The sequence below is a fragment of the Vibrio sp. PSi01 genome (genome assembly GCF_054960695.1).
Window position 1 is genome coordinate 1 of sequence record NZ_JBHNYN010000003.1, and the last position, 115343, is coordinate 115343.

Here is a 115343-nt window from a genome sequence, read left to right on the forward strand (position 1 = left end):
AGAAAAGTTGTCGCTTCTGTCGCCGGATTCAAAGGCAACATCAAAGAAGAATGGCATATTTTTACAAAAATTGGAAAGTAACCACTCTTAGTTATGCCTCATCTGAAACGTTATCTTTAGGTAGCGTTTCAGTACGCTTATAATTCCTTAAATAGCATATACCTAAGCCGTCTATAATGTTAATCTTGTCACGTTATCAACATAGAGAATTAATCCATGAGCAAACTAACCGCTGATACTCAAGCAAATCTAGAACTTTTCGTTTCTGAAACACAAGAAACTAAACTTGTATGGGGCCTTCGTAACGAAGAAGGTTGGCTAGCATGTGACTCAAGTGAATTCGAAAGCAGCGAAGTGATGCCATTTTGGTCTTCAAAAGAAGATGCTCAGACTCACAACGTTGAAGAGTGGGCTGATTTTGAAGTATTAGAAATCCCACTAGATATCTTTGTAGAAGACTGGCTACTGACTCTTGCTGAAGACGGCGTTCTTGTTGGTACGAACTGGAATGCAACATTAGAAGGCAAAGAGCTTGAACCTTCTGATCTAGCGAAATTGTACATTTAATTTCCAATAGCGGTCGTGCGAATAAGTACGACCGCTATTACCCTGATAACCATCAACAAATCAGAGATACAACTCGCATAAATCACTGTAAGTATCATTCAAAAATTGAAGCAACCTCAAACTAATAATAGAATGTCGTTCTTTATCTGATTGATAGTTCCTCGTGATTCACTCCGTCTTTATTACTTTTCTGCTTTTAACCAGCTTCTATTCTTATGGCCAAGTACCTACATTAGATCGCCATAACAGCTTCCCCGTCAGTGACTCAAACATAAATCTTGATTCTACTCCCAACGCTGACTGGAATGCTCTCTATTTATCCACTTTAACTCGTTCCCCTTCCCGCGCACTGAACATGCTGCAAACACGTTATACGAGCTTAAATCACTATGGAGATAAGCTATACCTTTCTTCATTATTGTACGAATACATGAGTCATCGCTCACAACCATTTTATGGTATTGCTTCAAACAACAGTGAATATCAAGCAATAGAAAAAGCGTTCATTTCAGCGTTAGTAAAAGACAGACAAGGTCACTACGAAGACGCTCAACAGGGCTTTTTGACGCTACTCACTAAGATGCAATCACGCAATGATATAACGGGGCGTGCACTGTTGAAGTACCAACTGTGTCGCTCTCTCAATGAACAAGCCAAATATCACCAAGCTAACTATTACTGTTCTGCACTTCAGAGCGATTTTCAAAACCTCGTTGACCCAGTATTACCCAAATTCGTGACATATCGAGTCATCGCCAACAACCACCATTTTCGTAGTGACTATCAAGCAGCGTTAAATACTTACCTGTCTTTGATCAAAGTATTCCCACAAGGGCATGATATATCGGGCATTTATAACGATGTTGGCAATCTGCTCAAAGAACTAAAACAATATGAAAAATCAGAACAATACCTCAAAGAAGCACTCATACTAAGAGCCGATACTTCTGCTCTAATGAAAGCTCAAGTGCACCATAGCTTAGCCGAACTGTATTTAAGTCAAAGCCAAAGTAACCTAGCAATTAAGCACTTTCAAAAAGCGAGGACAATGCTAAGCGCATCTCCCCATAACTATGGCATCGCTTTGACAAACTTAGGCTTGGGAAAAGCCTACACACAAACACATGATTATGAGTTAGCAAAAACCTATTTGGTTGAGTCTCTTTCTGCCTCTAATGAACTTAACAATAACGTTATTCGTATCAACGCTTATTTGGCATTAAGTGACATGTTCGAAGAACAACAGCTGACAACTGAAGCGCTAAACTACGCACAGCAAGCGTTGGAGTTAGCTGAGCAGGTCACAAGACTTAAATACGTCGCCCAAGCTCTTCTTCAGCTTTCTGATATTCACCAGTCACTCAATGGTTACCAACAGGCTTTTTATTACTATCAGAGACACTCAGCAATACAATTAAAGGCCAGAGATATTGATAACAGGTTAGCTTTTGAGGCTCTTGACCTTACTCATGCCAAATATGAGCAAGAACTGAAGAATTCTTTCCTAACACACCAGACAAAACTCGATCGCCTTCGAATTGAAAAGATGGAGCACCAAAGGTGGATGTACAACATCATCATGTTTGTATTACTCTGCGCTGCCAGCTTTACGGTATTGGCAAACAAGACCATCCGAGCGAGAACCGCGATTGACGCAATGACCAAAGCTTACAACAGGACCGAAATAATACGCAGGATCAAGCGAGTTAGACATTGCCAAAAAAACAAAAAACAACACGTACTCGTTTTACTGGATTTAGATAAATTTAAAGAGATTAATGATGAGCATGGCCACCCAACGGGTGACATAGCACTTGTTCATGTCAGTAACCAAATAAGAAAGCATTTAGTAAAAGGTGAGTTATTTGGACGTTTGGGCGGCGAAGAATTTCTTATTATGCTGACCGATACCAAGCCGTCTGAGGTCCGTGAACGCGTTGAAGAACTGCATTATGCAATATCAAACAGTATTTTCCTGTCAGAAAGCAAAAAGCCACTTAATGTAACCGCGAGTTTTGCTTATCTAGCAACCTCAAACGCACTAAGTGACTTTGATGATCTCTACTCTGTTCTTGACCAAGCATTGTATCAAGCAAAGAGTAATGGTCGAAACTGTATCATTGACGCTTATAACGAACCAATTGACATACCTGAAGCTATTTATACTCAGTCTGTTTACGAACCAACTCAGTCATAATACTTTGACGGTCAACTAAGTAATCGTTAAGGCCGGCCTTTCGTAGTTCACATGCTGGGCAATCACCACAGCCATCACCGATAATACCGTTGTAGCAGGTCAGTGTTTTGTTTCTAACAAGTTCGAGAGCTGAGTACTGATCTGCCAACGCCCATGTTTCAGCTTTGTTCAGCCACATCAGTGGTGTTTTGATATCAAGCTTCTTATCCATGCCTTGCACAAGCGCAGAATTCATCGCTTTTACAAAATCATTACGGCAATCAGGATAGCCAGAGAAATCTGTTTCACACACACCAGTAATCACAGTTTCAGATCCGATCTGGTATGCATAAATACCCGCCAATGTTAAGAACAGAATATTACGACCAGGAACAAAAGAGTTCGGCAATCCATTCTCTTGTAGCTCATGTGATACAGGGATATCGTCACGAGTCAGAGAGCTAATAGCCAACTCATTTAGCAGCGTCACATCCATCACTTTATGCGCTTTCACACCAAGCTCTTTCGATAATGACTGAGCGACTTCGATCTCTAACTTATGGCGCTGACCATAATCAAAAGTAATCGCATGAACTTCATCATACTCTGTTAGTGCCTGAACAAGACATGTAGTTGAGTCTTGACCACCACTGAATACTACAACTGCTTTTTTCATTTCCATACCTATCTAAAACTGGCGAACTATCATAAACGGGAAAACTGTCCGCAAACACGCAAACTGCTGACCAACTAAGCGATACTCAAATACTTATGAGTTTGGATTGATAAGCGCCAATTGCGCTCAATGCAGGTATCAATACAAAGTTGTGTTGCGCGTTCTTTTTGACTAATTGGTTGCAGAGCGACGACCGTTTCACTCGAAACATCCGCTCGCTCCAATAAACCGTCAAGCTGTTCAATGTCTTTGCCTGTACCCACTGGATGCTTAATTTCATTAGCACGTTGTAAGGCACTATCTAAAATATCCAGTTTCGCTTTCATCGCCACTTTTGGTGACACCGTAACCCAAGTGTCAAGTGTCACTTTAACTTCTGATGTTCCACTAGTCTCAATCTGACAACGACAACCATGCTGCTCAAATGCTTTAGTAAGCGGGACAAGATCGTAAATACACGGCTCACCACCAGTAATCACAATGTGCTTCGCAGTGTAACCTTGCTTGATGTATTCATTCACAATTCCTTGAGCATCAATTGCTGACCAAGTTGGTGAATCCTCTGTCTTCACCATGATATCGCCAAGGCTGGTTTCATCTTCAGGTAATGCTTCCCAAGTCTGTTTCGTGTCACACCAAGAACAACCTACTGGGCAAACTTGTAGACGAACAAAAACAGCCGGAACGCCAGTAAACACGCCCTCACCCTGGATGGTTTCAAACATTTCATTAATCTTGTACAACTTTTCCTCAGCTCAATCATTTGGTCAAATAAATCAACCGCAGACCTTAAAGCACTTACCCCCTTTGGTCAAACAAATGAGTACTGATAAATGAGTTGATCAAAGCCCTAGCCTGAAGTTTCAAGTTCCCTTATCCTTTCGTCCATTAGATTTGGTTAACTTTTAATTTTTTGGTAAGGAAAAACATGTACAAACTGATTGCTCTTGATATGGATGGCACACTACTCAACAGTGAAAAAGTGATTTCTCAAGAGAACAAAGACGCGATCGCTAAAGCACGAGCTGCAGGAGTAAAAGTGGTTCTCGCTTCTGGTCGACCTTTAGAAGGTATGCAAAGCAAATTAGACGAGCTTTCAATTAACGGCGAAGATGACTTTGTACTCTTTTACAACGGCTCTATGGTACAGAACGTTTCTACAAAAGAGATCATTCACAGTGAGATCAGCAACGGTAAGGCTGCAAAAGAGATCACAGCACTAGCTGAACAGCTTGGTGGTTATGTTCATGCATTCAGCAAGGTTCACGGCTTAATCACACCTGAAAACAATGAGTTCACCGCTATTGAAGCACGTATTAACGGCTTAGAGATTACCGAGTTCGATTTTTCTCAACTAGAAGATGACCACGAAATCATCAAGACCATGATTGTCGCGGAACCAAGCAAGCTGACTGAAATCATCGGCAAGCTGCCACAAGAGCTTCAGACTCAGTTTACTATCGTACAAAGTGCACCATTCTTCTTAGAGTTCCTAAACCCAAAATCAAACAAGGGTGTCGGTATTGAAGCGATAGCGAAACACTTAGGCATTAAATCGGAAGAAGTAATCTGCATGGGTGATGCTGAAAACGATCACCATATGCTTGAATACGCAGGCCTTGGCATTGCAATGGACAACGCAATGGAAGAAACCAAGAAACTGGCGGATCACATCACAGCAAGCAACGACGACCATGGTGTAGCGGTCGCGATTGAGAAGTTTATCTTCAACTCGTAAGCACTAGATAGAGCCCTCTACTTTATCTAACTCACCTAAAATACATTGATATAAATAAGGCTGTGCATTGCACAGCCTTCTTTTTACATGAATCGTTCTACTTATTATTTTCTAGCCCAAGGCAGACGAAATGCCACCACACCAAACAAAATCAAGATTGGGAAACGTAACGTTTCAATAATAAATGAAGCAATACCACTGAAAGAGACAAAGCTTCCTGCCCAGCTAATCAGCAGATTTCCCGCTAACAACATAGCCATCACTCCAAGAACGATCTTGAATGAGAACTGACCGACCAAAGGTTTCGAGTCTGTTAACGTAACTAGGCATGCAATCGTCATCAAAATCGCCACCCAGAATGAGAATGTTGGCAATGGCCATATCACCGTGAGAACAACCGACAGTAAGCACAATGCCCACCAAACACCTTTAGAACTTAATAAGGCACTGATATCTACATCCGGTTTCGCGTCTAATCTCACGATATGCCACGTCGTTAATGCACCTAATACTCCACCCATTAATACATCACTAAAAAACGCACTGCCTGAATAAGACTTAAATAGCATGATCCACAGCAGGCCAGCGAGCACTATCAGAATAGCTTTTTGCTCCAAGAGGCGATTTAGTTTCCAAAAGACTAACAAGGTTAAACTTACCCATAACGCAGCTAAGAGACTTGGGAAACTATACCCACTGCTCATCACTAACTTTAAAGTTGGAAGGTAGGCATGGGGACGAGGAAAGCCAAAACCTTGGTGGGCGATCAATGTCAGTAACGTTACAGATATCAAAGTGAAGCCAAACTTCAACGCGAAGTTACGGCCAAAATACCAAGTAATTAGCGGCAATATCACGATGAAAAACCAAGGATTTGCTAACAAATCGGTCAATAGCACCGTACTAGAAAACGCGCTCGGTATGATGTCGAATATATTTTGAAGTGAAATGATCCAACCTAATTCTAGTTGATGGACTTTAGGTGCCGCGCCCACCAGCTCAGTCACATACGTCACCGGTTGGTCCGTCGCGGATAAAAACAGCTCATTAATCTCAGACCACTGTTCTGGATAGCGGTACTGATGATCTTGCAATTCAGCAGGAGGAAGTAACATCGCTCGGCTGACTTCCACGCCGTAATGAGGCGCAAACCAAATCGGCAGCTCAAAGCCACCCAACTCATTTCGAGCTTTGTAGCTGATCACTTCAGAATCGGAGATACAATCAAACACGACGGCACTGTCGGTATAACCCAGCACATCACCGACCGTTACCGACAAACCCGCCTCTTCCCATGTTTCACGCTGCGCTGCTACGGCTGGCGATTCACCAGCAACGACAGTACCACCCGGAAGAGATAAATGACCTGTGATCAATTCGTCAACTAAAACGATTTGGTTATCAACACGTACTACACACAAAGCGCCCGCAATATCGTCAGGCAAAGTGTTATTAGCCCATGCGGAAGTAGCACTCAAAAGAGATAAAATAAAAACGAATAAATGTCGAATAATCAACGAATTTACCTAAAATAAAAGAAGAAGTTTAAGACTGCTAATGCATCACGTCTATTGTAATCAAAGCGGCACAAAATCGCTGTCTATGTTTTGCGCAGAGACTTCCTCATCCATTGAATGTGAGGAGTGAACCCCATTTTTTGATAGAAGTGCTTGGCAGGCGAATTAAAGTCCCAAACCTCTACAAAGACTTGTTCAACACCGTAATCATCAAAAGTAGCTTCAACTTTGCTAAACAACTTTTCAGCAATCGATTCTTTGCGATAATCAGGCAAGACAAACAGTTCATCTACACTCCCCATCGGCACTGGTTTACTTACCGTTGAGATAAGCTCACAAAAATGCCCAGAGATAAAGCCAACAATCAGCTCACCTTTTAATGCCACGTAGACTAAGCATTCAGGATCATCCAAGTAACGTGCAATGCTTTTTTCCTGCTCAATCTCTTCTGCCGTTTTAAAGTGCTCTGGGCTAGCGAGGTGATGATGATGGTGGAGATCGAACATTAACTCGTTAAGATGTTCCAAATCCGTGTGCTTTGCGGCCCTTAAGGTGACATTCATGACTATTGTGCTTCTCAAACCAAATTAATATTTAAACTGAGTCTAGTTTACTTGCCGCGAGTATCTATACAAGTTATTGAATTAATTCATTGTTTGAAGTGCGTATTTTAGATACAAAAACGGCCACATTACGTGGCCATTCTGTTTAAATAATTTAGAATTAAACGAATATCTAGGCTTTAGCTTTATGCGCCGTTATCTTCTTTCTCTTCTTTGAGTTCAGCAAGCTGTTGTTCTAGTTCGATAAGTTTAATTTCAGCCTCAACTTCAGCAACTCGCTTTTCAGCATCGGTGCGATTATCTTGTGCTAAGCCATCAGCAGTCACTTGAGTTCTTTGAGCATTTCTTGCGTCATCCGTATCTTTCATCGAACCAGCTACACCACCTGTCACACCTCCTAGTGCTGCACCTTTAACCGCTAAGCTTGCATCTCCTGTCAACGCTCCAGCCGTTGCTCCTAGTAAGGCACCACCAATAGCACCACGATTACGCGCTGCATTTTCATTTTCGTTATCAGTGGCAGGAGATGCACAGCCAGAAAGAGTCACAATCAGTGTCGCTAAAAGAAAAGGTTTAGTGAATGTCATAGGTGTCTCGCTTTGGTTTCGTTTGGAATGAAGTCATCTTAAACAGAACACCTAACAACATAAATAAAGACCAGTTTAGATGATATATAACGGTTGATTATGTATTAGTCGCTCAACACTTCAGGATTGGGAAACATTTGATTTATTAGTCACTCCGCAAAAACAAAAAGACGATCAGTAGGGCCGTCTCAATAACTCTTGTGACTGGGTGGTAAGCGTTAGCTCCTCGACCAAAATTTCTGAATATTTTCTGCGCTTGGAGGCGGTCTTACACCACAATCTCGATAGTGGTTTTTATCACCAATCCCCAGTATTTTACCATTTCGTTCATCAATCATCGCAGCCACTTTAACACCGTCTCCAATATGCCGAGTCAACACGACAATTTCACTCGCTCTTTCAGATCTTACAGCGCCTAGGATTTGATATTCGTAGCGACCTTTCCTTGAATTAACGATCATCTTCGAGTTAATAGGGTCGGCTTCATACCCCACGCCCATATCAAAAACCGCTTGATAGAGATCGACGCCAGTCTTGGACACACATTTAAATATCTTGGGATGACTCAATTGCTCTAACAACACTCTACTCGCTTCATCCTTTGAAATACTGTCACTAGCAGCACCACTGACCAGTAAAGCAATCAATAAAAAGTAAACTCGCATAAAAAAGACCTCAATATGTGGGGTTCATAATGAGGTCATAGTAGACGCAATGGATAAGCGGATGAAGAAAGTAGAGTTTAGGTAAACCATCACGCTGGGTTATGCATAAATCAACAAGCCGAAGATCAAATTGCCCAAACAGCTAAGCCTATTTACCGAGCTTTTCAGCAATTTCAGTTAAGCTGGTAGGGTCGTCAATCGTCGAAGGTACCACGTACTGTTCACCTTCTGCGATCTGTCGAATAGTTCTACGCAAGATCTTACCTGAACGAGTTTTCGGTAATCTCTCTACCACTAAAGCTTGTTTGAAACAGGCAACAGCGCCGATTTCGTTACGAACCTTACCAACCAGTTCGGCTTGTAGCTCAATGCCATCTACTTTTATTCCGTCCTTTAACACAACTAGGCCAAGCGGTAGCTGCCCTTTCAAGTCATCATGAATACCGACAACGGCACATTCTGCAATCGCGGGGTGACCACCAACGATCTCTTCCATTTCCCCAGTAGACAAGCGATGCCCTGCAACGTTGATCACATCATCAATGCGCCCCATGATAAACAAATATCCCTCATCATCGAGGTAGCCGCCATCACCGGAGACATAGTAACCCGGGAATTGGCTCAGATAGCCGGATTCAAATCGATCATGATTACGCCATACCGTGGGTAGACACCCGGGTGGCAACGGGCGTTTGAGCGCCACAAAACCTTGTTGATTGGGCAGAGCAAGCTCACCTAATTCATTAAGAATTTCTACTTGGTAACCGGGTACTGGCTTGGTTGAAGAACCCGCTTTTACAGGCAAAGATTCAAGCCCTGTCGGATTTGCAGAAATAGCCCAACCCGTTTCGGTTTGCCACCAGTGATCGATAACCGGTTTATTGGTATGAGACTCGACCCAATCCAATGTTGGCGGGTCCAAACGCTCTCCTGCCATAAAAATCGACTTGAGCGATGATAAGTCATATTTGGTAAGTAACTCGCCTTCGGGATCTTCTTTCTTGATTGCTCTAAATGCTGTAGGTGCAGAAAACAACACGTCCACTTTGTACTCTTCACACACACGCCAAAACGCTCCTGGATCGGGTGTTCTCACCGGCTTACCTTCAAACAGAATAGAGGTGCAACCGTGAATCAGTGGCGCATACACAATATAGGAATGCCCAACCACCCAACCCACGTCAGATGCCGCCCAAAAAACACCATCTTGCGGCATATCGTAGATAGTGCTCATCGAGTACTTCATCGCGACCGCGTGACCACCATTATCACGGACTACGCCTTTCGGCTTACCGGTGGTTCCCGATGTATAGAGGATATATAAAGGATCGGTTGCCAAAACGGGAACGCAGCTATGTGGCAGAGAATCCGCAACGGCCTGCTGCCAGAGTACATCTCTATCTTGGTTCAGTTCAGCCAGGCATTGCTCTCTTTGGAATAGCACGACTTTTTCTGGTTTCCAACGGCTGTCCATGATCGCTCTGTCGACCATTTGCTTATATGGCAGAACCTTGTTTATCTCGATCCCACAAGACGCTGTAATCAACACTTTTGGTTCAGCATCTTCGATACGAACTGCTAATTCATGAGGGGCAAAGCCACCAAACACCACTGAGTGCACCGCACCGAGTCGAGCACAGGCCAGCATGGCCATAGCCGCTTCCGGAATCATTGGCATATAAATCACCACACGATCGCCTTTGGTCACGCCCTGTGTTGCCAACATGCCTGCGACTTTTGCCACTTGGTCACGTAATTTGTTGTAAGTGTAGGACGACTGAGTACCCGTTACAGGCGAGTCGTAAATCAACGCCACTTTATCACCGCGACCATTTTCACAATGATAATCCAGCGCCAACCAACACGTATTCATCACCCCATCAGGAAACCAACGTTCAATACCGTTATCATCAGTTTGTAATATCGTTTTCGGTGACTCAAACCAATCTATCGCTTGTGATTGTGTTTCCCAAAACGAATTAGGGTCTTCCCTCGCCCATTGGTACTCGGTGATATAGTCTGTTTTTCTGTTCATTCGATTCGTAGCAGACATAGTGCCTCCTCCATGATTAATCCATTAGTCCAAGCGCCTTGCTTTTGGCTGTTCACTTGGGTGCACTCTTTTCTCAGCGTTGTGTTCGTGGATATTTAACCGTTCACGACAATTGCTTTACTTAGGAAAAGGCACACGGATGGCACCTTCCATGATCACTCGGGCACTACGACTCATTATCGCCCGTTCTATTTTCCAACCGCTTTCCGTCTGAATAGCTTTAGCACCCACTTTTAAGGTTCCTGATGGATGACCAAAGGTAACAAAATCTCGGGAACCCTCACCGACTGCCAAGTTCACTAACGTACCTGGCACACTCGCCGCTGAAGCAATGGCGACCGCAGCCGTACCCATCATGGCGTGATGCAGTTGTCCCATAGACAAAGCACGCACCAGAAGATCAGTATCCTCGGCAGCGACCGATTTACCACTGGAAGCTTGGTACGCTTGAGGCTTAGCAACAAACGCGACTTTAGGTGTGTGTTGGCGTGATTCAGCTTGTTCTAAAGAATCAATCAGCCCCATCGCTACTGCACCATGTGCTCGGATGGATTCAAACAGAGCCAAAGCTTTGGCATCACTATTGATATCAGATTGAAGCTCTGTACCTTGATAACCAACCGATTCAGCATCAACAAAAACGGTGGGTATCCCTGCATTGATGTATGTTGCTTTGATGCAGCCCAATTCGGGAACATCTAAAAAATCGACAACATTCCCTGTAGGGAACATCGAACCACTCGCATCGGCAGGGTCAAGAAAATCGACTTGGATCTCAGCGGCAGGAAAAGTCACACCATCAAGTTTAAAGTCACCTAACTCTTGGACTTCACCATTGGTGATAGGCACATGAACAATAATGGTTTTCTGGATATTCACTTGCCATACTCGCACCTCAACAACACCGTTTTCAGGGATACGAGTCAAGTCAACCAAGCCACTATGAATAGCGAACGGACCGACCGCTGCAGACAAGTTCCCACAGTTACCACTCCAATCCACAAACGTCTTATCTATCGCCACTTGGCCGAATAGGTAATCAACATCGTGATCGGCTTTACTGCTTTTCGAAACAATCACGGTTTTACTGGTACTCGATGTTGCACCACCCATACCATCGGTTTGTTTACCATAAGGGTCTGGACTGCCAATCACTCTCAACAACAATGTATCTCTCGCTTCTCCAGCAACTTGCGTTGATTGAGGTAAATCACTTAGATTGAAGAAAACCCCTTTGCTCGTGCCTCCTCGCATATAAGTTGCAGGCACTTTGATCTGTTTGTTTGTCATATCAAGCTCCTACTGTGCAAGAAAGTCTTTGGCAAAACGCTGCAATACACCACCAGCGCTGTACACGTTCACTTCGTCTGCAGTGTCTAGTCGACAGGTCACGGGAACATCAAGCTTTTCACCGTTTTTACGAGTAATGACTAGAGCCAAATCAGAACCTGCTTGGATGTCACCATAAACGTCGTAAAGCTCGGTACCGTCCAATTCTAAGGTGTTGCGATTGGTCCCCGCTTTGAATTGCAGAGGCAGTACGCCCATGCCAACCAAGTTGGTTCTGTGAATTCGTTCAAACCCTTCTGCCACAATCACTTCAACACCCGCTAAACGCACACCTTTGGCAGCCCAATCTCGTGATGAACCTTGTCCATAATCCGCACCCGCCACGACAATCAAAGGCTGTTTACGGTTCATGTAGGTTTCTATCGCTTCCCACATTCGCGTAACTTGCCCATCGGGTTCAACTCTTGCCAATGAACCTTGCACGACTTCCCCAGCGTCCTTCACCATTTCGTTAAACAGCTTAGGGTTGGCGAATGTTGCTCGTTGCGCGGTTAAGTGATCACCTCGATGGGTCGCGTAAGAGTTAAAGTCTTCTTCTGGCACTTCCATTTTCGCCAAGTACTCACCTGCCGCACTCGAAGCGAGAATCGCATTTGAAGGTGATAGATGATCCGTGGTGATGTTGTCGCCAAGAATCGCTAACGGTCTCATACCTGAAAGGCTTCGTTCACCCGCAAGAGCTCCTTCCCAATAAGGTGGCCTGCGAATATAGGTACTTTTAGGTCTCCAATCATAAAGCGGTTCAGTAGTCACCTGCTCTTCGTCTGGCTGGAACATTTTCACGTAGATTTGTTGGAATTGCTGAGGCTTAACATGCTCACCGACAACCGCATCAATTTCGGCATCACTTGGCCACAAATCACTTAGATAGATTGGCTTACCATTGCTGTCATTACCTAAGCTGTCTTTCTCGATATCAAAGCGAATCGTGCCTGCCAAGGCATAAGCAACCACCAATGGCGGTGAGGCTAAAAACGCTTGTTTAGCATAAGGATGAATTCGACCATCGAAATTTCGATTCCCAGATAACACAGCGGTTGAATACAGGTCGCGGTCGGTGATTTCTTGTTGGATTTTAGGATCTAAGGACCCGCTCATTCCGTTACAGGTAGTGCACGCATAGCCCACGATACCAAAACCAAGCTGTTCCAACTCAGGAAGCAAACCTGCAGATTCAAGATAGAGCTTGGCAACTTTAGAACCCGGAGCAAAAGAGGTTTTCACCCATGGCTTACGAACTAACCCAAGCTGATTGGCCTTCTTAGCCACCAATGCTGCGGCGACTACGTTTCTTGGATTACTGGTGTTTGTACAAGAAGTAATTGCAGCAATAATCACAGCACCATCGGGCATTTGTTCATCGCTATATTTCGCCGAATGTTGTTCTTTCCACGATGATTGGCTAATGCCTTGTTTGGCAAGTTCACTGGTTGGTAAACGACGATGGGGATTGGATGGCCCTGCAAGGTTGCGCTCAACTTTAGACAAATCAAACTCAAGCACACGCTCGTATTGAGCGGAATCTAAATCATCGGCCCATAAGCCAGTTTGCTTAGCGTATAGCTCAACTAACTCAACCTGTTCAGGCTCGCGTCCTGTCAGCTTTAGGTATTGTATGGTCTGTTCATCGATATAGAACATACCTGCTGTCGCGCCGTATTCTGGCGTCATATTCGATATAGTTGCGCGGTCACCAATGGTCAGTGCACGAGCCCCTTCACCGAAGAACTCTAGATAACTGGAAACCACTCTCTGATTACGAAGAAACTCTGTAATCGCAAGCACAATATCCGTTGCGGTTATCCCTTCTTGTCGTTGACCCGTCAGTTTAACGCCCACGATATCAGGCAAGCGCATCATCGATGGACGACCGAGCATCACAGTCTCAGCTTCCAAACCACCTACACCTATTGCAATAACACCCAGAGCATCAACATGAGGAGTATGGCTATCGGTCCCGACACAGGTATCAGGAAACGCGATGCCTTCTTTAGATTGAATCACTGGAGACATTTTCTCCAAGTTAATCTGGTGCATAATTCCATTACCCGCAGGAATCACACTCACGTTTTTAAACGCGGTTTTACACCATTCAATAAAATGAAAACGGTCTTCGTTTCTGCGCTCTTCAATCGCGCGGTTTTTATCAAATGCTTCGTTATCAAACCCGGCATGTTCCACAGCCAAAGAGTGATCAACAATCAGTTGAGTTTCGACCACTGGGTTCACCTTGGCAGGGTCTCCGCCTTGGTCGGCAATCGCGTCTCTTAATCCAGCCAAATCTACTAGGGCTGTTTGACCAAGAATGTCATGACACACCACACGCGCAGGATACCAAGGGAAATCAAGGTCACTCTTGCGTTCAATGATCTGTTTTAAGCTGTCTTCAAGGATTTCAGGATCACAGCGTCTTACTAATTGCTCTGCCAATACTCTCGACGTATAAGGCAAGGTTTTATAACTGCCCGGAGATATCGCTTCTACCGCTTCGCAAGCATCGAAATACTCTAAATGAGTTCCGGGTAAAAGTTTCCGGTACTGATTTTTATCAAGGTACTGAGCTTGTTCAAGTTTTACATCAGACATACATCCACCATTATCTGTTAAATTCTATTCGTTGGTTCTTGAGGCCTTGTCGTATGAAGACGGAAGTCACCTCAAGACATAAGTCGGCTCGTTATAGAGGGCTAACGTAGATGAATAGGTAACCATTCTTGATGCTCTGGCCCGGTGTAGTCTGCACTTGGACGAATGATGCGATTGTTTTCTCTTTGCTCGAACACATGCGCCGTCCAACCGGTAAGGCGACTCATCACAAAGATAGGCGTAAATAATTTGGTAGGGATATCCATGAAGTGATAGGCCGATGCATGGAAGAAGTCAGCATTACAGAACAAGCCTTTCTCGCGCTTCATAACCGCTTCAACACGCTCTGAAACGGCGTAAAGCTGTTTATCACCGACCTCTTGAGCTAGCTCTTTTGACCAACGCTTGATTAGAGCATTTCGTGGGTCGCTTTCACGATAAATGGCATGACCGAAGCCCATGATTTTGTCTTTGTTAGCAAGCATCTGCATGATGTTAGTTTCTGCTTCATCGGCGGTTTTCCAATCTTGGATCATTTCCATTGCCGCTTCATTCGCACCGCCATGTAAAGAACCTCTTAGTGTGCCAATTGCTGCTGTAACGCACGAATGAATATCTGACAGTGTTGATGCACAGACACGGGCAGCAAAAGTAGATGCGTTAAACTCATGCTCTGCGTAAAGCGTTAGCGAACAGTGCATTACCTGCTTATGCAGTTCACTCGGCGCTTTATCTGTTAGCATTTTCAAGAAGTAGCCACCCAGACAGACTTCGCTTTGATCTTCAGTATCAATGCGCACGCCATCGTGGCTAAAGCGATACCAATAACAAATAATCGCAGGGAAAAGCGCAAGCATTCGTTCGGTCGCGAACAGTTGCTCAGAGAAGTCAGACTCTTGCTCTAGATTACCTAACATTGAACAACCCGTTCTCATCACATCCATTGGGTGAGCGTCTGCAGGAATAAGCTCTAGTGCTGCTTTCAAAGGTTGAGGTAAGCCGCGTAGACCAACCAACAATGTTTTGTAATCGTCTAGCTCTTTGGCATTGGGTAAGTGACCTCTTAGTAGCAGGTGCGCCACTTCTTCGAACTGAGCGTGATTAGCAAGATCGGTAATATCATAACCACGGTAGGTTAAGCCGGTTCCTGATTTTCCTACCGTACATAGCGCCGTAGTTCCCGCACTCTGACCACGTAGACCAGCACCACCGATTGCAGGTGCGCTTGCTGGTTTGCTTTCGGGTTTTTCGCTTTGTTGTTGGTTTTCTGTTGAAGCCTTTTCGACAGCTGCTTTATCACTCAAAGATACAGACATGATGAACTCCTTTTCTGTATTAGCCGCCTGCACTCTTTGGTGCTGCCTGTTTATATGTCCGATGATCTTTATCATCGGTACTGGATATGGCGACTAACCATTTCACGTTATTGGATTAAGTTGATTTTGGATTAATTGAAACGGGATTTACCCTTCACTTGAAAACAACTGATCAAGCTTGTTTTCGTAGTCGTGGTAATTCAGGTGTTCGTAAAGCTCTTTACGGGTTTGCATTGAATCCAACAGAGCTTCTTGATTGCCTTCAACTAACAAGTGCTTGTAAACATTCTCCGCCGCTTTGTTCATCGCACGGAACGCACTCAATGGATAAAGCACCATGTCGACACTTGATTGGGCCAACTCGTTACAGTTGTAGAGTGGCGTTTGGCCAAACTCAGTGATGTTCGCAAGAATAGGCACGTGCTTACCCGTTGCTGATTTCAACGCCGCCGAGAACTTCACGTATTGGTCTAGCTGATTCATCGCCTCAGGGAAAATCATGTCAGCGCCCGCTTCAACACACGCAATCGCTCGTTCAATCGCACTATCAATACCTTCAACCGCCAATGCATCCGTACGCGCCATAATCACAAAGCTCTCATCGGTTCTAGCATCGGTTGCCGCTTTGACTCTATCGACCATCTCTTGCTGGCTAACAATCGCTTTATTTGGTCGATGACCACAGCGTTTCTGGGCCACTTGATCTTCCATATGAATTGCAGCTGCGCCTGCCTTCTCCATAGCGCGAATGGTACGTGCAATATTAAATGCGCCACCAAAACCCGTATCGATATCCACCAGCAAAGGCAAATCACACGCATTGGTAATACGTTCAACATCCACCAACACATCGTTCAATGTGGTGATACCTAAATCAGGCAAACCATAAGACGCATTGGCGATGCCTCCACCAGATAGGTAAATAGCTTGATGCCCCAAGTTCTTTGCCATCATCGCGCAATACGGATTCACCGTACCGACGATCTGCAATGGGTCGTTGTCTTGCACAGCTTGTCGGAACTTTGCTCCTGCTGATAACTTCATAATGACGCTCCCTGTTAATTGTTTATTTCTAGCTAACCTTTAAGACTTACGGCTTTTGGTTATCGCCAGCACTGATCCGCTGACAGATTCCAATGGTCGCTTAATCAAGATCTTTGGATTGAATTTGTTGTTCTATCAGCAATCGACTGCCCGAGATGTGTCGTCGCATTAGCATTTCTGCTAGCTCTTCATCTCGATTACGAATCGCTTGTAGGATGTATTTGTGTTCATCGAGCGCCTCTTTTGGTCGAGACTGAGCCCTAGGCGATTGATAGCGGTACATTCGTAATAGGTGATAAAGCTCGTCACACAACAGCGAAATGAGTTTGCTGTTACGACTCGCTTTGATAATGCGGTAATGGAAATCGAAGTCGCCATGTTGATGGAAGTATGATGAACCTTCGACTTCATCGATATGTTTAGAATGTGTCGACAATAAGCCTTCAAGCCCAATCAACTCATCTTGTGTGATGTGCCTCGCTGCTAATCGCGCAGCCATACCTTCCAATGCTTCTCTCACCGCGTACAGCTCTAGCAGTTTCTCTGCAGAAAAGGTAATAACTCGAGCTCCGACATGAGGAATACGTTCGATCAGGCCAAGCCCTTCGACCCGCATTATCGCTTCACGCAAAGGACCTCGACTTACCTCGAAGCGTTTAGCCAGTTCAGGCTCCGAGATCTTACTGCCCGGTGCTAATTCACCGTCCACAATCGCCTCAACGAGGTATTCCGTCAGATTTTCTGACTTAGTGTTTTCTTTATCGCTCACACGAGTTTTCGTGTTTGCACTTAAGGTGAGATCTTTTATCGCAGTATTCATATTCACGCTGCTCACTTCTGATTGCCGACCCTAACTGTCAACAATTTCATAACATGAACATAAAATACACGATCAAATTGTCGACAATCAAGTGGATTGTCGACAATTTAGACTAAGGTAGTATTTTTTATAAACAATAAAACTTGCTAAAAACGAACAATAAATAACTTAAACATTTGTTTCTTATGAATCCAATCAGAAAAGAACCCTTCAACCCCTTGCCTATTCCAAAATGATTTAAAAAACGATGTGTCGACAACTTACAGCCGAACTAGTCAAACGCAGCTCATTTTCCGCATAGGCACCTGATCGCTCGCATACAAAGACAAAGAAGACGGCTGATGTGCCCTTCTTTTTATGTCTCACAGCGAATAGTGACATTAATCCCTCCCGTAAACTTTATGAACTTTATTCACCCAATGTTCTTTATTCTCAATATCGCCGCATTAAAGACAATTCATTAACACATCGTTAACTTTAACCTTACCTGCTAAGCAATGTCCTACTCGTGTTTAGCAGCTATATATAAAACATAAGTTTCTCTCCATTGAAGAGATCCCCTACATAAGGAACGTGAACCATGTTCAAGGCACTGAAACCTACTCTTGCGGCTTCTATTATCGCAGCTACCTTTTCTTTCAACACTTTTGCTGCTGACGTAGAGAAAATCCACTTCCTAATCCCTGGCGGCGCTGGTGGCGGTTGGGATATGACAGCTCGTGGTACGGGTGATGTATTGGTCAAATCAGACATCGTAGAAAATGTCTCTTTCCAAAACTTGTCTGGTGGTGGTGGTGGTAAAGCTATTGCTCATCTAATCGAGACCGCTAAGCGTCAGGAAGATACACTGATGGTTAACTCGACTCCTATCGTTGTACGCTCGTTGACCGGGATTTTCCCTCAATCTTTCCGAGATCTAACGCCAGTTGCTGCAACCATTGCCGACTACGGTGCAATCGTGGCGTCTGCGGATTCTAAATACAACTCTTGGAAAGACGTGGTTAAAGAATTTGAAGCCAATCCCCGTAAAGTAAAAATTGCAGGCGGCTCAGCTCGTGGCAGTATGGACCACCTAGTAGTCGCTGCAGCGTTTAAAGGCGAAGGTTTCGACGCTAAGAAAGTACGTTACATCGCCTATGATGCAGGAGGTAAAGCGATGGCTGCTCTACTATCTGGCGAAACACAGCTGCTTTCGACAGGCCTTGGTGAAGTGCTAGAGATGTCTAAATCGGGTCAAGTTAAAGTGCTTGCAGTCACGGCACCAAAACGACTTGATGCTGCACCAAACATCCCGACGCTCACGGAATATGGCAACGAAACCGTATTTGCTAACTGGCGTGGTTTCTTTGCAGCTCCAGGCACGAGCCAAGCAAAGATTGATGAATGGAATGTAGCGCTTGGCAAGATGTACAAGACCGACGAATGGCAGGTGGTCCGTGACCGTAATGGTTGGATTGACAACTACAAAGCTGACAAAGACTTCTACGCCTTCCTAGAAGATCAAGAAAAGCAAATGGGCGACCTCATGCGTGAGCTTGGTTTCTTGAAATAACCAATACTAGAGAGGGTATCTTACCCATACCCTCTTCACTATTCTCTTGTTTCGCCGTACATGAGTTAACTTCAAACTCCTTTGTTTATCCGTATCGAATTACTAAAACTTGTCGAATCGTTGTAGACGCAAGTGGCTTGAACATTAAGCATTGTAATCCGCTTACCTTAGGTTAGTGATCCCAGACATTATTCATTAACTCGCTCATGTACGGTTTTTTACTTTTCTATACCACCCTAAACGGAGTTGGATATGTCGGACCTACCAACCAAATTTTTAAGTAAAGAATACTTGCTATGTCGCGATCGCGTCGGGGCAATGATTTTTTTACTCGTGTGCCTTTGCTACGGCTATCAAACCACACTCATTCCCCTTTTCCCTGGCGACGAGTACGAACCCTTTACGGCTCGCACATTACCAACATTACTAACCATTGCAGGTATTGGTTTATCGTTAGTATTGCTTGTCACCGGACAAGTAGACAAAGACAGCGGAGCTATTTCTGACTTTGATTGGAAACTACTGATTGGCTTTTTAGTATTGATGGCACTGTACGGTGTTGGTCTTACTTACCTTGGCTTTGTTCTGGCAACGAGCTTCTTCTTGCTTGCTGGCTTTTACTTATTGGGTGAACGCCGTAAAGCTGTTTTATTTGGCGCGTCGTTTCCTTTCGTTATCGCGTTCTTTCTTCTATTAACTCAAGGCTTAGATATCTACCTAGAGCCTGGTTTAATCTTCACTCTTTGGTAGGGATAACATTATGTTAGATGGAATTTTACAAGGGCTTTCGACCGCTGTGATGCCAATGAACATCATGATGGTCATCGTGGGTTGCTTCGTCGGTACCTTTATCGGGATGCTTCCGGGATTAGGACCAATTTCAGCCATTGCGTTGATGATCCCTATTACATACGGCTTAGACCCTTCTTCTGGCCTCATCTTAATGGCTGGTGTGTATTACGGCGCGGTTTTTGGTGGATCTACGTCATCAATCTTAATCAATGCTCCAGGTTGTTCTTCAACGGTCGTCACCGCGTTCGATGGCTACCCAATGGCGCAGAAAGGACAAGCGGGTAAAGCACTCGCACTCGCGGCTTACTCTTCTTTCACTGGTGGCACGCTCTCAGCCATTATGCTGTTGATTGCAGCGCCAGCACTCGCAAGCGTGTCATTGAGCTTTCAGTCTTCTGACTACTTCGCACTAATGCTACTAGGTTTATCAGCCGTAGCCGCATTTGCAGGCCCTGGTCAAGTGGTGAAGGCGTGGATGATGACTATCCTAGGCTTAATGCTTTCCACCGTTGGAATCGATAAAGGCGTTGGTGTTGAGCGATTCACTTTTGGCTTAACCGATCTAATGGATGGCTTTAGCTTTTTACTATTGGCAATGGCAACGTTTGCTCTAGGTGAGACTTTAATGGGTATTTTAAAACCAGAAAAAGACACTAGCGGCGAAGAAAGCCAGAAAATGGCCGATATTGGCAGTATGAAAGTGACCAAAGAAGAGTTTAAAGAAGTCGCCCCCGTTTCGATTCGCTCTTCGATCCTAGGTTTCTTTACTGGTGTTTTACCCGGTGCTGGCGCAACCATTGCCGCTTTCTTGAGTTACGGTATGGAGCGAAGCTTGGCACCGAAAGACAAACAGAAAGAATTTGGTAAAGGCAGTATCCGTGGTCTTGTTGCTCCTGAATCAGCAAACAACGCAGCTTCAAGTGGTTCATTCGTTCCGCTACTGACGCTTGGTATTCCCGGCTCTGGTACTACCGCAATCATGCTTGGTGCCCTAATCGCTTACGGTATTCAACCGGGGCCTCGATTATTCGTTGAGCACCCAGATGTATTTTGGTCTGTAATTATCTCAATGTACTTTGGCAACATTGTACTGGTTATTTTGAATCTACCGCTTATCCCTTACATATCTAAACTGCTTGCTGTACCAAGAACGGTGCTATTACCAATGATACTGTTCTTCTCTATCACAGGTGTCTATTTGGTGTCGTTCAACACGATGGATGTGTTTGTGATGTTAATCGTCGCGATAGCTGCTATAGCACTGAGGTTAGCAAACTTCCCTCTCGCACCATTACTGCTTGGGTTTATTTTAGGAGGCTTGATGGAAGAGAACTTAAGACGTGCGTTGATGATCAGCGATGGCGAGTTAAGCTTCTTGTGGGAACGTCCAATTACAATGACTTTCACTATTTTAGCGGTGCTCGTGTTAAGCAGCCCTATACTCCTCAAGTTATTTCAAAAATTTAAAGCTAAACCCGTAGAAGCATAATCTCACGTTACTAAAAAGCCCTAACAGACATTTGTCCTGTTAGGGCTTTTTTGATGCACGACCTTCTAACCAACAACTCGTGAGTTATCTATATCATTTGTATGTCGCTTCAATTCATCAAGCTCACATGCTTCTAAACGCTTAGATGCTCCTTAAAGAATGTTAAGCTACGACTCCAAGCCAGTTCGGCCTCTTGTTCGGCATAACGCCCTGTCGAATCGTTATGAAAGCCATGGTTCACACCTTCGTAAACGTAAGCGGTGTAATCAACTTCATTCAGTTTTAGACGTTTCTCATAATCCGGCCATGTACTGTTTACTCTCTTGTCTAACTCAGCAAACTGAAGCATCAGCGGGCCTTTCACTCTTTCGCGAATTTCATCAGCCGCAGGTGTACCATAGAAAGGCACTCCAGCATTGAGCTTTTCAGGTATCGTAGCAGCAAGCATGTTTACCACATAACCACCATAACAGAAGCCAACCGCACCAAGTTTCCCATTGCTGAGTTCATGATCTTTCAAGAACAGCGCAGCTGCTATGAAGTCCTCTTCAAGCTTAGACTTGTCCATTCCTTTCTGCATGCTTCTCCCTTCATCATCGTTTCCTGGGTAACCACCGATAGGGAATAAAGCGTCAGGTGCAAACGCAATGAAACCTTGCGCAGCTAAGCGCCTCGCAACATCTTTGATGTACGGGTTTAGACCTCTGTTCTCATGCACCACAAGAACAACGGGAGCCGTACCTTGAAGATCTTTAGGTACAACCAAATAACCTTGGCACTCTCCATGCCCCTTGGGAGACGAAAACTGAGCGTAGCTCGCCGTTATAGAAGGATCGTTAAATGAAACTTGCTCGGCGAGTGCGTAATTAGGAATCAAAGCACTGGTTAATGTGGACATAGTAAAACCAAGTACAGCAAGGCCACCAAGCCTACGCATAAATTCTCTTCTGTCGATTACCCCATGAGCATATTCGTCATACCAATCAAAAGCTTCCTGGGGGATAGGTCTTTGATCTTGTCCTAAATTCGCGTTTTTAACTCGTTTTTCCATTGTCATTCCCTTGTTCAAAAATAAAAAGTCACAGATTTATGATTATAGACTGTGACAATTAGTTCAATTTACATTCTCATCAAACGAAACGTCTTCTATGAAAGATCATATATTTAATAAACAAAATAAATACTTAGTGATAGTCTAGTCACAATTCCGTTACAAAATAACCAGAAGGAACGAAATTATAATGCAACTCGATTGGTCTTTGCTTTTGGATTTGCTCATCTTATTTACAGCAGGTGTTAGCGGTGGTGTACTTAACTCCATCGCTGGTGGCGGCAGTTTCATCACATTTCCAGCTCTGTTATTCGCTGGTGTCCCTCCGATAGCCGCTAATGCGACCAACACCTTTGCCTCATGTGCGGGCTACATCAGTGGTGCATATGCACTTAGACACGAGATTAAATCAGGTACTAAGCAGCTCAAGATCGTCATCACTTTGTGTGTAGTTGGTGGGGGTATCGGTGCGTTTTTATTGCTACACACAACAGAAGCATTGTTTACTCAATCCGTTCCTTGGTTACTGCTTTTTGCAGCACTTCTTTTTACTTTCGGTGGAACACTAAATCAATGGCTTAAGAAACTCACAGCTAAACACAAACACGCCAACAGCGCTGGAGCATTATTTTCTGCTTTGATGTTACTTATCGTGTGTGTTTATGGTGGTTATTTTAATGCAGGATTAGGCATTGTGACATTGAGTTACTTGGCACTGGCTGGATATACCAATATCAATGTGATGAATGGCATCAAACTGTTGGTGTCGGCATGCGCGTCACTCGCGGCAATCGTGTTCTTTATCGTGAATGGTTCGATTGATTGGCCATCAGGCATAGCTGTCTTATTTGGGACATTGGTCGGTGGTTACTATTCAGCTAAAATCTCTCGTCGTATCCCACAACAGTATGTCCGTACTACTGTGATCATCGCTAGCTTTTTGATCACCGCTTACTTCTTCTATGCTAACTAGGTTTTATATCAACTAGCTTTTATTCAAATTACTTCGTACAGTAATCACGCCTTTCGTTAGCAAAACACAACGTAAATCGTTAAGCATGAAGAAGTGACAAATCCCCTCAATTGGTTATTTTACGCCCTATAAAATAGCCAAGCTAAAATGTGTGAGGCGAGTTTGTCAATTAGTAAATTTGATAACAATTTAGACTGTTTTTTAGCCTTTATTCCAATAGACATGGGATAATTCTCCTGTCGAAAGTGAGACTTCATTAGGAGGCGTTATGAACATTAAACTCGGTCATGTCATGTCATCAAGTCGACTCATTTGCTTTGTCGCTTTTCTTGCTGCCACATTCGCGTGGATCCTAAAGATGCCCGCTCTGTTTTCTGTGTCAGCGCTATTCTTACTGATCAGCGCCATTGTCTATGTCGTTGACCTTTGGAAGAATCAAAGAAAGCACCGCGAAGCTTAAGGCTCAAGAACAATAAGCTTTAGACGGATTTAATAGTTATACGTATTAAAAAGGAGCGCTTAGGCTCCTTTTGTGTTTTTCGCTTGTCTAATTAGGCGCATTAATTATCTACGCCTTATCTAACGGCGGCTAACAATGCCATTTTTTAAAGACGGCTCTTGCTAACGGCGAAAGTTACGACCGTTACCGCCTCGGCGTTCTTTAAATGCAGATGCAGCTTTAGCTTGAGAAGCGTGGATAGACTCAACCGTCAACTCCATTGGTTCACGAGGTTCTAACCCGTGACGGAACGTGCGTGAGCGTGGTGGCATCTGATACTCAATATCTGAAGCTTTAGGCATACGCTTAAAACGGTAAAGGTAGAAGTTTTCAACCTTCTCACGAGCCCATTCTGTCTTCTTCAGGTATTTAACCGCACTTGCTACCGTTGGTTTAGTATTAAAGCAGTTCATGCGCATTGCTGCATCCAAAATTTCCCAACCATAGTGATCGACTAACTCAGTAATCATGGTTTCAAGCTTTAAGCCATGTAGAGGGTTGTTTTGTTGCAGTTCGATTCTTTCTTCTTCAGTCATAACATTACCTTTTTCAAGGCAGCTCACGGCCTTGAATATACTCTAGAACACCGTCATCACTGACCGCTTCTAGCTCAATCATTTGGGCATTATTTCCATTGCCCTTGTTTATGTCTTTATGATGGCATAAAGCATGTGCGTTATCCTATTTATCTTTTCATTTAATTTCAAAATGGTTATTTAACGTCCAGATCATCATTAACAGCACTTTAGTTAAGCAATAGCGCATACGCTATTAACTGGCAGACGTATTCGATGCGTTAATGAGTAAAAGAGCCTATAAACACGCTTGGTCACTGAATGAGGTGATGGCCTATATAGAAGCAAACACTGGTTGAATGTTTGACCCAGAGTGGGTTGAAGCGCCTAAACAAAACCTAGACAGCTTTATGTCCATTCGAGATCAATACAACGACGATGTACAACCACATATCATGACCGCCTAAGCGATAATTAGTTGTGTGTTTGAAGTGACCATCTAAAAATACGCAAACCAACAAAAAAGGATGCCACTGAGGCATCCTTTTGTTTTCTAGTTTGCAGCTGAAAGAACAAATTTGTTCTCTACTGATTCTAACTAACGATTATACGTCGTAAGTTGTAGAAGCAGTGTCGCCGCCTGTACCAGTCCAGTTTGTGTGGAAGAATTCACCACGTGGACGGTCAGTACGCTCGTAAGTGTGAGCACCGAAGTAGTCACGTTGAGCTTGTAGAAGGTTCGCTGGAAGACGAGCTGTTGTGTAGCCGTCTAGGAACGTTAGTGCAGAAGTCATACATGGCATTGGGATGCCTGATTCCATAGACTTAGCTGCAACTTTACGCCAAGCGCCCATGCAGTTGTCTAGGATGCCTTTGAAGTATGCATCTGAACCTAGGAATGCGATCTCTGGGTTCGCTTCATAAGCATCACGAATGTTGCCTAGGAATGCAGAACGGATGATACAACCGCCACGCCACATAAGTGCAACGTTACCGTAGTTTAAATCCCAGCCGTTTTCGTTCGACGCTTCACGCATTAACATGAAACCTTGAGCGTAAGAGATGATCTTAGAAGCCAGTAGAGCCTGACGGATTGCATCAACCCACTCTTGCTTATCGCCTTCAACTGGAGCAACTGTCTTGCCGAACAGTTTCTCAGCTTCAACACGTTGATCTTTAAGTGCAGATAGGCAACGAGAGAATACAGACTCAGTGATTAGAGTCAGTGGGATACCCATGTCTAGTGCATTGATGCCTGTCCATTTGCCCGTACCTTTTTGGCCAGCAGTGTCTAGGATCTTCTCAACTAGTGCTTCACCGTCTTCATCTTTGTAGCCAAGGATGTCAGCAGTGATTTCTACTAGGTAGCTATCTAGCTCAGTTTTGTTCCAGTCAGCAAATACAGCCTGCATTTCGTCGTGGTTCATACCTAGGCCATCTTTCATGAACTGGTATGCTTCAGTGATAAGCTGCATGTCACCGTATTCGATGCCATTGTGAACCATCTTAACGAAGTGACCAGCACCGTCGTTACCAACCCAATCACAGCAAGGCTCACCTGCGTCAGTTTTCGCAGAGATACCTTGGAAGATAGGCTTAACCGCTTCCCAAGCTTCAGGAGAACCGCCTGGCATGATAGAAGGACCGAAACGAGCGCCTTCTTCACCACCAGAAACACCCGTACCGATGAAGTGGATGCCTTTCTCGCGAAGAGCAGCAACACGACGGTTAGTGTCTGGGAAGTTAGTGTTACCACCATCAATGATGATGTCGCCTTTGTCTAGAAGTGGTACAAGCTTGTCGATGAACGTGTCTACAACGTCACCAGCACGAACCATAAGCATCACTTTACGTGGCGCTTCTAGCTTCTCAACTAGCTCTTCTAGAGAGTATGCACCAACAATGTTAGTACCTTTAGCTGGGCCTTCTAGGAACTCGTCTACTTTCGCAGCAGTACGGTTGTGAGCCACAACTTTGAAGCCGTGGTCGTTCATGTTTAGGATAAGGTTCTGACCCATTACTGCTAGGCCAATTACACCGATATCACCTTTCATTATTTATATCTCCTTGCGGCTATTCGCACTTATGCGATAGCACTTGCTGCATTTGAATCTAGGAACCACTCTGTTTCGCCAGTTTTAGACTGGATTTTCGCTGCCGGGTAAGGCAGTTCTGAAGCAGGAGTTGTACGAATTTCTTTAACGATCTCGACTTTACCTGCGCCAAGCACTAGGTAGCTGATTCGTTTTGCTGCTTCTAAAACTTTCGCTGTTTTAGAAATACGGATCTGACCCGACTCTGGGTGAGAAGCTAATACAGATAGGTTCTCATCTTGGTAGTCAGTTACACCCGGGAATAATGAAGCTGTGTGGCCGTCTGCGCCAACACCTAGCAGAATCCAATCGAATACAGGCGTGCCGTTTTCAGTTGGAATCACGTCTGCCATCTCTTTTGCGAAACGCTCAGCTTCTGCTTTAGGCTCATCTTCACCACGGATGCGGTGGATGTTCTCTGCCGGAACGTTCACGTTTGAGAAAAGCAGCGCATTCGCTTCGCCGAAGTTGCTTTCAGCGTCATCTGGTGCCACGCAACGTTCATCGCCCCACCAAAAATGAAGGTTATTCCATTGAATGCCTTCTGCGTACGGTGCTTCAGCTAAAAGCTTGAAAAGCATTTTTGGCGTGCTGCCACCCGACAGTGAAATGTGAACAGGTTTACCCAGCTCGCTGTAAGCTTTCATTTCGTTTGCTAGGTTTTCAACGACCAGTTCAGGCGTTGCAAAGATCTTGTGATTGATCATAGTTCGCAGTAATCCGTGTCTGTTAAGTTCTTGCATGGGAAGCGCCATGCGCGGCCATCACGTTGCAGAAGCTCATCGGCTTCTTGTGGGCCCCAAGTACCACAAGCATAGCCAAACAGTGCTTGAGGGTCTTGCTTGAAGTCTAAGATTGGTTGAACGTACTTCCAACATGCTTCTACTGCATCAGTACGTGCGAACAGAGTCGCATCACCGTTCAGTGCATCAAGAAGAAGACGCTCATAAGCTGTTAGCATCTGAGTTTCAGGCAAGTCAGAGTAAGAGAAGTTCATTTTCACTTCTTTAGCTTTGAAGCCTGCACCTGGCTCTTTCAAACCAAAGCTCATTTGAATACCTTCATCCGGTTGAATACGGATAATCAGCTTATTCTCTGGTGCATCTTGACCAAATACTGGGTGTGGTGTGTTCTTAAAGTGAATCACGATTTCAGTCACACGTGTCGGCAAGCGTTTACCAGTACGTACGTAGAAAGGAACACCATTCCAACGCCAGTTGTTGATGTGTGCTTTAAGACCAATGTACGTCTCAGTACGAGAGTCATCCGCAACACCCGGCTCTTCACGGTAACCAAGCAACTGCTGGCCGCGAACGTCTGACGCTGTGTATTGACCTAGCACTAAATCTTTACGCAGGTCGTCTTCTTCTAGCGGTTTGAGACACTGAAGAACTTTAACCACTTCGTCACGAATAGAATCAGCATTAATTTGAGCTGGTGGCTCCATACCAACCATTGCTAGCACTTGTAGCAGGTGGTTTTGGAACATGTCACGAACTGCGCCAGAACCGTCGTAGTATCCGCCACGCTCTTCAACGCCAAGGAACTCAGCACCTGTGATTTCAACGTATTCAATAAAGTTACGGTTCCACAGTGGTTCAAACATCGCGTTTGAGAAACGAAGCACTAGAAGGTTTTGTACCGTCTCTTTACCAAGGTAATGGTCGATACGGTAGATCTGGTGTTCTTGGAAGTGATGATGGATCTCTTCATCCAATGCTTGAGCTGATGCTAAGTCGTAACCAAATGGTTTCTCGATGATCAGGCGACGCCAGCCGTTCTTTTCATCGTTCAGGCCATGCGCAGCAAGGTTTGCTGGAATCACACCGTACAGGCTTGGTGGGGTTGCCAAGTAGAACAATGTGTTATGGTTTTCGAATTGGTAGTCTTGCTCAAGCTTGTCTAGACGTTGTGCTAAACGAGCGTAGTCGTCTACATCTGAAGTGTTGATCGCTTGGTAATGCAGATGTTCAATAAATGCATTCAGCGTCTCTGGCTCAGTTTTTTCCATTTCCTGAAGAGACTTCTTCAGCTTCTCACGGTAAGACTCATCGCTGTACTCAGTACGGCTCACTCCAAGAATCGCAAAGGATTCTGGTAGTTGATTGCTAGCATACAGGTGGTACAAAGCAGGAATTAACTTACGGTAAGTCAGATCTCCCGACGCACCAAAAATAACGATGCTGCTGTTTTCAGGTATTACCATCATCTTTCCTATAAAAACAAGGTTTTTAGTATTCGCCAAAGGTATCAGCGACATACGAAAATTGATAATAGGTCTTAACTATTACATCAATAGCGAGAGCCTATTACACTTGAGAATGCGTTTGGTAAACGAGGGTGAATGCTATCACCTCTATTCGGGTCAGTATTGTCTATGAGTATTTGATTTACATCAACCACTGTGAAGGCAATCGATTAAATATTGACTCATTTCGAACGAATTCTATTCAACACCCGGGCTCACAAAGCCTGAGATAGCCGTAAATCGGCATTCTCAAACATTGTAGTCAAGAAAGAACGGTATCTGGTCGGTGGAGTGAATAATAGGAAATGGAGAGAAAGGCAAAACCAGCCTATTCAACTGGCTTTATATTTATTTGACAGCATCGCGTTTGTCTTTGTGACTTGTTGTCGCTAAATCTATCTTCTAGCTTTGTTGTAGCAGCGTTCTGGGCGGCCTACTGACCCGTAATTTAAGTCAGCCACTAACTCGCCAGTCGTGATTAGAAATTCCAAATATCGTCGAGCGGTGGTTCGACTCGCTCCAATCCGTTCACCGGCCTCGTCAGCAGTGATGTTAACAGCATCAGTTTGTTGGAAAATTGCTCTAATCTTATCCAATGTAACACCATCAATACCCTTGGGTAGGGTTGATACTTTTCCTGAGTCCGCTTTGGCATTAGCTTGCAACATCTTATCCACCAAACCTTGGTTAAGATCCGATACACTTTCAAACTCTTGCTGTTGTGATTGGTACTTTTTCAGCGCGGCTTCTAAGCGAGGAAACATCACTGGCTTAAGCAGATAGTCAACCACTCCGCCGCGCATTGCTTGTTGCAATGTATCGACGTCACGAGCGGCTGTAATTAAGATCACATCACAACCTTGGTTGCTGCCACGCACGTAATTTAGAATATCGAGCCCGCACCCATCAGGTAAATACACATCCAGAAGCACTAGATCGGGCTTTAAAATATCCAATTGCATTAACGCTTCAGATTGTGTGGTCGCTATACCGATCACATCAAAGCCCCCCATCTGTTCTAAATAACGATGGTGCAACTCTGCAATCGCAATATCATCTTCAATGACCATGACTCTCGTGATTGCCTTCATTTATGTTCTTCCTTTAACCATTGTATTCCTGTCACGTTGCTCTTCACTCGATCGCTTCATACTCAATTATTATTGTTCTTCTTTCGGCAAATACACCGTCATGCGTGACCCAAAATCGGGATTATCAATCATTTCTAGCTGCCCTTGATAGCGGTCAGCAAGCTGCTTAATAAGATACAAACCGACACCTCGGTTCTGCTTGGCTTTGCTTGATACACCTTTTTCGGTTAGTGCATCAGTCGCCAAATGCTTTGGCAAACCACATCCTTTATCTTCTACTTCAACAATGATTTCATTACCAAAATCACTGATCGATACAACGATTACTCGGCGAACTGGTGTTATTTGCCCTTCTTGTTTAATCGCCATCATGGTGGCATCAAAAGCGTTATCAATGAGGTTACCGAGAATAGTGACAACGTCATCGGCGTTTAGTCGACTTGGTAGCGCTTCTAATCTTGAGCCTTCTTCAACTTTCAACTCCAGGCCAATCTCACGCGCTCGCTCAGTTTTACCTAACAACATGCCGGCAATCAGCGGATCCTTCACCGTTTCTCTTAAGAACTCGATGAGGCTTTGATAGTGCGCCGTTTCTTGACCAATCAATTGCTGAACCGATTCCAACTCTCCCATCTGAATCAAGCCACTGATCGTGTTGAGCTTGTTCTGATGTTCGTGTGTTTGAGAACGCAATAGGTCGGCGTACTCTTTGGTTTGAGACAATTGGTCTGTTAAGTCATTAATTTCATCCCTTAAACGGAAACTAGAAACCGCTCCAACCACTTCACCAGCAACAACAATCGGACTTCGGTTTGCAATAATTCGCTTATTATTGAGGTACAGCTCGACATCATGGTCCGTGTCGCCGGTTGATAACAGGTGTTCTAAGTCACTGCCCGCCAACACATCAGAAAGGCGCTGTTGATTGAGTGCTGAGTCCCTATCTATAGACAAAATATCGCAGGCACTTTTGTTTATTGAACGTAAAATACCGTTCTTATCGATACTTAAGATGCCCTCTTTCACTGTACTCATGGTCACATCAAGTTCAACGTACAATCGACCAATTTCTTCAGGTTCAAACCCCAAAATAGAACGTTGAAAACGACGAGATACGTAGCTTGAGATCACAGCATTAACTGCAACCACCAGCAACGCCATTACAATCAAAAAGGCCAAGTAAGGTTCAATTCGATCTTGCAAAGAATCCAATAGATAACCAACTGAAACCACACCTATGACCGCGCCTTGCTGATCCTTAACCGCCGACTTACCACGAACAGAAAAACCAAGCGAACCTTTAGCCGTCGAGACATAAGATTCACCTAGTGCGAGCGCCCTTTGATTGTCGCCACCGCGCATTGGTTTACCGAGCCTGTCGTCATAAGGATGAACCAAGCGAATACCTTTTTCGTCGCCTACAACAATAAAGGCCGCGCCAATAAGTTGGGTAAGGTTTCGAAATTTAACTTGGGTTTCTTGGGACAGAGAATAAGGAGCGCCATCAGGACCTAAAGACTGTTTATCTTGGAGAATACTGGCGACAAGTGGTGATTCAGACAGAAATTCAGCAACACCGAGTGCTTTCAAACCCATCTCTTGTTCTTGAGATTGTTTGATATACGAAAAACCCGCAGCTGAAAGTATCAACAGTTCAACGAGGCCAGTGACCGTCATGATAATCAGCAACCTTTTTCTGAAGCTGATACTACTCCATTTCATATAAAATCGTCCCTAATGCTAACGATTAATGTTAACACCAAGTTAATCAAATGACCTTTTCACCTATACGAATTTGTGACTGTTACTCAACTAAATAATTGACCCGATTATTAATTGATATTCCTTTACGTTATACCGCTCAAAAAACTGCTCATTTTTAGAACTGATTAGCTTAAAAAGGTAAATAAACGAATAAATATTGAGCTAGATCACTAAGGTTTTAGGTGTTTTTTAGGTTGTTCAAAACAAATACAATTATAATAGTTGCATATGAAGAAATTTATTGTTGCCAAGCTATCCGTCGCCTTTTAAAGACTGCTATCTCAATCGAAATTCGGTTAACAAAAGAGCAACAATTATTTACTCACTGGACGTGCAAATAATAATAAGTTGCTTGCTCGCCTCGACGTATGCTGAACGAACTGGATCATCTATAGATATCTAAACATATAGAGACTTAAGCATACAGCTGACTGGCATGACAACACAGGGAGCTGATAAAAATCAGTTGACCACGATTAAGCACTGGTAAGCAGGGTGTGTCGCCCAATAGCACTGTCCAACAGACATAGGATAAAAAACATAACGTATAAACATTGTTGAAAAGGAAACCAGACAATGAAACGCGATAATTTTGGAATTTGCCTGACTAAGGCGATGCTGTTTAATAACTTACAATCTACTTTTACTCATGTCAGAGCCTATGAGAAAGACGAGACATCCCCACTCGACTTAAAAGTGTTGTTAGCTTTCCCGCAAATGTCAGGCAGAGATTTACTGCAAACTATGCAAGGTTCAAGACAACTAGTGTGGCGTGCCGACCACCATTGTCCAAGCTTTAAATAGACCGCTTCATTTTGTAACAAATACCTCTATACTGAATGTAAAGAGCACGCTTTGCCGTGCTCTTTTCGTATTATTTGTCTTTGGGACCATACACTTAACCTTATCCACACCAAGTTAACGAATGGTATTAATTTTTGCTGATGTGCTAATGTGAAACTATCTGTGTATATCTGTCTCTCTATAGCGGTAGCTGTCTCTCTATAATGATTCGCTTCTAATTTCTAAGAGCTCGTGATTTAGTCGGCGTTTTCGGTTTATAGAAAGAATCTGTTTATAAAAAGAACGTGTATATATAGCGACAATCTGTTCAAGACAAATGATGATCGCCCTGTTAATATTAGAGTTAATACTCTAAATTGGTAAATGAGTTCAGATGACTAAACCGAAATTCCGATGCCTTGCAATTGCCAGTATTCTTATCGGTACTATCAGTTCGCCAAGCTACGCAGCCCCACTCTCTTTTACTGAAGCGTGGCAAATACTCCAAGAGAACAACAACTCTCTTGCCGCTCAACAAGCCAATGTTGAGCGTTATCAGCACCTTCAAAACTCAACGAGTAGCCTCAACTTGCCTTCTATCACCTTAGGGGCTAACTACACACACCTCGATAGTGACGTAACCATCAATGGCGAACAGTTTGCCGATAGCTTGAGTGGCGTACCAGCTGGTTTGTCTGGCATTGGAGCCGCGCTTCCTGGGTTAACTTCAGCTCTCGGTGGCATCACCTCTACTATTACCGAACAAGACATCTTTAGTTCTTCCATTCGTGCGGTTTGGCCTATCTTTACAGGCGGACGAATTACCGCTGCGCAAAATGCCGCAGAAGGTAAAAGCGAAGAGGCTCAAAGCCAACTGTTGATGGAAAAGCAGGCTCGTTACGAAGACTTAAGCAAATACTACTTCTCGGTGATCTTAGCGGAAGACGTCGTCAAAACGCGTCAAGCCGTTGAAGCTGGCTTAACTCAGCATCGTGATTTCGCCATCAAACTTGAACAACAAGGACAAATCGCACGAGTAGAACGCTTGCAGGCGGATGCTTCACTAGACAAAGCGGTTGTCGAGCGGACTAAAGCTCAAAACGATCTTAAAATTGCTCAGTTAGCGTTAACTCAAATACTTGGCCAAAGCCAAAGTGTTGAACCTTCAGAGCAACTGTTTATCAATAAGAACCTCCCTCATATGGATGTGTTCATTGATCAAACACTCATGACCTACCCCGGCCTTAAGATCCTTGATGCAAAAGAGAAACAAGCAAGCAGCTTAATCAAAGCAGAAAAAGGTAAATACTACCCAGAAGTTTATCTTTACGGTGATTACAGCCTTTATGAAGACGATTCTCTCGCGAGTGAAATGAAACCTGATTGGTTAGTTGGCATTGGTGTCAATGTACCGCTGATTGATACCTCTGGCCGTTCAGATAAAGTCGCAGCAGCTCACAGTGCTGTTTCTCAGGTTCAATTCCTTAAATCACAAGCTAAACAAGACTTAACCGTGTTAGTACAAAAAACCTATCTGGAAGCAAACCAAGCAATTGAAGAGGTTCAAGGCCTCAACTCTAGCTTGTCGTTAGCGCAAGAAAACCTATCGCTCCGTAAAAAGGCATTCACTCAAGGGCTTTCTAACTCATTAGAAGTGGTTGATGCTGAGTTATACCTTGCCAGCATTAAAACACAGCAATCTGCTGCGAGATTCAAATACCTCATCTCTCTTAATAAGCTGTTGGCGCTAACCAGCGAAATGAATGCTTACTCAAGTTACTTAACGTCTTCTGTTTCGTCTGATTTCGATTCAAGAACAGACACCGATAGCCAGTCAAAAGGATAATTCATGAAACCTATTAAGCCCCTTCTTCTATCTTTAGTTGGTATCGGCGTCATTGGCTGGGTCGGATACAGTTTTTATCAAGCTTATCAACCTCAGCCTGTTAAGCTTCAAGGCCAAATCGATGCGCAGCAATACAGTATCTCATCGAAAGTACCTGGCAGAATTGATGAAATATTCGTGCGTAAAGGTGACTCAGTTGAAAAAGGCGAATTGATCTTTTCTCTTCTTAGCCCTGAGATTGACGCGAAGCTAGAGCAAGCAAAAGCCGGTCAGAAAGCCGCTGGTGCATTAGCACAAGAAGCAGAGAATGGCGCGCGTACTCAACAGATCCAAGCAGCCAAAGATCAATGGCTGAAAGCCAAGGCTGCAGCTGATCTGATGGACAAAACGTACCAACGTGTAAACAACCTTTACAACGATGGCGTTGTCGCAGAACAAAAACGTGATGAAGCCAAAACACAATGGCAAGCCGCAAAATACACTGAAAGTGCCGCATTCCAAATGTACAAATTAGCGCAAGAAGGTGTTCGTGACGAGACTAAGGTGGCTGCTGCTCAAAAAGCATTAATGGCGGCGGGTGCAGTAGCAGAAGTTGAAGCGTACGCAAAAGACACACAGATCCACAGTTGGTTTAATGGTGAAGTATCTCAAGTTCTATTGAGCAGCGGTGAGCTAGCACCACAAGGTTTCCCTGTTGTGACTGTTATCGACACCAACGATGCATGGGCAGTACTCAATGTGCGTGAAGATATGCTTAAGCATTTCGAGAAAGGCAGCCAGTTTGAGGCATACCTACCGGCTTTGGATAAGTCACTAACTTTCCAAGTCACACACATCGCCGTAATGGGTGATTTCGCGACTTGGCGTTCAACAGACGCAGCACAAGGTTTCGACTTACGAACTTTTGAAGTAGAAGCGCAACCTGTCGATACCGGCGAGACACTACGAATGGGTATGAGCCTTGTGGTTGAGCTTTAGGTGACCTATGTCTGCTAACTTCCGATCTACAGGCTCGCAATCAACTGAGCATCACAAAGTGACGAGCCCATTACTAAGGCAATGGGCTATTGTTCGTAAAGATAAATGGTTGTTGTCTTGCCTAACTTGGATTCCTTTACTTCTTGCTGCAAGCATTTGGCTTATATTTGCACAAGGTATCGCTCGTGATTTACCGGTGGCTGTTGTTGATCTTGAACACAGCCAAATTTCACAGCAGTTCACGCGCCTCGTTGATGCTTCACCAACACTGCAAGTCACTCAGAAATACAGCTCAGCGAGTGAAGCGGCAAAAGCGATGATCGAACGTGATATCTACGGCTATGTTGTAATACCTAAACACTTTGACCTAGATATTTACCTAGGTTTAAACCCGCAGGTATCCGTGTTCTACAACAGCCAATTTATCTTGATCGGCAAATTAGTGAACTCGGCTCTGCTACAAGCTCAAGGTACGTTTAACGCTCAACTTGAAGTGGTTAAACAACTGTCACTCGGTGATACCACAGTCCAATCAGCATTAGGCCAAGCAGTAACAGTGCAAAGCCAGATCACGCCACTGTTTAACAAGAACAGCAGTTATGCTCAGTTCTTGGTGTCTGCAGTTATTCCTGCACTGTGGCAGATCATGGTTGTGGTTGGCACGATATTAGTTTTAACGGCGAACGTTAGAGCACGTGGCCTTCAAGCTTGGTTATCCAACGCACCTATGAAGTCGCTAACCTCAACATTAATACCTTATGCTGTCTTATTTTTAATGTTTGGTATCGCGTTTAGCTTTTGGTTCTATGCTCTCTTAGACTGGCCATTTAATGGCAGCTTTGTAGCATTGACCATTGCCCAAATACTGACAGTGATCAGTTGTATCATCATGGGTTGTTTGTTTTTCTTCTTAACACTTGATCCTGCAAGGGCGATGAGTTTCGCAGGTGCCTTTACTGCACCGAGTTTCGCGTTCATGGGCATTACCTTTCCAGTGACAGACATGAACACGGCAGCTCAAATTTGGAGAAGCTTACTGCCAGTCAGCCATTACATAGAAGTACAAACGGCACAGTCTAGTTATGGCGTGAGCGCGGCACAATCTTTAATCAGCCTCTCCTCAATGTTGTGGTACGCAGTCCCTGCTTTCGTGGTGATGTTGTTGATTAAGAAACACTTGGCGCAATCACCACGATATATATCGTCAAAACAAGCAGAGCAACGAGGAGTAAAACAATGAGCTTTACTCAACTGCTGAAACAAGAACTGTTAGCGGTACTTCGCAACCCTGTTGTATTGCTCACCGTATTCGGCGGCGTGGTATTTTATTCATTCTTATATCCATTGCCTTACGCAAACCAAGTACCTCAACAGCTTAAAGCGTCCGTTGTGAATCTGGATAAGAGCCAAAGCAGCTACCAATTAGAACGTATGGTAGATGCCACCTCTCAGATCGAATTGGTACGTCGAGATTCCTCTATCGCCGATGCTAAACAAGCCGTACTTAATCAGGAGATTGGCGGATTTCTCGTCATTCCAGAAGACTTCTATAAAGACTTGCTGCTCGGTAAAAGCCCGACGCTTTCTTATGCTGGTGACGCATCTTACTTCTTGGTCTACGGGACAATTGTTGAAGGCCTAGCTAAGGCAGGAGGCACGTTAGCTGCGCAAGTTAAGGTTAGTCACTTGTTAGTCGAAGGTGTGCCTTTAGAATCCGCTGCCAAAGGCTACAGTGCATTTAGCTTAAACCTAAAACCAACCTTCAATAGTCGCATGGGATACATTGATTACGTGGTTCCTGCTGTTTTTGTGTTGATCCTGCAACAAACCTTAGCCATGGCTTCAGGTTTAGTTGGTGCAACCCAAAACGCGCAATCAACGTTTGGCTATTGGAGTAAGATCTCTTCGGCGAAACTGATACTTGCTCGTTGTTGTACATTAATCGGCATCTATTACTTGTTATCGATGTATTACTTCGGTGCAAGCTTTTCGATGTATGGGATAAATTTGCTCGCCTCAATGACACAAATTTTGACCTTACTACTGCCCTTCTTATTGGCCAGTTGTTTAGTCGGGATTCTTATCGGTGAGTTGGTTCCAAGAAGAGAATTAGTCACGGTCGTAGTGTTAATTAGCTCAATGCCACTCATTTTCTCTTCAGGCTTTATTTGGCCAGTTGAGATGATGCCTGAGTGGTTAGTACTACTATCACAGTTATTCCCGAGCACACCTGCAATCCAAGGTTTCTTAGCGCTTAATCAGATGGGTGCATCTTGGCAAGAAATAGCACCTCAATGGACGCTGTTATGGGGACAGGTTCTACTATGGGGATCGTTATTGGCACTTAAGCTTTTTCATAAATCGAGTAAAAGCCTAAGTCGTTCAGAGGCGCCCATCACGTAGATGTGTCAATCAATGCAGTTACAAGTCCAGAAAATCGATGATTTGATTAATGGGAATGTTTAAACAACACGTTTATTGATCATCAGAAAGCAGTGACACAAAAGCTCTTATAAAGAGCTTTTTGTCTTCCTATCGGGATAGTATTTAAATAAGTAGTCCGGCGAGCTATACACAACAAAATCAACATACGCGATAAAATCAATAGCAACATTTTCATAAGTCAGTTTCAGCCTCCCCTTCATTTTCTTTCATCTTTCATCTTTCATCTTTCATCTTTCATCACCCATGATGAAAGCTCGAAAGTCTCAAGCCACTAACTTATCAACTTTTTATCTCTTTTAAACATCCAAATTGCTGTGAGCTTCATATTTGGGTCATAAGCATGACCACCAATTATCAAAACCTTACGAGGTCCACTCAGCGGCAGGTTAATCAGAGTTTACGTATCTAGCCCACTAAGATGCTCTGCCAATAGCTTTAAAAGTCAGTCCTGTTGACTAGAAAGTGGTCATAGATCAGCAAATAATTACAAAACATGACCAAATGTAAAATTATTGTAAAAAATTCTTTAACGCCATTGCGTTTGTGTATAAGATTATCAATAAGACTTTGGTATAACCAACACCAGAGGTATTGATAACATAAACTCTATTGAAAGGATGTTCATATAAAGTGTGACCAATGTTCATATCTATTTCTTATTTTGACTTAGCTACATCCCTTTTTGTTGCTGTCTAAAGAAATAGATAAGTTATTGAACTAACGACAAATTGAAAATAAAAAATAAATTCAGTATGACAATCGAAATTTATAAAATAAAGACAGGGAAAACCATGAAAAATATACGTGAACTATTCTTGGGGTTAATCTTATTATTTAGTACCAGCGCTTTTGCAGAAGAAGCTGGATCATTTAAGCAGTCAATTAGCAATTTAAGTCAAAGTGTTGATGGCTTTTTCAACGACTACACGGGGTGGTTTGTTGGATTAATATTTAAAAGTGTACCGGTTGGAGAAGCAAACTTCCCAGTCATTGTTGGCTGGCTCTTACTCGCCGCTATTATCTTCACTGTATATTTTGGCTTTGTTCAATTTAAACGCGTTGGTATGGCCATAGACATTATTAAAGGTAAATATACCGACCCTAACACCAAAGAAGACGGGGAAGTATCCCACTTTCAAGCATTAACAACAGCGCTTTCTGGAACCGTAGGGCTTGGTAATATTGCCGGCGTTGGTGCTGCGCTTGCGATTGGTGGTCCGGGTGCGACATTCTGGATGATCTTGTGTGGCCTGCTAGGTATGGCTTCTAAGTTTTGTGAGTGTACCTTAGGTGTAAAATACCGAACTATCCTACCTTCTGGTGTTGTTTCAGGTGGTCCAATGTACTACCTAAGCCAAGGTCTAAGCGAAAGAGGATTAGGTGGATTAGGTAAAGCCCTTGCTATTGGTTTTGCGTTAATGTGTATTTTGGGTGCACTTGGTGGCGGTAACATGTTCCAAGCTAACCAAGCACATGCCATGTTAACTTACGCATTTGATGTACCGAGCGAATACGGTGTCATTACTGGCCTTGTATTAGCCGCTTTAGTTTTTTCTGTGATTGTTGGTGGTATGCCTTCGATTGCATCGGTAACGGAAAAAGTTGTTCCTTGGATGGCTGCTCTTTACATTGGTATGGCGCTCATTGTTATCGGTTCTAATCTTGATCAAGTTGGTAATGCATTTAGCGCTATCTTCTCAGGTGCATTTACTGGTGAAGGTGTTGTAGGCGGATTTATAGGTGCGTTAATCCAAGGTCTGAAACGTGCTACGTTCTCAAACGAAGCGGGTGTAGGTTCAGCGGCAATCGCTCACTCAGCAGTAAAAACGAAAGAGCCAATCACAGAAGGTCTTGTATCATTATTAGAACCATTCGTTGATACGGTAATCATTTGTACAATGACAGCATTGGTTATCACTATCGCCGGCTTGAACACTGGCCCATACGATGGAACAGGTTTAACAGGTGTAACACTGACTGCTGCATCATTTACTGAAACTGCAGAAGTGTTTAAATACACACTAGCACTCGCTGTTATCATGTTTGCATTTTCGACGATGATTTCTTGGTCATACTATGGTCTTAAGGCGTGGACTTACCTATTTGGTGAAGGCAAAACAACAGAACTAATTTTTAAAGTGATGTTTTGTGTGTTTGTTGTTATTGGTGCCACGATTCAATTCGGCGCGGTAATCGACTTCTCTGATGCGGCTATCTTTGCGATGTCTATCTTTAACATCCTTGGCCTATACTTCTTGATGCCAGTTGTGAAGAAAGAACTGCAATCATTTGTTGCTCGCGTTAAATCAGGCGAAATCAAAACTTACGAGAAGTAGTTTGTAGCAAAATGATATTGTTCTAAAACAGTCACTTCTAGGAAGTTACCCTTTTGCTTGAGAAAGCGAGAACAATAATGCTACTAATCTGGAATCCCTGCCAACTTTGTTGGTGGGGATTTTTTATGTTTGACTCAAATGAATAGTTTACTTGTGTGCTGTTAAGTAATAGCCGTCACATATAACCTATTGCTGATGATCGAGCTCCTGAGGAACTTTATTCACTCTTGCGCTTTGTGATGTCTCTTCATCAACTCTTTTCGCTAGCGCTTCAATATCTATGATTTTCGCCTCTTTAAGTGCCGAATGGCAATCATCAAAGCAATAAACTATTGGGCAGTTTTCGCATTCGTATTCATGCATTATTTCATCCTTCCTTAGACATCTATTGAGTCACGAAGTAATAGTAAACCGCGGTCTTATCCTTGAGCGCGACTATTATGCTGCTTTCTGGTTACCTAAATATGTATGCAAAGTCACCAAAAAATCAACTAATTGCATATGATAATAAATTTTAGGGGGCAATTCACAGATTGTCGCGTTAAGTAACGCAAAAACGCCCACATCTTTAACATGATGTGGGCGTTTGAATACTAGCAGTCAAACAAGTTAATTGCTGATGAGATTAAGCACTAAGCTTATAAGCCCATCTCTTCGGTTAGTGTTTTGATTTGTTTGAGGTCCATCGTATGAACTTCAATCATTTGTCTGATATCACTCAATCGAGAATTAGCATTATCTTGTTTCTCACAAGCGTCAGATTTCGCATCCCATGACGTGCCGTCTAAGAAAACATCACATGCTTGTTTCAAAGAACCAAGTTTCTGTTCGATGTCATCTCTTTCTTTCTCGAGTTTTTCAAGTTCTTGAGATATCTGTAGTTCTTTGCGAAAAAGTTCACGTGAGCGTTCAAACAAGGTGGACTGCATATCAGCCTGACGATTGAGTTTCTGATTGTCTTGTTGAGTTTTCTCTAACGCTTGTTTCTGTTCGTTTATCTGCTGTTCTAGCGAGTAGTTCGCCTTCTCCAAAACTGCAGACTGTTTCGCTAAATCTTGGAGTTCTTTTTGATGCTCTGCTGATTGTTGCTTTAGCGCAGTTTCTACTTTCGCATCGATTTCCGTGTCAACTTTTGCCACCTTAGTTTCTACTGATGTCATTAATTGCTTTTTACTTTCATTCAGTTCTTGGTAACGTGTTTCGAGTACTTGATAAGTGGACTCCCACTTTGACGCCGTGATTGTAGAACCGATCAAGCCACCTAAAGCCAGACCAATAACAGCGGCAATACCTATGTAAAGCTGACTGCGCTTATCTCGTTCTTCAATAACAACCACTTCATCTTGTTCGCTTTGTCCAGATTGCTGGTTCACTAGCGGGTACTCCCAAAAATATGTTTAACGTTACGCGGTCACTGGTACTAATTACCAATACTGATCCTATCACCTAAGTTGTCGATACATCACTTAGGTTCCATATCCACTCGTTCGCTATCATTTGAACGCAACAGCGTCTAACGAGCTAGCTCCGAAATCATCAAACTGGCGGTATATAAAAGAAAGCTGCTAACAATAACGATAACTACCCCTTTTTGTACTTTTTCGTTTGTCCGGAAACGAAACAGCACGAATGCCAAAGCCAATAAAAAAACAATCGCTATTAGTCGAGTCATAACTCCTCCTTGTTTTTCTATTTTATACCATTTAAATAAGCAAGTTACGTCAGAGTCTCGTTGTTTGATCATTTAGTTGAACAACATTTGTGCAAACAGACATTTTGTAGCTGACATCACATTTTATATGATCTAGGATACGCCTACAGATTACCTAATCATTTAGGTAATTGTTCCGATGAAGACTGCAGGAGAGTGGTTTTTAACTAAGTTTTAACATTTAGTTAGATTAACCCGCCGAAGAAGTAAATCTTTCAGGCGCTTTGTGCTGGAGAAATCCAGAAAAGTGAGGACTGTTGTTGGAGGAACCTCTGGAGAGAATCGTACTACTTTGTTGTAGAAAACGGTCGCCGAAGGAGCAAGCTTAGTGCCCATTACTTATCTATAAGTGATTCGCTAAGTGAAACTCTCAGGCAAAAGGACAGAGGAGTGGAAAGCAACAGCCTTAATTACCAGAAGAATTCTATCTAGAAATCAGTATGTATTAAGTGGTGCTATCGATCCCTGTGATCTGCACTGCCTTCCCTCTTCTCCTTAAATTTTTAATTTATTAAGGGGAATCTATGAACCACCTACAAGCTACACTACAAACCATCAACCAATTCGTTTGGGGACCACCACTGCTTATTCTGCTAGTGGGTACAGGTATCTATTTTACTTTTCGCTTAGGCCTACTCCAGTTTAGACACCTCCCAACCGCGCTAAAAATGGTATTTAGCAAAGACAAATCTGGTACAGGTGACGTATCTAGCTTCGCCGCTTTGTGTACAGCGCTTTCAGCAACTATTGGTACGGGTAATATCGTTGGTGTAGCGACCGCAATCAAGATTGGTGGCCCTGGTGCCCTATTCTGGATGTGGCTTGCTGCTGTATTTGGTATGGCGACCAAATACGCAGAATGTCTACTTGCTGTTAAATACCGTAGAACCGATAGTAATGGCGAAATGGTTGGCGGCCCAATGTACTACTTGCAATACGGTGTCGGCTCAAGAGTCTTAGCGGTGATGTTCGCTGTTTTCGCTTTGGGTGTTGCCTGCTTCGGTATTGGTACCTTCCCACAAGTTAACGCTATCTTAGACGCGACTGAAATTTCCTTTGGTGCTTCGCGTGAAATGTCTGCTGTCGTTCTTACGATATTGGTGGCAGTGGTAACCCTTGGTGGCATTCAATCTATCGCTAAGGTGGCAGGAAAAGTAGTACCTACTATGGCTATCATGTACATCGTTGCGTGTTTAAGCGTTCTGATTTCAAACGCCGATCAACTACTGAATGCTATTACCCTTGTTATCACCTCTGCATTTACCAACACAGCAGCAACGGGCGGTTTCTTTGGAGCAAGTATCATGCTTGCTATACAATCTGGCATTGCTCGTGGTGTGTTCTCGAATGAGTCAGGCCTAGGTAGTGCGCCTATGGCTGCAGCAGCGGCAAAAACGGACTCGTGCGTGAAGCAAGGCCTTATCTCGATGACAGGTACCTTCTTTGATACCATCATCATCTGTACGATGACGGGGTTAGCACTTATTTTAACGGGTGCTTGGCAAACAGACCTATCTGGTGCTGCAATGACCACTCATGCATTCGCTGTGGGTTTGAATGCCGATACTTTAGGTCCAATGTTGGTTTCTATTGGCCTGATCTTCTTCGCGTTTACAACCATCCTAGGTTGGAACTACTACGGTGAGCGTTGCGTTGTTTTCTTACTAGGTACCAAAGCAGTGTTACCTTACAAAATCATCTTCATCGCATTGGTTGCTTCTGGTGCATTCTTGAAGCTCGATATGATCTGGATAATGGCTGATATCGTGAATGGCCTAATGGCAATTCCGAACCTAATCGGACTTATCTTGCTACGTAACGTCGTCATTGAAGAAACCAAGCTATTTTTCAAACCTTTAGCTTCCTCAAATGATTGCGAAGCCGTTAGAACATAATTTAAATTGGACGATCAAAAAACCCGCATTGATATGCGGGTTTTCATTGAAACTAAATTAGCTTAGGTAGGGTCTTCCATCAAAAGCTTAACACCCAGTCCTACCAGTACCATACCAGTGACCCCTTCCATCCATTTCATGAAGCTTGCATTCTTTAACAAGTTCTTAGCCGAGTTAAGTGCGCCAGCCAAGCTACATTGCCATACCATCGCAATCATAAAGTGCACGGAAGCCATCAACATAGATTGTAGTAAAGGCGAACCTTCTGGGTTTACAAACTGAGGCAGAAAAGCCAAATAAAATACCGCCGTTTTCGGGTTCAAAACATTAGACAAGAAGCCTTCTCGCAACGAGCGTTTTGTACTGTATGCCTGTTGAGCTTGCTCACCAACATTCATTCCACCGCCGTTTTTCATCAAAGCTCGTAAACTGCTTAAACCAAGCCAAATTAGGTAAACCGCGCCTACCATTTTAACAGCTTGAAAAAGTTCAGCTGATTGAGCAAGAATCGCAGAGATCCCCACAGCAGAGAAAAACGCATGCACATAAAGGCCGCTACAAATACCAAAGCTCGTCATACAGCCATCGGCTAAGCCTGAGCGGCTAGTATTACGAATCACTAATGCCGTGTCTAAACCCGGTGTTAGCGTTAAAATAGTGATGGCAATCAGAAATGCCTCAAAGTTCAAAATATCCATATCATTATCATTCTTGTTCAGCGAGTTATCATCAATACCGTGTATCTGGATAATTCGCAAGTAACAATTGCCATTGTCTATACAACTCACTGATTTTGTGCACAATGGTACAGTCTAATTTGTTAAAAAATAGTAAATTGATGGCATCGTACTGCTTCATACTTTTAAAACTATATCTTCTACTGTGAAATACAACATTATTAAAAGCAGAGCCATAATCCAAGTACACTAGAAAAGAGTTCATGCCTTGGCCCTGCCATTAAAATCATTTAAAGAAACCAAATTAAGAGTAGTCAAATGAGCGCATTCAAAAAACTAGTCGAACACTCTCAAAAGTGTTCACGCTTTCAACATCTCGCCTCTATTTGTGGTTGGGACCAAGCTTCCATGATGCCATCTGGGGGAAACCAAGCTCGTAGTGAAGCGATGGCCGAGGTATCTGTTCATATTCACGGCCTAATGACTCAGCCACAGCTTGGTGATTGGATTTCAGCCGCTGAAAACGAAACTTTGAATAACGAACAACAATCATCTCTGCGTGAAATAAAACGCCAATGGCAACAAGCTAACCTACTTCCAGAAAAACTGGTTGAAGCAAAATCTCTCGCAGGTTCAAAGTGTGAACATGCATGGCGTAGCCAACGTGGTAACAACGACTGGGTTGGATTCGAAAAGAACTGGCGTGAAGTGGTTGAGTTATCTCGTGAAGAAGCACAAATCCGCGCAGATGCCGCTAACCTAACACCATATGATGCCATGCTTGATATCTATGAACCGGGCACTAGCTCTGCTTCACTGGATATCTTATTTGCAGACGTTAAAACCTGGCTACCAAGTTTGATAGACGAAGTAATCGAAAAGCAATCAAGCGAGCAACTTAACGCGCCATCTGGTATCTATTCGACCGAGAAACAGAAAGCACTGGGCTTAGAAGTTATGAAGCTGCTTCAGTTCGATTTCGAACACGGCCGATTAGATGAAAGTGTTCACCCATTCTGTGGCGGTGTGCCTTCTGACGTGCGTATCACAACGCGCTACGACGAAGCTGAGTTCGTTCAAAGCTTAATGGGGATCGTACATGAAACAGGACACGCACGTTACGAACAAGGCTTACCAAAACACCTAGCAGGTCAACCTGCGGGTGAAGCTCGCTCGATGGGTATCCATGAATCTCAGTCTTTGTTCTTCGAGATGCAAGTTGGTCGCAGCGACCCGTTCATTGGACATTTAGCAAACATGGCTGGTCAACAGTTCTCAGGCTCTGAATTTGAAAAAGATAACTTCCAGAAGATTTATACTCGCGTGAAGAAAGACTTCATCCGTGTTGATGCCGATGAGCTGACCTACCCAGCACACGTCATTTTACGTTACGAGATTGAGCGTGATTTGATCAACGGTAAGATCAAACACACCGATGTCCCTGAACTTTGGAACACTAAGATGCAGTCTTACCTTGGTTTAAGCACTCAAGGCAACTTCACTGATGGCTGTATGCAAGACATCCACTGGACAGACGGCGCATTCGGCTATTTTCCATCTTACACACTAGGTGCGATGTACGCGGCTCAGTTCATGGCTTCAATGAAGAAAACTGTTGATGTGAACTCTGTGATTGAAAGTGGTGATCTTTCACCTATCTTCACTTGGTTAGAATCAAATATTTGGAGCAAAGGCAGCTTGCTGACCACCGATGATTTAGTGAAAGGTGCAACCGGTGAGACTTTAAATGCGCAATACTTCAAAGATCATTTGAGAAGTCGTTACCTATAGTTTTCTATTAGACAGCAGAAAAACAAAGGCTGAGCAGATTATCTGACTCAGCCTTTTTACTGTTTAGAACTAGGTCATTTATCGCCAGTGAGCATACCGAAAAAGATCTGTCTCGATTCTGGAGTGTTATCTCTGTGCGTTTCGTATTTTACATGGGCGTTAACATCAACAGTTTTTGATAGCTTGATGCTCCATAGTGCTTTCATTTGATTCGGTACAATTGAATATCGGACGTCGATAATACGCAGCTCATCTGCTGGGTCCTGCGCAATGTAGCCATTAGAAAACCAGCGGAAGCGCTCAATGTCTTTGGCTTGTTGAGAATCAAGGTCAAGCCAAGGTAAATCCCTGCCAACGTTCAGCTTAGCGATCGACTCTCCGGGATACGTGCTTACCGATGTACCAACCCGCACTGCGTCTACGTGATAATGAGCCTCTGTTTCGTACACTACTTTCCAAACCAGAATGTTAGCAAAGCTCGGTTTTGCCTCTAATCGAATCGGCGTGTGTTGTCTTTCTTCCGCTAATTGCCACCCAATCGCCTCTGCCCTATCTCGCTGAATCATCCCTAATGTTGGGTAAACCAAAGCCCAAGTAAATGCGACACGCGCTAGCCAAGGCGCTCGTTTCAACGTTGCAAACACAAGTAAAATTAAGATGGGAAGCGTATAAACAGGATCGATTATTGATATGGTATTCCAAGCAAAACGCGCGTTGGTCAAAGGCCAAAGTAACTGCGTGCCATAAGTGGTACAAGCGTCTAACAGTGCATGAGTGCCATAACCCAGAGCACAAAACAGCCAGCTTTGTTTGAAAGAAAGCCCGCGCCTTTTTGCAATGAGATGATGCAGAGCCAAAGCACAGATCAAACTGCCAATGGGGATGAAAAAAAGTGAGTGGGTAAATTGTCGATGAAATTCCAAAGCCAACAAAGGGTCACTTTGAGACTTAATCAGTGCATCTAAATCTGGAGCCAATCCAGAGAGTAGACCTAATACCCCAGCGACAACCAAGTTCTGTTTTCTGCTTGCCGACTGTGACAAAGAAGCGCCTAATACGCCCTGCGTTAAAGGATCCATAAACCACTCATTGATAGCATTCCGTTGAATCAAACAAGATACATTTAGCTATAGCAGTGAATCGTTCATAACTAAACAGTTTTATCAATATACTCATGTACATAGCTGTATAAGCATAGACCGAGAGATAAAAAAGAGCAGTTATGAAACTGCCCTTTTCTAATTATTGGTAGTTGATCAACTTATTCGTTTTTGCTCCATATATTCATACTTGAGCGATCTTTTATTAACGAGAAACCATGCTTGCCGCGATAACCACCAACAATACTGAAAAGATTTTCTTAATCGTTGGAACCGGTAAATGGTTGGTTGCTTTTGCACCTAACGGAGCCGTAAACCAAGAAGTGCATACTATACCCAGCAACGCAGGTAGATAAACAAAACCAGCAAAACCGTCAGTTAAAGCAAAGTGGCTGCTGCCCGAACTGATATAGCCGATTGAACCAAATAACGCGATAACAATGCCACAAGCAGACGCACAACCGATGGCCTTTTTCATATCGACAGAGAAAAACGTCAACAGCGGAACCAGTAATGCACCACCACCAATGCCAATCATCGCAGACAAACCGCCCGTGATCGTTGTCAGGACGGTTAAGATGCCCTTATTTGGCAGTTTTCTTTCTTTAGGCGCGTCGTTTTTGCTGCTTAAGAACATCTTTATTGCGATAAGAACCACACTCACTGCAAACACAATACGAACAACTTTTTCTGGCAACAGAGCCGCCATAAAGCCACTAACCAGTGCACCCAGTGCAACACCGAGCATGATCCAAGGCGCCAGATCCCAAGGCACGTTTCCATTCTTGTGGTGAGCAAGCGCAGAAGAAGTAGAAGTAAATAGAATCGAGGCCAAGGAAGTCGCAATCGCAGCGACAACAACTTGATCGGACGGTAGAACTTCTAAATAAAGTAAAATGCTGCTTAACACCGGAACAATGATCAGCCCTCCGCCAATCCCTAACAAACCAGCTAGAAACCCAACACCACTGCCTAATAGTGCACAGTATAAAATCAACAACAGCAACTCACTCATTTCGTCCATCTCTTAATTAAATTAATCGTCTCAAATAACATACTTTTAATGTGGTTATATATCCATCATGCTAATTAATATAACTGACACCAGCTCAAATTTTCAAACATAATAGATCATGAATATTCCTCATGTTGAATGTGAAGTAATACCATTATTAATCACCCATTGAACAACGTATAAAAACCTTAAGCGATTAACTTTATATGAAATTAATTCTAATAAGCATTAATTTAAGACAGCATAGCCTTCGATTCTTAATCCGGTCACAAGCAAAAAATAAAAGCCGTTTTAATACTAAAGACCGAGAGAATCAGAAAAAAATTGGGATACTAAATCAGCATGAATAAAGAATTTAATTTTACGATTAAAAGCATTAGCCTCGACGAAAATTACCAACCAGCAGATAGCACGCGCATCACCACCAACTTTGCGAACTTAGCGAGAGGCGATAACCGCCAATCTAACTTACGCAACGCGCTACAGATGATTGACAACAGTTTCAACGCCTTAGCACATTGGGACAACCCAAAGGGCGACCGCTACTCTGTAGAGCTTGAAATCGTTTCTGTTGATATGGATATTGAGAGTAGTGGCGAAGCGTTTCCTTCAATTGAAGTGCTGAAAACAAACATTCTTGATCAAAAAACTGGCGAGAGAATAGAAGGTATTGTGGGAAATAACTTCTCTTCGTATGTTCGAGATTATGACTTTAGCGTACGTCTATTGGATCATAATAAAGGCCAAGATAAATTCAGCATTCCAGAAGATTTTGGGGATTTACACGGCAAGCTTTTTAAATATTTCGTTAACTCTGACGCTTACAAAAAGAACTTTAATAAACCACCTGTTATATGCTTAAGCGTATCAGATAATAAAACCTATTACCGCACTGAAAACCAACACCCAGTATTAGGTTTTGAATACCAACCGAATGAGTCTTCTTTAACTGAGCAATATTTCAAGAAGATGGGCTTACAAGTTCGTTATTTCATGCCACCAAATAATGTTGCTCCTCTGGCTTTCTATTTCTTTGGTGATCTACTTAACGATTACTCCAACCTAGAACTTATCAGCACCATCAGCACTATGGGTACGTTCCAGAAAATCTACCGTCCTGAGATTTACAACGCGAACGCGGTTGCGGGCAACTGTTACCAACCAAACTTGAAAAACTTGGACCACTCGCTAACTCAAATCGTGTATGACCGAGAAGAGCGCAGCAAACTCGCAATAGAGCAAGGTAAGTTCGCTGAAGAAAATTTCATTAAGCCATACCAATCAGTTCTAGAGAACTGGTCTGCAAATTACGCACTTTAGTCCCACCTGAATTAGGCAGTATTAAATATGAAAACACTATTACCGACTTCAACAGCGGGCAGTTTGCCGAAACCGTCTTGGCTTGCACAACCAGAGACGCTTTGGTCGCCATGGAAACTGCAAGGCGATGAACTAACAGACGGCAAACAAGATGCGCTGCGTGTCTCCCTGCACGAGCAGCAGCAAGCAGGCATTGATATTGTGAGCGACGGCGAACAAACACGTCAGCACTTTGTAACGACCTTCATCGAACACTTGAATGGCGTTGATTTTGAAAAGCGTGAAACCGTTAAAATCCGCAACCGTTATGATGCGAGTGTGCCTACAGTAGTTGGCCCAGTTTCTCGTCAGAAGTCCGTTTTTGTCGAGGATGCTAAATTTTTACGTCAGCAAACGGACCAACCAATTAAATGGGCTCTGCCGGGGCCGATGACTATGATAGATACGCTTTACGATGCGCATTACAAAAGCCGTGAAAAGCTCGCGTGGGAATTTGCGAAGATCCTCAACGAAGAAGCGAAAGAGCTAGAAGCTGCAGGCGTTGATATTATTCAGTTCGATGAACCTGCGTTTAACGTATTTTTTGATGAAGTGAATGATTGGGGCATCGCTTGTTTAGAAAGAGCTATTGAAGGGCTTAAGTGCGAAACAGCAGTACATATTTGTTATGGCTACGGCATTAAAGCAAATACGGATTGGAAAAAGACATTAGGCACAGAGTGGCGCCAATACGAAGAGGTATTTCCTAAGCTGCAGCAATCGAATATCGATATTATCTCTTTAGAGTGTCACAACTCTCATGTGCCTCTTGAGCTACTTGAGCTGGTTCGAGGCAAGAAAGTAATGGTCGGTGCGATTGATGTGGCTACCGATTCCATTGAAACACCAGAAGAAGTAGCGAGCACTCTACGAGAAACACTTAAGTACGTTGATGCAGACAAGCTCTACCCTTGCACTAACTGCGGTATGGCTCCCCTACCTCGTGAAATTGCCTCAGCGAAGCTTAATGCGCTAAGTGCCGGCGCAGAGATTGTACGTAAAGAGCTTTCAGCGTAACGACTTTTTAACTAAATAAGCTATGCCTTTAAGCCTAAGTATCACATTGATGCTTAGGTTTTTTGTCATGTGAGTTAACGAGCTTTAGACTCGGCCGTTTACCAGGTTTTATCTAGGTCTTGAGCATACAAAGAGATCGCTCGTTGGCACTCTTTGATTGCTTCGCTATTCGTCGTGGAAACTAAAAGCTCAAGTAACAGCGATATCGCCTGTTGCTCTTGCCTTGGTTGTCGTAAGACCACGCAATCTGCAAATGTGCTTTCGCTGCATAGTTTTCATCAGTGAGTAGCGTTGCCAATAAGTCACGAGACTCTTGATACATTTTTCTTTTCGCAATTCGATTGCTTGTTTGATAATGGTGTCCATAACTCTCCCTGACGCTTAAGCGCTGCGCTATTCGTTCATTTCTTCGAACATCTGTTTGTAAGATTGAGTTTGCAGTGCTGATTGAGTCAGCCCGAACTTACTGGCTAACAACTCAAGCTCACTTTTATAAACAGACAACTTAGATTCATCGTCCGTCATGATCGCAAATTCGGCAAACTCACCAATACCCGCAAGAGAATCGACCGTGATGTGGAACTCTCCAACAAAGTAAATACTGCGAGTTTTCTGCGCTTCAAGAATCACTTCGTAACCCAAGTTATCAAGCATACTCTTAGCATTCGACGCATCGGTGATGTTTGTCGCTTCGCATCGGTCAGACTCTGGGCCTTTTACAATCCATAGTTTGATGCCCGACGGTTCCATAGTACGAATGCACAAACTCTTGTTTTGAGCTTGTAAGCTTCTGTCTGGGCTATCGAAATACCAATCGCACTCAAAGTTATCTTGGAGCATCATTTCATGGGGAATAAGATTCAATGTCTTCAAAAACTCTGATTTAGAATCGAGACGATACTTAAGCTCTACTTCGTATTTACCCTGGAAATGGTCGTTAGTCATAAATTAGCTCGGTGCAAAAAAAGGGATAGTAGCACACCAACAGAACCTGAAATACAAACTGGCGCACAACACGAACTAAAGAAGTGGAACTATGCACGACATGCTAATACACGCTTCCATTCATCTTGGTTCATTGCCCCTTTAGGAAGGTAAATATTGCGTTTTTGCATCGCGCCTTTCGTGTATGAAAGCTTAATAACAGACCCGATACCAAAGGAAGAATATTTCCCTGTAACTTGATATCGCAAGCGTGACCATCGAAACAGACATGATTATTCGAGATTTCAAAAGAGCGATTGCGAAACTGAAAATACGAATAAGTGAGCTATCTTTGATGCTGATGTGATTGTAGTTCGATCTGTTGGCTATTGAGCCAACTACACTAAAACTTGGCGAGTGTTCCTGATGAAATAATGCACCTGACGTTCAATTTTTAAATCGACCATTTCTACTGGACGACACCCATTTGGACATGCCATACGAGGTGTTGTGCCAAACAATCGACATATTAGTGGCCTTTCTTCATACACTTCGCAACCATTAGGCCCTAAATGCACACAATTATATTCATTTAAGGCAGCTTCATGCTCTGCGTCAGATTTGACTGGTAGTCGCGACATTTCTTCAGATGAAGTCGTTACAGGCCCACAGCAATCATGGCAGCCTTTAACGCATTCAAATGCTGGAATACTCTCACGAAGGTATGCAATTATTTCTCTATTATTGTCCATCAATATCTTCTTCTCATGTAATGCGCGACCATTATAGAGCAATACATAATTCGCTAGAAGTTGAGAATTAACCTAAATCTAAGAACCCGAAGTCATAGAACCATCAGCTGAAGAAGCGGGTGGGCGCAAAGCAAACATAATAAGCACGGGAGGCCACGTCGGTTCAGTGATTTAGCTATCACGATTGCGTTCATGGCGAAGAGAGTTTTTTCTATGCCACTGAGAGCGCTGCAAGGATTTATCGACTCGAAATTTAGACTTACCAATGTTCCATTAAGTTGTCCAAATTACACCAGCATCAGTCGTAGAACCAAGCAGGTTGAGGTCTCATTTAAGACTAAAATGAGAGGAGCAATATATGCACCGAATGATTACGTCTTTCAAAGACAAACTCCTTCAGAAAGCTTCCTTCGGTACATATAATTTCAAGCGACTGACATAAATGACTAGCGCAAGAAACTAACGTAAATGGCTAACGCAAGAGACTAACGTAAGAAACTAGCGTAAGCGTCTTAACACAACCTGTTGGTCAAGCTCATTCTGATAGTCCGTGTAATCAAGCCCTTGATCAAATATGTACTCAGTGACAAGAGTGCGAATGCATTCAACCAACGTGCTTGCTTGCCAAGGCTTCTCAAAGTAACGGTCGATGCCTGCAGCATTAATCGCATTGATGGTATCGGTATGAGTGGCCTGCCCCGTAAGAAGAATTTTCTTTGTATTCGGAAAGCGGCTGTCATGGAACACGTCAGTGAGTAACTCCACACCCGTTTTCCCTGGCATCACGTGATCAGACACGATGACGGTAATGTGTTCGCCTTCTGCGTCAAGTTCATCAATGAGATCAAGCACTTCTTGCGCTGATTCACAATCTTCAATATTCAGCCAACTCGCCAGCGGCTCTAAATCTTGTACCACTGCGCTCAGTACTTCTCTCTGGTCATCGACACAGATTAAATTAAGCTTCTCCATGTTCACCCTCTATTGGTAACTTGATTCTAAATACCGTTTTAGAAGCATCACTTTTCACAATAATACTTCCGCCATAACCCGCCACAATCCGCTTAACTATTGATAAACCCAAGCCCAATCCAAACGATAAACCACCTTTTTTAGTGGTGAAGTTGGGCTGAAATACCTTTCTACGAGTTCCCTCGTCTATCTCAGGGCCGTTATTCGCAATCGTAACTAATATTCTTTTCTTACTTAATCTGGTTTGAATTTCTATTGCAGCATCGTCTGAATTCGACATTGCATCACAAGCATTCTTTACAATGTTGACCCAAATCTGAACGAGCTCTGTTTTCGAGCCTTTAAAAGTCGGCAAATCTGCAGGGCTCAATCGCACAGACACTCTACGTAACTCACTTTGTAACAACGATAAGGCATGGTTAATGGAGTCATTAATATCCACCGCTTCTTCGGTGTCAATATCAACTCTGCCAAGTTGTTTAACCGATTTTACGATGCCAACGGTGTGTTTAGATGCCAAACGTAAATCATGTAAATCACAGCCCATCTGCCAAAAACGAATCGCTTCTTCTGGGTTTTTCAGCCAATGTTTTGAAATAATGTCTGTTGCAGATGAAGCGTCAATTGGAATCGCCTTCGCAAGAGAGCGAGCAATGTTTTTGTCTAAGCCATATTTTCTTTCAAATTGTCGCCCACGTGTTCGCGCTTCTGACGACGACGTTTTCTGACCATGCATTAACCCAAAATCGAAAAATTGACTGGCTTCTGGATGCACTTCTTCAAGTAGCTCCATGATGACCGTTTCAAGTCGACCAGATTTACTATTTACTACACCAATAGCGTTGTTAAGCTCATGGGCAATCCCTGCAGCCAATTGACCCAAGGTCGTAATTTGCTCAGCAGTATGTAACTTCTCTAGCGCTTTTTGTTTCGCTATCGCTTCTTGTGTTGCACGGCGTTGACGACGCGACAACTCATTGACAATCACAGGTGTAAACTGTGCGGTAAGAGGGCCAAATTTACGTTCATCTTCTGCCGGCGTGTCTTTATCGATCCACGCTAACTCAACATCGGTTTTAGCAACAACCGTTGAAGATGCTGTCCAATTACCTGAAAAGAAGCTATGAACACCTATAAAAGCCCCACGACCTGCGCTAAATACTCGCACTTGCGGTGTATTCGCATCGGTATAAAACCCTTCCAGTTCTCCACTAAACACATAATATAAACGAGTGTTTAACGCTGATTGTTCAATAATGGTGTTACCGGCACGGCACGTCACCCGACGTTCTGTCTGATTAAAATAACGATCGATAAGTGCTTCTAGCTTTTGTTGATACACGTATCGTTATCCTATGTGACCAATTGAATGTAGCACCCACACCATAACAAAACTCAGTAGCACACCAACCACACCCAAAATAATACCGATTCTGGCCATTTGATTACTTTGCACATGACCAGTGGCATGAGCCAACGCATTCGGTGGCGTACTGATTGGCAGCGACATACCTAATGAAGCGGCAAAAGTCACAACCAGAATTAACGTTAACTCACCACCTAGTGGCGTGAGTGAGGCCATAGACGACCCTAATGCAGCCATAATTGGCATTAACAAGTTAGCCGTTGCGGTATGAGACATAAAGTTTGCCATTACCAAACACAAGAACGCTGCTCCGAACAACACCACATATGGTGAGTAAGCATCAAACGGAATGCTGTGTACCACGAGCCTTGCTAAGCCAGTTTTATCGAGAGCTAAACCAAGCGCAATACCACCTGATACAAGCCACAATACGTCCCAAGAAATCTTTTTCAGGTCTTCTTTATTGATGATCCCTGTAAGTGAGAACACAGCGACAGGAATCAGAGCGACGGTATAAGAGTTCATGCCATGGCTTGAGCCCATTAACCAAAGAATGATGGTCAGCGCAAAAGTGACGTATACCGCAATGGCTTTGGGCGTTTTAAGGAATTTGCCTTTGATGCTTAGCTCGATTTTCTTTTGGTCAGCTTTGTACATAAAGCCGATTAAAAACCACGCTAACGCCATCATAATAACGACAAACGGCACACCAAATGCCATCCATTCGCCGAACGTAATGAGGTTATCACCAACTAAATATTTAAGTGCGATAGCGTTCGGCGGGGTACCGATTGGGGTACCAATGCCACCGATGTTAGCGGCAACAGGGATACAAAGCGCAAACGCTATACGACCGGGGTCTTTCGGGCCAAACACAGCCAGCACCGGCGTTAAAATAGATAGCATCATTGCCGTTGTTGCTGTGTTAGACATAAACATCGAAAAGATACCAGTGATCAGCATTAAGCCGAGCATCACAAACTTCGGGTCTTGTCCAAATGGCTTCAATAATACACGGGCTAAGTTTACGTCTAATCGATACTTAGTGGCGGCCATCGCTAAGAAAAAACCGCCCAAAAATAGCATGATGATTGGGCTGGCGAATGTCGCCATGATGTCGCTGTATTTTAACAACTCACCAAAATGTTCCTGCCCATGCTCAAACCTTAAAAAGATCAGCCCTTTATCCGACAACATCAACAATTGCAGAACGATAATAACAACAGACGTCGCGTAGATCGGGATGGGCTCGAACACCCAGCACAATGCCGCTAATAAAAAGATCGCGATAACGCGTTGTTGAATAATCGTAAGGCCTTCAAATGGAAATGCTGATAGCGGCATTACGAGGATAATGAAAGGAATTAAAATAGGGATAATGTATTTAATATAGGGGCGCATAGCACAAAAACTCTTCCTGAGATAACAACTACTTAGAAATTAGATTTAAAGTTCTAATTTAGATCCGACAACGAATTATCGACCTCTTATCACTATCTCACTATCGGCTAGATCAATGATTACGTAATCGCGATATCCCCTTTTTCGATTTTGTGCGCTACCTCTATGTTTGTATGTCATTTATTGTTGCAATTAAATTCAGGAAAGTGGTTTCTACGTTTCTAATCATAATCCGTTCAAGTTATTCTGGGAATTTTCAAAACAGATCTGTAACTTAAAGTCATGTCCGAAAAATCGGGGGCCACTTCTGATAAAAACGTTGAACAAGCTCACTGGGGAAATTATGAGGGGATCCGTCAGCGCCTTGTTAAGGGGGAAAACGTAATGCCGATACCTCGTTTGAATGTTACTTACAATAAACCACGCTGTATAACACATTACTTGGGAGCTATTTTCGCCCCATAATACGAACAATTCTTAAGAAGAGATTGATGATGTCCATATAGAGTGCTGCTGCACTATCAACCGCATTATCTAAGGTTTTTGGTATTCGATTTGCACGCCCCCAATCATAACCTATGTACCCGCAGAATATGATGACGACCGCCCAATCCAACCACTCTTGATGGATACCAAGCACAAATACCTGGAAGAGTTCAACGACAATAACTGCTATTAATGAAATCGCTAGCACTCCAGAAATTCTCTGGAAAAAAGCAGGGAATATTGTACCTAGCAACATCATGATGCCTGTCACTAAGCCTGTCACCTTAATAGCATCGAGAACCAGAGATGGAGAATAGTTAGATACGACCATATTTATAATAAGTCCAAAAGGGACAACTACGAAATTGTAACCAACAAAACTAACCAGTGGGTTTGATGACTTGCTAAACAGATAGATTCCGAAGAAGCAACTTGTGAAGTAACCTATAAAAAATATCCAAGGGTTAAACGCAGTGATAGATTCGACAGGTATACTCGATACCATTAGCCAATTTACCCAAAAACCCCAACAAAGAACGGCTCCGATGGTAAGGTTATATAACCTTGAGCTTATTTCTTTTTCACCGGTATTCTTTCGTTCAAAAACATTGGATTCCATCATCTCTAATTATCCTTTCTCAATTAACAGAACATCTTACCCAAATGGCGCAAACAATTAACGTTATCAAACACCCCATACTCTGTTCTAAAAATACCAAACAGCATGCATCAATTTAATTGACACCTTGATTACAGCAATAAAGTAAAACCTTCTTTTTCAAATTGCTTCTTCACTTCTTTAATTGCAATAGGCGCTACTCGCTTGCCCCAAGCTTGGCCTATGCTAAAGCTCTCTTGGACAATGTTAGGCATTATTTTTATGCTCTTTTTCCCCAGTGATGTCTCATAGAAAGCAATAAGCTCTTCGATTTCTTGATTGGTGTAATACTTGTGATAAATGGGAGTCATCATTTTGAAGAATCCATTTTTACCTCTTAGTTGCTCTTCAACCACAGAATTAACAGTTCTTTCAATTATTTCAAATTTCTCTTTGGGTATATCAGGGTTATTTTTTGATACGATTACAACCAACTGACTAGTCATCGTTTGAGACATCTGTAATCCAAGGTCAATTGAGCCGGTCATCTCGATGAGCTTAATAATATTATTGTACTTTTCTTCGGTAAGGGGCTGCTCACTAGCATAAATAATTGACGAGAAGAACAGTACACAGACGTAAATTACCTTTCTCATTGTAACCCTTTTAATTTTCATTAAACATAACTATATGAATGCCAAACTTTGCAAAATGATAATCAATCGTAAATTAAAAACTCAATACGGTAAGTGAATATTTTAGGTTGACAAATTTTCCCCTCAAGATAGTCACCAACCATAAAATTTTCTTTTAGAATAAGAATTAATTCAGTTAATTATCATGCAAACCTTACACGACCCTCCTTATAAATAACAAGAGGTTATATAAATTTAATTATGATCAACCACTAAAATCCAACATTATCCTGCCCAATAATAGGTTATTTACAAAAAACTAAATAACATATCTAGCAATACGTATTAAAAACCTTCATATTGATAGAAAACATAACAAAAAAACCTAAAACAACCTTTGTTGTCAATTTTGTTATTTATTTAAATTTGGATAACTAGCTTGTTGCATAAGGATATTTGAGGCGTGAAATAGAAAATACTGAGTTCAAATAAGGCCACTAATCTCATATATTTACGATAAATAACAAACTTATATTTTATAAAAAACAATTTGATCAATAAGAATTTTTGTAAACTTTGAATTACATACCATAAAATTCAATCTCCTCGATAAACTTGTCAGAAATCCAAATGCTCTTCCAATCTTGATTCGCAATGCATGGCATTAGCGTGTTGCATATAGACTTCCTATAAAGCCGTTGGGAAGAAGGAGTTTATATTAAAATCAGGAACGAAAAATGAACCAACAACGTCAACTAAGCTGGAAAATAGCAGCTATTCTAGGTACATCTTTTGGCTTTACTGCACACGCTGCAGAAATGGTCAGAGTCGATAATGATGCATTACTACAACAAAGTCTCGCCGCTCAGTCGAAGAGTGTTGCCCCACTAGAATTAGGTTTTTCTGAAGTAAAACGGGTGGTATTGCCCAATGGGAAAACGAAAGTCCGCTATCAACAAACTCACCGAGGTTTACCCGTCTTTGATACCTCAGTTGTCGCCACCCTTTCCAAGAACCAACCCACTCAAGTGTTCGGTTCCATGGCACAAGGGATCAGTGGAGACCTATCCAGCATCGCACCAAAGCTGAATCAAGAGCAAGCGATAGAAGCCGCACTGTCCGCTCACCGCACGTTTACCGTCGGCAAAAAGTCGATTGAAAATAAAAACGCGAAACTGATGGTGAGACTGGATGAGAACCAAGTCGCTCAAGTGGTGTATCTGGTCGATTTCTTTATCGCGTCTTCTATGCCAGAGCGCCCTTTCTACTTTATTGATGCCACGACTGGCGATGTGCTCCAAAAATGGAATGGGCTAAACCACGCTAAAGCATTAGGTACTGGCCCAGGTGGCAACCTCAAAACCACTCGATATGAATATGGCAGTGTCTTCCCTAGCTTTCCCATCGACAAAACAGGCACAACTTGTAAGTTAGAAAATGAATCAGTTAAGACAGTCGATTTGAGGAACGGAACGTCTGGCAGTTCAGCCTACAGCTACAACTGTGCCGACGGAACCAACTACACCGATCATAAATACATCAACGGGGCTTACTCGCCTCTTAACGATGCGCACTACTTCGGTAATGTCGTGTTTGATATGTACAAAGAGTGGATGAATACGTCGCCGTTAACTTTCCAACTGACGATGCGAGTTCATTACGACACAGATTATGAAAATGCCTTTTGGAATGGCTCATCCATGACATTTGGGGATGGCAAAAACACCTTTTATCCACTGGTCGATATCAACGTAAGTGCTCACGAGGTTAGCCACGGGTTCACCGAGCAAAACTCCGGTTTGGTGTACCAAAACATGTCAGGTGGCATTAACGAAGCGTTCTCCGATATTGCGGGCGAAGCGGCTGAATACTATCTGCGTGGGAACGTGGATTGGGTGGTCGGTAGCGATATCTTCAAATCAGAAGGTGGCTTGCGTTACTTTGATCAACCTTCAAAAGATGGTCGATCGATTGATCATGCCTCTCAATACTACGATGGTTTGAACGTTCACTTATCTAGCGGTGTTTACAACCGTGCCTTTTACCTTTTAGCGAATAAGTCTGGCTGGGATGTGCGTAAGGGTTTCGAGATCTTCACAGTCGCAAACCAATTGTATTGGACGGCAAACAGTACCTTTGACGCTGGTGCTTGTGGTGTTGCGAAAGCCGCAGCAGACATGGGCTATGTGGTTGCCGATGTTGAAGATGCCTTTAACACGGTAGGCGTGAACGGGAGCTGTGGTTCAACGCCACCAACTGGCAATGTATTAACGAAAGGCACACCGATTGCGAACCTAAGCGGGAATCAATCTTCAGAGAGCTTCTACACGTTCACCGTTGATTCTGCATCAAGCGCAACGGTTTCAATGTCTGGTGGTTCAGGTGATGCCGACCTTTATGTGAAATCAGGCAGTAAGCCGACAACCTCAAGCTACGATTGTCGACCTTATCGTGCTGGAAACAACGAGCAATGTAGTGTGAGCGCTCAGCCGGGTATCACCTACCATGTGTTACTGCGCGGATACTCGAACTATTCTGGCCTAACGTTACGTTTAGATTGAGTTAGAGCGAGTCTCTCAAACAAGTTGAAAATAGAGAGCTAGCGGTTAACCACGAAATAAAAACCTACTCACTTTGAGTAGGTTTTTTCATGAAATACCATAGTAGTTAATAATATTGTAAATTATTTACTGATACGTTTATTAATTTATAAATATCTAGGTTGCTTAGGTATTGTTTTATAAAAACAGTTTAAATTGAGATCCTGTGCTGCACAACGAAACAAAAATAACTGACTAACTTTTGAACACATTCACGTTACTGATAGGTTAATCCTTATAGGGTAAATGCTCTATTAATGATAAAAATTAAAATAAGGATTATTTATGAGACCATTTATTTCTATCAGTATGGTGCTTGCAACGACAGTGGTTGGCTTCCAGTCCTATGCAAACAATATCGACACAGTAAACTCACGCTCTCTTTCGGAGAACGCCTCAGCACAAAAGCAATCTTTGGCGTTACAAATCAGCGAGCGTTATTCCGATCTTGAGCTTTCCCTAAAGGCTCAAATTTCAGAAAAGAACTTGTCCACGCCTGTCGATAAATTGAGCTCTACTCAGCCCTACTCTGCATTTTCAAGCAGGATGCAGAAAGCGGACCTTGGTTATCGCAAGATGAAAGGGATCAACAACTTCAGCGACTCTGTGTTAGAAATTCGCATGGCCGATGAAGCGATGATTGAAGCCTGGAAGAACGGCGAAAGCCCATTATTTGCGTTTGAACCATCAGGTGATGATTCGAATTGGCAATACATTGAAGCGTATGACGTGTACGGACAGGTTCATGAACTAGATGTGTACCAAATGCCAGACGTCCCAGTGTTTGTCGTTGATAGCAACGGTGCCGAAGAGCTCAAAGCAGGCTTAATGGCAATGCAGGCTGAAATGCAGAAGCTGGGTACAACAACACAAATTAATTCAGGCTCCAAAAACACAAGCAGCAACAGTGAAAGCCGTAGCACTAAGACACAAACATTTATTGGTAAGGCTACGCGCTCCATGGCTATGTCAGAACCTGAGCCGTTGAATACCACTCAGTTAAAAAAGATTCGTTTGGCTGTAGACCAAGAACCATGGATCTCTGGCAAAGCTGAAATCTACGCCATTGTGACAGGGGTCGATTCAAGCCGCTTAGAGCCACAAATAGATCTAGTAGAAATGCCTTATCTGGACTACGACAAACAGACGTACTACCCAAATCAAACGGTCATTTTCTGGCCTCGCTACCGCTGGGGCGCTGCAGATATGATCTTAATGGAGCACGATGATGGAACAGACTATAAAGCGCTAGCAAAGCTCTTGGTTCAAGCCGCAGAAGAGATACTGAAGATGATTCCTGATCCAGAAGTTCAGGGTTATGCGATCATCCCTCAGATCACAGGCAAGATTATCGATGTGATTCCTGATGGTGTATTAGTGAATGATGATGACTTTGTGGACGTGTACTACACCTTAATGCAAAACACCTCTTATGTTGATCACCCTGGTGCCGGCGGAAATGCAGTAGCTTCGTTCGCCCCGCTGACTATCTCTCCTACAGAGTAGTTGGTACTTTCTTGATTAGGGCCTTCTCGTTTAGGGCTCGGCCACACAAGCCCTAACGCTTCGTTATTCGAGATGACTCAGCGTATATACCTTGTGTAAATAAACTTCAGGTATATACGCTTTTATCGCTTTAGGCTTTAGGCTTTAGGCTTTAGAGAGCATACAGAGAGGACTAATTATAGGGAGTAATCAAACACGATGATGTCGTCTAACAACGGACGAAATACATCTTTCAGCGCATCATGTTCTGGGTGTGGAAGATAGTTCTGACGCCCCTTTTCATCCGTAAACGTCATTAAAACTGAATGGGTATAACCTTGGTTCTTATTCTCTGGGCTATCATTTAACCCCCACTCTACTGAAGTTACCCCGTCAACCTTGTTTGGCATCGCTTCAAACAGCATCTTTAGTTTTTGAACCTCTGAAGCCTCTGCGTTTTCTTTAAACTTAATCAGTAAAATATGACGAATCATTCCTGTTTCTTTTTGAGTCATTCCTAGTCCTTTTCGAATCGTTCGTTTGTAACGCTTAGCCTTAACTAGCACGAGTAACGGTGTGAAGTTAGAGAAAAACAAAATGCCACACGTGACACAACATGCCAAGGCTGACCACTAGAGTTTATAAAATACTCAAAATCCCGACACAAAAAAATGCTGCACTCAAGAGCACAGCATTTCTCATGAAAATAATAGGCACAGTTCTAACGTTAATCTCGACGACCTGTAAGCTGGATCGTTTGGTCTTGATCAACACTCTTGTGGAATTTTATTCCGCCATTATTGGCGTCATTTCTTCCTTCAAGTACTGGCTCAGATTCCACACGCTCAACCTTTACTTGATTACCTTCGATTCTCGTCATATCGAGAGTACTCGCATAAGTACCGTCAGCCGCAAAAGCCGTGTTCATTGATAAAGCCATCAATCCAAGTGTGATTAACTTGTTCATACATCACCTCGCTGTATTTTTAGTTCTTTGTTCGTTTGGTATCTGTTTTTTGTTGAAGTAACTTTAACAATCGAACATGAGCCATTCGAGGAAAAGCAAGATTTACCAAATGGAAAATCAAGGGATTAGCGAAGTTTTGACGCTGTGCTGTCTTATCAGTTTTTCACTACTAATATAATATTAGAGTCATATGATTTCTGTACGCCTAACGCACAGAGATTGCTGCTTATAAAGGAATCATTTGGAGAACCTGTGGACATCAATCTAGATATTCAAAATATCCTCGTCATCAAGCGTATGTATGAACTTCGCAATGTTGGACTGGTTGCGGATTCGCTAGGAAAAACCTCTGGGGCGATCAGCAAGAACCTCTCAAAGTTAAAGTTGCAGCTCGACGATCCACTGTTCATTCAAACCAAAAACGGGTTTGAACCCACGACTTTTATTGAAAATAACATCGAAAATTTTGAGCAAATACTAAGCAGTGTCGAAGCGATAAAACACCAAGCCTTCTGCCCTGAGTCTTATAGAGGTGATATCACCATCTACGCTAACACGCTCTTTTGGGAGCGCTACGGATCCAAACTTTACCTAACGCTTGCTAAAGAAGCACCCAATGCGCATTACTCATTCGTAAGGTGGGGAACCAATGTCAAAAACAGAATCATTGACGGTGAAAAAGCTATTGCTGTTCACTACTTTGATGACAGCCTCCCTCAGTCCATTTCACAAATGGAGATCGGAAAAGGACAAGTCGTATTCTTTGTGAGAGAAGACCATAAAGCACAAAGCTTTGAATCACTCGCCAACTATCCAATCATTCTATTTAAAACGCCGGGTTGGAATGACAATAAATACCCTATTCTCGATCGCCTTCGAAATATCGGATTTCATGTTATTCCAAAAGTGGAAGCTGATCACCCAGCAATGATCCACGATATTGTATTGAAGTCCGACTATTTTGGTATGACTCTAAACGGCACCGTACCCGAAGGCTGTAGAAGTATTGATTTACCGGAAAAGCTCATTATCGACGTCAGCTATGTCATGAGTTGTCGTCGTTCACAAAAAGACGCGCCATTGAACAAGTGGCTTTTTGATACGCTTAACTCAGTATTAAAGTAACCATAAACTTAGCGATTTAGGTTGATTTGTTAAGAGTAACTCAACAACAAGAAAAGGCTCCCACGGGAGCCTTTGTATTGGTGACTATTCGCTCGTTTTTCTAAGCTTCTTCGAGCTCTAGCTTACTATTTTTTATAGATTGTTTAGTACTTGTTTCAACCTCTTTTAGGCGGGCAGTAAAGTGCCTTAACACTGGTGGCTCATAAGTAAAATCAAGCCCCTTAACTTGCCCTGCATTCTCTTTCACTTTTTCAAACGCTTCGATGATGAAGTCCATATGAGTTTGCGTGTAGGTCGCTCTAGGAATTGTCAGACGCAATAACTCAGCAGGACACGGATGTTGTTCTCCCGTAGTCGGATCACGGCCTTGCAATAGAGAACCAATCTCAACAGCTCTAATGCCTGCTACTTTGTACAGTTCACACGCCAAAGCATGTGCGGGGAACTGACCAGCCGGGATGTGTGGAAGCAATTTACCTGCGTCGACAAATGCAGCATGACCACCCGCTTGTTGGCAGACTATGCCTATAGCTTCTAAGCCATCGACCAAGTATTGAACCTGACCGATGCGATACTCCAACCAATCTTGACGCATGCCGTCATAAAGGCCGACCGCAAGGCGCTCCATCGCACCACCCTCTAAGCCACCATAAGTTGGGAAGCCCTCTTGCACGACACACAAGGTTCGACACTCTGTGTACACATCCATGAAAGAGTCGTCTTTAAAGCACAACAACCCGCCCATCTGTACCATCGCGTCTTTCTTAGCTGACATGGCTAAGCCATCCGCGTATTTGTATGACTCACGAGTGATTTGTTCGATAGTCCAATCTTGATAACCGACTTCACGTTGCTGAATGAAATAAGCATTTTCAGCGTAACGTGCAGAATCCATAATCACAGGAATGCCGTACTTCTGAGCTATTTCATACACAGCTTTCAGGTTGGCAATAGATACTGGTTGTCCACCAGCCGAATTGCATGTAATCGTGCTCACGATATAAGGAACATTGGCAGCGCCCGCCTCTAAGATCGCCTCTTCCAATTTAACAACATCGAAGTTGCCTTTGAAATCCGCGTTCACTGAAGTATCAAATGCTTCTTTGGTATAAACGTTCCTCGCGACACAACAATTCACTTGAGTATGACCTTGCGTGGTATCGAAAAAGTAGTTAGACAAGGCGACCATTTTGCTACGGTCGAGGCCTTTTTCCATTTCACGCTTCTTAATAAGAACAGGAATATAGATCTGCTCTGCACCGCGTCCTTGGTGTGTAGGAATAGTCAGCTCATAGCCGAAGATATCCTTTACTGCATTCGCCAACGCATAGTAACTGCGGCTGCCACTGTAGGCTTCATCGCCCATTAACATCGCCGCTTGCATACGTTGTGTTATAGAACCGGTGCCACTGTCGGTCAGCAAATCGATAAATACATCGTCACTGTCAAGTAGAAATGGGTTCATGCCCGCTTCGACAATGGCTTGTTCACGATAGGCGCGAGTTGTTCTTTTTACTGGCTCTACAACGCGAATACGAAACGGTTCTGGTAGATGTTTGAAGTTTTCCATAATAGTCCCATTCAACAAATTCAACTTATAAGAAGAAAGCCAAATTCATTATTTTTAGATGTCACGAGTCATCACTATTAATTTAATTTCACGCACAACCATTCTCGTGATAATTACAATAATAATTAATAGCTATAAATATATTATTTAATCAATACGTATTGATTAGGTTCCAATTAATAATTAACTAGAGATAAAGAGTTGTATGCACAAAAGCAAAAATAGCTGACGCATAAACTACGACATTTCTTAAAGAAAAAATTAACAGGATTGGCAAAACTCAAGGGCTCTGCTGGCGCGTGACGCCTAGAGGGTACTACTCTGAAGAAAGGTGAAAAGAGAGCTGGTGGTCTAAAGTATACCAAGCTAACAAGGTCAGCCATGTTGTTGATTGCCATTTCAGATACAAGTTCACAATATATCCCTACGTTGAAATCAAGATGAAACGAAATTTAAATATAGTGCAATGGTTTTATAAATAAAGCTTGGATAAGTATAAATGTGATCAATATTTAGAATGACAATTAAATCTGATAGCGTGTTATGTAAACTTCGAATACCAGAGGTTCATAGACTATTAAACTAGTTCAATGAGATACTTAATAATAGCAGCTATTTTTTAAATTTAATGCTTCGCTAATATAGAACGAAGATCTAGAACACTAAGTTCTGATGAGAACTAAACCTCACCAGAACAACATTATAGAAACTATCGAGGACTACTTTTTCTTAACAGCTTGCTTAATGGCCATTTCAGCGAGCTTTGGTGTCGCCGCTTTCAAAACACTTGGTGTGACCTTCTTACCAGCGTTCACTACTTTGTTCAGTTGGCCTTTAACCGACGTTCCCCGTTTCATTGCCTCCAAACGTTGGCGGTTTCTTTGCACATTATTAGCATCAGCTATGCCTTCGATTACCATCTGCTTGAGTGCTTCTAAACCAAAAATCGTCTTTTCTGGCGCAATAGCGAGCGGTAACACGATATCAGACTGCAGCAATATATGGTTGTATTCGAGTGCTTGAGCAATGATCTTCGCTTTGGGCGATGTTGGATTACCCAAATCATAAGGCGGCTGCCACTCATCAACAGGCTTTAATCGATCGACCTGATTCACAACCGATACAACGATTGGCTTCTTACGTGAGATGTTTTTAGGATCGTCATAGAAAGCATCAAACTTGCCCTTCAATTGCTTATCCAGTTCACGAGCCGATTGATTGGCTTTAAGAACCCAAAGTACAACATCGGCTTGGGTCATCTCTTTAAGCATCAGAGCTTCGGTTTTGGCATTGCCATCCAGCCCTTGAAGATCAACAACTCTAACATCATTGTCATCGACAAACGCGTTGTATACGGTTGAAGTGTCGGTTGATGGCAGTACATCCACTTCAGCTACCAACTCTTGCTTAAGCGCATTAATCAGTGAGGATTTCCCAGAGCTTGTTTGCCCTACTAGAACAATTCTTACTGGCTCTAATTCTGGTGCAAAGCGCTGTTCATCTATTTCAGAAACATCCGACGCTCTTAGTGCTTCATCTTCAATGCTAAAACGTCCACTATAGAGATCAATCGCCACAGCGGCCACCTCATCTAACAAGGCTTGCTTGGCAGCATATTGCATGTCCTCAACCACACCTCTTGTCATTGAAGAAGTCGCCTGTTCACGGCCTAAATCCGAAATGACTTTCAGGGGGTTCAAATACAGGTTTTTAAGATGATTACCCCAAATGGCAGCTTTAATGATCTTATGTCCTAGCTCGCCATATTTGTCATAGGCTTCGTAGCCCGCTTTGATATAGGAAACCTTGAGATATTCAATACCTGGTATATGTTCTCGCACCACCAACTTATAGCGTCGGCTCACCTCTTCGAACAGCTTCAGTCCTTCTGGAATAGAGAAGTCGAGTGATTTCTTGTCAAACTTCGTGGCGACAAACTCAAGAACTTCTAAACCGGTTTGGTCTAGATTGCCCCACTCTATGTCGATCATTAATTGTTGCCGCACGTGGAGTTTCGATTCATTCCAGATCGACAGCTCTTTTTGAGACCAATCAATAGAAGCTTTAACAAGCGCATCGTCGATGTCAGTCTTCTTAAGCAATGATTCTACTTGAGGTTCATCATCGCTCTCTTTATTCAAAGAAGAATCGCTATAGGTCGATTTGTGCGAAGAGCGACTAGAAATGTATAGAGGAACAGAGAATAGTAAAGTACTCACCGCAATCGCAATGGACATTTCCAGTAGGTAACCATATTTAATCGCCAAGAAGAGACCAAAACCCATCATGATAATGCTTGGGAAGATAGCCGAAATCAGGGTAATGCCCCAGCGGCCACTCGATAGCACCGCCAGTAATCGAAATAGGTTTCTAATTTTCTTCATAGCCCGACGCCGCCTTTCCTTTTTTCAGGGATTCTTTGTAGATCTTCTGCATCTCTTGTTCAGAGACTTCTTCACCTTTGTTCTTATGATAGAAGTAAAAACACGCCGCGCGACCTAAACCATAAGAAGTGCCGAAACTCATTGCCGCTGCAGCAACCGCGCCCACAGTTTGACCATAAACTGGAATCAGCTTTATCAACTGTCGAGTGCCCAGTTTCATTCCGTATTGCAAAGCGAAGCTGCTTCCCAGAGTTCCTATCAATTCACTAAAGACTCTCTTATTCCATTCGACCCCATATTGATTGGCCAAGCTATGAAGCATTTTCGCTTGAATCGCAGGCACAGACACCAAACCAACACCTGGAATCAGGTCACTCGCGGCAGCGCTTCCTGCATACCAAAGCACTTCGTTTTCGACTTGATCAAAATTCGCTTCTTCTTGAGTCGAGTGTTCTTTGTCTATCACCATCATCCCTATCACAGGGAGTATTGTCGTCAACTGTTCTATCAGGGTGTCATAGTTATAGATGGGACTGCTGTTATAAGTAGAGCCGTCATCAGTTTCAAAATCGACGGCCACCGAAGAACAGTCCTTACCCCAAACCTTTTCAACTTGATTGGTGTTGAATCGAATTTGCCTTGTGCGATCGGTCTCTTTAGAGGACAGCACAGCAGTATGAACGAGAAGTAAATGCTCAATCTTCTTCTGCTTTTTAACCTGTTTCAGGGCAGAAAGCACAGATGATTGTTCGGGTTCATCGGCTTTCATCACTACGACTAGCGCATTGCCCGCTTGACCAATCTCTTCTAAATCTTCTTTAGGATCATAATCGGCCTCTCCCAAACCACGAGTATCAAGAAACCGCATTACTGGCTTGTCTTGAGGAAATTCATATGACATTGCAGTCATCGTGCAAGGAGCAAAACCGTTACCCACCTCAACGGAAGAATTGCCAGTCACGGCTTGAATGAACGATGATTTTCCAGCCCCCGTTTTGCCCAAAAGCCACAGCGTCGGTAGATGTTTACGCTGATACTCCTGAGCCTGAGTGAGATCTGGATTCTTACTGGGATTGATGAAATCTTTTATTTGATCAAACATGGTTAAGCTAACGCTCACTTGATAATGAAATTCGAGTTGATGACAATGCAATACTGACTTATATAATCACAAATCCTATTAGACTTATGTTTGTTCAGTCGCACTGGTTTACAATACCTAAACACTTGTTTTTATGTGTGCGCTTTTTCAAGAACGTGTATCACCACATTGATTCACGTATCGAACGAACAACAAATACAGAGAAGTAAAAGGTAAGTATGGAACAAATTTATTTAGCGGGTGGCTGCTTATGGGGTGTACAAGAGTTTATTAAGTACGTTCCTGGAGTCATCAGCACCGAAGCTGGCCGTGCCAATGGCACTTCTCGAATAACGCAAAATGATAACACCCCAAATACCTATGATGGTTACGCTGAATGCGTACAAATCGATTTTGACCCGAGTATCACGTCGGTAACGATTCTGATGAAGCACCTGTTTGAGATTATTGACCCATACAGCGTGAACAAACAAGGCATCGATGTAGGAGAAAAGTATCGTACTGGCATTTACAGTCTCAACGATGGACATCTTGCCGAAGCCAAGCGCTATATTGCGTCGCGTGATGATGCAGACCGAATCGCTCTAGAGATACTGCCTTTAATACATTATGTCGCCAGTGACGACATCCACCAAAACCACCTAAGTCAATTCCCAGAAGATCATCATTTGTGTCACATCCCTTGGGATCTGCTGCATAAGTATAAATCACAGTAGTCACGACGTAAGATTGAGATGGTCACGACCTAAGATCGATAAAACCTCAACAGATATTACCCGTTGAGGCTTTTTAGATGTTAACGGCTAATACAGCTATCTTGAATTTATTTGATAGCCCAGACCGTTAAGCATTAAAACGTTAAGCAATAAGCTACTTCGTTGTATTCTCGAGCACGTAGTCCGGACCCGCCGTTTCAGCCGTCACAACGGAAAGTTTCGACACATCGGCACCTTCGCCTTGGTAAGCATTCATGCCGTTAGTAATAGTCACTGCCGGCAACTCGACTGAGTAGCTTGAGATCTGCTCAGAATCCGTCACTTGACCTACGTACGTTTCATCAGTGTATGTAGCATCAACTAATGGGAAGTCGTTTGTTGCGCGTACACTTACAAAGTCAGGTGATAATGAATTATCAACCACGTTGTTGCTAAACGCGACATCAACACCTGCATAGATGTTTTCCACTTCTGCGTTATTGAACAGGCTTACACGATGACTTTGGTTGCCATACACAATGCCCCACTCTGTATCCACAAGAGAGTTATTCTCGATCGTGATATTTTTAGGTGTCCATTGCTTGTTAAGCTCTTTTCCTTTGACCGACTGATCTAACTGTTCGCCGTTTGCAACATCGATGATGCCAGTATTGATAACAATACCGCCGCGTAAGTCAGCATTACCTTCAATTAGACCATCACGACCACGCGTGTTAGCAATGTAGTTGTTGCGGATAACATGGTCTTCATCATAAATACGAACACCGCCAGTTAGACGCTTTCCGTTACCAAGGATCATGTTGTTTTCAACTTTATTTCCTTTACCGTGACGAAGTGAAATTAGAGCAGTACTTTGAAAAATCGTGTTGCCTGAAATCGTGTTGTCACCCGACTTAATAGAAATAAGTTCACGCTCGCCATCCATATCAATCATTAGGTTGTTAACAAACTTAGAGCTCGAATCCCATTGTGAAGCCTTAGAATCACCGATGCGGATGGCTTCCCAGCTGTTGCCGTTATAACGAATCGCTTCTTTGATGTCGAACTCATTAAATTGGTTCGGTTTCTGATCCATGAAGATGTTATTCGCGATCAGGTGATTATCTGATGTGTCATCTTTTTGTACACCAATCAGCGTCCCGCGTTTTTGTTTACCTTCGAAACGGTTATTGATTACCTTGCCATCTTTGCCCCATAACGAAACCCAAAGGTATTTTGGATATTCAGAGCGGCGATCGTCTGGTTCGTATGTGTAATCGTGGTTGAAGTAGTAGAACGTTGAGTTTTTAAGCGTGTTGCCATTACCCATCATACGCACAGCACCAAATCGTTCGTTTGGACCACCTTCAGTAAACACTAAACCATCTAGTGTGACGTCATCACCTTTAAGTTCAAACTGAATAAGGCCAGTAATCCAAGCCGAACCCGCTTGCTCAGCTCTAATAGTGATATCGTTCGCGGTAATAGTCACTTGACCTAAATTCGCGTATTTACCACTAGGGATAACGACTTCGTCGCCATCTTTTAAATTTTCAAATTGTGCTTTAAGCGCAGCCACTTGTTCGTCTGAAGCAACGGCCAACGTATTCCCATCAACCTCGTTTAAGCGATCACTACTCAATAAGTAACTACGATCGATTTCGCTAATAGCAGGCGCTGCTTGTTCAGCCACGTCGATCACTGGTGCCGCTGTATCTTGGCTTGTACAGCCCGTTGCGAAAGCTAACGTGAACGCGCTAATAATACTTACCGAAATTAATTTTTTTTTCATCGTACATCTCACATTGAATCTTGGATTATCAAATTAACGGCCACCCAAGTGGGTGGCCGATGTATTAACACTCTATGTTTGAGTATCTATTTTTTAGAATCTTGTAGGCATTAGCTTTCAGCAGAGGTAACTTCGTCGTTTTGTTGCTCGACTTTGTCATCAACCGCTTTCACCAGAAGCAAACCAACAGAGAATACAATCGCACCACACAGAACAAACACCATGCGTCCCCACATAGGGTTCGGCAGTACGAACATTGTCATTACGCCCACACCCGCCACTGCGATAAGTGAACCCAACATACGACGTTGCTTATTATCCAGTTTCTTCTGCTCGTTACTTTCAGCAACTAATGGTGTCGCTAGGTTGTTGAAGAACTTGTCTACGTCTTTCTCACGGTGCTCAGCAAGAGGCTTGTAGAACAGTGTTGATAGAACGAAGAAGCCAGCAGTAAATACGATGTGGCCAATAAGGCCGATAGCCACTTTAAGGTCAGCCCACTCACGGCCAGTTAGCTCGTTCAGACCGAACCAGTTTTGAACCATATCCGCTGTGATAACGAAACCTACGAAGTAAGAAACCACACCACCAACAACTAGCGTACCCCAACCAGCCCAATCCGGTGTTTTACGGATAAAGAAGCCACAGAATGCAGGAATTGTCATAGGGAAGCCGATCAGTGCGCCCACATACATCATCGTATCGAAAAGGCTCAATCCTTTAAGAGAGTTGATGAACAGTGCAACCAAGATGATAGCGATACCGAAGAACGTAGACGTTAGCTTAGAAACAACCATCAGCTCTTTCTCTGTCGCTTGAGGACGAAGAATCGGCTCGTAGAAGTTCTTAACAAAGATACCTGAGTTACGGTTTAGACCAGAATCCATTGAAGACATGGTCGCAGCAAACATAGCGGCGATCAGAAGACCAACCATACCGGCAGGCATGTACTCTTGAACGAAGTATAGGTAAGCGAAATCAGCAGATTTGCTGCCTGCTTCTGGGTAAGCAGCCGCTAAATCAACACCTTGACCCGCCATAAACCAAGATGGCATAAACCAAATGATTGGACCAAGCGTCATAAGGATACAAGCAAGCAGTGCGGCTTTACGTGCATTGTTAGAGTCTTTAGCCGCAAGGTAACGGTAAGAGTTCAACATGTTGTTGGTAATGCTGAATTGCTTCAAGAAGATGAAGACTGCCCAGATACTAAAGATGCTTAGGTAGTTAAGGTTGTCACCTGTGATGAATGAATCTGTTGGGAAATCACTAATGATCTGCGTAACGCCGCCACCGTGGTAAATCGCAACCACGGCACACGTCACCGTTACCGCCATGATAATAACCATCTGCATGAAATCAGATGCGATTACTGCCCATGAGCCACCCGTTACTGACATCACCAGTACAACCAGACCAGTTAGGATGATTGTCGTTGTCATATCAAAGCCAAAGATGCCAGATGCGATGATCGCAAGACCGTTCAACCAGATACCAGCAGAGATAACACTGTTTGGCATGCCCGACCAAGTAAACACTTGCTCGTTCACTTTACCAAATCGCATACGAATTGCTTCAATTACCGTAACCACACGCAGTTGGCGGAACTTCGGAGCGAAGTAAAGGTAGTTCATTAGGTAACCGAAGGCGTTAGCAATGAAGATAATCGCTACTGCAAAACCATCAGTAAAGGCTTTACCTGCCGCACCAGTAAATGTCCACGCACTGAACTGGGTCATAAATGCTGTTGCACCTACCATCCACCACAGCATGTTACCTCCCCCACGGAAGTAATCGCTAGTTGTACTTGTAAATGTTCTGAACATCCACCCTATCGCAATTAAGAATAGGAAGTAGATGCCTACTATCAGGGTATTGAGTTCCATCTTTAGACCTTTTATTTATGTTTTTCTGTTAGGTGCACTATAGATAGATGATAGCCACATTTGTACTACAATAATTTAAATGCGTGACAGCGATCTTAGACTATTACCATCAAATAATCATACAAGTGATCGAGTTCAAAGTTGCATCGAACAAGAGCGAAATTCATCAACATAGTGCAAAGTCTGGCACTCTCCCCCCATATGACAGGCTAAAACTCTATAAAACCCCAATTAAATGTGAATAAAATCACACAAAAATGAAAATCAGTCATTAAAAGAATTCAATCGTTACAAGAAAAATAACAAATCTAACGAAGAAAAAACACTCAATATAATTTTTAAAAATGATTAAATCCAACACATTTGTATTACAAATAATACAATGCCTACGTCCAAATACGTATGAAAAAGTTCCCTTCAATAGACAGTCAATAATGAAAACTTGAAAACCAGTAATAGCTGCTGACAGTCATCCATGGAAGTGAAATGCTTTTAACACACTGATTACACTTTCCCCCGTCCAATAAAAAAGGTGTCATTATGAAGAAATACATCCCAATATTGATTGCTCTTAGTACGATGTCTTCTATGAGTTACGCAGCCACCCGAGAAGATGCTGTTGATTATCTTCAGATGCGAAAAGGCGTTGCTTATCAAGTTAACCACTCAAAGCCATTTACTGGGCAATTTGAAGAGAAATTCGATAACGGCCAAATAGCCACTCAAGCTCAGTTTGCTGATGGCTTAGAGCTTGGGTTAGAAACCAACTGGTATCCAAATGGCCAGATCGCTTCTAAAGTGAATTACGAAAAGGGTGAATTACAGGGCAAAGCTGAGGCCTGGTACCCGAATGGGCAGAAAAAAGCAGAGCTCAATTATATCGATAACAAATTATCGGGTGATGTCTCTCGATGGTATCCAAATGGCGAACAAAGCCTTACTGCGAAATACAGTAACGGACAACAAGACGGGCTAGTAACGGATTACTATCCAAATGGTAACAAGGCAAGTCAAGCCAAATTTGATGATGGTGAAATTGCAAATGGGACATTAACTCGTTGGAATCAAAACGGAGATAAGGTTGAAGAATTGACCTTTAAAGGCCACAAAATCACATCTAAACAGGTATGGATGCCTACACAAAGTTAGCGCTATCGCAACGATACCCACAGCAATGGGCATTCATGTCACTACGCGTGAGCGCCTATTGCTTTCGAAACCCTCTTAAACGCATTATTTTCGTCGCTGACCAATGCAAGTTGTACCTTCAAACACGCGACTGTTCATTTCACTCATCACTAAAAGTCACCACTAGTAATAAAAGCATCATCAATAGATATTGAAAATAAATAATATTTAACTTGCGAATAGCCTTTTGTTAAAATATTGTAAGCAAACGTTTACCTTGCGAGTCAGATCTCATTATGCAGCTCGTAGACGAGAGAAACGCGATTTCAAATACGTTATTGAGTCATATTGCTTTGGTGCCCGTCCATGAAAATTAAAACCTCCCTATTTAGCCTTACTTGTTTGTCCATATTGTCACTGATGATTGTTGTATCATTCACTGAAATGGCAAACCTCAAACTGATTAAGTTAGAGAAAACGCTGATCAAAGTTAAGTCGCTTGAAGTCTCTATGCTGCAACTTAATCGAACAGAATTAGAATTTTTGATCAGCCACGATCAATCACTTCAGCCAGTATTCACCAAGGAATACTCAAACTTTCAGAAATTGATGGGAAGTTTTTCTGTTCTACTTGATGAATCAGACATTGTCGTTTCAGAGTTAGACAAACTGAAAATGGAAGTTAAACAATACAATAAAGATTTTTCTTTGATGATAAACGCCATTGATCGAGACCCAACACAAGTGGCGGGGCTAAAATCAGAAATGAAAACATTGTTTGAAGACATCATTTCGATATTCACGGCTGTTGAACGCCGCCTGGAAGAACAAGTAGAGTCGATTCAACAAACCATTACCACTTTCATTATTAGCTCCCTAATAACCGTAGCAGTAATGCTTCTCGCACTTTCATTTGGTATTTCATCACGTGTAGCGAAAAAAATTGCATCATTGAACTCGGTGATGCTTGTGGTCTCCCAACAACGCGACTTTACCGTAAAGGCAGAAGAGAGCGGTTCAGATGAAATTGCTGATATTGCGAAAGCTTTTAATATTGTACTGTCAGATATTCGTCAGCTTGTTGGGCAAGTACAAGGATCTATCCAACAACTAGGTAATATTTCAAATCAGCTACAACACGACGGAAGGCTCGTTGAAAGCGCCTTAAACAAACAACAGCTACAAACAGAAAACATTGCGACCGCGATAAACCAGATGGGCAGTAATATCCAAAGTGTTGCGATAAATAGTGACAACGCATCATCCAATGCACAAACCAGTTTCGCAACGGCTAATGAAGGCTTGAATGACGTCGCATTTACCAGAGACACCATCAATACTCTTTCGACTGACCTAGTAAGCGCCAGCGAAGAAGTAAATCGCCTCTCTGTTCATTCAGAAAAAATCAATACCGTATTAGAAGTCATTAAAGACATTGCAGAGCAAACTAACCTCCTCGCTCTCAATGCAGCAATCGAAGCAGCTCGTGCTGGAGAACAAGGGCGCGGTTTTGCAGTAGTGGCTGATGAAGTGAGAACCTTAGCAGGGAGAACACAGCTTTCTACTGAAGAGATCTCCAATATTATTCAAGGGGTTCAAGACCAAACCCAAACGGTGGTTAATACAATTCAAAACTGTTGTGAAAAAGGCGATAGCAGTGTCAACTCTTGTGAAAAAGCGCACTCAAGACTCACATCAGTAATCAAGGATATGGAAACGATTCTAAACAACAGTTTAGAAGTGGCCAATGCAATGCAAGAACAAAGCGATGTTACATCAGAAATCATTGACAACGTAAGTTCGATTAAACACCTTACACTCGCTAACGTAACGGTCGCTTCAAAGAATGCCGCCTCCGCAACATCGGTTGTAGAACAGACCGCATCTCTTGAACGTGCGGTCATAAACCTCAAATCTTAATCGCTCTATACATCATTCACGGTTACTGAATGAATCAGTGGGTGCCCTTCTTATCTATAGTCTGTATCTGTAGATCAAACGATCAATACAAATTTTAGGCAAAAAAAACGCTCATGTTGCCTGTATCAACATGAGCGCAAAGGTAGATCTTCACTACCATCTCCTACCTTTCTAAAGGAAAGCAGAAGTTATAATTAGAATAGTTGGGAGCAATAATCAAAATGCTCTTACAAGCACTTCAACGATTTCTTCTTTTTCATCAGTTTAGAGCGACTATATCCAATCGTTCTAACTCCGATCTCTATAGCAGGCTGTGTAACTGCCTTGCCTACTACACTTCAAACCTTTTTTGATTGAGGCTTTTTATCCCCTCACGGCAAATACATCGTACTTTTAGGTATGTTAACTTTTAGACTATCTTCGCTTTTAAACTATCTTCGCTTTTAAACAAAGCCTTAGCCTTAAAACCATCATCCCAATGCAGCTATGAACCATAAGTTCATCCATTCACGTCGGTAGTCACTTAAAACTAACCGACAGAATCACTACCTAAAACCATACAGATGCATGTGCATCTATTTAACGTTCTGACGATATGTGTTACTACATAAAGTTAGTAAATAATAATGTATTACAAATAAAAATGACAACTAAAGATTCAATTTTTTGCTGTAGCGCACATTTATTGATAGACAAAAACTCAGAAAATCAACATAACCTGAAAAATAACCATTAAAAAACAAAGGTTTAATTTAAACCCTAACTTTGTAACCCTTTGTAAATAGTGGTTTTATCATGACAACACGATCTAATTCACAGAACCTCACCATTCTAATCGCTAGCATATTTGTAGTATTTTAATTCAAAAGAAAGAGTAACCCTACACACGAAAACAAACGTCATCGCATTGAGCGTATAACTCCGCTTTACCTAAAAGCCGGCGTTGCTAGGGAAAACCCTGAATGGTGAAACTGGCAACTGAGACAGACTTTAGCAAGTTCACAATGAAAAAGAACTTAGCGGAAATATGGGCTCAGCGCGACGTAGAACGACTTTACCCAAAACTTTAATCCCAATACAACAAAGGGCTCAACGTTGGTCCTTTATTAACCATTTTTTATTTAGATACAGTGGAAACAATAAAATGATAAAAACGAATAAAGTAACGCTTGCAGTATTAGCAACTCTTTTTGCAGGCAGCGTGTCTGCGGCATCACTAGATTTTCGTGAAGAGTACAAGCACGATTCGGAAGAATGGGCTGGTCGAGTGAAAATTGGTGGTAGCACAGGTAATCATTACTACGGCGTAGAAATGAAGCACAAGGGTAACCTAAGCGAACTTCAACGTGGTGATAACGAATTTGAATACGGCTACCACTTCAAATTCGATAACAACTGGCGTGTAACAACTTCAATGCCGATTACTTTCGGTGATGAAGCGGTAACTTACAAACCGCAAGTACGTGTTCAATACAAATTTGATTCAGGTGTAACAACGAAACTTCGTTACCGCCATGAGTTCCGCAATTATGCATCAGGTAAAACTTCAACAGGCCTTGATGGTAAGCAACACGACTCATTAAATGCCGGTAAAATTACGGGTAATATCGATTACAACTGGAACGCTTGGCAGTTTGGCTTTGAAGCAAACTACAAAGAAGATTTCTTTAATGACGAATGGAAAATGGGTAACAACGGCGAGTACGAGTGGGACTACAACATGAAGATCGGCTACAAAGAAGCAGATTGGAGCTGGCGCCCATACGTAGAATTTGGCAACGTTCAATGTACAAGTGATACGGTGTGTGACTCAAGCCGTCAACTACGTAGCCGTGTAGGTATTACTTACAGCTTCTAAGCTGTTCCCTATATGAAAAGTCTAAGATGATAACTGCCTAATTTTCTAAGACCCAAACAAAAGCCAGCATAATCGCTGGCTTTTATGCTTTCAAATCAGTTCAGTCAACAATGATTCAAATAAGGAAACAAATGGCTTCCCTAGTGACTGATCCTATATAAAAATGATAGTGTCACTTCATCATTCGGGACCACTCGTTTCTGTTGAGCCAAAAATAGCTCCGCTGTTGAAACTGCATCAGCTAACGCATTGTGGCTGTTATACTCAGGAAGACCATACCTGTCACGTGTGCCTGCCAAAGTTAAATCTACCTCTTCATGATTACTGATCGCTTTCTCCATAGATTTTTCAATACACAATGTATCTAACCAAAGCAAAGGCACCGTTCTCAATCCGTAACATCGAAGTAGATATTGACTAATGAACTTCTCTTCTACAACACAAGCGTGCGCAACAATGATTTTACCTTTTGCGGCTTCAAAAAAGGTCAGCATGGCATCATGAATTGACGCGCCCTCTTCCAACATTTGCGGCGTAATGTGATTAATAACCGCGGTTTCTGCGTTGATCTGAGAGTCGTTGTTAAGATAGATGTGTTTGGCAGATGCCAAATCAATTCGCCCCTTAACCACATCAACCCACCCCATCGATAAAATCAGATCTTGTTCACTGTCTAAGCCCGTCGTTTCAAGATCTAACACAATATACTCACTATCTTTAGCCAAATCCGCCATCTCTGGACACGGCTGTTCAACAAGATCGTGTAATGCTTCAGGCAGTTTAACCGTATTTAGGTATTGCTTTCGCTTGCGCTTGACTCGCTCAAGCGGATGAAAATAATTTAACAATGCTCTCATTAGCGCGCTCCAAAACGAATCTTCGCCGCCTCTTGGAGATCAGCTATGATCCTAAAGGCATCTTTCAAGTGCTTACGTTCAAAGCTACCAAAGCTATCAGGGTTGATGTTGTTGTCTGGTACCTCCCCATTCTTCAAAGCTTCAAGTTGATGACCAAATCGGAAAGATAAAATGAACTGATACGCACCCAGAATGTTCTTGAACGCGTCATCACTGAGCATACCTTTCTCGTTCGCAGCTGCAAAACGCTCGTCGGTTGCAGACAAATCACATTCAACGGCTAGCCCGTATATACGTGCGAGATCGATAATCAGGTTAATCGCGTATTTCTTCACATTGAGCGTTTTCTTGTTCTCTCCCGACTTCTCTAACACCAAGCTGTTAAAAATGCCCAATGGTGGATTAGTGTTCACCGCATCTTTCACCAACGTGCTCAAAAATTCTCGATTATTGCGAATATTGGAGTGCAACTCATCACGAAGAATGCCCTCAAATTCACTGTTGCCGTAAATAGTGCGAATTTCAAGGAAAACACTGATATTGAGTAGACGCTCATATTCAGGGTTTGCTACCCACTTCTTGTAGTAGTGCTTCCAAACACCCAGTGGCTGACACCACTTTGGCGTCGCAGCCATGAATTTTCCTGGGCATAACGGATAGTCACAACTTGCCAATCCATTTGTTACCATCATCGCTAAATGCTTGAAATAAATACGGTCACTGTCGGTTGCATCGTCAGAAAGTACAATCGCGCTGTCTTGATCCGATAACATGTGTACTTCATTGCGAGCGTGAGAACCCGCAACAATCCAAGAAAAGTCACAAGGTGGTGGGCCTAACTTGTCAATTGCTATCTGAATTAATCGGCGGGTGTAGGCATCCATAATCATGGTCATTACCTTACCCACTGTTTCCGGTGCAACTTTACCTTCCACCAGCGCTTCAAATATAGCTTGTCGTTCCGAGGTAAATGAAGACATGGTTTTCACACTGCCCGCGTATTTGATTTTCTCAATCAAGAAAATGGCTTGAACACGGTGGTTTTGAACCAAGTGAGACGTGGTAAGAAGCCCAATGACTTTGTTCTCTTTCACAACCGGCAAGTTGCGAATATTAAACTGCATCATAATAGACGCGGCGTGTAGCACTAAATCGTCCGGTTTAACCGTAAGAGGAGAATGCGTCATCACCTCAGAAATAAGGCTATCAGTACTGACACCATGAGCGATCACTCGCTTAGTCATATCTCGGTCAGTAATTAAGCCTACAATAGACTCATCCTCATAAATTACCGCACAGGGTGAGCGTTGATGAAGCATTTCAACCGCGACCGATTGGATGGTTTGCTGGGACTTAACAATTGCCACCTGTCCGCTTGCGACTTCTTCAACCTTACGAATGAACAAGCCTTTCTCTTTGTTTGACCAAACCACATCCAGTGCCGATTTCAAACGAACTTGGGCCTGTGAAGCAAAATGCTCAGCACAACTTGGAAAAGCTTTGAAAAGTGTTTGAAGCGCCGAGTGTGGAATAACATAAAGTAAGGTGTTTTCAATTGCGACAGCTCTATAGCCTTTATCATCATTAACTTCAGAATCTAAGAACGTGAAGCCGAACAGATCTTCACTGCCTAACCGTGCACGAAGCACACCGTCCGATTTTCTTTGCTCCATAGATCCTGTTCGAATGATATAGAGCGACTTTTCTTTTCCTGACTCGCATAGATCGACGACATCCCCTTTGGCTAGATAGGTAATCTGAACATTAAAAGCGAGGTCACGAAGCGCTTCTTTAGGGATCTTATCGAAAGGGTCTATCTGACCGATGAACTGAAGAATATTTGGCAATAGAGACTGAGGCATATAATCACACTCGCATTAATTTGATTAGTATTATTATATAACTAACAATGCTGGTTACTAGCGGTTTTAGCAAAACAACGCACATAAGACTAAATATTGGACATCGGTCAAGTTTTCATCAATTTTGGATGTAAAAAAAGCACGTATTAAACGTGCTTTCAATAGATAACTGTCTGTAGTAACAGCAATTTTAGGTTGACTCCACTAGGTATCCAGAGCAACGCTCGATAGAAACGGCTAAGACCTTAGAGTTGAAACCTCACCCAAAACACTAAGCTAGCTTGCTACTGGCAATCTGTGGTTAGTATCTAATAGATGACTTGCAGAAGCTTGGCGTGCTTTATCACTGTTACCCGCCATGATTGCTTCATAAATTTGACGGTGTTCATTAATACACGTACTTCCCTCTTCTGAAGAATGAGAAATAAAGTTAACAAACATTGTCGTTAAGATATTGCCAAATGGAAGGTAAAAGTCATTACCTGTTGCATTGAAGATGAGGCTATGGAATTTCATATCAATATCTAGCCAACTGTCTTGGTTAAACTCTTCAGCACCTGATATTTCTACCATCTGTTGGAAAATGCCCGACAGTTCAATGCGTTGTTCAGCGCTCGCGAACTGAGCAGCCAATGCACATGCTTCTGGTTCAATCGCGCGACGTAAGCCCAAAAACTGATGACAGAATTGGTCTGTATCTGCCAAACCATCCATCCATTCGATCAATTGCGGGTCTAAAAAGTTCCAGAACGCACGGTCAACAACGCGAGTACCGATCTTTGGTCGAGATTCTAGTAGGCCTTTTGAAGTAAGAAGCTTAACCGCTTCTCTTAATGCAGTCCTACTAATTCCAAATTGCTCACACAGAGCCATTTCACCAGGAATGATAGAGCCTTGAGGCAAATTGCCCGACAAAATACCACGTGCGATTTCACGTGCAACTTGCACATGAAGGCTTCGCTTAGAGCCTGAAATCGAATTGAAAGAGCCAGCCATGTGTCTACTTACTTATTAGATATGTATTATTTAACTCGGACTATAGCACTGATTTATATCTGCACCAACTAAGTATAAGAATAACGTGAGGTCACGAATGATATAGGCTAGCGAAGATTTTATGAATTTTATAAGTATTTAGTTCATCAAACTAATTAAAAACATTTATTCATACAAATGGTTCTTATTTACACCATTTTTTGTATGCGCAAACTCACAAAACGACTCTTACTCTCACTATTTATGTCGTTGATGATCAGTTTTGAGATGACTATCCTTGAATACTGCAAGTGTTATTGTATGATTTATTAACGCAAATGATCTACAATATAGGCGACTGTGATGTTTAACGATTTAAAAGGCAAACGCATTCTAATTACTGGCTCTACTGCTGGTATGGGCTTAGCTACAGCACGTATTTTCGCAAAGTATGGTGCAAAAATTGGTATCAATAGTCGTGCTTCTAGCCCAAAAGTTGATGACGTTCTTGCCGAACTCAAGGAGCTTGGTGGCGATGTTGCATTTTTCCCTGCGAACTTGATGGAAACATCGGATTGCGAAAAATTAGTTAACGAGTTCACCGAACACTTCGGTGGGATGGATGTGTTGATCAATAACGCAGGCGGTCTTGGCGGTCGTGCCAACCTAGAAAATATCGATGACGAATTTTATGAACGAGTAATGAACCTAAATGTTCGTTCTGCGTTAATGACAACCAAATTCTCTATTCCTCACTTACGTGCGTCTGCCGCAGAGTCTGGCCAAACATCGTGTGTTATTAGCACGGGTTCGATTGCTGCTCGTGAAGGTGGTGGTGTGGGTGCTGGTGTATATGCCGCATCGAAAGCTTGGTTACACGATATCCATCGGAACTGGGTAAAAGAATTTGCTAAAGACAATATCCGTTTCAACATAGTTTCACCAGGCACTATCGATACCGCATTTCATGATGGCAAAAGCGATGAGCTAAAGTCGACCATTGCTAGCAATATCCCTATGGGTCGCTTTGGCAGTATTGAAGAAGTAGCACCTACTTTTGCTTTCTTTGCCTCACATGCTTGCAGCGGTTACATCACAGGGCAAATTCTGGATGTTAACGGCGGACAAATAGCGCCCTAGATCCCTAATTAAAAAGGCGAGCAAAATTAGTTTTAGCAAGGTCACAAAGTTAATAAGATCGCAGAGCGATATAAAGTCGCGAAGTTAATAAGATCACACAGTTATATAAGCGCATTACATTTGGTCAAAGACCTTAGTAGATGAGGGAAAACCTCACACAACATAGACGTATACACTGACATAAAAACGCCAGATTCGTCTGGTTTTTTTTGTTTTTTTAAAGTTTCAATTTCAGGTGGTTTAAATGTCAATATTTACATTGGTGGAAGATTCAAGCCGCCGAATTCATGTTCAAGTGGCGAGACAAATTGCTCGTAAGATCTTGTCTGGCGAGTTAGAAGAAAATCAGAAGTTACCCAGCGAAATGGAGCTGTGCGAGATCTTTGGAGTGAGCAGAACTGCCCTTAGAGAATCCACCAAGCTGCTTTCTGCAAAAGGACTCATTGAATCAAAGCCCAAAGTTGGCACTCGTATCAAACCGAGAACACAATGGCACTTCTTAGATCCGCAATTACTCTATTGGATTCAAGATTTAGAAGACACCAAACCTTTCTTGTCTCAATTTTTGGGTTTAAGAAAAGCGATAGATCCAGAAGCATGTGCATTGGCGGCAACCAACGCAACCGTCGAGCAGCGTAAAGAACTCTCTATTCTTTTCCAAAAAATGACTCTAGCGGCTAACGCCTATGACTATGAAGAGTGGACAACGCACGACCACCTATTTCACCAGACGATCTTCTTATCGACTGGCAACCAGTTTTACATCCCGTTCGCAAACATCTTGTCGACAATCTTCAAACAGTTTATCGACCATTCAGCAGAAGGTGGTCGCTTCTGTTTAGAAGAGCATAAAGCAATATACGATGCGATCATGTCAGGCAATGCCAAGCAGGCACGTGTAGCCTCTCAATTATTACTTGATGATGAAAACCAAAAATTATCTAAGGTTGAATTAGCGTTCGCATAACCGAAGTTTACTTGAGCTGATTTGTGTTTAGATTTCTAATTAGACACGAATCAACTCATATTCGACTGTCTACGGTGCCCTAGCCGTCAGTTTTACTTTTACGATTAGTTTTGCTTAAACAATCAATCTTGTTTTGGCTCTCAGTCTTGTTTAACCATCAATTACCGTAGTGTTTCATCTTTATACGTTGAACTCAGGTCATCTCAGAGAAAACTTACGGTTATATACACATAAGGTGTTGTTTGTGTCTTCGCAATCGTACGTAAGGAAAAACTTCTCTCTCGCTTGGCCCCTAGCCTTGAATGGTATTTTGATGCAGTCGATGTTGATGATCGACACGCTTCTTGTTTCTCCACTTGGAGAAATTCCACTCGCAGCAATGGGGATTGCTACAACCATTGTTGCATTCGTGCTAGGTATACAAATGGCACTGGCAAATGGTACACAACTGGTACTCAGCCGTGCTGTGGGCTCTGGTATCGCAGCTTCTCTTTCAAAAGCATTTTGGGCAGGTCTGTTCATTAACCTGGGCATAGCAACGGTATTTTGGTTTCTATTAACCTTTTTCGAACAGCCTCTAATTCAAGCCTTAACTGACGATAACGCACTCCAATTAGAAATCAGTCGCTATCTTGATATTTCTAAATATCTGGTGATTTTCACCGCATTAACACAAGTCATCATCGCTCTTTTTAATGCACTAGGAAGAACTAAAGTACCCTTTAAAGGTTACTTGATTGAACTGCCGATCAACGCCGTACTTTCTTATGTGCTTATTCACGGCTTTTCAACGTTTGAAGGCATTGGTGTTCAAGGCGCTGCACTAGGTAGCATTATTGCAATCACCATACGCTTACTCTATTTGGCTCTGTGTGTTCATTTAAGTTCAACATTATCACTCAAGCTAAGTGCTCAAAAATCTGAATTCATTACAAACGTTCGACGCCACTTTATTGAAATATTCCCGGTCGCCGCAAATGTAACCATGTTATTAATTGGTGCGACCATTTACCAATTGCTGTACTCGCAGCTCAATATAAACGCCTATGTAGCGATTACCTTAGTGATGCCTTGGATCAGAGCTGGCTCTCAGTTCATTACTGCTTGGGCTCATTCTTCAGCTATTACGATCAGCCAAGCGATCGGGTCCAAAAAAATGGATGGTCTCGCCAAAAACGTTGATACCAGTATTGATGTTGCTGTGGGTGTTTCTATTATTTGCGCGGTTCTATTTGCTGGATTGAGCGTAGTAATTGGAGACATCTACCCAGATTTAGATCCTTCAACCTATCAAGCATTAGCTGTTATTGCTCCGCTCTACATATTCTTACCGATTGCTCGTGGCTACAATACTGTTCACGGAAACGTTTTGAGAGCACTGGGCAAGACAACCGCTGTATTTAAAATTAATTTTACTGGCCAGTGGGTTATTTCAATCCCTTTGTGTGCGTTGATTATCCTCGGCTTAGATGGCTCTATCTTTTGGGCATTTGCAGTCCAGCCATTTGAAGAGATAGTCAAAGCATTTCCGTTTAGACACTTGGCACGCAAGTCTTTGAAAGAGTTTGATGCAAACAAAGCCAATGAGTTGATGTATGACTAAACGCCGTCGTACCCTCTAAGCTCTAAGCTCTAAGCTCTAAGCTCTAAGCTCTAAGCTCTAAGCAGTTTGATTAACAGCCTTGTCTTCTGACAAGGCTGTTTTGTTTTATATTGGATGGATTCTAGTTTTGAGTTAATCAACCCCCTTGGGTTAACTAACGCTCAATAGCTTAAGTGAGAGCCATTTACAAACCTCGATAATCAGACCGCATATGACATTAATCAAGAGCAACCAGCCGTCTTGATATGTTAGATGCACGAACAAACACAAGTGCCATACACAAAGGCTCGAATAAAAAAAGGCCACTTAACATTGAGCTAAGTGGCCATTAAAAATGCTTGATTGAGCTAACTTGTTACCTGCTCTATTCCGTATCTATTTGCCGTTAAGCTTAAGAGCAGAGAAAGTAACACTGTTGTAGTCACCATTCTTTTTATCGACCGCAAAATCGCCAGTGCCGGCACAACCTGGGCCCCAAACAGGGTGAGTGTCATTTACGCTACACTGGCCATATGCGCCAGCTTTGTAGTAAAAATCATCTTCAGCATAGCCCGTTGGTGAGTCAAGTTCATCGACACCTTTACTCAGGTCGATTTCATACTTAACCGTATCGTGACGCTCTGTTTCAAACGTCAGGTACATCATGGTGCCTTTTACTTCCACTTTGTAGCTAAACTCTTCACCAAGAGCAATCCCCGCTTCACCCGGCTCAGCTGGATTTTCCCATGTGTTACCCCAAACAGGGTAAGCAATATCAGCACGGTTAGGATCTTTCTTCTCTAGGTTACGTTCATAGTTCCAAAATACTGAACCCATATCTTGATCAGGAAACTTCTTATAAAAGATCTTCAGTGGTTCATTACCATGTCCATACCCTGTTCCCGCTTTAATCAGTTCATTGTGTTTCTTAGCGTGTATTTGGCCAACAACGACTGAATGAGCTGGATATCTCTCTGGGAATTTAGCGTTCACAGAGACATGATTGACTTTTAATGTCGCTTCCAGCGTTCCACCAACCGCGCTGTACTCTGAGGCAGATGGGTGGCTAGACAGTGCCCATTGGTTTCCTTTATCAGCAGTATCAATCGAAAAGTTTGCACCACGTGGCATCTGACGCAGTTCAGAACGTGCATTCTTCGAGTTCTTAGTCGTAATCGCTTGGTTCTGCACTTCAAATACAAGATTGCCATCTTTATCCAGATGGAAGAAGTCGCTATGTGAGTAGCTCATCATTGCCACCCCTTCTATTTCATCAACACGACCATCTTCATTGATATCTGAAGGTATAGTTATTTTCCAATTGTGCATATCGAATTTATCGGCAGGTACGGGGTAAGAAACACCGTTATTTGCGAAAGTAACCATTGGTACAGTCGCTAATAGCGCCACTGCTAATATGTTTTTCTTAAACATGACTCATCCTTTATTGTTAACAGATACCGAGTACACACTCAGTACAGAAACCACTTTTGAACACGAATTAGTACTAAATATTTTCTCTTCGACTTAAATAAGCCAACCGATAAATAGAATTTACATTTAGCCATTTTTTAACTTTTATTAAACATCTGGCTATGGTTTATATTTATGCCTCTCAACATGCTCCCTATGTTTAAGCCACGATGGTTAAAATCATCATTATTAACATATAGAAACACTTAATATTTGTATTATTTTAACACATGCAAAAAAGTGAGTTTCTAAGGTTTGTGAATATGAGAAGTACGTCATGATTGATTTAATGCACAAGCCCTAAATTGAGATATTCATAACATTTAGCTATATATTTGGGCCATTAGTCAGAACTTTTTGATAGATCTCACAGAAATCTGACTCAATAATAAATACCATATTTGTCATACATTAATTTAATACCATGTAAGGTATTGGTTTGTGAGCCACGGGTACATTGGATGTATCCAGAATAAAAAAATAATAGTGAGACAAAGGTATGAATTCTGTTACAAAAATTGCTGCAGCTGTTGCATGTACTCTTTTAGCGGGCACAGCTACTGGTGCATCTCTTGATTATCGTTACGAGTATCGTGCTGCGACGGATTATACAAAAACAAATGGCGACACGGCTCACGTAGACGCTCGCCATCAACACCGAGTGAAGCTAGGTGAAAGCTTTAAACTGTCAGATAAGTGGAAGCACTCAACGGGCCTTGAAGTTAAATTCCATACTGACGATTCTTACTACGACGCAGATTCTGGCGAAGTTAAATCAGCGAACAGCCAGAGTTTTTACGGTGGCAATTGGTACATCTATGGTATGGAAATCGATAACACTGCGACATACAAAATAGATAACAATTGGTATCTACAAGTGGGTATGCCTATTGCTTGGGATTGGGATGAGCCTAATTCTAACGAAGGTGACTGGAAAATGAAAAAAGTCACTTACAAACCACAATTCCGCGTTGGCTACAAAGCAGACATGGGTTTAACAACCGCTATTCGTTACCGTCATGAATATGCTGATTTCCGCAACCATACACAGTTTGGTGATAAGGATTCAGAAACTGGCGAACGTTTAGAATCAGCTCAAAAATCCAAAATAACGCTAACAGGTGCATATAAAATTGAGTCTCTACCGAAGCTTGGTCTTTCTTACGAAGCAAACTATGTAAAATCTTTGGATAACGTACTTCTTTATAATAGTGATGACTGGGAATGGGATGCTGGCTTAAAAGTAAACTACAAGTTCGGTTCTTGGAAACCTTTTGCTGAAATTTGGTCTTCTGATATCAGCTCATCTTCTAAAGATCGCGAAGCAAAATACCGTGTTGGTGTTGCTTACTCATTCTAATTAGAAATAGTCAATTTATAAAATACCCCTCTCCTCTTGTAAATTTTTGGGGCATATTTTAAGCACTTTATTTAAATAATAGGATGTTCTAATTAACGTTAGTTTCATCCTAATAAATATTTAACGACTATTCATTATCTATTTCTTATGTGATTTACATATGGATTTAATATCATAAAGAGAATATTTTATGCAGATTTCTAAAGTCGCTACAGCTGTTGCTCTTTCGACAGGTTTATTATTTGGTTGTAACAGTGACGGTTTACCTATTCCGACGGATTCAGGTGCTGGCAGCCAAGAGTCAGTACTAACAACAGGTTACTGGCAAATCAGTGATGGTAACTCTTCTTCAATTTCCGCGTCATCAAACGCTGATCTACCAAATGTTTATGTTTTCCAAGAAGATGGCAATCATAAATACTATGACGATGATGATGACTTAGGTACTTACACGATTAAAGATGCAAGTGCTTCTACTAATAATTATGATGAAGAAGCCGGTACGGTCTCTTTCACATATTATGAAACAGGCACATCAACGATCGAAATTCTAGATGGTGTTTTTTCTTTCGATGACGCTGGTGCTCTGAATATTTCAGATAACACCACTGGCATAGACTACTCTGGTTCAGACCAAACTGCGACTGACGCCGTACAAGAAGCTATCAGTGAAGCCAATGAAGCAAATGGTATCAATGGCTACGTTCAAATCTTGGACACCAACAATGGCGGTGTAAAGAATGATGTGGGTGAACTACGTTTGAAATTGTCTGACAGCAGCACAGGGGCAACAGTAGACAGTATCGCATCAGGAAAGGTAACCGTTGACTTAATCTACCAAGTAGATGAAGACACCGAGCAAGAAGCGAATGGTTCAGGTAACAACGCTTATATTAGTCTCTACGCTTCTGGTACTTCTAACACTAATTTACACGGCGAAGTTATTTTTAATGCTGGAGAAATTTTCTACCGTTCCACGGTTACCGATAGTAGCGGTAAACCTCAAATTCCTGATGAGCCTGTAGGCACTTACACTTTAGGTGAAGATCTCGCGGTTGAAATCAGTTGGGCGAGCGGTTACTACACATTCAAAGTCAATGACACTGTATACGACAATAGCGGCAACGGTTTTGAGGCTTTCGACAAAGCTGCCGTTACTATCGTGTCATTGAAGCTTGGTGATACTTCTAACACAACACACTACGAGTTAAACGCTGACAACTTTAAAGTTTATTCGAATGACACAGCTTCTGATGAGCTAGTGTTTGAAGATAACTTTAACAATTACCCGAACGGCCAAGCGCTATCAGGTAATCCGTACAACAACAATACTGCGGAAGCGACAGTTGTTGTTGATGGTGGCAATACTGAGCCTGAGCCACCAGTAGATGGTGACTTCCCGGTTGCTTTAAATGAGTACACTTTTGACAACGCTGACTACACAACTGACAGCGGTAGTGCCGACAATGATTTGACAAGTAAATCAGGCTCTCCTTTGATCACTACGACCTCTGGCGCTGCAGGTACTGGAGCTATGCATATTGACCAAGATTCAGCTACAGGTGGAGGCTATGGTTACATTTACTACAATGCAACTTCGACAACTACTACTGGAGCTCAAGCCATTGAGGATTCATTCTCTGTAGAGACGGTTATTAAAGCAGATCGTTTTGGGTATGATTCCGACGTTTCACTTGTTGATTTTGCAGAAACTAGTGACTACTTGGGGTTTAAACTCTACCTCGAGTCATCAGACAACTCCATCAAGTTTAAGGTTTACGGCGGTCTTGATGCAGATGACAAGGGCTTGAGTACAGAAGCGAAGTCTAGTGAAGGAGACGTTTATCTTGTTGAAGATAATTGGTATCACATCTTAGCGACTTACAACCACTTAGATTCGACTGCTAACTTATATATAGATGGTACTCTTGCTCACTCGAAAAGTGTCGATTTTTCTGTTATTGAAAATACAACAGATGACAAATTTATTCTTTTAGGTGGCTCTTCTAGTAGTGATAAAAACTTCGATGGGTCGGTGGACAATATCGCAGTTTGGAATACAGTTCTGACTGATGTACAAATTCAAGAACGTGTAGCTCAATTTACTGCTGAGTAATAACTCTTTGATTGCGCCAATAGCCTCTAGTTCTGCTAGAGGCTTTTTTGTAATCGGTATTCCAATATATACCTCAAACCTACTCATCTAAATCTCTAAAAGCTCCTAACTTCAAAAGTAGTAACCTCCTAACCTCCCCGTCCTGTTATTTGGGCTTTTAATAGCCAACTCAATTTCAGTTTACCGATACAAACCCCGTTGTTTATTCAATGACTTCCAGAACTAATCATCCTAGGTGCAAGGTATTATCAGCCAATAAATTGCCCTTAGTATCTAGTGTTAAATATAAGTATTGATAGCGATATGGCGATCAGTTTGAACAAACCCAAAGCAACCTAAGCCAATGTTTAACACTAACCCTAGATTGTTAATATATGGCTTATTGATGCAGGTCTATGAACGAATGAAAGGCTATGTGTTGGATATTAGATTAGGGGATCGGAAAGAGGATGCTCAAAACAGAAGTTAAGGTCAACCACCAACTTTTAATCTATATGCCTATCTTTAACAACTGATGGTTTCTGCCCAAATAACAGACACAAAAAAGCCTCCAAACTCGAGAGGTTGGAGGCTATTGTTTATCCGTTTAGATTACTTTTTGTATTGATCGTGCGATACGTCTAGCTGGTAGAAAGTCGCTTGTGAATAATCGTCTAGGTCACCACTGATGTTTTGATTATATACACCAGCCTTGAAGTACATGTACTTACCACCTGCGTCGTAGCCGCTTTCGCTCATATCTACGACTTGTACAACGTCATCTTTGCCTTCACGCATTAAGCTAACAGTCATCGTGTTGCCTTTAACGTCAATACGGTAGCTGAACACCTCACCAAGCGCGATACCATCGTCACCTACTTCAGCTGTCATATCGCCCACTAGAGGGTAAAAATCTTCTTTTGTCGCATCTTGGCTTTCGTGTGCAAAGTAAACCGCACCCGTTGCTTGGTTTGGTAGTTTACGGTAGTACAAACGAATTGGCTCATCGTTTTGATCATGAATCTGACCAATGATAAAGCGGCCTACTTCGTTCGCATTACCGGTCGTTGTTGCGTGATCGATTTTCAAGGTAGCTTCTAGAACACCATCAATACCCGCTGCCGCTTCTAAATCTGATTCAGGCGCGCTTGAAAATACCCAGTTGTTCTTGTTAACACCCTTAGTGCTAATAGATTGGTCACCGCGGCGCATCATTTCACGAAGCTCCGTACGTGCGTACTTAGTGTTTTTAGAGGTACGTACACCCTTCACGTAAGCTTTGAATACTAGGCCGCCATCGTCAGCAGTATAGAAGATTTCTGGATGCTGGTAACCGTTTGCTAGGTTCCACTCAGAAACATCATCAGGCTTGCCATTTTTATCATGATCGAAAGGCTGAGATAGATACCAGTGGGTCATATCAAAGTTTTCGCTCGGAGCATTACCTGCTAGAGGTGTTTCAGGTAAACCCGTTGGTACAGGTAACGCAGTGCGTGTTTCACATTTCACTGTTGTCTCACAAGGGTAAACCGCTGCGACACCGAAATTACCAGAACGTAGATCTTTACGTGCTGCCTTACGCGCTTTTTCCGCAGCTTTCATTTCAGCGATCATTGTTTGTTCTGCTGCTACTACTGCAGGGGTAATAATGTGGCTAGTAGGACAAGCGTTAACGTTACAGTTAACAGCAGCTAACTCAGTCACACTGTTCCAACCGTTTTTGGTGTTGCCGTGACCAACGTATCGTACGTAACGAGCTTGAACTGCTGGCTCAAACTGGAAACGCTCTAGGCCAATCGCTTTACCTGAACTCATTTGGTTCTCAAGTACTGTTGTCCAGCTTTCGCCATCAACACTGACTTGAATATCAAATTTAGATTGACGCTCGTTACCTTTGCTAAATGATGCCTGAACAGCGTCAAATTCTTGAACTGAGCCATAGTCCAACATTGCCCACTCGCCGTCACCTGCTGAAGACCAACGTGTTGTTAGATCTTGGTCAAACAAACGATCTGGACCGTTACCATCGTGGCTGCTAGCCGTCATAGCAACCGGCGTCAGGAGAGCTTCACCGGTTTCTTTGTTGTTTGGAAAATCAGCAGTAGGTGTGCTCGTGCTCGCACAACCAACCGCAAGTAAGATAGAAGAAGCGAGTAGGGTTTTTATAGTAATTTGTTTCATATTTAATCCATTATTATAATACAAAGGCAGCATTTATAAGTGAAAGTAGAACCTGCAAACACGAGCTATAAGGCGATTCCTCTCTCAATATTTGCGATAACACAAAAATATTACGTAATCTTATAATACAAATAAAACATTTCGTTGAATAAATGAGACTGAGGACACTTTCCGTTTTTCCATACTTTAACTGGATCACATTTCCTATTGATAAAAGACAATATATATTAATTCAGAATGCGAAATGAGCTCACAAACTTAAAAATTCCAAGATAAAATTGCCATTTTCAAACTCAACGCAGCTGGTCATACATCATTGTGAACGGACCCTATATTCACCTCTCCGAAAAGTAAAAAGACCACATTGTTAGTCACCAATGTGGTCTTAAAATTACCGTAATAGCTCATTAGCCATCTATCAAATCAGTTATGTTCAACCCTTAACGAACTGAAGCTCACATCAAACACTTCACCTGTATAGTCGCTATCTGGCTTAAATTGTGGATAGATACCCGCTTTGAAATAGAATGCGATATCGGTAGATGTCCACTCTGACGTTAACGAAACAGTGTCCCCGTCTTTGTCTTGGTAATCTTCGCCCCAAGGAATTAAATGCGAAACCGTATTGGTTCCATCTGAATCATGAGTTGCCAGATAAACACCGTCTTGATTGGTTCGAATCGTATATCGCCACTCTTCGCTGGCTGAATATGTACCTAATTCAACACTGAATGGTTCACAATCGCTGCAATCTTGATTGTTGCGCTCAAAATCGGAGTTGAGTATAACTCGGACGGGCTTATCCTCTCCTTCCCATAAGAGCTTCACCAGTGCTTGATTAATTTTCCAACCATGGATTTGTCCGAGTACCACTTTCGGGTCTTGGTTATTGAGATTTGGATAGTTTTCAACTCGTAATGTTGCCGTCAATTCGTGAGTGGTTGCACTTGTTCTTATATCGTTCAGATACCAACTAGTGTCTTCATCGCTGGTGCTGCAATCCGGTTGTGCATTGCTTTGATACAACTCTCTTAACTCAGAACGAATATAGCTAGAATTTTGTGTCGTAGTGCCGTACCCCATATCCGCTCTAAAGTGAATTCTTCCTTCATCCGTGTTGAAATAAGAAAGATCAATATCGCTATGGTAGACATCGCTGTCATTAGCGAGAAGGCCCTTGCTCGACTCACAACGTTCAGGCTCTAATTCAGCAGCACTATCGCCGCCACTGCCATACCAAGTATCTTTGCTCGCGGGAATCGTCAACTTCCAATCATTAATATCCCAATCGTTTGAACCACTGATTTGGGTTGTGGTGTATCTTAACGCTTGAAAATAGGCCGTAGCTTCACCATTTTCAAACTGGTTATATATACCCGCTTTAAAATAGCTTAGGAGATGCTCCCAATAGGCGATATCTTGGTCCACTTTTACTTCATCATTCACTTTGATCGACAATGTATTTTCATAAACAGAAAGATCAAATTTAGTAAAGCTATCAAGATCTGCCTCTCCTAAATCGTACCGATCATAAGAGGTGGCATAACAGTTTGAAGAGTCTGAAGCACTGCTGCAGTCAATGGCGTTGTTTTTCATTACGGCCCAATAGTGGCCTGTGATACCATCGCGTTCTTGTTCCCAAACCACACGTAATAGCGGATGAGGAATATAACCAGTTCCGCTCTCGTCCGTACCTTTATTATGTATCTGTAACATCGTCACTTCATCATGATCGGCAGGTGAGCTCGCCATTGCATGTTCGATATCAGGTAAGCTTATTTCCGCATACAGGCTTCGTCTTACACCCGTTTCATTGATATCGAAGTTTTCTCCCTCACGAACCTCAGAACGCATCTTATAGTTCGCCATTTTAAAAATTAGGTTTTCCGTCTCTTCATCTGCATAAAAGTAATCACTGATGTAACCATCGAAATCGCCATCTTTCACTTCAGAGGTTTTGTTACCCTCTGTGCCGTTAGGATCCGATACCTGAAGATCGGAACTAGAGAGTATGTTTTGATATTTTGCGATATCGTAAGGTGCGACAACACCATAAGACGTTCCTGGATTGCTACCAGATGGGTCACTGCTGTCACTTGAATTATTTGAACTGCTTCCACCGCAGCCATACGTAAGCGAAGCGAGCACGACGACAAAAATTGGCTTATTCACATTTATCTCACTTATCCATAAGAGTTGAGTGATAATGTATATTTGTACTATTTTATGTCAATTGTGTAGTTATCAGAATGTGAGATGCGACAAATCAAGTGAAATGAGTAAGGAATACGGCGTTTTCTATATGATAAAACGCAGAAATGCCACTCTAAACTCGAACGTTATTGAGTGGCTTTCAGTGTGATAAATTAAGTTAAGCTATTGAAAATTAGTATTAATTAGCACCCAATTTAAATATTAATTGTGAACCTGCTAAACTTTAAAGCTGCTCATAAGCTCACTGACGCTGCCATTAAGCGTTTTGATTTCTGCCGACTCTGTCAGTTGGTCTTGGCTTAACTTGTTCAGCTCTTCAACGAAGCTTTCAATCTTATGCATGTTCTTAGCAATACTCTGAATCAATGCGTTTTGCTCCACAGAAGACCCCGAAATGTCGTTATTGAAACGGCTCACGGTTTCCATCTGCTCAGTTAGCTTAGCCAGCATGTTTACCGCTTGGATTACTTGAGCACGAGTCATCTCACAATTACTTTTGGTCAGTTCAATCGATTTAACTAAACCATCTGATTTCGACTGTAAACCCAATAGCGCCTCTTCTATTTCAGAAGTGCTGATTTGAGTTCGGTTAGCCAGTGCACGAACTTCATCAGCCACCACAGCAAAACCTCGACCGTGTTCGCCGGCACGCGCTGCTTCTATCGACGCATTCAATGCCAGCAAGTTGGTTTGCTCAGCAATACCACCAATCACAGAAACGATAGACTGTATGCTCTGCGTTTCGTTGGCCATAGACCGGATGTCATCAGAAGTCGTGCACACTTGCTTTTCAAGATCACTGATATACGTTTCAGTTACCGTATTGATTTGCTTGGTTTCATCACTGAACACGGCCGCATCTCGCGCTGCGTCTGCCGCCGATTGAGAGCTCTTCTCTACTTCGTTAGACGCTTCTGAAAGCCCATTAATCGCAGAGACAACTTGAACGGTTTCGTCAGTGTGAACTTTCAACACATTACTGGTCTCTTTACAGCCCTCTCGAATACTCAAAACTTTGGTATCGAGATCCGAGTTCTTGAATTTCACGTCTTTAACCATTTCTTGCAGGCCAATGATGAACAAATTGATGTCTTTAGCGATGTGCCCTAAGTCATCATTGCCCTTCTCTACCAGCCTTCGAGTTAAGTCTCCGTTGCCCTGAGATAGATCGTGAACGATTTTGCGCAGCGACACTATTGGGCGGTAAAAACGATTCAGAAGCAATATCATCAGTATCACTGAACCAAATACACAAGCGACAATCAGCATTCGAGTACTTGACATCACACCGTTCAATTGATCGAGCGCTAGCTCAGGATCGATACTGGATATCATGTACCACTCTTTTTGGCTGCCGATATCAACTTTCTTCGCCATCAAGATCCTTGGGTTTCCATCAATTACGCCCTCGATAAATTGATCAGGCTGTTCAATGGCATTTTTGAGTTTCATCTGCGTGTCTGCAGAAGATATGTTGGTTTGCGGAAGTACGTTCTCTATTGTTGAAGCAACAACCATCCCTCTTTCATCAACAATGATACCTTTCGCTTGATAAATTCCGTCTAACTGTTCGAGTTGCGCTTTTAAGTCATCAAATCGAATGTCTGCCATGATCACACGGTCTTGATACGAATACGTCACACCAATCATTGGTACTTGAGTACTCTTAGTGAAAAATAGGTCACTAAAAGATAAACCTGACTTCAGTTTCGCTTGTTGATACCAAGGGCGAGTCGTTGGGTTATACTTTTCTTTTAGTCCAACACCGTTAGGGAAAGACTCTGAAGGTCGAGATGTATAAGAACGTCCGTCGTCGAAACCCACCACAATTTTGTCGATGCCACCTAGCTTAGCGGCATAGTGCATAAGCGCTTCGTTAGGTACCTGGTATGGTGACTTCATGAACTCTTGAGCAACTGAATTTACGGTATCGATGGTTCTCTGAACGGTATTTTCAATTTGGTTAATTTCTATCGTTAACGAATGGTCGATCTCGTTGTAAATCGTTTGGTTGACTTGTTCTGTCGCCAAATCGAGCGTAAACCAGTTCGTGAATACTAAAGCACTGGTACTAACGATAGCCACCATTAAAATCAGTTTTCCTTTAAACCCTAGAGACAATTTTGAATTCATAAAACTCATTATCCATATAACCTATGTCTATTATTTTCATCCGAATAAAATGGTCATATTTTGCATTATCGAAGATACGGTAAAACGTTACGTATCCATGTCGATTCATCGCTACAACCACAATTTAATTAATATTGTATGTTTAATTGGCAACTCTTTCTGTGAGCGATCTTGATATATTAAAACCGGCTGTAAACACCCTGTGACATAGGTATCATTTATGCATTTTTACTTTATCCTTGTCGGATAAAATCGTCAAAATTTTGTAAAATGTCCGAACTTTAAATAAAAAGATCCTATTTTCGCCGATAATTATCATCAATAATTTTAACTGTCCTCTGCGATCTAATCATGCGTAAAAATGACGATGAACTCACACTTTCACAAACCAACCATTCACTAAAGGCATTCAAGACCAAGATTTATTTGTAATACAATAAGCCTTGATGTATGGTGTATTTGAATCATAACTTAAGTTCTTTCTGAATCCTTTTGTTCAATTCAAAGTGGTAATTGAAGCAATTTGCTTTGAGGTCATTGAACACGTTTAACGTAGAAACTGTCGGGGGATCTCGTTAATCGTTATTTCACTTATGATTGTTCATTCGTTTTTTCAGACGGCTCGTCCGAATACGCCCACATAGTCACCAGCTGTGTGGGCTTTTTTTTGCTTTCTTTTCAGGTGTTCGAGCTGATAATCCGCTTAAAGCTAGACAACAACAGTGTTGGTTTTAAAGTTTGCGGCTTGGTTTACTAGGAACTTAATTGACTAAGGTTTCGGTTTACCAAAAGATAGGCGATTGGCTTGATACGAGGATAATGGCTTGAAGCTGAATGGCGTTGGAAACTAACGCATTAAGAGTTGAAATCAAATTAGAGCTTTGATTAGGCAAAACAGAACGTAATTAGAAAGGAAGAATAGTAGAAAGAAAAACGATTACGAAGAGTTGTATGAGAAAATATGAACTGCAGATAAAAACGAACCTCGTTGAGGTATCGCTGCCAAAAAGACAAGCCATACCCTAACGAGGTCGTACGTCGATTACTTCTCTAGTTTAGCGAAGTAGTCGAAGATTACTGGTACGTCGTTTTGACCAAGACCTGCATCAACAGCAGCCTGTAGGCTTGTTGCAGTACCTTGAGCAATTAGAGACTCAGTACCTAGCTCTTCACAAAGAGCAAGGAAGTAGCCAAGGTCTTTGTTTGCGTTTGCAACAGAGAAACCTAGCTTCTCTTCACCGTCTACAGCGTAGAACTTACAGAATTGCATAAACGGAGAGTTAGATGGACCTGCAGACATGATATCAAACAGTTGTTGGCCATCAACACCAGCGCGTTGAGCAACAGCGAAAGCTTGAGACATAGTCGCAACAGTTGTCATACCCATGAAGTTGTTCACAAGCTTAGTCACGTGACCTGAACCTAGAGCACCTAGGTGGAATACATTTTCGCCTTGCTCTTCAAGAACAGGTTTAACTTTGTTGAAAGTTTCCATGTCGCCAGCAGCCATGATGTTCAGAAGACCATCTTTAGCGTGTGCAGGTGTACGGCCTAGAGGAGCGTCGATCATGCCAGCGCCTTTCTCAGCAAGAGCTGCACCGATTTTCTTAGTAGAAGCAGGGATAGAAGTACCGAAGTCTACTAGTACTGCGCCTTCTTTGATGCCCGCAAGAACGCCATCTTCGCCGTATACGATTTTTTCAACAACAGCTGAAGTTGTAAGACAAAATTGAACAATGTCACTTGCTGCAGCGAGTTCTTTAGCAGAAGTGAATGCAGTCGCATTGCCGCGATCTGTAACGCGAGCAACAGCTTCAGCGCTTAGGTCCATTACGTTTACGTGGTAGCCGCGCTTTTGCAGGTTTTCAACCATGTTGCCGCCCATAAGACCTAGGCCAATGAAACCGATTACAGGTTTAGTCATGTTCAAACTCCAAATATAGTATTGTATGATTATATGCTCATTATAATAACTACGTCTTTCTCGTTTCGCAATAGTTTTAAGGCATTCATTTGATGCTTAGGCGTAAGTTGTGACGGCGATACAATTTACGACAAAATATGGCTTACGTTTTATATTTACCGGAACGATATCCCCTTTAAGAAACCGTTCATTTAAAAAATGTCGCACATTATAGTTAACGCAATAAATATGAGCACACTAAAACCAACCTACTTTTAGTTCTCTATTTCTTTTTCTACCAGTGGCTGAGGTCCTTCATTATTAATAAGTGATGAAAATTTCTTGGAAACCACAAAGCCATACATACGAGCCTCTTATACGACCCTGAACATTTGCACTCAACATTATTGTCGAATACGTGTCCTGTCTTGCCCTACATCAGCTCCATCAGCCCGTACCATTGGTTTGCCGTTGAGAGGCTATCAAATGCTCTTTAGCATTAACCCAAGTAAAATGAAGGTACATTGGAATAAAGATTGTCATTTTCGCTAGGCAAAAAAAAACTCCGAACTTTCACTCGGAGTTTTTATATCTAGCTTCTGTTACTTCAGCGAATTACAGTTCGATCGAAACCGTTTCACCGTCAACATTGAGCACTAACATGTTGCCTTCAAGCTTGTGAGACACTTCAACTTGTTCGCCTTCGTTCTTATTAGGAACAAGAAGCGTCAGGATGTTGTGCTCTTTAGACGCCTTGAATTCCACTTCAACGTGACGGTGGATCTCAAGATCTTTGAACTCGTATGGGTCAACTTCACCAAAGCCTTCAACGTTCTTAACTGAAGTGATGTTATTAGCAGACTTGTTGATAAAGTTTACGTCTAGGTGCGCAACTTCGCCGCGGATAGTGAAAGACTTGTCTGCCACTTCGTTTGCGAAAGTGGTGTGCATGAGCCAAGTCATATCTTTCTCTTCAGAAAGCGTTGCCTTGTCTTGCATTACGAATACTTTACCTTGAACGAACCAGACCTTACGCTTGTAAGATTCAATTTCAGGAACGAAGTACTTGTAAGAAGCCGTTGCATCACCTTCAACCATCTTCACATCAGATTCTGTGTCGAAGTCAGAAATAGTACCGCCCGCTTCGATACAGAAACGATCTTGGTGGTTTTCGTAGCCTGTGTTCTTGTTCTCACCATACTGACCTTTGCCGCCAAATAGTGGAAGGTTTTTAGAGAACGTTTGACGACGCCATTTCGTGTGCATATCAACACCGAAACCACCGTAGTAGCCAGTGATTGACGCTAGCGTTTCACCGAATGCATGCAACGTGAATGCATTTTGGTCACCGTGAGAGTGGCTGATTGAGCCAAACGGAGAACATTTAAATACCATATGGATATGGTTATCACGCTCAGTCATCTTGTTGTGGAATGCAGCCCAACCCGTGATTGGGAATACTTTCAACAGTGGATCGTTCGATGGTGCTTTCTCTTCAGGTGCATCCCAAAGGAAGTTGAAACGAAGATCGTCGTAACCGAAGTCCCACCAACCGAAGTTGTAGAATTTGGTGTGTGCTTCAGTATCACGGCCTTTCAATTGATTATAGTACCAAACGTATTCAGGCTTCTGGTTAACACCCGCATAGTGCTTGATGTTGTAAGCCAGTTTTAGACCTGGGAAATCACCGATTGAAGACTGGTCACAAAAGCTCGCGCGCTTAGAGTGAACAGGCATACAGTAAAGCGGGAAGTCACCGGTGTTTTCATAGAATGTTTTGTTAAACATGTCTACGCCACAGTATGCTTTCAATAGATCGAATGCTTCACCTAGGAATGCAGTTTGTGTGTTCCAGTAATCCGGACCTTCAGCCCAACCGCCGTCTACACCGCCCCATGGCGGGTAATGTACTGCGTAGTATTCTAGCGCGTATGCGATGTACTCGCCTGCTTTCGGGTGATCGTGGTAAAGCGCGATACACGTTGGAATAATAGCAGAAGAGATCGAACGAACACCGTGGCTGTTTAGCGGGTTGTTCAATAGATCAACCGTCACTTTTAGGTGGTGCATGATTTCGTCTAGACGCTCAATCAAAGCATCTTGAACTTGCTGACGCTCTTCATCGGTGAAGTAACCGTGTAACCAGTCGTAGCCCCAAGCCATAGCAGCGATAACACGGAAAGCCGCTTCGTCGTTATAGCCACGAGAAGTCACGCCTTCTGGATCGTAGGTAGACAGTTTTAAAGTCCAAGCTTTTGCTTTAGCAATGAGCGCTTCGTCTTCTTTTACTACACCAGCGATAGCTAGGTTACGTGTCGCGTTCAATGCCATTTGGCAATCAACGTACATTTGACGCCAGTAAGGACGCCATAAAGAGGCTTTACCTACCGTCTCAGCTGGGTACGCTTGAGGCTCTTCAAAAGGAGCAGTCTCAAGGAACTTAACTGTCGAGTTGTTGTAGAAATCATCAAACATACAGTGAGCTTCATCAGCTTTCACTTTCGCTTTGAATTCTTCTAACTGATCAGCTTGAACAAGAAGACGTGGACGCGCTTCGCTCAAGTTGTCTAGGAATGATAGGTCGAAGTCACGTTTCTGTACTTCGATAGGGAGTAGGTCTACAAGATTACCTGCTGAAGTATCATTCTCCAGCTTCATCTTCCTGATTGCATCAAGAGATTTTTGGTCGCTCATTCTAACTCACTTATTTTCAAGTTGACTGAAAGGAATTAGCAACAATATACGTCTTATTGTAGGACAATTGAATGTATTTCGGTTCAATCGTACAATTTTTTACAGTTTTCGTGATTTAGGTCTGATGTTGTAAGGCTGACACGTTTACTCGCTTCGCAAAGCAAAAAATGCGACGCCCTTTCGAGTCGTCGCATTCTATTATAAACGTTTTCTATGTATTAGCTTTCAGTCACTGCTTTCGCTTGCTTGCCGCCATCATCGACCGCTTTCACAAGTAGTACACCAACACCACCAACAATCACACCACATAAGATGAAGACTAGACGTCCCCACATTGGGTTAGTTAGCAGAGCCATTAGCATAATACCAATACCTGCTACTGCAATCAGTTTACCAAGCATTTCACGCTGCTTGTTATCCAGTACTTTCTGTTCCGCTGACTCCGCAACTAGAGGAGTAGACAGATTACCGAAGAACTTATCAACGTCTGCTTGACGCTTATCAGACAGTGGTTTGTAGAACAATGTCGATAGGATGAAGAAGCCACCTGTTAGTGTGATGTGACCAATTAGACCAATCGCAACTTTAACATCAGACCATTCGCGGCTCGTTAGCTCTTCAAGACCGAATACAGATGACACCATTTCAGCATTTACAACGAAACCTACGTAGTAAGACACAAGACCACCCACTACTAGCGTACCCCAACCTGCCCAGTCTGGAGTCTTCTTGATGAAGAAGCCAAGGAATGCAGGGATTGTCATTGGGAAGCCGATTAGAGCACCAACGTACATCATTGTATCGAACAGGCTCAAACCTTTAAGCGAGTTAATGAACTGGGCGATAAGAATGATAGCAATACCGAAGACTGCAGAAGTAATCTTAGAAACTGTTACCAGCTCTTTCTCACTTGCGTTGCCTTTACGAACAATAGTTTCGTAGAAGTTCTTAACAAAGATACCTGAGTTACGGTTTAGACCTGAGTCCATTGAAGACATTGTCGCTGCAAACATCGCTGCAACTAGAAGACCTACCATACCTGCTGGCATGTACTCTTGTACAAAGTATAGGTATGCAAAGTCACCCGCTTTCTTACCTGCTTCTGGGTAAGCTGCTGCTAGGTCGACACCTTGACCAGCAATGTACCAAGAAGGCATGAACCAGATGAATACACCACAAAGCATTAGAATACACGCAAGTAGCGCTGCTTTCTTAGCGTTCTTTGAGTCTTTAGCCGCTAGGTAACGGTAAGAGTTAAGCATGTTGTTCGTGATTGAGAATTGCTTCACGAAGATGAAAAATGCCCAGATGCTGAAGATGCTTAGGTAGTTAATGTTGTTACCAGAAAGGAATGAACCGCCTTCTGCTACAGGGAAGTTACTGACGATTTCGCCAACACCACCACCTTGTACAACCGCTACAACCGCACAAGTTACCGTAACTGCCATGATGATAACCATCTGCATAAAATCAGATGCGATAACTGCCCATGAACCGCCCGTTACCGACATAGCTAATACTACTAAACCAGTAATCCAGATAGTCGCTGTCATGTCGAAGCCGAAGATACCAGAAGCAATGATTGCTAATGCGTTTAGCCATACACCTGCAGAAACCACACTGTTTGGCATTGAAGACCAAGTAAACACTTGTTCGTTAGTCGCGCCAAAACGCATACGGATTGCTTCTATTACCGTCACTACACGTAGTTGGCGGAACTTAGGCGCGAAGTATGCAAAGTTCATGAAGTAACCAAAAGCATTGGCTATAAAGATAACCGCTACGGCAAAACCATCGTTATACGCTTTACCTGCCGCACCGGTGAATGTCCATGCACTAAACTGGGTCATAAAGGCGGTTGCACCAACCATCCACCACAGCATATTACCGCCCCCGCGGAAGTAATCACTGGTGGTACTTGTAAATGTTCTAAACATCCAACCTATCGCAATCAAGAATAGGAAATAAATGCCGACAATAATCGTGTTGAGTTCCATCGTGTATCCTTTGTCCGTTGTAATTTGATACGAGGACTATAGGAAATCTCAAACCTTATTTGTAGTACAATAATCCAAATAAGTGATGGTGATCTTATTTTGATTGATTAAGTTAATTATATATATGACATAGGATGGAATATGGCTAATCCATTAAGGAAATTACTGGGGTTTGAGGTGAAAACATGAAAAACCACCCATCAATAACACCACCCTATAAAAATCAATGACTTACAAAAAATTGAGACTTTGCACACTTATTAACAAATACAATCAAACACATATAAATATAAAATTCTCAAAAATAATAAAAGCCAAATCAGAGCTGAATCACCCTCATTTATCACACAATAAACCAGTGTTTTATATCAATTGAGAGTAGCTAATTCTATTAGAATTCTACGTAAGTTACTCAATATAGAAGCCACATATCTTGTTGAGATGATGATGGATTCAAAAGATAAAAAATGAAAAATCTTGGATGGCGCATAATTATTTGAGGAGAGATCGAGTGTCTAAAACACAAATCTCGCCGCAATATTCTCTTAATTACGATGGTAAAAAGAACTACCGCTAAACGTATACAAGAAAAATTGCCTTAAGAAAGAGTTAATCGGGAGTGAACCAAAACCGTGCTACACATGGTGCAACACACTTCTTAAAAACAAAAAAAGCATTCACTTGGTATACCTTTTTGACTGGTTTTGATGAACCTATAAATGGTTCATCGGGACGTTTAAGTAGTTCACATGATAGTTGAAACGCGCGTTTAGCTTAACGGTGGTTAGCGTCTTGCAGGTGAGCCGCTGACATGTTCGCATATAACTCGTAGTGTTATAGGACGCTCGATTATCAATCCAAAATTTTCTCCCATATGAATTAACAGAACGGCGAGCATATGGTGGTGAATTTATATCTAGGAAATCAGCCAAAATAAAACTGGATCTGTGTCCATTTACACCCAGCTCAAAAAAAGACCAGAATCACACTATTTCCGCCAGAATATGGTCAAAACAAGATCGAAGTCTTGTTAGAAGACTTTCACTTGTGATCGCTCCCCGCTTCCAAGTCATCGTTAATTGAAGAATTATTGTCATACAATATTCTATATTCATCTACCAAACGTAAGGACATGTGGAATGCGATCAATGAAAGATATCACTCAAGACGCTATCGATATCGTTAAACCCTCTATCGACAAGCTGTTTGAAAGAACGAATAGAAAAGAACTGCATATTGTCGTTATGAATCCACACCTCAAGCCTTGGGAAGCCTCTTTTGAAGACGCCATTCTATATGAAGAGTCGTTAGGAGCTCCTGACAACTGGACAATCAAGTTTGATCACCTTGCCCGTAAGAAAGCACAACAAGCGTGGCGAGAATCGACAAGCAATCTAACACTGCACTCCCAACACCCATCTTCACTACGTGACGAAGACTTACTGTTTTATGGTTCGTTTGTTTACGGAAACGTGGTTGTTGCCTGCAGTGGTGTACAACAATGGTATGACATGCTGATCAGTGGCTGGATAGCGGTAGCTATTGAACAGTTAGCAATGCACGAATACCAAACAGAAAAAGCAGAAAACCCTACAAAAACATATCGCTAATAATTAGAAACAGAAGGTACTTATTATGAGTAAACTATTAAAATCCATTATGCTAGCAGCCGGTATACTTGTTTCTGCAACGTCAATTGCAGCTGACTATCCAAGCAAAAACATTCGCTTAGTTGTGCCATTTGGCGCGGGCGGCGGCACCGATGCCGTTGGTCGTACTCTTGCAAATAGCGCGAAAGACATTCTTGGGCAAAATATTTCAATCATGAACCGTACTGGTGGCGCAGGCGCAGTTGGGATGAGCTTTGGTGCTCAGCAGCGTGCGGATGGTTACACATTAACAGTAGTAACACGTGAAATCGCTTCACTTCCTCAAATGGGTTTGATGCGTCATACCGCTGACGACTTTAAACTCATTCGTTTAGTTAACTTAGATCCTGCGGTCGTATTGGTTGCAGCAGATAGCCCATACAACACGATTAACGACCTGATTAAGGAAGCCAAAGAAAAACCAGGCAGCGTAAAATTCGCTTCAACCGCTGCGCCAAACTTCTACCTAATGTCTCTTGAAAAAGATCAAGGCATTAAATTAAACGCTATCCCTTACAACGGTGCATCAGAAGCAATTCCTGCTGTACTAGGCCATCACACAGACGTCACTATGGTTACTCCTGGTGAAGCTATCGCTCAACTTCGTTCAGGCCAACTAAAGGCATTAGGTGTCATGTCTGAAGAACGTATTCAGTACATTCCAGATGTTCCTACTTTGAAAGAGCAAGGCATTGATGTAGTAACAGGTACATGGCGCGGTATTGGTGCTCCAAAAGATACACCTGATGCAGTAATCGAGAAGCTGGGGGCTGCATTTGATGAAGCAATGGCAAGTGAAGAGTTCAAAACTTTCATGGCGAAAGGTGCAATGACGATTCACAATCTTGATGACAAAGCCTTCACTGAGTTTGTTGCAGAAGATACAAAATCATTGACTCAATTAATTCAATAACCTTTGTTCAGAGGCACAGCTTTTATCAGTTGTGCCTCTGTTACTAGTTTGTACCTTTCCCTTGCTTTACTTTTTAGGGGTAAACTCCATGTCTAACTCTCACTCTTACTTAAACCGAAACGTCGTTTTCCCTTCTATCATCATTATCCTTAGCGCAATCGCGTTCGCGCTGATCACTCAATTTGATCGTCCGATGTACCAAGATGCAAGTGTCGATGCAAAATTCTTCCCGATGATGATTGTGATTGCCCAAATTGCTATCTGTATTGTTCTCATCGTTCAACACAAATTAAAAGGTGCCTCTGAACAACAAGAAGCGATGATAAGCAAGATGTCGATTTTCGGCGTTGCTTTTCTTATTGGCTACGCATTACTCATCAGTGTAGTTGGCTACCTTTATGCTAGTTTGATTGCATTTATGTTCTACCTCGTTTACTTCAAAGTGAAGAAGCCAATCTATTACGTTGTCGCCGTTGTCTTTGTGTTCGCGGTTTACTATCTATTTGGCGAGGTGTTCTACATCGCGCTTCCTGAAGCAACGTGGTCTTAGGAGGTCATATGTTTGAATATCTAATCGATGGTCTCGCAACTGCAGTTAGCTTTGCAGTGCTTCCTGTCCTTGTTTTTGGCGTACTGGGCGGCGTTATTTTAGGCGCACTACCCGGACTTACAGCGACAATGGGCGTGGCAATTCTCCTTCCATTTACCTTTGGCATGGAACCGACTTCAGCCCTTGTGATGTTAATTGGTGTATACATTGGTGGGATTTACGGTGGCTCAATTGCCGCAATTTTACTTAAAACCCCAGGAACACCGGCTTCTGCAGCAAGTGTACTCGACGGTCACACTATGGCTGTTAGAGGACAAGCAGCAAGAGCATTAAGTATTTCTGCTGTTGCATCATTTATTGGCGGGCTGTTAAGTACTATCGTCCTCATCGCGATTGCGCCTAAATTAGCGACCTTTGCACTGCGTTTTAATGCGCCAGAATATTTTGCACTCGCTCTGTTTGGTTTAACGATTATTGCGAGTGTTTCTTCGAACAACATTTTTAAAGGGTTACTTGCGGGAACCATTGGATTATTGGTTTCAACTGTTGGACTCGACCCAATCAGCAGTGTGCCAAGATTTACTTTTGACATCATGGATCTTTACAGCGGAATCAATGTCATCCCTGTCTTAATTGGTTTATTCGCTCTATCTGAGGCATTAAACCAACTAGAGAAGCTGTTCTCTGAAAAGAAAGTCTTTGCACCGAAATTTGACCACAAACTATTAAGTAAAAGTGATCTCAAAGAAATGCTACCAACGGCCATAAAAAGTGGTTTGATGGGAACAACTATCGGCTCGGTACCGGGTGCTGGTGCTGATATATCTGCATTTGTTTGTTACAACGAAGCAAAACGTTCGTCTAAGAACCCAGAAGAGTTTGGTAAAGGCTCGGTTCGTGGCCTTGCAGCCGCTGAATCTGGAAACAACGGCGTAACGGGTGGCTCGCTAGTTCCGTTATTAACACTAGGTGTCCCTGGAGATGCCGTGGCAGCGGTTCTTCTTGGTGCACTTATAGTACAAGGACTCACACCAGGCCCACTGCTATTCGCCCAAAACCCCGAAGTGGTTTATGGCGTGTTCAGCTCAATGTTGGTCGCTAACCTTGTGATGTTAGTGATTGGTTTACTGGGTATTCGCTTCTTCTGTCGAATCATTGAAGTACCGAAGATCATCATGATTCCAATCATTGTCTTCCTTTCAATTGTCGGCGCTTACGCAATTAACAACTCGATGTTTGATGTGGGTATTGCAATCGGTTTCGGTCTACTTGGCTTTATCTTAACTAAACTGGATATCCCTTCTTCACCGATTCTGCTTGCGATCATCTTAGGGCCAATGGCAGAAACAAACCTTAGAAAATCACTGCTGATGTACGATGGCAGTTGGTCTTTCCTTTATGAGCGTCCTATTGCTCTCGCGTTTATCGTGTTAGCTGTATTCTCGGTTTATTCAACGTTAAAAATGAAGAAAAAGCAGAAACAAAAGCAAACTTACGAACATCATGATTAGCCGCTTGTTTAAGCTAGAATATTGAAACAACTCAAAGCCAGAGACAACAGTCTCTGGCTTTTTTCATACATGAAAGCAGCCAATTTTCGTAAACGGTAGACAACAAAAAAGGTATGCACTTGGCATACCCTTTTAAGTCGTTTATCCGAGCGTAATGCTGTTCATCTCTATATGAGGTGACTCATCTACCTACGCTCTAGATTATTTCTATTACGCCGTCGCCAGACGGTGGTTGGCATCTTGCAAGTGTGCAGCAGACACAACTCGTGCCTTATCACTATCACCAGCCATGATTGCTTCATAGATTCTACGGTGTTCATTGATACACGTGCTTCCTTCTTCAGAAGAGTGCACGATGAAGTTCACGAACATCGTAGTCAAGATATTGCCGAATGGCAGGTAGAAGTCATTACCTGTCGCATTAAAGATCAAGCTATGAAAACGAGTATCAATATCTGTCCAACGCTCTTGATCAAATACTTCAGCCTCATCCACTTCTACCATTTTTTGGAAGATTTCTGAAAGTTCAATGCGTTGTTCAGCCGTTGCAAATTTAGCCGCCAGTGCGCACGCTTCAGGTTCTATCGCACGGCGAAGGCCTAAAAACTGAGAACAGAATTGATCTATGTCGGTTAGACCATCCATCCATTCAATCAGCTGAGGATCAAGAAAGTTCCAATATGCGCGGTCGACTACACGAGTACCGATTTTCGGGCGGGACTCTAACAAACCTTTAGAAGTTAATAGTTTAACTGCTTCACGTAGTGCCGTTCGGCTAATACCAAACTGTTCACATAACGCCATTTCACCAGGAATAATAGAACCTTGCGGCAGATCGCCAGACAAGATTCCACGAGCGATTTCACGCGCTACTTGCACGTGCAGGCTACGCTTCGAGCCCGAAATTGAATTAAAAGTGCTAACCATAAGTTCACTTATTTTATATGTTATGTTTATGTATTATTTAAGGATTACTATAACAGTATTTCAACCTACAGCCAATTGAGTAAAATCAAACAAAGAATAGCCCATTAATTTACCCGCTAAATCAGATAGTTAAAAGCATCTAATTTCATTTAACGAGAAACATCATGTTACACCATTCATAAATCCGTCATCAAAAAGCAGCGGTTCTGTCATCGTCGATTCCTATACTCCCTTCCCAACAGATAACTCAACTGGACTGAAACAATGAAACCGACAAAAACTAATCTCACGCTTAAAAGCGCTATTACTGCTGCGCTGATTTTTTCTGGTTCTGCATTAGCAATGGATTCACGATACGAAGATCGTTCTGGTAACTTAGTTGCTGACGTTCCCCAAGATGAATCACAATGGGTCGACCCAAACACGCTGATTTTTGCTTACACGCCAGTTGAAGATCCAGCAGTATACGCTGATGTGTGGAGCGAGTTTTTGAGCCACCTAGAAAAAACAACCGAAAAAACGGTTCGTTTCTTTCCTGTACAAAATAACGCAGCTCAAATTGAAGCCATGCGTTCTGGGCGTCTACATATTGCAGGCTTCAACACTGGCTCTACCCCACTAGCGGTCAACTGTGCTGGTTTCGCTCCTTTTACCATGATGGCGGCTGAAGATGGTTCTTTCGGTTACGAAATGGAAATCATCACTCATCCTAGTTCTGGCATTGAAAAAGTAGAAGATCTGAAAGGTAAAAATCTCGCTTTCACAGCGCAAACTTCTAACTCTGGATTCAAAGCTCCATCTGCAATTTTAGATGCTGAATACCAACTTCAACCGGATCGTGATTTTAAACCTGCGTTCTCTGGCGCGCACGACAACTCTATCTTAGGTGTAGCACATAAGGATTACGATGCGGCGGCCGTTGCTAACTCGGTGTTGAACCGCATGCTTTCACGTGAAGTAGTAAAAGAAGACCAAATCAAAAGTATCTACAAGTCACAAACCTTCCCGACTACCGCTTACGGTACTGCACATAACCTAACACCTGAACTACAAGAAAAGATTCAACAAGCATTCTTCACGTTTGATTGGGAAGGCACCAAACTGCAAGAAGAATTCGAACGTAACGGCGAGGCAAAATTTGTTCCAATCACTTATCAAGAGCACTGGGAAGTGATCCGAACTATCGATACAGCGAACAAAGTGTCTTACACGTGTAGCTAAGTTCAAGCGAACTAAAAAGCCAATAACACAGAAATACTAACTGCAGGCAAACACGCCTGCAGTTATTCAACACTCTTTCCGGTTTGCTCTCCACGCCTGCCTCTGGCGAACTCTTAGTACACCGTCTTATAGGAATTTTATGTCTACTCTTACCCTTAAAGGGCTTACCAAGCACTATTCCAGTTCTGACAAAGCCCTAACTAACGTCAGCTTGTCAGTGAATGCTGGCGAAGTTGTTGGATTAATTGGCCCATCAGGAGCAGGGAAATCAACACTTATCCGTTGTATTAACCGACTAACAGAGCCCACCAGCGGCGAAGTTATCTTTTCCAATACCAACTTAGAGACGCTGTCTAAGCGCCAGCTAAGACAATCTCGACGTGAAATTGGGATGATTTTCCAAGAATACGCATTGATTGAGCGCTTAACGGTGATGGAAAACGTACTTTCAGGACGTTTGGGATACGTGAATTTCTGGCAAAGCTTTACTCGTCGTTTCCCTGAATCGGATATCCAAGCCGCTTATGCCCTACTCGACCGAGTTGGATTATTAGAGCACGCCAATAAAAGAGCCGATGCCTTATCAGGTGGTCAGCGTCAGCGTGTCGGTATTGCGCGTGCGCTTGCTCAAAAACCAAAGCTATTACTGATTGATGAACCAACAGCCGCACTCGATCCACGTACTGCTCGTCAGATCATGCGATTGATCAGCGAGATTTGTTCAGAGCAACGACTTCCAGCCATCATCAATATTCACGACGTTCAGTTAGCAAAACAGTTTGTTGACCGAGTTGTCGGCCTAAATGCAGGCTGTGTGGTATTTGATAACCAACCAAACCTGCTCACCGAAGACGTACTCACACAGATCTACGGTGAAGAGGATTGGAGCCAACAGGTAGAAGAAGAGGAAGATGACCTGAGCATCACTCACCCTCATTTGTCTGAGGCAACAGTATGATTCAGTCATATCCAAAACAATGGACCAAGCCGCCACTGATTTCCAACCCTTGGTTACGTTGGAGCTTAGTCATCATCGTCGCGGTGTATTTATACCTTGCGACTCAATCGGTACACGTAAACTGGACTCGAATTTACGAAGGTAGCGAGCGCGGCTGGCAGTTCATTTTGGCTTTCATGAACCCAGATTTCGGTGGACGGTGGAATAACATCTCGCAAGGTTTAATTGAAAGCTTAACCATGACGCTCACATCGACCGTGGCTGGTGTTATTCTTTCTATTCCATTTGGATTAGGTGCAGCGAAAAACCTTGCTCCGACTCCGGTTTACCTGTTCTGCCGCGCGTTTATTTCTATCGCCCGTAGCTTACAAGAGATCATTGTCGCGATTTTGTGTGTGGCTCTGTTTGGCTTCGGTACGTTTGCTGGTTTTGTCACTCTCACATTTGCCACTATCGGCTTTCTCGCAAAACTGTTCGCCGATGAGATTGAAGCCATTGACCCAGCACCACTGACGGCAATGCGTGCAACAGGGGCGAGTTGGCTACAACAAGTTAATTACGCAATTCAAGCACAAGTGATGCCTCGTTTCATTGGGCTTTCGATGTACCGACTCGACATCAATTTTCGTGAATCTGCTGTAATCGGCATTGTTGGCGCAGGTGGTATTGGCGCTACGTTAAACACAGCAATGGACCGCTATGAGTACAGCGCAGCCGCTGCTATTCTATTGATTATTATCGTGATTGTGATGTTGTGTGAATACCTATCAACTATCATCCGTAAGTATGTGCAGTAAGGAACGACTCAATGAGCACGCTAAATAACACACCGACAAGCGTCATCAATCGTACCCAATGGAAGCGTTACGACAATAAACAGAGCCTGATGCTCTGGATAGGCTGGCTTTGCTTTGTTGCTTTAACTGTTTTTGCATGGCAAATCATGAACAAAGATACGATTTGGTACTTTGTAACTGATTCACCGAACCAACTTGCTGATATATCTTCACGTATGTGGCCACCAAGGTGGAGTTACTTAGAGTCTCTTTGGAGCCCTTTGTGGGACACAATTAATATCGCAACACTTGGCACACTGTTAGGGATCGTACTGGCATTTCCAGTTGCATTCTTAGCCGCACGCAACACAACGCCAAGCACTACGTTTATCAGGCCTATCGCACTGTTCATCATTGCGGCAAGTCGTTCGATCAACTCGCTAATTTGGGCGCTCTTGTTGGTGGCAATCATAGGTCCTGGATTACTGGCCGGTATTATCGCGATTGCTCTGCGCTCAATTGGTTTCGTGGCTAAATTGATGTATGAAGCGATTGAAGAAGTGAACGTCACGCAGATGTCAGCGATTCAATCGACGGGTGCATCTCCCCTGCAAGTATTGAACTACGGCATTCTTCCGCAAGTAATGCCAAGTTTCATCGGCACAAGCTTGTTTCGCTGGGATATCAATATCCGCGAGTCTACAGTCTTAGGTTTAGTAGGAGCTGGCGGTATTGGATTGAAACTGCAGGAGTCGATGGCGATGCTAGCATGGCCTCAAGTAACGGTGATTTTCTTTGCGATTTTAGTGACAGTCGTCTTCTCAGAATGGTTAGCAGCCAAAGCAAGAAAAGCCTTTATTTAATCAATACATCATAGATGTCTATCAAAGCCTACTTGCAGAGTAGGCTTTTTTGTTCATGGACAAACGATAAGCAGGTTTCAAAATTAGAAACGTATTTCATTAGTGACAGTCCCTACCCCTTTGATCGTGACCGATACTTGATCTTTATCGACCAATGCATGCGTTCTCCCCGGTGTGCCCATAAATACAAGGTCACCTGGTTTTAGAGTAAAGTAATGGCTTAAGTAACTGACAACTTTTCGCGGGCTGTGAATCATGAAAGATGTATTTTCTTGCTGGACGATATCGCCGTTAACACGTGTTGTAAGTTCGACATCGTTATAATCAACCCCTTTCACAATAGTATGACCAATCGGTCCAAATCCATCCGATGCCTTAGCTCGTAACCATTGTAAATCACTGTTCTGCCAACTTCTCTCCGTTATGTCATTACCCACCGTGACACCGAAAATCGCGTCCTCAGCTTCTTCTTGACTCGCTTTACTGATCTCTTTTCCTATCACTACGACGAGCTCACCTTCAAAATGCACGTTCTGAGCATCAAAAGGGGCATGAATAGTTTCACCCGATAAAATCAAAGAAGATGGAAGCTTCAGAAATAATGGCGGTGATAAATCAGGATGAGAAGCGGCGTGACTCACGTAATTCATGCCAACGGCAAATACTTTTTCTGGTTCAGTCGGAAGCAGTAGATCAACCGATTCAAGTGGAATCGAGGTTTTCTCAACGGAGTACTCGCTAAAGATGTCGCCATTGATTGGAAAAATAGTACCTTTCGTCAACTTTCCGTAGCTGATTTTGTCTTGATAATGGTAACGCACGAATTGATCTGTATTCGCGTGATTTTGCGTGTCATTTGCTAGCGTATAAGTAGAACAAGAAGCTGTAAGTATTAACGCCAACCCTTCCATTAACTTCATGATTTATCCTTAGTTATTTTATTCCTAACACTTACTGTAGCTTACACATCGACACCATAGTGACTGTTTTCTATTATTTAACGCATTCTCTTTCTTTTCCCACATTTTTCCTTTCCTACACGCATAAAAAAACCGAGCAACTCGCGGTGAGTTACTCGGTTTGACTTATTCCCGATGTATTCAGTCGTTGTTGGTATCAACGAACGATTTTGCAATCACGACTGAATTCAATGTGATGCTTCGTTCCCGCAAAGCACCACATCAATACATGCCATGGTTAAACGGCATGTATGTTAATCATTTACAGTTGAGCAAATGATCCTTCCCACGAGTATGTCTCACCCGCGAACTCAACAGTGTGAGTTGCTTGCTGCGTGTCTTCAGCTTGGTTTGAGATACCGTAGTGGTAAGTGTTGCCAGAAGTAGTCTGAATGCAAACAACAGTCCCGACACTGTTATGGCCCACAACAGACACTGATTTAACTAGACCACGAGCGCCTACAGAGGCTTCGATAGATTCGTTAAAGTAACCATGCGTTTCTAGTACAGAAGCAAACACGTGGTTTTGACCAGACTGACGTAAGATAAACGCAGGTTCACTCTTAAGATTGAAGTCTGGATCGTTAGCACCAGTGCGAGCAAAAATCACTTCGCTGCCCGCATTACCGCTGGTTACTAGGCTGTAGTAGCTGCTGTCATGTAGCCAGCTTACTAGAGAACCCTCTTCGTTCACTTTGCCTGAAGCCACGTTCCATAGGTGTTGGTAACCGTTGTCTTCACCTAATGGCTTAAGCGTTTTTTCCATGTTGTAATCGAAATCAGTACGGATGATCTGGCCAGAGTGGTGAACGGGAAGATCGTACTGGTGCTCAGCGTCAGCTTCGATGCGGTAAACATCAATCACTAACGGCTTCTCGAACTCAGGAAGTTCAGCAAGAATCACGCTGCGTTGCATGTCTACGCCTGTGTAGTACTCAGAAATTGTGCCGCTCATGCCTTGCAAAGACTGGTCGTCTGCTACGAAGAAGTGCTTCTGACCAAACTTAGACTCAGCCAATGCTGTGTTGAAGTTATTCTGCGTTTTCTGATCAACCGTTACTGTGTTGTGAGCAACCGTCTGCTTACAGTAAGACTTGTTCTCTGGAATGTAACGACCACCAAACTTAGGCTCAACGTTTACCCAGCGACCGAAGCCGTAATCGTGCAGCACTTCGTGGCCACGGTTGAATACACTTAGGTGCAGTCCATCGTAGTGACCGTGGTCTAGCGCAGAGTGGTACTGGTGATCGCTGCCGTGT

The 115343-nt window shown here is 42.8% G+C and carries 91 protein-coding genes, 4 pseudogenes and 1 riboswitch (1 of these 96 running past the window's edge); of the genes and pseudogenes, 41 read left to right on the top strand and 54 right to left on the bottom strand.

Going from position 1 to position 115343, the window contains the following annotated elements:
- From ACFI6G_RS05525 to ACFI6G_RS05535, 3 genes and pseudogenes are all read left to right on the top strand, one after another.
- Positions 1–81: pseudogene (locus ACFI6G_RS05525) on the top strand (OmpA family protein); the annotation flags it as partial.
- Between the two features lie 135 nt (positions 82–216).
- Entirely contained in the window at positions 217–567 is a 351-nt protein-coding gene (locus ACFI6G_RS05530; RefSeq protein WP_010438559.1) for a DUF2750 domain-containing protein, read from the top strand.
- A 163-nt stretch (positions 568–730) separates the two neighbouring features.
- Positions 731–2764 carry a diguanylate cyclase gene (locus ACFI6G_RS05535; protein WP_462710170.1) on the top strand — a complete coding sequence of 678 codons (2034 nt, stop codon included), beginning with the start codon at positions 731–733 and terminating at the stop codon, positions 2762–2764.
- Here ACFI6G_RS05535 and queC read toward each other — a convergent pair.
- Positions 2724–3419, bottom strand: coding sequence for a 7-cyano-7-deazaguanine synthase QueC (gene queC, locus ACFI6G_RS05540; RefSeq protein WP_010438554.1), 696 nt, complete (start codon positions 3417–3419; stop codon positions 2724–2726). The two genes, ACFI6G_RS05535 and queC, sit on opposite strands and share 41 nt — an antisense overlap.
- A 74-nt stretch (positions 3420–3493) precedes the next feature.
- Positions 3494–4162 carry a 7-carboxy-7-deazaguanine synthase QueE gene (queE, locus tag ACFI6G_RS05545; RefSeq protein ID WP_086028617.1) on the bottom strand — a complete coding sequence of 223 codons (669 nt, stop codon included), beginning with the start codon at positions 4160–4162 and terminating at the stop codon, positions 3494–3496.
- 185 nt (positions 4163–4347) lie between these two features.
- On the opposite strand from queE, the gene ACFI6G_RS05550 reads away from it, so the two are divergent.
- The gene (locus ACFI6G_RS05550; RefSeq protein WP_462710171.1) at positions 4348–5157 is read left to right on the top strand and encodes a Cof-type HAD-IIB family hydrolase; all 810 of its coding nucleotides are present in this window, start codon (positions 4348–4350) and stop codon (positions 5155–5157) included.
- Positions 5158–5261: 104 nt separating this feature from the next.
- Here ACFI6G_RS05550 and ACFI6G_RS05555 read toward each other — a convergent pair whose 3' ends face one another.
- The 10 genes from ACFI6G_RS05555 to ACFI6G_RS05600 all read right to left on the bottom strand — a co-directional run bounded on the left by ACFI6G_RS05555 (position 5262) and on the right by ACFI6G_RS05600 (position 17658).
- Positions 5262–6674, bottom strand: a complete 1413-nt coding sequence (locus tag ACFI6G_RS05555; RefSeq protein ID WP_462710172.1) for a bifunctional NUDIX hydrolase/phosphatase PAP2 family protein — start codon at positions 6672–6674, stop codon at positions 5262–5264.
- 83 nt (positions 6675–6757) lie between these two features.
- Positions 6758–7237: a GNAT family N-acetyltransferase gene (locus ACFI6G_RS05560; RefSeq protein ID WP_029189209.1), complete on the bottom strand. Its 480-nt coding sequence runs from the start codon at positions 7235–7237 to the stop codon at positions 6758–6760.
- A 185-nt stretch (positions 7238–7422) separates the two neighbouring features.
- Positions 7423–7824 (bottom strand): glycine zipper domain-containing protein, encoded by a 402-nt coding sequence (locus tag ACFI6G_RS05565; protein WP_010438543.1) that lies wholly within the window; start codon positions 7822–7824, stop codon positions 7423–7425.
- A 218-nt stretch (positions 7825–8042) separates the two neighbouring features.
- On the bottom strand, positions 8043–8489 hold the full coding sequence (locus tag ACFI6G_RS05570) for a hypothetical protein (protein ID WP_010438541.1): 447 nt from the start codon (positions 8487–8489) through the stop codon (positions 8043–8045).
- Positions 8490–8637: 148 nt separating this feature from the next.
- Positions 8638–10542, bottom strand: coding sequence for a propionyl-CoA synthetase (locus tag ACFI6G_RS05575; RefSeq protein ID WP_010438539.1), 1905 nt, complete (start codon positions 10540–10542; stop codon positions 8638–8640).
- 117 nt (positions 10543–10659) lie between these two features.
- On the bottom strand, positions 10660–11832 hold the full coding sequence (prpF, locus tag ACFI6G_RS05580) for a 2-methylaconitate cis-trans isomerase PrpF (protein WP_102286277.1): 1173 nt from the start codon (positions 11830–11832) through the stop codon (positions 10660–10662).
- A 9-nt stretch (positions 11833–11841) separates the two neighbouring features.
- On the bottom strand, positions 11842–14478 hold the full coding sequence (acnD, locus tag ACFI6G_RS05585) for a Fe/S-dependent 2-methylisocitrate dehydratase AcnD (RefSeq protein WP_016795601.1): 2637 nt from the start codon (positions 14476–14478) through the stop codon (positions 11842–11844).
- Positions 14479–14579: 101 nt separating this feature from the next.
- The gene (gene prpC, locus ACFI6G_RS05590; protein WP_010438532.1) at positions 14580–15794 is read right to left on the bottom strand and encodes a bifunctional 2-methylcitrate synthase/citrate synthase; all 1215 of its coding nucleotides are present in this window, start codon (positions 15792–15794) and stop codon (positions 14580–14582) included.
- Positions 15795–15941: 147 nt separating this feature from the next.
- Positions 15942–16838: a methylisocitrate lyase gene (gene prpB / locus ACFI6G_RS05595; RefSeq protein ID WP_009846616.1), complete on the bottom strand. Its 897-nt coding sequence runs from the start codon at positions 16836–16838 to the stop codon at positions 15942–15944.
- 100 nt (positions 16839–16938) lie between these two features.
- Positions 16939–17658 carry a GntR family transcriptional regulator gene (locus ACFI6G_RS05600; protein ID WP_371965278.1) on the bottom strand — a complete coding sequence of 240 codons (720 nt, stop codon included), beginning with the start codon at positions 17656–17658 and terminating at the stop codon, positions 16939–16941.
- A 580-nt stretch (positions 17659–18238) separates the two neighbouring features.
- Between ACFI6G_RS05600 and ACFI6G_RS05605 the strand changes: the two genes are divergently transcribed.
- The 3 genes from ACFI6G_RS05605 to ACFI6G_RS05615 all read left to right on the top strand — a co-directional run bounded on the left by ACFI6G_RS05605 (position 18239) and on the right by ACFI6G_RS05615 (position 21491).
- Positions 18239–19210 carry a tripartite tricarboxylate transporter substrate binding protein gene (locus ACFI6G_RS05605; protein ID WP_371965279.1) on the top strand — a complete coding sequence of 324 codons (972 nt, stop codon included), beginning with the start codon at positions 18239–18241 and terminating at the stop codon, positions 19208–19210.
- A 252-nt stretch (positions 19211–19462) separates the two neighbouring features.
- Positions 19463–19960 (top strand): tripartite tricarboxylate transporter TctB family protein, encoded by a 498-nt coding sequence (locus tag ACFI6G_RS05610; RefSeq protein ID WP_010438521.1) that lies wholly within the window; start codon positions 19463–19465, stop codon positions 19958–19960.
- A 10-nt stretch (positions 19961–19970) separates the two neighbouring features.
- Positions 19971–21491, top strand: coding sequence for a tripartite tricarboxylate transporter permease (locus ACFI6G_RS05615; RefSeq protein ID WP_010438519.1), 1521 nt, complete (start codon positions 19971–19973; stop codon positions 21489–21491).
- A gap of 133 nt (positions 21492–21624) precedes the next feature.
- On the opposite strand, the gene ACFI6G_RS05620 is transcribed toward ACFI6G_RS05615, so the two are convergent.
- Positions 21625–22542 carry a dienelactone hydrolase family protein gene (locus tag ACFI6G_RS05620; RefSeq protein WP_010438518.1) on the bottom strand — a complete coding sequence of 306 codons (918 nt, stop codon included), beginning with the start codon at positions 22540–22542 and terminating at the stop codon, positions 21625–21627.
- Positions 22543–22732: 190 nt separating this feature from the next.
- On the opposite strand from ACFI6G_RS05620, the gene ACFI6G_RS05625 reads away from it, so the two are divergent.
- Entirely contained in the window at positions 22733–23515 is a 783-nt protein-coding gene (locus tag ACFI6G_RS05625) for a sulfite exporter TauE/SafE family protein (protein WP_010438516.1), read from the top strand.
- Between the two features lie 268 nt (positions 23516–23783).
- On the top strand, positions 23784–23975 hold the full coding sequence (locus ACFI6G_RS05630) for a hypothetical protein (protein ID WP_010438515.1): 192 nt from the start codon (positions 23784–23786) through the stop codon (positions 23973–23975).
- Positions 23976–24136: 161 nt separating this feature from the next.
- Here the strand turns inward: ACFI6G_RS05630 and ACFI6G_RS05635 are convergent, their stop codons facing one another.
- Entirely contained in the window at positions 24137–24550 is a 414-nt protein-coding gene (locus tag ACFI6G_RS05635) for a VF530 family protein (protein ID WP_010438513.1), read from the bottom strand.
- A gap of 338 nt (positions 24551–24888) precedes the next feature.
- Here ACFI6G_RS05635 and ACFI6G_RS05640 point away from each other — a divergent pair, with 338 nt between their 5' ends.
- Entirely contained in the window at positions 24889–24996 is a 108-nt protein-coding gene (locus tag ACFI6G_RS05640) for a hypothetical protein (protein ID WP_016791272.1), read from the top strand.
- Positions 24997–25134: 138 nt separating this feature from the next.
- Here the strand turns inward: ACFI6G_RS05640 and gnd are convergent, their stop codons facing one another.
- From gnd to ACFI6G_RS05665, 5 genes are all read right to left on the bottom strand, one after another.
- Positions 25135–26583, bottom strand: coding sequence for a decarboxylating NADP(+)-dependent phosphogluconate dehydrogenase (gnd, locus tag ACFI6G_RS05645; protein WP_004733587.1), 1449 nt, complete (start codon positions 26581–26583; stop codon positions 25135–25137).
- Positions 26584–26612: 29 nt separating this feature from the next.
- Positions 26613–27329 (bottom strand): 6-phosphogluconolactonase, encoded by a 717-nt coding sequence (gene pgl / locus ACFI6G_RS05650; protein ID WP_462710202.1) that lies wholly within the window; start codon positions 27327–27329, stop codon positions 26613–26615.
- A complete protein-coding gene (zwf, locus tag ACFI6G_RS05655; protein ID WP_010438503.1) occupies positions 27326–28828 on the bottom strand; it encodes a glucose-6-phosphate dehydrogenase in 1503 nt (500 codons plus the stop codon). The genes pgl and zwf overlap by 4 nt, the downstream gene beginning before the upstream one ends.
- Before the next feature lie 437 nt (positions 28829–29265).
- Positions 29266–29961 carry a response regulator gene (locus tag ACFI6G_RS05660; RefSeq protein ID WP_016768675.1) on the bottom strand — a complete coding sequence of 232 codons (696 nt, stop codon included), beginning with the start codon at positions 29959–29961 and terminating at the stop codon, positions 29266–29268.
- Between the two features lie 69 nt (positions 29962–30030).
- A complete protein-coding gene (locus ACFI6G_RS05665) occupies positions 30031–31683 on the bottom strand; it encodes a sensor histidine kinase (RefSeq protein ID WP_032546049.1) in 1653 nt (550 codons plus the stop codon).
- Between the two features lie 618 nt (positions 31684–32301).
- Between ACFI6G_RS05665 and ACFI6G_RS05670 the strand changes: the two genes are divergently transcribed.
- The 6 genes from ACFI6G_RS05670 (at position 32302) to ACFI6G_RS05695 (ending at position 40113) form a co-directional block, all read left to right on the top strand.
- The gene (locus ACFI6G_RS05670; protein WP_010438494.1) at positions 32302–32529 is read left to right on the top strand and encodes a hypothetical protein; all 228 of its coding nucleotides are present in this window, start codon (positions 32302–32304) and stop codon (positions 32527–32529) included.
- A 373-nt stretch (positions 32530–32902) separates the two neighbouring features.
- Positions 32903–34354 (top strand): TolC family protein, encoded by a 1452-nt coding sequence (locus tag ACFI6G_RS05675; RefSeq protein WP_016783920.1) that lies wholly within the window; start codon positions 32903–32905, stop codon positions 34352–34354.
- 3 nt (positions 34355–34357) lie between these two features.
- Positions 34358–35332: an HlyD family secretion protein gene (locus ACFI6G_RS05680; protein ID WP_016768672.1), complete on the top strand. Its 975-nt coding sequence runs from the start codon at positions 34358–34360 to the stop codon at positions 35330–35332.
- A 7-nt stretch (positions 35333–35339) separates the two neighbouring features.
- Positions 35340–36572: an ABC transporter permease gene (locus tag ACFI6G_RS05685; RefSeq protein ID WP_016791269.1), complete on the top strand. Its 1233-nt coding sequence runs from the start codon at positions 35340–35342 to the stop codon at positions 36570–36572.
- Complete coding sequence (locus ACFI6G_RS05690; RefSeq protein WP_010438485.1) at positions 36569–37735, top strand: ABC transporter permease; 1167 nt, start codon at positions 36569–36571, stop codon at positions 37733–37735. Before ACFI6G_RS05685 ends, ACFI6G_RS05690 begins: the two co-directional genes overlap by 4 nt.
- Before the next feature lie 833 nt (positions 37736–38568).
- On the top strand, positions 38569–40113 hold the full coding sequence (locus ACFI6G_RS05695) for an alanine/glycine:cation symporter family protein (RefSeq protein ID WP_010438482.1): 1545 nt from the start codon (positions 38569–38571) through the stop codon (positions 40111–40113).
- Between the two features lie 186 nt (positions 40114–40299).
- Here ACFI6G_RS05695 and ACFI6G_RS05700 read toward each other — a convergent pair whose 3' ends face one another.
- The 3 genes from ACFI6G_RS05700 to ACFI6G_RS05710 all read right to left on the bottom strand — a co-directional run bounded on the left by ACFI6G_RS05700 (position 40300) and on the right by ACFI6G_RS05710 (position 41785).
- Positions 40300–40476, bottom strand: a complete 177-nt coding sequence (locus tag ACFI6G_RS05700) for a hypothetical protein (RefSeq protein WP_016791268.1) — start codon at positions 40474–40476, stop codon at positions 40300–40302.
- A 275-nt stretch (positions 40477–40751) separates the two neighbouring features.
- Complete coding sequence (locus tag ACFI6G_RS05705) at positions 40752–41486, bottom strand: chromosome segregation ATPase (protein ID WP_010438479.1); 735 nt, start codon at positions 41484–41486, stop codon at positions 40752–40754.
- A gap of 140 nt (positions 41487–41626) precedes the next feature.
- Positions 41627–41785 carry a hypothetical protein gene (locus ACFI6G_RS05710; protein WP_010438476.1) on the bottom strand — a complete coding sequence of 53 codons (159 nt, stop codon included), beginning with the start codon at positions 41783–41785 and terminating at the stop codon, positions 41627–41629.
- A gap of 301 nt (positions 41786–42086) precedes the next feature.
- Positions 42087–42220, top strand: a riboswitch (glycine riboswitch).
- 128 nt (positions 42221–42348) lie between these two features.
- On the opposite strand from ACFI6G_RS05710, the gene ACFI6G_RS05715 reads away from it, so the two are divergent.
- Complete coding sequence (locus ACFI6G_RS05715) at positions 42349–43719, top strand: alanine/glycine:cation symporter family protein (RefSeq protein ID WP_010438473.1); 1371 nt, start codon at positions 42349–42351, stop codon at positions 43717–43719.
- 62 nt (positions 43720–43781) lie between these two features.
- Here the strand turns inward: ACFI6G_RS05715 and ACFI6G_RS05720 are convergent, their stop codons facing one another.
- Positions 43782–44417 carry a LysE family translocator gene (locus ACFI6G_RS05720; protein WP_010438470.1) on the bottom strand — a complete coding sequence of 212 codons (636 nt, stop codon included), beginning with the start codon at positions 44415–44417 and terminating at the stop codon, positions 43782–43784.
- A 297-nt stretch (positions 44418–44714) separates the two neighbouring features.
- Between ACFI6G_RS05720 and ACFI6G_RS05725 the strand changes: the two genes are divergently transcribed.
- A complete protein-coding gene (locus ACFI6G_RS05725; RefSeq protein ID WP_016791266.1) occupies positions 44715–46187 on the top strand; it encodes a carboxypeptidase M32 in 1473 nt (490 codons plus the stop codon).
- 74 nt (positions 46188–46261) lie between these two features.
- On the opposite strand, the gene ACFI6G_RS05730 is transcribed toward ACFI6G_RS05725, so the two are convergent.
- A complete protein-coding gene (locus ACFI6G_RS05730) occupies positions 46262–47266 on the bottom strand; it encodes a metal-dependent hydrolase (protein WP_016791265.1) in 1005 nt (334 codons plus the stop codon).
- A 226-nt stretch (positions 47267–47492) separates the two neighbouring features.
- Positions 47493–48302, bottom strand: coding sequence for a sulfite exporter TauE/SafE family protein (locus ACFI6G_RS05735; RefSeq protein ID WP_016783918.1), 810 nt, complete (start codon positions 48300–48302; stop codon positions 47493–47495).
- Positions 48303–48644: 342 nt separating this feature from the next.
- Between ACFI6G_RS05735 and ACFI6G_RS05740 the strand changes: the two genes are divergently transcribed.
- Positions 48645–49622, top strand: coding sequence for a DUF1852 domain-containing protein (locus ACFI6G_RS05740; protein WP_010438459.1), 978 nt, complete (start codon positions 48645–48647; stop codon positions 49620–49622).
- 27 nt (positions 49623–49649) lie between these two features.
- Positions 49650–50678, top strand: coding sequence for a methionine synthase (locus tag ACFI6G_RS05745; protein WP_010438456.1), 1029 nt, complete (start codon positions 49650–49652; stop codon positions 50676–50678).
- Positions 50679–50776: 98 nt separating this feature from the next.
- Here the strand turns inward: ACFI6G_RS05745 and ACFI6G_RS05750 are convergent.
- From ACFI6G_RS05750 to ACFI6G_RS05765, 4 genes and pseudogenes are all read right to left on the bottom strand, one after another.
- Positions 50777–51044, bottom strand: a pseudogene (locus ACFI6G_RS05750) (hypothetical protein).
- 27 nt (positions 51045–51071) lie between these two features.
- Entirely contained in the window at positions 51072–51623 is a 552-nt protein-coding gene (gene cyaB / locus ACFI6G_RS05755) for a class IV adenylate cyclase (RefSeq protein ID WP_016791263.1), read from the bottom strand.
- 89 nt (positions 51624–51712) lie between these two features.
- A pseudogene (locus ACFI6G_RS05760) lies at positions 51713–51936 on the bottom strand (hypothetical protein); the annotation flags it as partial.
- Between the two features lie 64 nt (positions 51937–52000).
- Positions 52001–52354, bottom strand: a complete 354-nt coding sequence (locus tag ACFI6G_RS05765) for a YkgJ family cysteine cluster protein (RefSeq protein ID WP_010438450.1) — start codon at positions 52352–52354, stop codon at positions 52001–52003.
- A gap of 120 nt (positions 52355–52474) precedes the next feature.
- Here ACFI6G_RS05765 and ACFI6G_RS05770 point away from each other — a divergent pair.
- Positions 52475–52711 (top strand): annotated as a pseudogene (locus ACFI6G_RS05770) (transposase); the annotation flags it as partial.
- Positions 52712–52852: 141 nt separating this feature from the next.
- On the opposite strand, the gene ACFI6G_RS05775 reads toward ACFI6G_RS05770, so the two are convergent.
- From ACFI6G_RS05775 to ACFI6G_RS05795, 5 genes are all read right to left on the bottom strand, one after another.
- Complete coding sequence (locus ACFI6G_RS05775) at positions 52853–53326, bottom strand: response regulator (RefSeq protein WP_010438444.1); 474 nt, start codon at positions 53324–53326, stop codon at positions 52853–52855.
- Entirely contained in the window at positions 53313–54668 is a 1356-nt protein-coding gene (locus tag ACFI6G_RS05780) for an ATP-binding protein (protein WP_016791262.1), read from the bottom strand. Before ACFI6G_RS05780 ends, ACFI6G_RS05775 begins: the two co-directional genes overlap by 14 nt.
- A 6-nt stretch (positions 54669–54674) precedes the next feature.
- A complete protein-coding gene (locus ACFI6G_RS05785; RefSeq protein WP_004733551.1) occupies positions 54675–56093 on the bottom strand; it encodes an SLC13 family permease in 1419 nt (472 codons plus the stop codon).
- Positions 56094–56541: 448 nt separating this feature from the next.
- Positions 56542–57201 carry a Bax inhibitor-1 family protein gene (locus ACFI6G_RS05790; protein ID WP_010438436.1) on the bottom strand — a complete coding sequence of 220 codons (660 nt, stop codon included), beginning with the start codon at positions 57199–57201 and terminating at the stop codon, positions 56542–56544.
- Positions 57202–57329: 128 nt separating this feature from the next.
- Positions 57330–57854, bottom strand: a complete 525-nt coding sequence (locus tag ACFI6G_RS05795) for a DUF2059 domain-containing protein (protein ID WP_010438433.1) — start codon at positions 57852–57854, stop codon at positions 57330–57332.
- Between the two features lie 695 nt (positions 57855–58549).
- Here ACFI6G_RS05795 and ACFI6G_RS05800 point away from each other — a divergent pair.
- Both ACFI6G_RS05800 and ACFI6G_RS05805 read left to right on the top strand, forming a co-directional pair.
- Positions 58550–60373 carry a M4 family metallopeptidase gene (locus tag ACFI6G_RS05800; RefSeq protein WP_462710173.1) on the top strand — a complete coding sequence of 608 codons (1824 nt, stop codon included), beginning with the start codon at positions 58550–58552 and terminating at the stop codon, positions 60371–60373.
- 324 nt (positions 60374–60697) lie between these two features.
- Positions 60698–61918, top strand: coding sequence for a DUF3103 domain-containing protein (locus ACFI6G_RS05805; protein ID WP_016791260.1), 1221 nt, complete (start codon positions 60698–60700; stop codon positions 61916–61918).
- 176 nt (positions 61919–62094) lie between these two features.
- On the opposite strand, the gene ACFI6G_RS05810 is transcribed toward ACFI6G_RS05805, so the two are convergent.
- Both ACFI6G_RS05810 and ACFI6G_RS05815 read right to left on the bottom strand, forming a co-directional pair.
- The gene (locus ACFI6G_RS05810) at positions 62095–62412 is read right to left on the bottom strand and encodes a Dabb family protein (RefSeq protein ID WP_016767095.1); all 318 of its coding nucleotides are present in this window, start codon (positions 62410–62412) and stop codon (positions 62095–62097) included.
- A gap of 212 nt (positions 62413–62624) precedes the next feature.
- Complete coding sequence (locus ACFI6G_RS05815; RefSeq protein ID WP_010438426.1) at positions 62625–62864, bottom strand: VPA0252 family protein; 240 nt, start codon at positions 62862–62864, stop codon at positions 62625–62627.
- Positions 62865–63116: 252 nt separating this feature from the next.
- On the opposite strand from ACFI6G_RS05815, the gene ACFI6G_RS05820 reads away from it, so the two are divergent.
- On the top strand, positions 63117–63989 hold the full coding sequence (locus ACFI6G_RS05820) for a LysR family transcriptional regulator (protein ID WP_016768227.1): 873 nt from the start codon (positions 63117–63119) through the stop codon (positions 63987–63989).
- A 100-nt stretch (positions 63990–64089) separates the two neighbouring features.
- Here the strand turns inward: ACFI6G_RS05820 and tnaA are convergent, their stop codons facing one another.
- From tnaA to ACFI6G_RS05835, 3 genes are all read right to left on the bottom strand, one after another.
- Positions 64090–65559, bottom strand: coding sequence for a tryptophanase (gene tnaA, locus ACFI6G_RS05825; RefSeq protein ID WP_016768228.1), 1470 nt, complete (start codon positions 65557–65559; stop codon positions 64090–64092).
- Between the two features lie 719 nt (positions 65560–66278).
- Positions 66279–67943, bottom strand: a complete 1665-nt coding sequence (locus tag ACFI6G_RS05830; RefSeq protein WP_016785036.1) for a GTPase family protein — start codon at positions 67941–67943, stop codon at positions 66279–66281.
- Complete coding sequence (locus ACFI6G_RS05835; RefSeq protein ID WP_016768230.1) at positions 67930–69045, bottom strand: YcjF family protein; 1116 nt, start codon at positions 69043–69045, stop codon at positions 67930–67932. The genes ACFI6G_RS05830 and ACFI6G_RS05835 overlap by 14 nt, the downstream gene beginning before the upstream one ends.
- Positions 69046–69263: 218 nt before the next feature.
- On the opposite strand from ACFI6G_RS05835, the gene ACFI6G_RS05840 reads away from it, so the two are divergent.
- The gene (locus tag ACFI6G_RS05840; protein ID WP_016768629.1) at positions 69264–69761 is read left to right on the top strand and encodes a peptide-methionine (S)-S-oxide reductase; all 498 of its coding nucleotides are present in this window, start codon (positions 69264–69266) and stop codon (positions 69759–69761) included.
- A 154-nt stretch (positions 69762–69915) separates the two neighbouring features.
- On the opposite strand, the gene ACFI6G_RS05845 is transcribed toward ACFI6G_RS05840, so the two are convergent.
- A complete protein-coding gene (locus tag ACFI6G_RS05845; protein ID WP_016768628.1) occupies positions 69916–71532 on the bottom strand; it encodes a polysaccharide lyase 6 family protein in 1617 nt (538 codons plus the stop codon).
- 110 nt (positions 71533–71642) lie between these two features.
- The gene (locus ACFI6G_RS05850) at positions 71643–73418 is read right to left on the bottom strand and encodes a sodium:solute symporter family transporter (protein ID WP_016768627.1); all 1776 of its coding nucleotides are present in this window, start codon (positions 73416–73418) and stop codon (positions 71643–71645) included.
- Between the two features lie 540 nt (positions 73419–73958).
- Between ACFI6G_RS05850 and ACFI6G_RS05855 the strand changes: the two genes are divergently transcribed.
- The 3 genes from ACFI6G_RS05855 (at position 73959) to ACFI6G_RS05865 (ending at position 78324) form a co-directional block, all read left to right on the top strand.
- Positions 73959–74567: a toxin-antitoxin system YwqK family antitoxin gene (locus ACFI6G_RS05855; protein ID WP_010438394.1), complete on the top strand. Its 609-nt coding sequence runs from the start codon at positions 73959–73961 to the stop codon at positions 74565–74567.
- A gap of 345 nt (positions 74568–74912) precedes the next feature.
- On the top strand, positions 74913–76466 hold the full coding sequence (locus ACFI6G_RS05860; protein ID WP_016768626.1) for a methyl-accepting chemotaxis protein: 1554 nt from the start codon (positions 74913–74915) through the stop codon (positions 76464–76466).
- 1144 nt (positions 76467–77610) lie between these two features.
- Positions 77611–78324, top strand: coding sequence for an oligogalacturonate-specific porin KdgM family protein (locus ACFI6G_RS05865; protein ID WP_010438391.1), 714 nt, complete (start codon positions 77611–77613; stop codon positions 78322–78324).
- Between the two features lie 140 nt (positions 78325–78464).
- Here the strand turns inward: ACFI6G_RS05865 and ACFI6G_RS05870 are convergent, their stop codons facing one another.
- The 3 genes from ACFI6G_RS05870 to ACFI6G_RS05880 form a co-directional block, all read right to left on the bottom strand.
- Positions 78465–79181, bottom strand: a complete 717-nt coding sequence (locus ACFI6G_RS05870; protein ID WP_010438390.1) for a 3'-5' exonuclease — start codon at positions 79179–79181, stop codon at positions 78465–78467.
- Complete coding sequence (locus tag ACFI6G_RS05875; RefSeq protein WP_010438388.1) at positions 79181–81043, bottom strand: DUF294 nucleotidyltransferase-like domain-containing protein; 1863 nt, start codon at positions 81041–81043, stop codon at positions 79181–79183. Before ACFI6G_RS05875 ends, ACFI6G_RS05870 begins: the two co-directional genes overlap by 1 nt.
- A 276-nt stretch (positions 81044–81319) precedes the next feature.
- The gene (locus ACFI6G_RS05880; protein ID WP_010438385.1) at positions 81320–82039 is read right to left on the bottom strand and encodes a FadR/GntR family transcriptional regulator; all 720 of its coding nucleotides are present in this window, start codon (positions 82037–82039) and stop codon (positions 81320–81322) included.
- 342 nt (positions 82040–82381) lie between these two features.
- Between ACFI6G_RS05880 and ACFI6G_RS05885 the strand changes: the two genes are divergently transcribed.
- From ACFI6G_RS05885 to ACFI6G_RS05895, 3 genes are all read left to right on the top strand, one after another.
- A complete protein-coding gene (locus tag ACFI6G_RS05885) occupies positions 82382–83158 on the top strand; it encodes an SDR family NAD(P)-dependent oxidoreductase (RefSeq protein WP_016768624.1) in 777 nt (258 codons plus the stop codon).
- A 244-nt stretch (positions 83159–83402) separates the two neighbouring features.
- Entirely contained in the window at positions 83403–84125 is a 723-nt protein-coding gene (locus ACFI6G_RS05890) for a FadR/GntR family transcriptional regulator (protein WP_010438380.1), read from the top strand.
- Positions 84126–84360: 235 nt separating this feature from the next.
- A complete protein-coding gene (locus ACFI6G_RS05895) occupies positions 84361–85728 on the top strand; it encodes an MATE family efflux transporter (RefSeq protein WP_462710174.1) in 1368 nt (455 codons plus the stop codon).
- Positions 85729–86103: 375 nt separating this feature from the next.
- On the opposite strand, the gene ACFI6G_RS05900 is transcribed toward ACFI6G_RS05895, so the two are convergent.
- On the bottom strand, positions 86104–87141 hold the full coding sequence (locus tag ACFI6G_RS05900) for a polysaccharide lyase family 7 protein (RefSeq protein ID WP_102341081.1): 1038 nt from the start codon (positions 87139–87141) through the stop codon (positions 86104–86106).
- Positions 87142–87679: 538 nt separating this feature from the next.
- Here ACFI6G_RS05900 and ACFI6G_RS05905 point away from each other — a divergent pair.
- Entirely contained in the window at positions 87680–88540 is an 861-nt protein-coding gene (locus ACFI6G_RS05905; protein WP_016785030.1) for an oligogalacturonate-specific porin KdgM family protein, read from the top strand.
- A 190-nt stretch (positions 88541–88730) separates the two neighbouring features.
- Positions 88731–90656: a LamG domain-containing protein gene (locus ACFI6G_RS05910; protein ID WP_016785029.1), complete on the top strand. Its 1926-nt coding sequence runs from the start codon at positions 88731–88733 to the stop codon at positions 90654–90656.
- Between the two features lie 591 nt (positions 90657–91247).
- Here ACFI6G_RS05910 and ACFI6G_RS05915 read toward each other — a convergent pair.
- From ACFI6G_RS05915 to ACFI6G_RS05940, 6 genes are all read right to left on the bottom strand, one after another.
- Positions 91248–92816 carry a polysaccharide lyase family 7 protein gene (locus tag ACFI6G_RS05915; protein ID WP_010438370.1) on the bottom strand — a complete coding sequence of 523 codons (1569 nt, stop codon included), beginning with the start codon at positions 92814–92816 and terminating at the stop codon, positions 91248–91250.
- A 423-nt stretch (positions 92817–93239) separates the two neighbouring features.
- Positions 93240–94988 carry a polysaccharide lyase family 7 protein gene (locus ACFI6G_RS05920; protein WP_016791659.1) on the bottom strand — a complete coding sequence of 583 codons (1749 nt, stop codon included), beginning with the start codon at positions 94986–94988 and terminating at the stop codon, positions 93240–93242.
- 258 nt (positions 94989–95246) lie between these two features.
- The gene (locus ACFI6G_RS05925; RefSeq protein WP_010438366.1) at positions 95247–97118 is read right to left on the bottom strand and encodes a methyl-accepting chemotaxis protein; all 1872 of its coding nucleotides are present in this window, start codon (positions 97116–97118) and stop codon (positions 95247–95249) included.
- Between the two features lie 1087 nt (positions 97119–98205).
- Complete coding sequence (locus tag ACFI6G_RS05930) at positions 98206–99087, bottom strand: NAD(P)-dependent oxidoreductase (protein WP_010438364.1); 882 nt, start codon at positions 99085–99087, stop codon at positions 98206–98208.
- Positions 99088–99681: 594 nt separating this feature from the next.
- Positions 99682–101760: a DUF4962 domain-containing protein gene (locus ACFI6G_RS05935; RefSeq protein WP_016791914.1), complete on the bottom strand. Its 2079-nt coding sequence runs from the start codon at positions 101758–101760 to the stop codon at positions 99682–99684.
- A gap of 218 nt (positions 101761–101978) precedes the next feature.
- Positions 101979–103757: a sodium:solute symporter family transporter gene (locus ACFI6G_RS05940; protein WP_010438360.1), complete on the bottom strand. Its 1779-nt coding sequence runs from the start codon at positions 103755–103757 to the stop codon at positions 101979–101981.
- A gap of 1139 nt (positions 103758–104896) precedes the next feature.
- Between ACFI6G_RS05940 and ACFI6G_RS05945 the strand changes: the two genes are divergently transcribed.
- The 4 genes from ACFI6G_RS05945 to ACFI6G_RS05960 all read left to right on the top strand — a co-directional run bounded on the left by ACFI6G_RS05945 (position 104897) and on the right by ACFI6G_RS05960 (position 108380).
- Entirely contained in the window at positions 104897–105367 is a 471-nt protein-coding gene (locus ACFI6G_RS05945; RefSeq protein WP_016785024.1) for a hypothetical protein, read from the top strand.
- A 25-nt stretch (positions 105368–105392) separates the two neighbouring features.
- Entirely contained in the window at positions 105393–106319 is a 927-nt protein-coding gene (locus ACFI6G_RS05950) for a tripartite tricarboxylate transporter substrate binding protein (protein WP_010438355.1), read from the top strand.
- An 88-nt stretch (positions 106320–106407) separates the two neighbouring features.
- Complete coding sequence (locus ACFI6G_RS05955) at positions 106408–106869, top strand: tripartite tricarboxylate transporter TctB family protein (protein ID WP_010438352.1); 462 nt, start codon at positions 106408–106410, stop codon at positions 106867–106869.
- Between the two features lie 8 nt (positions 106870–106877).
- Positions 106878–108380 carry a tripartite tricarboxylate transporter permease gene (locus ACFI6G_RS05960; RefSeq protein ID WP_016791658.1) on the top strand — a complete coding sequence of 501 codons (1503 nt, stop codon included), beginning with the start codon at positions 106878–106880 and terminating at the stop codon, positions 108378–108380.
- Between the two features lie 210 nt (positions 108381–108590).
- Here the strand turns inward: ACFI6G_RS05960 and ACFI6G_RS05965 are convergent, their stop codons facing one another.
- Complete coding sequence (locus ACFI6G_RS05965) at positions 108591–109307, bottom strand: FadR/GntR family transcriptional regulator (protein ID WP_010438348.1); 717 nt, start codon at positions 109305–109307, stop codon at positions 108591–108593.
- Positions 109308–109571: 264 nt separating this feature from the next.
- Here ACFI6G_RS05965 and phnD point away from each other — a divergent pair, with 264 nt between their 5' ends.
- The 4 genes from phnD to phnE (ACFI6G_RS05985) all read left to right on the top strand — a co-directional run bounded on the left by phnD (position 109572) and on the right by phnE (ACFI6G_RS05985) (position 113125).
- Complete coding sequence (gene phnD, locus ACFI6G_RS05970; RefSeq protein ID WP_010438345.1) at positions 109572–110528, top strand: phosphate/phosphite/phosphonate ABC transporter substrate-binding protein; 957 nt, start codon at positions 109572–109574, stop codon at positions 110526–110528.
- Positions 110529–110667: 139 nt separating this feature from the next.
- A complete protein-coding gene (phnC, locus tag ACFI6G_RS05975; RefSeq protein WP_010438343.1) occupies positions 110668–111486 on the top strand; it encodes a phosphonate ABC transporter ATP-binding protein in 819 nt (272 codons plus the stop codon).
- A complete protein-coding gene (gene phnE, locus ACFI6G_RS05980) occupies positions 111483–112283 on the top strand; it encodes a phosphonate ABC transporter, permease protein PhnE (protein ID WP_010438342.1) in 801 nt (266 codons plus the stop codon). The genes phnC and phnE (ACFI6G_RS05980) overlap by 4 nt, the downstream gene beginning before the upstream one ends.
- 11 nt (positions 112284–112294) lie before the next feature.
- Positions 112295–113125, top strand: coding sequence for a phosphonate ABC transporter, permease protein PhnE (gene phnE, locus ACFI6G_RS05985; protein WP_010438340.1), 831 nt, complete (start codon positions 112295–112297; stop codon positions 113123–113125).
- A gap of 83 nt (positions 113126–113208) precedes the next feature.
- On the opposite strand, the gene ACFI6G_RS05990 is transcribed toward phnE (ACFI6G_RS05985), so the two are convergent.
- Together ACFI6G_RS05990 and ACFI6G_RS05995 are read right to left on the bottom strand one after the other, a co-directional pair.
- Positions 113209–114045: a fumarylacetoacetate hydrolase family protein gene (locus tag ACFI6G_RS05990; protein WP_010438337.1), complete on the bottom strand. Its 837-nt coding sequence runs from the start codon at positions 114043–114045 to the stop codon at positions 113209–113211.
- Positions 114046–114346: 301 nt separating this feature from the next.
- A protein-coding gene (locus ACFI6G_RS05995; protein ID WP_010438334.1) for a heparinase II/III domain-containing protein crosses the window boundary here: on the bottom strand, positions 114347–115343 show its 3' end. It continues 1157 nt past the right edge of the window; the window shows 997 of its 2154 coding nt (coding positions 1158–2154); its start codon lies off the right edge, out of view — the gene reads right to left on this strand; the stop codon is at positions 114347–114349.

Bases quoted from the DNA above. Each gene is read 5' to 3' on its own strand.
- ACFI6G_RS05690 (WP_010438485.1), top strand. From the start codon at position 36,569: ATGAGCTTTACTCAACTGCTGAAACAAGAACTGTTAGCGGTACTTCGC.
- ACFI6G_RS05735 (WP_016783918.1), bottom strand. From the start codon at position 48,302: ATGAGTGAGTTGCTGTTGTTGATTTTATACTGTGCACTATTAGGCAGT.
- ACFI6G_RS05905 (WP_016785030.1), top strand. From the start codon at position 87,680: ATGAATTCTGTTACAAAAATTGCTGCAGCTGTTGCATGTACTCTTTTA.
- ACFI6G_RS05870 (WP_010438390.1), bottom strand. From the start codon at position 79,181: ATGAGAGCATTGTTAAATTATTTTCATCCGCTTGAGCGAGTCAAGCGC.
- ACFI6G_RS05855 (WP_010438394.1), top strand. From the start codon at position 73,959: ATGAAGAAATACATCCCAATATTGATTGCTCTTAGTACGATGTCTTCT.
- ACFI6G_RS05805 (WP_016791260.1), top strand. From the start codon at position 60,698: ATGAGACCATTTATTTCTATCAGTATGGTGCTTGCAACGACAGTGGTT.
- cyaB (WP_016791263.1), bottom strand. From the start codon at position 51,623: ATGACTAACGACCATTTCCAGGGTAAATACGAAGTAGAGCTTAAGTAT.
- ACFI6G_RS05615 (WP_010438519.1), top strand. From the start codon at position 19,971: ATGTTAGATGGAATTTTACAAGGGCTTTCGACCGCTGTGATGCCAATG.
- queC (WP_010438554.1), bottom strand. From the start codon at position 3,419: ATGAAAAAAGCAGTTGTAGTATTCAGTGGTGGTCAAGACTCAACTACA.
- ACFI6G_RS05610 (WP_010438521.1), top strand. From the start codon at position 19,463: ATGTCGGACCTACCAACCAAATTTTTAAGTAAAGAATACTTGCTATGT.
- ACFI6G_RS05900 (WP_102341081.1), bottom strand. From the start codon at position 87,141: ATGTTTAAGAAAAACATATTAGCAGTGGCGCTATTAGCGACTGTACCA.
- ACFI6G_RS05570 (WP_010438541.1), bottom strand. From the start codon at position 8,489: ATGCGAGTTTACTTTTTATTGATTGCTTTACTGGTCAGTGGTGCTGCT.
- ACFI6G_RS05575 (WP_010438539.1), bottom strand. From the start codon at position 10,542: ATGTCTGCTACGAATCGAATGAACAGAAAAACAGACTATATCACCGAG.
- ACFI6G_RS05710 (WP_010438476.1), bottom strand. From the start codon at position 41,785: ATGACTCGACTAATAGCGATTGTTTTTTTATTGGCTTTGGCATTCGTG.
- phnC (WP_010438343.1), top strand. From the start codon at position 110,668: ATGTCTACTCTTACCCTTAAAGGGCTTACCAAGCACTATTCCAGTTCT.
- ACFI6G_RS05875 (WP_010438388.1), bottom strand. From the start codon at position 81,043: ATGCCTCAGTCTCTATTGCCAAATATTCTTCAGTTCATCGGTCAGATA.
- ACFI6G_RS05990 (WP_010438337.1), bottom strand. From the start codon at position 114,045: ATGAAGTTAATGGAAGGGTTGGCGTTAATACTTACAGCTTCTTGTTCT.
- ACFI6G_RS05775 (WP_010438444.1), bottom strand. From the start codon at position 53,326: ATGGAGAAGCTTAATTTAATCTGTGTCGATGACCAGAGAGAAGTACTG.
- ACFI6G_RS05965 (WP_010438348.1), bottom strand. From the start codon at position 109,307: ATGGTTAGCACTTTTAATTCAATTTCGGGCTCGAAGCGTAGCCTGCAC.
- ACFI6G_RS05665 (WP_032546049.1), bottom strand. From the start codon at position 31,683: ATGAAATGGAGTAGTATCAGCTTCAGAAAAAGGTTGCTGATTATCATG.
- ACFI6G_RS05745 (WP_010438456.1), top strand. From the start codon at position 49,650: ATGAAAACACTATTACCGACTTCAACAGCGGGCAGTTTGCCGAAACCG.
- ACFI6G_RS05765 (WP_010438450.1), bottom strand. From the start codon at position 52,354: ATGGACAATAATAGAGAAATAATTGCATACCTTCGTGAGAGTATTCCA.
- ACFI6G_RS05795 (WP_010438433.1), bottom strand. From the start codon at position 57,854: ATGAAAATTAAAAGGGTTACAATGAGAAAGGTAATTTACGTCTGTGTA.
- ACFI6G_RS05815 (WP_010438426.1), bottom strand. From the start codon at position 62,864: ATGAACAAGTTAATCACACTTGGATTGATGGCTTTATCAATGAACACG.
- ACFI6G_RS05625 (WP_010438516.1), top strand. From the start codon at position 22,733: ATGCAACTCGATTGGTCTTTGCTTTTGGATTTGCTCATCTTATTTACA.
- ACFI6G_RS05640 (WP_016791272.1), top strand. From the start codon at position 24,889: ATGTTTGACCCAGAGTGGGTTGAAGCGCCTAAACAAAACCTAGACAGC.
- ACFI6G_RS05635 (WP_010438513.1), bottom strand. From the start codon at position 24,550: ATGACTGAAGAAGAAAGAATCGAACTGCAACAAAACAACCCTCTACAT.
- zwf (WP_010438503.1), bottom strand. From the start codon at position 28,828: ATGGTAATACCTGAAAACAGCAGCATCGTTATTTTTGGTGCGTCGGGA.
- ACFI6G_RS05930 (WP_010438364.1), bottom strand. From the start codon at position 99,087: ATGACTAAACCTGTAATCGGTTTCATTGGCCTAGGTCTTATGGGCGGC.
- ACFI6G_RS05865 (WP_010438391.1), top strand. From the start codon at position 77,611: ATGATAAAAACGAATAAAGTAACGCTTGCAGTATTAGCAACTCTTTTT.
- ACFI6G_RS05910 (WP_016785029.1), top strand. From the start codon at position 88,731: ATGCAGATTTCTAAAGTCGCTACAGCTGTTGCTCTTTCGACAGGTTTA.
- phnE (WP_010438342.1), top strand. From the start codon at position 111,483: ATGATTCAGTCATATCCAAAACAATGGACCAAGCCGCCACTGATTTCC.
- ACFI6G_RS05620 (WP_010438518.1), bottom strand. From the start codon at position 22,542: ATGGAAAAACGAGTTAAAAACGCGAATTTAGGACAAGATCAAAGACCT.
- ACFI6G_RS05675 (WP_016783920.1), top strand. From the start codon at position 32,903: ATGACTAAACCGAAATTCCGATGCCTTGCAATTGCCAGTATTCTTATC.
- ACFI6G_RS05695 (WP_010438482.1), top strand. From the start codon at position 38,569: ATGAAAAATATACGTGAACTATTCTTGGGGTTAATCTTATTATTTAGT.
- ACFI6G_RS05800 (WP_462710173.1), top strand. From the start codon at position 58,550: ATGAACCAACAACGTCAACTAAGCTGGAAAATAGCAGCTATTCTAGGT.
- prpC (WP_010438532.1), bottom strand. From the start codon at position 15,794: ATGTCTGTATCTTTGAGTGATAAAGCAGCTGTCGAAAAGGCTTCAACA.
- ACFI6G_RS05785 (WP_004733551.1), bottom strand. From the start codon at position 56,093: ATGCGCCCCTATATTAAATACATTATCCCTATTTTAATTCCTTTCATT.
- ACFI6G_RS05530 (WP_010438559.1), top strand. From the start codon at position 217: ATGAGCAAACTAACCGCTGATACTCAAGCAAATCTAGAACTTTTCGTT.
- ACFI6G_RS05830 (WP_016785036.1), bottom strand. From the start codon at position 67,943: ATGAAGAAAATTAGAAACCTATTTCGATTACTGGCGGTGCTATCGAGT.
- ACFI6G_RS05700 (WP_016791268.1), bottom strand. From the start codon at position 40,476: ATGCATGAATACGAATGCGAAAACTGCCCAATAGTTTATTGCTTTGAT.
- ACFI6G_RS05670 (WP_010438494.1), top strand. From the start codon at position 32,302: ATGAAACGCGATAATTTTGGAATTTGCCTGACTAAGGCGATGCTGTTT.
- ACFI6G_RS05885 (WP_016768624.1), top strand. From the start codon at position 82,382: ATGTTTAACGATTTAAAAGGCAAACGCATTCTAATTACTGGCTCTACT.
- prpB (WP_009846616.1), bottom strand. From the start codon at position 16,838: ATGAAGTTATCAGCAGGAGCAAAGTTCCGACAAGCTGTGCAAGACAAC.
- ACFI6G_RS05950 (WP_010438355.1), top strand. From the start codon at position 105,393: ATGAGTAAACTATTAAAATCCATTATGCTAGCAGCCGGTATACTTGTT.
- acnD (WP_016795601.1), bottom strand. From the start codon at position 14,478: ATGTCTGATGTAAAACTTGAACAAGCTCAGTACCTTGATAAAAATCAG.
- ACFI6G_RS05685 (WP_016791269.1), top strand. From the start codon at position 35,340: ATGTCTGCTAACTTCCGATCTACAGGCTCGCAATCAACTGAGCATCAC.
- ACFI6G_RS05740 (WP_010438459.1), top strand. From the start codon at position 48,645: ATGAATAAAGAATTTAATTTTACGATTAAAAGCATTAGCCTCGACGAA.
- ACFI6G_RS05680 (WP_016768672.1), top strand. From the start codon at position 34,358: ATGAAACCTATTAAGCCCCTTCTTCTATCTTTAGTTGGTATCGGCGTC.
- phnE (WP_010438340.1), top strand. From the start codon at position 112,295: ATGAGCACGCTAAATAACACACCGACAAGCGTCATCAATCGTACCCAA.
- gnd (WP_004733587.1), bottom strand. From the start codon at position 26,583: ATGAAAGGTGATATCGGTGTAATTGGCCTAGCAGTAATGGGTCAGAAC.
- ACFI6G_RS05715 (WP_010438473.1), top strand. From the start codon at position 42,349: ATGAACCACCTACAAGCTACACTACAAACCATCAACCAATTCGTTTGG.
- ACFI6G_RS05955 (WP_010438352.1), top strand. From the start codon at position 106,408: ATGTCTAACTCTCACTCTTACTTAAACCGAAACGTCGTTTTCCCTTCT.
- ACFI6G_RS05550 (WP_462710171.1), top strand. From the start codon at position 4,348: ATGTACAAACTGATTGCTCTTGATATGGATGGCACACTACTCAACAGT.
- ACFI6G_RS05730 (WP_016791265.1), bottom strand. From the start codon at position 47,266: ATGGATCCTTTAACGCAGGGCGTATTAGGCGCTTCTTTGTCACAGTCG.
- prpF (WP_102286277.1), bottom strand. From the start codon at position 11,832: ATGACAAACAAACAGATCAAAGTGCCTGCAACTTATATGCGAGGAGGC.
- phnD (WP_010438345.1), top strand. From the start codon at position 109,572: ATGAAACCGACAAAAACTAATCTCACGCTTAAAAGCGCTATTACTGCT.
- ACFI6G_RS05940 (WP_010438360.1), bottom strand. From the start codon at position 103,757: ATGGAACTCAACACGATTATTGTCGGCATTTATTTCCTATTCTTGATT.
- ACFI6G_RS05605 (WP_371965279.1), top strand. From the start codon at position 18,239: ATGTTCAAGGCACTGAAACCTACTCTTGCGGCTTCTATTATCGCAGCT.
- ACFI6G_RS05810 (WP_016767095.1), bottom strand. From the start codon at position 62,412: ATGACTCAAAAAGAAACAGGAATGATTCGTCATATTTTACTGATTAAG.
- ACFI6G_RS05790 (WP_010438436.1), bottom strand. From the start codon at position 57,201: ATGATGGAATCCAATGTTTTTGAACGAAAGAATACCGGTGAAAAAGAA.
- ACFI6G_RS05880 (WP_010438385.1), bottom strand. From the start codon at position 82,039: ATGGCTGGCTCTTTCAATTCGATTTCAGGCTCTAAGCGAAGCCTTCAT.
- ACFI6G_RS05565 (WP_010438543.1), bottom strand. From the start codon at position 7,824: ATGACATTCACTAAACCTTTTCTTTTAGCGACACTGATTGTGACTCTT.
- ACFI6G_RS05845 (WP_016768628.1), bottom strand. From the start codon at position 71,532: ATGAAAAAAAAATTAATTTCGGTAAGTATTATTAGCGCGTTCACGTTA.
- ACFI6G_RS05720 (WP_010438470.1), bottom strand. From the start codon at position 44,417: ATGGATATTTTGAACTTTGAGGCATTTCTGATTGCCATCACTATTTTA.
- ACFI6G_RS05960 (WP_016791658.1), top strand. From the start codon at position 106,878: ATGTTTGAATATCTAATCGATGGTCTCGCAACTGCAGTTAGCTTTGCA.
- ACFI6G_RS05560 (WP_029189209.1), bottom strand. From the start codon at position 7,237: ATGAATGTCACCTTAAGGGCCGCAAAGCACACGGATTTGGAACATCTT.
- pgl (WP_462710202.1), bottom strand. From the start codon at position 27,329: ATGATCAATCACAAGATCTTTGCAACGCCTGAACTGGTCGTTGAAAAC.
- ACFI6G_RS05925 (WP_010438366.1), bottom strand. From the start codon at position 97,118: ATGGTGGCTATCGTTAGTACCAGTGCTTTAGTATTCACGAACTGGTTT.
- tnaA (WP_016768228.1), bottom strand. From the start codon at position 65,559: ATGGAAAACTTCAAACATCTACCAGAACCGTTTCGTATTCGCGTTGTA.
- ACFI6G_RS05725 (WP_016791266.1), top strand. From the start codon at position 44,715: ATGAGCGCATTCAAAAAACTAGTCGAACACTCTCAAAAGTGTTCACGC.
- ACFI6G_RS05850 (WP_016768627.1), bottom strand. From the start codon at position 73,418: ATGGAACTCAATACCCTGATAGTAGGCATCTACTTCCTATTCTTAATT.
- ACFI6G_RS05945 (WP_016785024.1), top strand. From the start codon at position 104,897: ATGCGATCAATGAAAGATATCACTCAAGACGCTATCGATATCGTTAAA.
- ACFI6G_RS05860 (WP_016768626.1), top strand. From the start codon at position 74,913: ATGAAAATTAAAACCTCCCTATTTAGCCTTACTTGTTTGTCCATATTG.
- ACFI6G_RS05835 (WP_016768230.1), bottom strand. From the start codon at position 69,045: ATGTTTGATCAAATAAAAGATTTCATCAATCCCAGTAAGAATCCAGAT.
- ACFI6G_RS05600 (WP_371965278.1), bottom strand. From the start codon at position 17,658: ATGAATACTGCGATAAAAGATCTCACCTTAAGTGCAAACACGAAAACT.
- ACFI6G_RS05660 (WP_016768675.1), bottom strand. From the start codon at position 29,961: ATGAAGGCAATCACGAGAGTCATGGTCATTGAAGATGATATTGCGATT.
- ACFI6G_RS05915 (WP_010438370.1), bottom strand. From the start codon at position 92,816: ATGAAACAAATTACTATAAAAACCCTACTCGCTTCTTCTATCTTACTT.
- ACFI6G_RS05890 (WP_010438380.1), top strand. From the start codon at position 83,403: ATGTCAATATTTACATTGGTGGAAGATTCAAGCCGCCGAATTCATGTT.
- ACFI6G_RS05935 (WP_016791914.1), bottom strand. From the start codon at position 101,760: ATGAGCGACCAAAAATCTCTTGATGCAATCAGGAAGATGAAGCTGGAG.
- ACFI6G_RS05630 (WP_010438515.1), top strand. From the start codon at position 23,784: ATGAACATTAAACTCGGTCATGTCATGTCATCAAGTCGACTCATTTGC.
- ACFI6G_RS05840 (WP_016768629.1), top strand. From the start codon at position 69,264: ATGGAACAAATTTATTTAGCGGGTGGCTGCTTATGGGGTGTACAAGAG.